This is a genomic window from Butyrivibrio proteoclasticus P6B7 (assembly GCF_000622085.1).
GTDB lineage: Bacteria > Bacillota > Clostridia > Lachnospirales > Lachnospiraceae > Butyrivibrio > Butyrivibrio proteoclasticus_A.
Map to the genome: position 1 here is coordinate 1 of NZ_JHWL01000010.1, position 115,343 is coordinate 115,343.

Here is a 115,343-nt window from a genome sequence, read left to right on the forward strand (position 1 = left end):
GACTCTGTGCGCTTATGCGGTATTAACAGCCGTTTCCAACTGTTATCCCCCAGTATGAGGCAGGTTGCCCACGCGTTACTCACCCGTCCGCCACTAAGATTTAACAAGAATCCGCCGAAGCCTCATCAGCGTTAAATCTCCGTTCGACTTGCATGTGTTAGGCACGCCGCCAGCGTTCATCCTGAGCCAGGATCGAACTCTCACGTTAAAAAGTTTGATCTGACCAGAACTAAAGCTTGGCTTTTTGTTCTGTCCGTTATTTACTAATTTGTTCTGAATAAATTCTCTTGGAATTTTTCAGGGTTGCATTACTGTTTATTTGTCAATGTGCTATTTAATTATGAGCCTTACTAGTTGCATAAGGCAACGCAGAAGGAGGGATTTGAACCCTCGCGCCGCTATTAACGACCTGCACCCTTTCCAGGGGTGTCTCTTCAACCACTTGAGTACTTCTGCAAAATAGTTGATTCACAATAAATATATTATTGTAGCAGCGTGTTCATAATTAAGCGGAGCGAAAGGGATTCGAACCCTTGTGGCGTTGCCGCCAAACGGTTTTCAAGACCGCCTCGTTATGACCGCTTCGATATCGCTCCGAGTGTCTTATTTACTTTAATAAGAACTTGCTGTGCTTTGGCGTGTTCGCCGCAGCGCAAGATATATATTAACAAAGGGGACCATACATGTCAAGCATGATTTTCAACTTTTTTTAAAAAATTTATAAATTATGCTTTATCATATCAATAAAAAACATCCAGCCGTAAAAAAACACAGGCTGGATGCATTTAAAAAGCGCATGGTTGAGCGATTCTTTTATTTCTTCTGTATTATCTTACTTCCATCGACAATTTTACCCTTAATTACGCTTCCAGCACCTATAACGCAATTATTTCCTATAGTAGTTCCTCTTAAAATTGTCACGTTAGCACCAATCCAGTTGTCATTTCCTATAGTAACCGGGGTACTTATAAACTCGGAATTACCTATATTTTTGAAGTTATGATCATGATCTACAATGACCACATTATTGCCAAACTTACAGTCGTCGCCTATTTTTACTGATTCAACGGCTGTAACACAACAACCTGTATTAAAGAAGCAGTGGCTACCTATGTTTATCTCACCACCATCAGCGACAAGGTACAGCTGGCCCCTGTTCTGATTGTATGCTCCCATCTTTATGCGGCCCTTTTTATATATCTCAGTATGAAGTCCACTAAAGGTCTGAATAAGGCCCGCAGAAAAGTGGCTACCATATCTAAGCTTCTTAAAGCCTACGCCTATTACATTTTTCAGGTATAGAAACGGTGATCTCATTGTTGTGCCCCCTCAACTTTCTCCGCCAATATGGCATTGTATACCTTTTCAAGTTTACCTATATGAACATCAAATCCAAATCCTTCGCTGGCAATCTTAAGGCTATTCTTTGACAGCTCTTTATAGAAGGTCTCTTTTTCAAATACCCTGGATATGCTTTCGCCCATACTTTCAGCATCACCAGGTTCATGTATATAACCACTCACGTCTTGGTGGATAAGTTGTGGTATTCCGCCTACGTTTGTGGATATCACAGGAAGTCCATAGGCCATGGCATCAAGAATAGCCATAGGCAGGCCCTCCTGATAAGAGGGAAGAAGAAAAATCCCAGATTCACGCAGATACTTATCCTTCTCTTCATTCCTTACCCATCCAGGGAAAAGAACATATGAAGAAATCCCGCGTTCATCTATGCTATCCTTAATATTCTTCTCATCTTCTTTAGTACCACTTCCGCCAAATACAAAGCTAACGTCAGGATTTCTTTTCACAGTAGCTTCAACGATACTGGCAAAGTCATAGCCACCCTTACGTTTGCCAAGCTCTCCAAGAAAAAGAACCTGCTTTTTATCAAAGCGGCTGTCTACCATGCTTTCAACGAAATCTTCTGATTGAGGCTTACAATAATTCTGAATGACCACAAGCTTCTCCTCTGGAAGGATGTTAAGAAGCTTCTCTTTCCATTCATCTGAAAGAACTATGACTTTAGAAAAGTTGCCAAAAACCTTTTTGATTCTTCTCTTTTTCTTTTCACTGGCCTTTACATAGAACGTATCGAAATCCGCACCATGACAGTGATCCACAATTGGAACGCCTCTCCTTTTAGCCATGTAGATAAATGGCTGCATTCTATAGAAGCTTCCACCAAAAGAGGAGTGTATATGAATCAGTTCAGGCTTGAACTCCTTTAGCATCTTGCTAAATTCAATATACGCTCCAATAGCTTTCTTGATCATCTTAAATGTGGATTTGTCACAATAAGATTCAATATATCTGATATTGTAGTCCTGCTCCAGAATGCTTCCATAGTAACCATTAGTCACTGCGGCAATTCCGCCCTTAACATCCTTTTGCTGAACTATCATACATACTCTTGGTTTGTTATCTTTTCCCATGTTATATACTACGCTCTTTATCGGTTTATCTTTTTACAAACTGCTTGTCTCTTGTTCATCAGTGGTTATTCAAAATCGCCTCTGCTGCAGGTATATCCTCAGGAGTTGTTATTTTGATATTGTTATACGAACCTTCCACCAGCTTAACCTTGGTGTCAGTGTAGTATTCCACAACCATGGCATCGTCAGTGATGTTAATGCCCTTTTCCATGAGCTCGCCCTCATCCCTGTCAAGCCTCTGGTAGAGGTCAAGGATCATCTTATAGGAAAAGACCTGCGGCGTCTGGATAAGCCAAGTCAGTGCCCTGTCAGGAGTCTCCTTGGCAAAACCGTCTTTATCTGCAATCTTAATGGTATCCTTAACAGGCATGCCTACAACGCAGGCACCGTACTGCTTAACCGCATGCAAAGAGCGCATGATGATATCATTATCCACAAAAGGTCTTGCACCGTCATGAATAAAGGCATAGTCGCAATCAGGAGCTGCTGCCTGAAGTCCAAGCCTTACGCTGTGATAGCGCGCAAGTCCGCCCTCAACAATGGCTGTCACCTTGTCAAAGCCGTACTTATTCACAATCTCAGTCTTTACATATTCAACATCGCCCCTGGAAACAACAAGAACTATGTCATCGATGATGCTTTCTTCAAAAGCCTTCAAAGAATAGTAGACCAGCGGCTTCCCACCGATCTCCATAAACTGCTTCTTAATGTCTGATTTCATCCTGCTGCCACTGCCTGCAGCCAGAACCACCGCAACTGTCTTCATACCAATCTCCCAGAGACGCCCGCATGCATCCCTTATCCGTTCACAATCTTTATGATAAAAGAACTATCTCTTTTTAGTTTTTATTCGCATGGAATCTACGCTCCCTGTCTCCCAAAGGAAGATTAGGAACCGCATTCATATCAAGACCGAATCTCACGCCCTTCTGATACTCATAATAAGCTGCAGCGCCGATCATTGCTGCATTGTCAGTACAAAGAACTGGTGATGGCCTGTAGAACTTTATCTTGTTAGCCTCACACTCTTTTTCCATAAGCTCGCGAAGTCCGGAGTTAGAAGCAACACCGCCTGCTATAGCAAGCTTATCGTAGCCATACTCCTTGCAGGCCTTGATTGCATGAGAAACCAAAACCTCCACAACGGCCTTCTGGAATGAAGCAGCCACATCCTTCTGATCAAGCTCCTGTCCCTGCATCTTAGCCTGGTTAATGTAGTTGAGAACGCAGGACTTAAGTCCGCTAAAAGAGAAATCGTATTCCGCATCAGGAATCTGAGCCTGAGGGAATGTAAAGGCGTCCGGATTGCCTTCCTTAGCCGCCTTGTCGATCTTAGGACCGCCTGGATAACCAAGGCCAATAGCCCTTGCAACCTTATCAAAAGCCTCTCCTGCCGCGTCATCTCTGGTCTGTCCAATGATCTCGTACTCACCGTAGTCCTTAACAACCACAAGGTGAGAGTGTCCACCGGATACCACAAGGCATACGAAAGGAGGCTCCAAGTCCTTATTTTCTATGAAGTTGGCGCTGATGTGTCCCTCGATGTGATGCACACCGATAAGAGGCTTACCAGTGGCAAAAGAAATAGCCTTGGCCTCAGAAACTCCCACTAAAAGAGCTCCCACAAGTCCAGGACCGTAGGTTACTGCCACCGCGTCGATATCATCCAATGTCATGTCAGCTTCAGAAAGAGCTGCTCTGATACAGCCATTCATCTTCTCAACATGCTTTCTCGAAGCAATCTCAGGCACAACTCCGCCGTAAATTGTATGGAGAGCAATCTGTGAAGAAATGATATTGGAAAGAACCTCTCTTCCGTTTCTCACTACTGCTGCCGCAGTCTCATCACAGGAGCTCTCAATGGCGAGGATAGTCACATCCCCGTCATTTGCTTTATTTTCTTTATTCTCAGACAGGCCATCCTTAATTGACATAAAGATAACGCCGTCTTCCTCAACATTCTTATTTATTTCCATTACTGACCATCCTTAGCAGTCCATCCTAAGATTTTCCACTTATTGTCACTATCTCTTCTCATATAAAAAGTATAGTAATAGTTTTCTCTTGTTTTACCATGCATAAGGCTAAAGTAGCACTCGATGTCGCACATCTTGCGGCCCTCCACCGTCACAATGTCAGGCTCATTCTTAAGAACCTGATAGGTAGAAAAGCTATAGCCCTCGTCCTTGCGACTCTTCACCTCATTAGTCATGGATTTGTAGAGGTTACTCTGATTGTTCAAAAGCTCTTCATCGAGAATTCCTGACAGAACTGCAATAATCTGTTGCTCCTGCTCTTCAGTACAATCCTCATTGTACAGGACTTTCATGATATCGCCGTAGAGTTCTACGACCTTCCTTGGGTCCGCCGGATAGTTGGTATCAAGGTTAGTGGTAGTGATCTTGTCTATATTAGTAAGCACATAGTCGTCACTGGCCTTCTTGCCCGGTCTTCTTGTCAGAATACTGAACAGACCAAGAATCACCAGTCCGCCAAACACCAGCAAAAGAACTGATTTTAAAACTGCAGATTTTGTCCCGTCTTTACTCATGTCCCCTCTTTTCTGCCCCCTAGGCATAAGCAATTAATCCTCAAACTTAAGTTCCACAGATCTTCCGTCCTTGGCCGCAATAGTATGCGGGAATATCTTCTTGGTATCCTTCATGAAATCCATTGGATTAACCAGTGATGGGCTGTAGTGTGTAAGCCACATTTCTCTTACGTCAGCCTCCTTGGCCATCCTTGCTGCCTCATAGAAGGTCATATGCTTGTACTCCCTTGCCTTCTTAAGCTTATCAGCTTCACCGTACATGCCCTCACAGATGAAAAGATCTGAATCCTTAGCATTATCTACAATGCTGGAAACTGGCCTTGTATCTGTCACGTAGGTGAGCTTTATTCCCTTTCTCTCTGCACCAAGCACCATATCAGGTGTATAAACGCTTCCATCATCAGCTGTAACTGTGTTACCCTGCTGAAGATCATTCCAGTACTTCCTGTCGATGCCTGCACTTGTGGCAGCCTCAACATTAAACTTGCCCTGTCTTCTAAGATTCATGGTGTAGCCATAGCAGGTAATATTGTGATTAACCTTGAACGCCTTAAGTGTGAAAGCAGGCATTCCATATGGTTCAAAGCTAAGCTCATCCCCTTCGATCTCTTTAAACTTAATCTCAAAGGGCAGCTCTGGCGCGATTACTCTCAGGGCATTTACTACCCTTTCAAGTCCCTTTGGTCCCACAAGAAGCAGTGGTTCCGTTCTCTCCGCATTACCCATTGTTAAAAGAAGTCCTGGCAGACCGCTTATATGATCTGCATGGAAGTGGGTAAAACAGATAATATCGATAGGCTTGGCACTAATTCCCTTCTTTTTCATGGCAATCTGTGTTGCCTCGCCGCAATCGATAAGAATACATCTTCCGTTATATCTCACGATGCAAGAAGTGAGATAACGGTTTGGAAGTGGCATCATTCCTCCAGTTCCAAGTAAACAAACATCTATCATAAGTTAATTCCTTTTCCAATAAATTACTGCGTCATCCTTAGGATCCTCATAGAATCCAGCGCGAACGCCCTCGCTTACAAAACCAAGCTTCTCATAAAGCCTTCTGGCTGGTGCATTGGCTGCCCTAACCTCCAGAGTATAAGCCTCAATGCCGATTCCTCTGCCTCTTTCAAGGAGCTGCTTAACCATCTTGTAGCCTGTGCCCTCATTCCTACAGTCAGGAGCCACAGACACGTTAGTGATCTCGCCCTCTCCGGAAATATTCTGAACACCGCAAAGACCCACAATCCTTCCAGCCTTCTCAGCCACCACATAGATAGTGTCATCCCTTGTAAGAGCATCCAGAAGCTGCTTGGAGTTCCAGGCCTCCTTCCCAAGATTAGCCTTCTCCAAAGCTGCCGCATCATCAAGATCCTCAGCGGTCATGGGCCTAACCCTGATAATACCTGGTGTCTTAGGCTCTTTCTTCTTAGGAGCATTCTCTTTTCCCTCTGAAGCCTCGCGTTCAGCCTGGGAAAGTCTTAAATAGTCAGGAGCAAACTCATCTGAGGACATGGTCTTGCCTTCCTCAAGATACTGCATTGCAAGAGGCAAAAGAGCTGCTGCACTCTGCCTGTTCTGATGCATAGGCGCAATGGAATATGGTACCTTAAGCAAATTCTCAAGCTTGTCTCTATATACTGGAACGCCGTCTCCAAGAAGGATTGCCGGCTTACCAATCTCATTGATCATCTCAGCAATCTCATCCACAGAGGTAGCGAACTGCTTGTGAATGATCTGCATGTCAAAGCGCCTCTCCTGGATCTTGCCCTCAGGATTGGCTGGAACAAAGGTGTAAAGTCCCGTGTAGACCTGACCTCTTCTGGCATCCATCATAGGACATATGACCTTCTCGTTGCCGTAGAGGTTGTAGGCAATTCCATCCACAGTAGGAATGGCAATCACAGGCTTATCCAGAGCAAGAGCCAGACCCTTAACTGTGGCACTTCCAATACGAAGTCCCGTAAAAGAGCCAGGTCCTTTAGCCACTGCAATGGCATCGATGCTCTTAAGATCCAGATTGACCTTCTTACACAGGTCATCCAGCATTGGCATCAAAATCTCTGAATGTGTAGTTTTGTACTGAATCGAGAACTGTCCAAGGAGAATGTCTCCGTCGGAGATGGCAACACTGGCCACAAGTCCCGATGTGTCTATTGCTAATATCTTCATTTGTACTCTCTTTTTTTATTTTTTGGTAACTGTAATAAGGCGGTAATCAAAGCCTTTTTCCAGATTTTTCTCAATAACTATTTCTGTATAGTGCTCAGGAAGGATCTCCTCGATAAGGTTGGCCCACTCGATAAAGCATACGCCTCCACCATAGAAGTAATCCTCATATCCAATCTCATCCATCTCGCTGACGTCTCCAATCCTGTAGACATCGAAATGGTAGAAAGGAAGTCTCCCACTGTCGTAAACCTGAAGGATTGTAAAGGTCGGACTGCTGACAGGCCCCTCAATCCCAAGACCCTTGGCAACTCCCTGGGTAAAGACAGTTTTGCCAACGCCCAGGTCACCGATCAGCGTAAACACAGAACCGGGAGCAGCGCTCTCTCCAATTCTCTTACCTATCTCGAAGGTTTCCTCAGGGCTATTCGTTTCCAGCTTAGTAACTATTTCCATAAAAGCCTCACACTCTCAATAAACATACTTTCACGTTTATAGTATACCATGAAAGCGCAAGGGCATGGTAGATAACTATAAATCATGTGCCGCCAGCGGCCAGATGGCATTAAAAAACCGCCAGGGTATTGGCTCCCCTGACGGTCTGTTATAAATAAAAGATTTGGAGTTTAAAAATCGGTTTTGTTATAGTTTCTGCATTTATTAGTTCTTTTATGAAGCCTTAACTTCCTTCTTCTTAGGCGCTGCCATTGGCTCTGCCTTTAAAATTGGGCTCAGCGCTTTGTATAAAACAAATGTGATTGAGCTTGCTGCCACGCCCTTGATAACGTTGAATGGAGCTACGCACACAAGGCAGAACTCAAATACTGTGTCGATGAATGAGAAAATCTCTGTTCCAGCAGCGATGATGTTGTTGATGCCGCCGAACATAGCTGCATATGCAGGAATCATGAAGTAAGCATTTAAAAGAGCTCCAGCAAATGCGATAGCTATTGTAGCAATGATACAAGAAATAAGTGCATTCTTTCTGGTCTTCTTGAATCTGTAGATAGCAGATGCTGTTCCAACAAATACAGAGCCAACAACGAAATTGGCGATCTCACCAACAAATCCGCTTGTTGTTCCCTGAAGGAGCAGGTTAAGAAGCACTTTGATAAATTCTACGATAATGCCAGCAAAAGGTCCGCAGGCAAATCCTACGATAAGTGCAGGCACATCACTGAAGTCCAGCTTGTAGAATCCAGGTGCGATGAATAAAAGTGGGAATTCAAAAAGCATGATAACAAAGGCGATAGCTCCGAAAATACCACAGATTGCCATCTTCCTTGTATCAAGGATCTTGGTCTTTCCCTCTTTGGATGCAGCTCTTTTCTCCACTGCGTAGGTGAGTACAAAAGCGAGAACGATGAGCACAAGTAAGCCTACAAAGTGCTGCCAGTTCGAACCAATTGCCTTCACCAGTTCTGATAAGTTGTTCATTTTGTTTTCTCCTTTTCTTTCCATCGGGATTGAAAGATGAGGTTATCCGAAGATAATTCAAAGAAAAAATGAAAAAAGCCTGGGTCATTAATAGACTCAGGGCTACCACAAGAAATAAATATTGCGCATTCTTCTCTCATCCAGACTATACTGTCGGTCTTGGAGTTCCACCAAGTCAGCCGCCGTAGCGGGTCGCGGACTATAACCGCCGGTTGGGATTCACACCCTGCCCCGAAGAATTATATTTTTATAATGCTATGTTAATCTTATGACACAACAGTGTCAACCCTAAATTGACAATGAATTATTGGAATTCTATAATTATATTAACTATTTGACTTTATTTCGGTTATGTATGAGGCCTCTATGAAGAGAGTTGTTACCAAAAAGCTGGCTCCTGGCATGGTGCTGGCCAACGACGTTCACACATATGACTCGAATATTAAGCTCCTGGACAAGGGCACCATCCTGGAAGAAAAAGACATCGCAAGATTAGCTTTTTATTCTATTCTTGACGTGCTTGTTGAGGATGATCCTGTTGAAACCGAGGCTCTTACAAGCTTGGAGAATTCCGAGCTTTCTTATTCTGAGAGATTAAAACAGTCTGAATCCTTCAAGGAATTCAAAGCTGACTTCGAACAGTGCGTAAATGGATTCCAGAATTCCATTAGAGATATCATTGACAATAACGACACCTACAAGATGGAAGAGGTTATGGCCCCTATCTACAAGCTCCTTGGAAAGGGTCACACAGCATCCAGTATTTTTGACATGCTCCATAACCTTCGAGATTACGACGATGCAACTTATACCCACAGCATTAACGTGGCCCTGATCGCTAACATCCTGGCTCAGTGGCTTAAGTGGGACGAATCAGAAATAGAGATTGCAACTCAGGCCGGACTTTTCCACGACATTGGAAAAATCATGATCCCAAATGAGATCATTACTAAGCCCGACAAGCTCACTTCCCACGAATATGACATTGTTCAGACCCATCCACAGCGTGGATACGAGGTTATAAGAAACCTTTCAATCAGTGCTCACGTTAAAAACGCCACACTTATGCACCACGAAAGGTGCGACGGAACAGGTTATCCACTTCATATCAAGGCTCCTCAGATTGATAAGTTTGCCAAACTCATCGCCATCGCTGATGTTTACGATGCCATGACTAGTGCAAGATACTACAGAGGTCCATTGTGTCCATTCATTGCCATATCCATGTTTGAGGATGAAGGTTTCCAGCGCTACGATCCTGAGATGATCCTGGCATTCCTTTCAAACATCGTTGATACCTACCTTCTTAACAGAGTAAGGCTCAATACCGGCGAGGTTGGCGAGATCGTGTTCATTAACAGGAACAAGTTCTCCAAGCCCACCATCAAAATCGGCGAGGACTACGTGGATCTGTCCAAGTGCCCTAACGTCTATATCGCGGAGATTATCTGATCTGTTAAAAGAGCTAGCTCTTTTAACCACAAGAAAGCAAAAGAAAAAGCAAGTTTTCCACAAAGGAAAGCTTGCTTTATTATTTGCAATGTCGAATCAGGCATGTTTCATCTTAAATTTCTGGATATCTCTGTCGCAATCAACCTTCTCGATCTGACCACCAAGCTCTCTAAGCTTAGCATCGAAATCCTCGTATCCTCTCTCGATATACTGGATATCCTCGATGGTTGAATAGCCCTCTGCTGTAAGAGCAGCGATAACAAGTGCAGCGCCGGCTCTTAAATCCGGTGCAGAAACAACAGCGCCAGTGTACATATCTACACCCTCGATAATGGCTGTGCTTCCCTCAACCTTGATGTTAGCTCCCATACGGGTAAGCTCATCAACGTACTTAAATCTATTCTCAAAAATACTCTCAGTTACAATACTGATACCACTGGCAAGTCCAAGAGCTACAGTGATCTGTGGCTGCATATCTGTTGGATATCCAGGGTATGGAAGTGTCTTAACATGAGTGTTCTGAAGTCTTCTTGTAGCTACAACACGAACAGCGTCATCTGACTCATGAATCTGGCATCCCATCTCCACAAGCTTGGCACTGATGGACTCAAGGTGCTTAGGAATAACGTTCTTAACTGTAATGTCACCCTTTGTAGCAGCTGCTGCCAACATAAATGTACCAGCCTCGATCTGGTCAGGAATAATTGTGTACTCTGTACCATGAAGCTTCTCAACTCCGCGAATCCTGATCACATCGGTACCAGCACCCTTGATATTAGCTCCCATACTGTTAAGGAAGTTAGCAAAGTCAACTACGTGAGGCTCCTTAGCTGCGTTCTCAATGATAGTCTTGCCCTCTGCAAGAACTGCAGCCATCATAATATTGATAGTAGCGCCAACACTGACAACATCAAGGTAAATGTGATTACCTACAAGTCTGTCTGCATGAGCATCGATAATGCCGTGCTCTATATTAACCTGTGCTCCAAGAGCTGTGAAGCCCTTGATATGCTGGTCGATAGGACGAAGACCAATGTTACATCCGCTTGGAAGAACTACTCCAGCCTGCTTGTACTTTCCAAGGAAAGCACCAAGAAGGTAATAGGATGCTCTGATCTTCTTGATATAGTCTTCAATCGTAAAGTTATTAACCTGTGAGGCGTTGATCTTAACCTCATGTCTGCCAACTCGGTCTACAAAAGCACCGGTGCTGGCTATCGCCTGAAGCATAGCGTTAGTATCTGATTCATCAGGCATATTATCTATATAGACGGTCTCGTCTGTCATAGTAGCAGCCGCTAAGATAGCAAGAGCAGCGTTCTTGGCTCCGCCTATCTCAACCTCTCCTACTAAAGGCACACCGCCTTTAATTACGTACTTTTCCATATGCAACCTCTCTGTTGCCATTGCAAAATATTTGTCTTGAACAAAATATAGTTATATCACAATTAGGTCAATTTGTAAAACTTGGTATCAGTTCAGGTAATTAAGTGGGTTAACCTGTACACCGTTAATTAATATCTCAAAATGCAAATGCGGTCCCGTGGAAACACCGGTATTTCCTGAAAGGGCAATCTTCTGACCCTGAGTTACACTTTGTCCAACAGAAACAAGTACTTTAGAAAGGTGACCATATCTTGTCTCCCTTCCGTCTGGATGCCTGATGTATACGCAATATCCATATCCACTTCCCCAACCGGCTCTTGTTACAACACCGGAGGAAGATGCCATTACAGCGGTACCAACTGGAGTAGCCCAGTCTACACCCTTATGATAGGAGCTGGCGCCCTTTGTAGGAGCACTTCTTCTACCAAAGCCTGATGTAAGACGTCCGCCGGAAATAGGCTTAACATATGTAGGAGGTACAATTGTACCCTTTTCAACAATCTTAGGAACTGCCTGATAGGTCACTTCCTCTTTTTCTATCTCTCTGCCATCCTCACTGTTATCAGTAAAGGTTACCAGCGCAACCACCTTACGATGGCCAGCTGATGGCTCCTGTAACACCTTGGTCTGTGTGGTGTACCAGGAATCATTGTAGACATACTCAACCTCAGCCTCGTAGTCCTCTTCATAATACTCTTCGATAGTATAAACAACAGAAAGCTCAGGCTCAGGAACAGTTACAATAAGCTCATCCTGAGGTCTGATTCTGGTAAACTCGTCCTCCAAAGACTCATTCATCTGAATAAGATCATCAACTGTAAGGTCATACTTAAGAGCGATGGTACTAAGGGTATCACCGGACTGAACCTCGTAGATCTGGTTAGTCTCCTTATCCTTGGTCACCTCGTCAATAGCGGTGCTAAGTACAGTAAGCTCCTCATCTCTAAGGTAACTCTCCACAATCTCAACCTTATCGCCAAAGTCAATGCTCTTAAGGCCCAGGTCATAGTCAGAGAAATCCTTGTCATAGGCAAGAGGTGTAGCCTCGTTTACAATGTCAGAAACCTCAGCAAAAAAGCCTGCTTCTGGCATACTAGTCTGGGCGATCTCCTCTTCCTTCTTAACCTCTTCCTTACTCAGAACCTGAGTTGTAAGCACATTAACCTCTCTGGTTGGGTCAAGTACAAGGTTAACGTCATACTGGTTCTCTGTATCGTAGTTAGAAAGAGCTGTCTCAAGAAGCTCATAAACTTCATCAATGCTGGCAAGGTTAATTGAGAACTCGTTGATTTTGATAGAGTACGCTCTGTTAAGAGTATCTCTTTCATTTGCTAAAAGAACCTGCTCCATAGCCGCAGAAACAGTATCCAAAGAGTCTACTGTTCCAACTAAAACGTTCTGTCCCTCTATGGAAATGTCACAATTAACAAGTGTAAGCTCATCAGTATCAGATGATATAGCCCTTCTGGCATTCCTATAGGCTGCGTAGGCATCATCCTTCTTAGCTACAGTTCCAACTGCCTGATCATTGAGATATACAGTAAAAATGTTATTGTCGCCCTTTTCAAACTTAACAAGACTAGGCATAAATAAAATCCAAAGTCCAATTACCACAAGGGCTGAATGTAAAAACCAAATCTTTATTTTGTTATGAAAAATCGTGTTACCAAACTTCATTAAAACTAATAATTCCTTACTATTTATTGTCTTGTGCATAATGCACTATGCCAAAGGTCAGTAGTTCCAATCTGGCATCAGAGAATTCCAATTATTCTCAATATATTAAGAACAAGATCAGCACCTGCTATTATGAGAGTTACGATAAGTACTGGAAGAACAGCACTATTCTTGGTCTCTATAGCGATCTGAATTGCCTCGAGCCTTCTGTTAAGCTCTTTGAATTCATCCTGGTTCTTTTCCTGATTCTTTTCAAGAACTGCCTGAACATTACGATAAACCTGTACACCGATGTCATGGATCTTGGTATCACTATCATCCATGCGCTTAGTAAGAGCATCAGATGCCTGCTTAAGTGAAGACTCTGCTCCCTCAAGAGAATTGGAATACTTCTGTGAATTCTGCTCAATAACATCAAGCTGAGCCTTATACTCCTTGGCGTTCTGTCTCATCTCTTCAAGCTGCGCCTTATAGTGCTCTGCTTCCTGCTTGATTCTCTCTGCTTCCTTACTCTCTGCCTGGGAATTAGCCCTGATAATATCCTGGGCACTAATCTTCTCAGCAAGCCTGTTCATGAAATTATCCACCATAACTCCTCCCAACATGTCTTATGGTCTGCCGACCTTAGTATCATACATTTATTATACAAATTAGACAAGATTCTTGGCTTAAAAAATCATTTGTTGTACACTTTTACCATTTGTTCATGTACAGTTCATAGTTTGTTCATATTTGGATTGTATATTATATACATGGTCGGTGATGAACCGACGTCCTGAAAACGAAAGATAGATTTTTTCATAATAGGGTAGGCGCGGCGACGTGTCTACCCACTCCTCATTTATGGGGGTATTATTTCCCCATTTGTTCTTCAATAGCCTGAATCTCATCATTAAGAGATAACATTCTGGCATCAAGATCAGCCACCATTCTTGCGCACTCATAGAGCTCAGAATTGATGTGAGTTGGAGCCTTGCCTTCAAACTTGTACTGAATCTTATGCTCAAGAGATGCCCAGAAATCCATGGCTACAGTTCTGATCTGAACCTCCACCTTCACATTAACAATTCTGTCAGAAAGGTACACAGGAATGGAAACTATCATGTGATAGCTTCTGTAACCACTGTTCTTAGGATTCATGATGTAATCCTTAACAGTAAGAACCTGAATATCCTTCTGATTGGAGATCATCTCTGCGATACGATAGATATCTGATGTAAAAGAGCATATGATTCTAATGCCCGCAATATCATTGACATAGCGGACCATGTTCTCGATTGTGGATTCATAGCCATTTCTCTTAAGCTTCTTGACTATGCTCTCAGGAGCCTTAACCCTGGCCTTAACGTGCTCGATAGGGTTGTATCTGTGAACCTCCTGAAACTCCTCATTAAGGATCTCAATCTTAGTAGTAATCTGCTTAAGGGCAGAATTGTACAAAAGATTAACTTCCTCCCAGGTATTAACATCATCTGAAATCTTGATATTACTTGTAGTAAGGTCAATTTCCATCTGTAAATTATCCATAATAAACCTACTTCTTCCAATACTCTTTGTTCATTGAAAAAGATTTTACCATGCCCTTAGGGAGCTTCTTATAATTCTTACCAAGCTTAAAGCCAAGCCATCTGCATCCGCACATGATAATGTAGTGAGGAATGAGATACCCCTTTCCGATGTGTCTGAAGTGATCTATGGTCTCCTTGACCATCTTCTTCCCCTCAGACTCGGAGCTGATGCCACCAAAGATTTCTGGATGATCAGCCTGGGATACGCCTATATCGAAGTTCCTGTGGAACTGCTGAGCACAGCTATAGTTGTGGGAGTGGATAACTCCTGCCTCTGGAACATACATGATCGCATATCCCTTCTGGCACAGATTACCAGCATAGACCATATCCTCATTAAAGATAGTCTTCTTGGTAAATCCACCTATTTCATTATAAACGTCTCGCCTATATATGGCACATACATTTGAGCAAAAATACGTCTTAATTCCAAGCTTTGGAACATCTGCCTGAGTCTTCTTAACAGCCTCATTAGGATAGTTGAATTTCCTTGAATATCTCTCTGCAAGGTTACAATCTGTCTTAGGATACTGTCTTGCATAAGCAGCAGCCACATCACCGCCAAGAGCCTTGGCAAGGCTGGAGATAAGGAACTTATCCCTTGGGAAGGCATCCTGAGTCATCATCATAAAGTAATCAGCATCAGAAAGAGCTACTCCCATATTTCTGGTCTGTCCATGGTCGAACTCTTCCTTGGTCACATGCTTAACGATAATGTTGTCGTAGCGCTGACATGGATCCTCATGAGTATCATCAAGGAGCTTATCCCAAAAGCTTTCTTCCGTATTCATGATAATAATGTGTGATGGCCTAAGAGACTGTTTCTCAAGATCATCAATAAGCCTAAGCACAGAATTATCCGGTTTGTAAGTAGGAATAATAATATCTACTGTAGTCATCTTATTACCTGTAGTTATCCAAAATAATATTACACAAAGCGGGCCAAGGCTCTACGCGAACCCGGCCCGCAAATTAAATACCTATGAATTAGTTAAGATAGCCGCTGGTATCAGCCTTAATCTTATCACTATATCTCTGAACATCAGAGGTTACTTCATAATCAGCATCATCAAAGAGGAACTGGTGAAGCCACTTAACATTGGATGCAAGGTCAACTGCTACTACACAGCTTCCCTTCTTACCAATTGTACCAGTAGCACGCATGCTCTCCTCTGGGAATCCACCGTTGTCTACAACATTGTAGTTGGCAACATTCTTAAGAAGCTTAAGAATATCATCCATATCAAGAGAAGTGAATGTCTCACTAAATACGCTGTTAGCCACTTCCTCAAGCTGTGAATAGCTCATAGTCTTAGCCTTGTCGAGAACTGCCATAAGAACTGTTCTCTGACGCTCAGCACGTCTGAAGTCATCACCTGCTGTATATCTGATACGGCAGTAAGCTGTAGCCTGAAGACCGTTAAGAGTCTGCTTACCTGCGCTTGTAACTGGTGTGTACTGAAGATTAAGCTCTGTAGCCATTGTTGACTGGTAGTTGTTAAGGTGAGAAATCTCTGCCTCTGTAAGCTCGATCTCAACACCGCCTACAGCGTTAACCACATCAGTGAGGCCTCTGAAGCCGATAGTTACAAAGTCCTGAATATCCATATCCAGGTTCATGTTAAGCATTGAAATAGCCTGCTCTGGGCCACCCTCTGCATAAGCTGCGTTACACTTAGTATAAGTATCATTACTAAGGTTAAGATATGTATCACGATATACTGAGCAAAGCTTGATATCGCCTGTAGCATTGTTGATAGAAGCAATGATGATTGTATCGCTTCGTGTATTCTTAACAAGCTCTTCATCACGGGCATCAACACCGAAAAGTGCGATGTTGGTGTAGCCTGACATCTGTTCATTGTCAGCAACGCCTTCGTTGATACTCTTGTTGATAGCTTCCTCGTCAATCTTAACCTTGTTAACCTGTGTAACATCCATCTTAACAAACAATGTGTATGCTACAAACAGGAGAATGCAAAGAACTAATAACTCTGCTATAAGAATTGCAACTGTCTTCTTGCTGTTCTTACCGTTCTTGCCCTGTTTTCCTCCATTTCCCCTTGGAGCTGGTGCAGATCTTCTTGATGGCTCCCTGTATCTGTCGTCTCTGTAGTCTCTTGACTGGCCTCTTGAGCCCTGTCTTGATGCCTCTGGGCTAGGTGCCTTCCTGCGAACAGGTCTGTCATCATATCTATCTCTGCTGTCTCTACGAGATGGTCTTCTGTCACCTCTGTCATAGTACTCGTCATCACGGTTAGACATAGTATATCTCCTTATCCCAACAAATAAATTTGACAAAAAAAGTCATAAACACCAACTTATTTTGCCACAATTAAAGAAAATATACAACCCCATGTTAGTAAGCATTTTTGTTAACGAAGCCGTAGCGCAGTGTTCCCAGGATAATCTTGATGTCAAATCCCATGGTCCAGTTCTCAATATAATAAATGTCATAATCGATTCTTTTCCTGATGGAAGTATCGCCACGATATCCATTTATCTGCGCCCAACCGGTAAGTCCCGGTCTAACCTGGTGCTTAACCATATATCTAGGAATCTGCTCTTTAAACTTAGCCACAAACTGAGGTCTCTCAGGACGTGGTCCCACAAGACTCATCTGGCCAAACAAAATATTAAAGAACTGAGGCATCTCATCGATACTGGTCTTTCTAAGGAATGCTCCAAAGTTGGTAACTCGTGGATCTCCCTTGGTGGTCCAGCCCTTCTTTTCCTCAGATTCTGTCTGAACTCTCATGGTCCTGAACTTGTACATCATGAATGGCTCGCCGTTAAGACCGATTCTCTCCTGCTTGTAGATGATAGGTCCTTTGCTGGACATCTTGGTACCTATTGCCGCGAACAGCATAGCTGGTGAGAAAAGAACTATAGCAATCAGTGAGCCTATGATATCCACTACTCTCTTAGCCATCTTGTTAAAAGAGTTAGAAAGTGGAACATATCTGATATTGATAACAGGAAGTCCCTGAACATCCTCAGTGTACGGATTACTTGGGAAAAGAGATGAATAATCCGGGATAAACTTGGTGTGAACACCGGACTTCTCGCAAAGAGAAACCAGCTCTTCCAGTCTGTCGTAGTCATCCAGAGGAAGGGTAATTGTTATCTCATCGTAGTTACTGTGCTGAAGATGGTATGGAAGCTGAGAAATCTCCCCCACAACCTTGATTCCGTGATAGCTTGTGCCAATAGGAACCATATCATCAAGAACGCCTGCGATCTCATATCCCCAGGAAGGGTTCTCTAAAATCCTGTCCACATAAGCCTCTGCAGCCCTTGAATAGCCAACAAGAAGAATATGCTTGATGTTGTAGCCCTTGCGCCTTATAAAACGCAGGAACTTACGAAGGATCACTCTTGCAATTGTTGTAAATGTAATATTCAGGAAGAAGAAGATGAAGGCCATCTTACGGGAGAAGTCATCCTGGTGCAGCAACTGCAAAGTCACGAAATACAGCACCAGACCTACAATGTTGGCCTTAACAATGTTGACAAACTCATCCCAAAGACGAAGTGCCCTTCTGGAAGTGTAAAGCTGCATAAAGAAATACAGCAGAACATAAGCAGGCACAATGAAATAAAGAGTACTAAAATAAACTTCCATTGGCAAATGCGGTGTATTGCTTGCCAGGAAGGATTCAAACTTGATGTAGTAGGACAACATATAAGAACCGGCTACGATAAGCCCGTCCGAGATCACATGCGCCCTGTTTAAATGTTTCTGGTTATCCTTGATCATTAAACGACTCCGACCCTTCTTGCGCAGTTGATCCAAAGCTCAAGCTGAAGCTTCAAACTGTTAAGTAGCTGCCTGCGCCCAAAGGGAACTCTTTTATCAGAGTTCTTATGTATTTTGGAAAAGCCCTTAAGAAGTCCCTTAACATGAGCCTTTCCCAGCCCCTTACTTGAATAAAAGGCATGCTTAATGATTATCCCCAGCAATATCAGCGGTAAATTCAGGATAAGCTGATAAATGGGCATAACCTTGTATATTAAGTATAAATTATTAGCAGCAGTTAGTTCAACCTTAAACTCATTGTGTCTTGAGCCGGAACTTGCGCTTCCCACGTGGTACACAATGGATGAAGGCTCGCAAACGTTGATATATCCGTAGAGTCTGGCCCTGTATCCCACATCAACATCCTCAAGATAGCAGAAATGGGCATCATCAAAATAGCCAATCTCCTCAAACACAGCCTTTCTGTACATAGCTGCCCCTGCACAGGCGCTGGTTACCGCCTCTCTGTGGGAATAATACTTGTTATCCTTATCTCTTCCAGGAGAAAAAGCCCATCCCAAGGCGCAGTAAAGATCCCCGCTGTCATCGATGTTGTGGGGCTCCTTAACCTGAAGCATCTTAGCCTGGGCACTAAAGAGCATCTTCTTGCTGTTCATGGCCTTATAAAGGGCCTCAATAGCTCTTTCATCGCAAATGGTGTCATTGTTTAAAAGAAATACAAACTCGCCGGAACTGGCCTTGATTCCTTCATTTACAGCATGGGCAAAGCCTGTGTTTTCATGTAGATCCATGACCTGCACCTCTTCATAGTTCTTTTTAACAAAAGAGATACTGTCATCCGAGGAACCATTGTCCACCATTATTATGTCAAAGTCCTTAAACGTCTGCTTTCTAAGACTCTTAAGGCAGTCGTTCAAAAATACTTTTCCGTTGTAATTAGGTATAACTACTGTAACCTTTGCCATATTTAAATCCTTTTAATCACCTTAGGATCCCAAATAGCGCGGCATCCACGTTTAGACAGCTCTTTTCCCAGCTTAAGGTTCATGTTCATGATCTCGTCCTGGCTGGCGCCAAAGAACCTCTCATCGGCCATTTCGCCCTCTCTGTTAAAGGTATCCTCATAAGGAATTCCGGTAACCTGCTCGTAGACCTCCCAGAAATCCTGACGCAGAGACAGGCATCTCACATCCACAGTATAGCAGTTCTGCATAAGAACCGCACGGTGCTGAAGTCCGCCGCTATAGCCAAGAGGAATTCCCTTATAAAGAGCTGTTCCGTCCTTCTGGTAAATTCCGCCAGCGACACGGCCTCTTTTACTGACCAGCTTGCCGCCAACGCAGGCCACATCCTTTCTCTGGGAAAAGATATCACCCTGATAATCCACTCTGTAATAGCCAAGGTGCATAAGTGGTGTAACCTTAGCCTCGATGCCATTGTCCTTAAGAATGTCTATTATGGCGTTTCTGCCGGATTCATAGGCATAGGACTTGCTGGCAGGATTGGCTGCCGTTGAGCCCTTGTGGCATCTCCAGTGATAGAGAACCTTGCCCACGTGCTCGATCTGATTAGCTGCCATTGGCATTGATAAAGTGGCTTCGCAGCAGACTCTAAGGAAAAGATCATAATCCTGGGCCCCATCGTATCTGGAGCGGAGCTTAAGACGCTTTAAGATATCAGACCTAATCACTGTGAAATGGCAGATATAGTTATTGGATAAAAGATAATCCATATTAAAGGCAGGCTTTGCGTGATGTTCGTAGCAGTTATCAAGGGAGTCCTCAAACTTATCCTCATCGGAGTAGATAAGCCTTATTGGGCAGCTACTGTACTGGGACAGTTTATTCTGCTTCATGCTCTTACGGATGACTCTGGACATTTCATAGAGAGCATCAGGAGCAAGAACATCGTCGTGGTCCAAAAGACCTATGTAATCGCCTGTTGCTTTTTTGATACCCTTGTTGGTATTCTCGGCGATTCCTTCATTGGAGCCAAGGTGGTAGTAGGCAATTCTTGGATCCTTAGCCGCATACTCTTTTACCGTATCAGAAGGCTCTGGGGAGGCGTCAGCGATCACCAGCTCAAAGTTACCGTAGGTCTGGTTAAGGACAGACTCGATCATCTCCTTTAGATACTTTTCCGGAGTATTAAAAAGAGGAACTACAATGCTAAATCTAACACAGTTCCCCGCCTCTGCAAGGAGCTTGTACTCTACTCTCTGCTCCTTGAGCGCCTCCTCTGATGGAGGCATATATTTATATTTGTCTCTGAATTTAAGTGAAAGTCTTTCAAGGGCAGCAAAAAATGCGGCCTTAGCACCATTGCGTTTCGCATATGCTATTGTTTTGTTAGCCGCATTTCTTATTCCCATTGTTAACCTACCAGTTATTTTTTATTTTTTCATAATGAAGTTCTGCTCTCGCTTCGCTCGCCAGAACAAAGTTCGATCACGGAAATTAAAAATTTCCTATCTCACTTTTATCCGATTACCTTCTTTACTGCATCAGTTAATTCATTCTGAAGCTTATCAGCATCTGCAAGATTCTTACCCTTTACGCCCATGTAGAACTTGATCTTAGGCTCTGTACCTGAAGGTCTTGCACAGCACCAAGCATCATCGTTAAGTGCAAAGTAAAGAACGTTAGACTCAGGAAGTCCTGTCTCGCCTTCCTTGCCTGTAGCCATATCAAGAGTCTTGCCAGTCTTGTAGTCTCTGAACTGCTCAACTGTCCACTGACCAAACTCCTTAGGAGGATTGCTACGAAGTCTCTCCATGAGAGCCTTGATCTCCTCAGCACCCTCTTTACCCTTCATGGTAATTGAGTACTGACCCTCCTTGTAATAGCCGTATTTATTGTACATGTCGATCATTGCATCCCAAACGCTCTTACCCTGCTTCTTGTAGAAGGCAGCAAGTTCACAGAGCATCATAACTGCAACAACGGCATCCTTATCTCTTGCATGGGTTCCAGCAAGGCATCCATAGGACTCCTCAAGACCGAATACATAGTTATGGGACTGACCATTCTCCTCGTAGATCTTGATCTGCTCACCGATGTACTTAAAGCCTGTGAGAACTTCCTTGTAGTAAAGGCCATAGCTCTCAGCAACTGCCTTAGCCATGTTTGTTGTAACAATAGTTGTTACGAATGCTGGATTAACAGGCATTGTACCTGTAGCCTGTCTCTCTCTAAGAATATACTCTCCAATGAGCATACCGGACATGTTACCGGTAAATGCTACATATTCGCCAGTCTTTGTGTCTTTTGCATAGATTCCAAGACGGTCTGCATCTGGGTCAGTTGCAAGAACGATATCCGCATCCTTCTCCTTGGCAAGCTTAAGAGCAAGCTCGAAAGCCTTAGGATCCTCTGGGTTAGGATAATCCAAAGTTGTGAAGTCAGGATCTGGAAGCTCCTGCTCTGGAACTACAAATACATTCTTAAAGCCAAGCTCCTTAAGAACTCGTCTTACAGGAAGGTTACCTGTACCGTGAAATGGTGAATATACGATAGTGAACTTATCAGCCATCTCGTCGATAACATCCTTATGGATGATCTGCTTCTTAAGCTCAACCATGTACTTATCGTCAATCTCTGTGCCAAATGGAACGTAAAGGCCCTGAGCCACTGCGTCCTCTTTGGACATAGTCTTAACATCGTGATAATCAGTGATAGCAACAACTTCTTCGATGATACCTGTGTCATGAGGAGGTGTTACCTGTGCTCCATCCTGCCAGTATACCTTGTAACCGTTGTACTCTGGTGGATTGTGAGATGCAGTAACCATAACACCGGCGATACATCCAAACTCTCTAAGTGCAAATGAAAGCTCAGGTGTAGGACGAAGAATGTCACTTACATAAGCCTTGATTCCGTTAGCTGCAAGACAAAGAGCTGTCTCGTCAGCAAACTCAGGTGAGAAACGTCTGCAATCAAAAGAAATAGCTACGCCCTTCTTAGCTGCGTCTGGTCCACCATGCTTTTTAATATAGTTAGCAAGGCCCTGTGTAGCCTTACGTACTGTGTACTTGTTCATTCTGTTGGTACCAGCTCCGATAACACCACGAAGTCCGCCTGTACCAAACTCAAGCTCTCTATAAAATCTATCCTCTACCTCTGCCTCATCATTTCTGATGGAAAGAAGCTCGTTCTTAGTCTCCTCATCAAAGTAAGAATCATTAAGCCAATATTCAAACTGTTTTGTAGCCTCACTCATCTTTTTATCCTCCTTGTTGTTTCGATTATATCATAATTAACGCATTACTGCGTCCTTAGGCTTGAGTAACCCTCCACATTTAAGCTAAAGTCGCTTCTATCAAGAGAGAAGTTAGGATTGTAGTAAGGATCTCCCTTATCCAGCACCTCTTTCCACTTAGTTCTGAAGTGCTCGGACTCTCCCTCGTATCTCTTGGCATTCTCCCCCTCAAGATCGAGACCTCTTGAAAGAGACTCGTAGTGATAGAGCTCTGCAAATGGTGTAAATACGTTGAGATAGTTCTTTTCCCTGAGCTTAAGGCAGAAGTCCACGTCGTTAAGACTTACCTGGAAGGACTCATCAAAACCGCCCACCTCATCGTACTTAGCTCGGCTCACCATGAGGCAAGCACCTGTAACAGCGCTGACATCCTGGGCATAGCAAAGTCTTCCCATGTAGCCAAGGTTCATTCCGGCCTGGCCATAGTGGGAATGTCCTGCAGTTCTGTGAGCTCCAAGCTTGAGAACCACGCCTGCGTGCTGGATCTTGCGGTCTGGGAAGTAGAGCTTGCCACCAACGGCGCCCACATCCTTACGCTGAGCATACATCAGAAGCTCCTCGATCCAGTTAACGGTAATAACCTCTGTATCATTGTTCAAAAGAACTATGTAATCTCCGGTAGACTGCTTAACACCGTAGTTTACTACTGCTGAATAGTTAAAGGCTGGCTTGGAGCCGTCAGCATTAAGGTGCTGGCCGTTCTCATAATAGTCCACAACCTTAACGATATCCTTAAGTGGACCGGTCCTGAGCTCATCGTAATAAGCCTTAACTCCGGTACCTGTGCTGCCATTTTCAACCACGATGATCTCGTAGTTGTCATAGACAGACTTCTCAAATATAGATGTAATGCACCTTTTAAGGTCTTCCTCGTGCTCACAGCTAGGGATCACGATGGAAACCTTAGGATTACCCTCCACCTCATAGGTGATCTTGAAGATAGTCTCAAAGGCCCTTGTACTTGTGATCTTGAAGTGCTCATAGCCGTGACGACGCAGATGGTCTGCCACAGCACCCTTTGCCGCATCAATGGCATAAGGCTTAGCACTGATATCAGATGCCACAGAACCCGCATGGCTTCTCCAATAATAAAGAAGCTTAGGTATGTGGACGATGTGCTTAGCTTCATCGGTAAGCCTTAAGATCATGTCGTGGTCCTGGCTTCCGTCAAACTTAGTTCTGAAGAGCTCTGTGCCCTCCAAAAGATCTCTTTTAAATACACTGAAATGACAGATATAGTTATTAGCACGAAGATTATCAATTGCATAATCCGGCTTAAAGTGCATGGTTATCATCTTGTTGATGTCGTCGCCCTTGAAGGTGGTCTCATCACAGTAGATGTAATCTGCATTCTCCTCGTTGATGGCCTTTACATACCAGTAAAGAGCCTCTGGATGAAGAATATCATCGTGGTCAAAAAGACCTATATAAGTACCCTCAGCCATTTCAAGGCAGTGGTTGGTGTTGCCTGCGATTCCCTCGTTCTTTTCAAGCTTCTGATAGGAAATCTTGCAGCTTCCATCTGCTCTCAAAGCCCTTTGGTCAGCTGATAGCTCTTTTACAATAGCTGAAACTGTGCCTACGTGCTGATCATCTGAACCGTCAGCAAGGCAAAGCTGCCAGTTGCCGTAGGTCTGATCAAGAACAGATCCGATCATGTCGCGAAGGAACTTCTCTGGTGTGTTGTAAAGTGGCACCAGGATTGAAACAAGGACCATGTTGTCAAACACAGTCTCCTGCTGAGCCTTACGTGTAGCCTCGTCAGGGAAGCTCTCTGTACCGTAGTGGGTCATGGCCTTCTTCTCAATCTGCTTGTACTTGATCTTGGCGATGACACCCTTAAGGGAGCCCTGATTCCTTATTCTGTCTCGTTGTCTAATAACAAAGTGCATACTCTTCCTAAAGGGAGTGGATGCCTTCCAGATAGGATTGTTCTTGATCCTGTTAAGCTTGAACTCAAGCTCCTGGTTCTTATTCTCAAGCACCGCTACCTTCTCAGCAAGATCAGCTGTCTTAAGCTTTTCTCTTTCGTATGCTGCTTTATAATCTTTCTCTTCTGCCATTACTATTTCCTAACTACTAATTCTACTTATTATTCTTAAGGCCTGTTCAAGCCCGCATCAGTGCACATTTAAAATGTTAGGCACCCAGTTAACGAGCTTAAGCCTGCTTGTCTTGTCTATAGCCATCATTCCGATCTGGTAATAACCAGGTGTCAGAACGCCCTTTCTAATTTTAACCTTATAACCTGTAAGGTCAACATTAACCTGATCCTGAAGTCTTACTCTGATGTCAGGCCTGTACCAGGTGTAGATTGGGAAGCTGTAAACCCTTGGCCCAGCCGGACCTGCTCCGTCCTGATATCTCTCAACCAGCCTAAGGAGCAATCTCTTTTCAAAGAGAGCATTATCGGATCCGATTACGAAACTATAGCCCTTAAGGTAATAGCCCTCTTCGTTACCCTCTGCGTTGACGCCATAGAGCCAGTTATCCAGAGTTCCATTGTACTCACAGCCAACTCTCAGGCACTGATCCTCTCTTATGCCCTTTAAGCCCTTCTCATGGATAGTGGCCTTAGCATAAGGAATGTCCTCAACTGCAGTGTAGTCCTCTCTTGGGATGATGGCCGCAATGGTCTCATCCTCTGTAAGATGTGGACTGTAGAAAGGATCCACGTTGTACAGATGAGCATGTCTCTTCATAAGGGTATCGCCCTCTCTGCCAAGCCTTTCAAGCTTCTTGGGATCCATATTATCAAGGCCTCTTGAAAGAGACTCGTGATGTTTAAGTGAAACGTGGTTACAGCATACGTTGTAATAGCCCTTCTCGTGGATGCTGTAGCAGAAATCCACATCATTAAAGGCAACCTTCAGAATCTCCGGGAAGCCCCCAACGCTGGCAAACTTAGCGCGGCTGATCATCATGCAGGCTGCTGTAACGCCGATGAAATTGTGAATACCTCTGTTGTAGCCAAAGTAGTGGTTCTTGTTGTCGTGCATCTTCTGAAGCTTGTGCACAGGGCCTCTTCTAACATTGGCAATTCCGCAGTGCTGGATCAGGTCGGTATCAGGATAGATGAGCTTAGCTCCAACGCAGCCCACATGCTTAAGCTGGGCCTGAGCCACCATCTCACGTAGCCATCCTTCCTTAGTAGCCTCAATATCATCATTGAGGAAAAGAAGGTACTCACCAAGGGAATTCTTGGCACCCTTGTTGCACATCTCTGAGAAATTAAACTCAGAGAGCTTGTATAAATACTGAATCTTGGTAAGACCGTTCTTCTTAGGGATCTTACCAATGAAAACGCCGTATCTTACGCGGTTCTTGGCATCACTACCATTATCAAGCACCACGATATCGTAGGTGATGTTAGGCTCTCCACCGGTGGTCTCCACGATGGACTCAAGGCACTGCCTTAAGACCTCAGGATGATCCTTGGATGGAATAATGATGCTGACAGTTGTTGGCTTAAGCAGCATATGTCTTGAAGGATGGAAGTTTCTTCCGTAGAACACGTCCTGCTCAGCATTTCTATGATAGAGAATCTCACGGATGTGACCAATTGGGAATTCCAGACCAGTTCTTTTTGCAAAGGCGTGCTCATGAATAGCAAGCATGCAAAAGAGGACATCTGCTGAAAGAAGTGATGCCTCAAGTCCTACCTGTTCTGGGGAATTCTTCTTATTTGCCGTTCCGCCGAGCATTCTTACTGCGCTGTCATACTCCGGTGATGAAGCATGGAAGGTAGCTGCTCTGCAGGCAAAAAAGCTGCCTATATAAAAGGCGTTCAGATATGAATCCGGAGACCAGTCCGGCTTAAAGTATGGATGGATGTACTTGCCACCCTTTCCAATCTCGTCCTCGTCTCCATATACCACATTATGCTCAGGATGAGCAATGAAATACTGTTTGATAACTTCCGGAGCTCTCTTTGTAAGCTTACCCTTAGGACTTACAAAAATATAAACCACATTCTCGTCGTTCTTGGCGTCAGTGATGTCCCAGACCTTACCGTAAGGAACCACCTTAACAGTAGGTTCTGGAAGCTTGTGTGGGACAACCTCTCCGGTGTCTGTTGTCTCATACTTAACAGGAGCCTCAGCCATAAGTACTGGCTGCTTCTCCACGCCATGCTGCCACTTGTCATAGGCAGAAGACTTAGCCTTCACAGTCTTGTTATATTTAGTTGTTCTCGTACTTGTAAGGACTGTTTTAACAAAGCTCTTCAGCATATAACCCCCGGATTACTCCTCATCTTTATAGTAGCGCGCTTCGCGTTTCTCGGCGATTTTCCTGCCTATCTTTTTGAAGATATTCTCTTTATTCTGCTCCTCTTCCTCACCTACGTCCAAAGAACTGATGATGGCATCAGCAGAATTCTTAGGAATAAGAGTTGTAAGAAGCTTAACACAAAGGTGATTGCGCTCCTGGACACTGAGCTTATCGCTTTCAAGGTTAAACTCAATGTTAGGATCACCAGTATTAAATATCATGGAATCATCTGAAATCCACTCACCATTAACCGGGTGAATTCCCACATCAGTCACGTTGTCAGATAACAGTTCCCCATTCCATGTAGCTCTGACAATGGTTACAAGACATGGTGCAAACGCAGGATCTATGCGGACCACCTTGCAATCTGATGTTACACGTATATCCAGACTTACAGTATTCTTCTCATCATACTGCTCCTCTGGGAAAATGGAATCATCCTCTGAATAGCCATTGCCCTCATCCAGATAAATCTGAATGCAGTCATCAGGTCTTGCTCCAGCGGCGGTTCCAGCCATTTCCTTAGGTACGATGACCTTTCTTCCAAGATCCTTCCAGATCTCAACCAGTGATTTGCGACTTCCTGTCACATACTTCTGGAATGCATATTCCTCATCAAGAAGCACCTTGATGTCATCCTCAGAAAGACCAAGCTTATTGTAAATAGCTGATGGATCGTACTTTTCCCTCTTTCTGTCCTCTAATCTGTAGCAGTAAAGAGCTCTCCAAAGCTGTTCCTTGGCAGGAATGCATTTACCATAGGTCCACTCATAATCTATTATAGTCCAAATAGGGCCATTGACCATAATATTTGAAAAGATAAGGTCATAATCAGATACAGGATATTCTTCCTTGTACTTGATTCTCTTAAGATACTCGCTGATCAGGGCATCGAAGGAATCCATGTCGTCCTTATCGATGCACTCATCAAGAAGTGAAGCCAAAGGCACGCCATTGACAAAAGAGAAAATGGCACAGCCCTCATTCTCATCAACCTGACAGTCGTTGATCTCCAAGTCGCCGCCTCTGTACTTCTCAATAAGGCCAGCGTAGGCATCTCTCATTCCAAAGACATGCTCTTTTGCCGCCTCTGTAAGAGGGAACTTCTTAATGACCTTGCGGCCAGTTCTGCTGATGGCGATATCAGTTCTAATCTTGAACTCATCAACTCTGTCGTTACTGTATTTACTGTAGATAGTATCAAAACCAGGTCCTAAGATAACCTCAAAGGAGTTGGCAAAATCCTGATACATGCCATCCTTAACCAGGTCCTCATAGGCATGCTTCTCATTAAAGAGAACCATTCTGTCCCTGTCAAAATTCCTTACATTATCCTGAAGCTCTCCAAACTTAGGAAGATAATCATCTGAGTGTAAAAGAGTCATCAGCTTATAATCAGGATATGGATAGTAGAAGTGATAGTCGTTCATACCACACTTCTTGAAGATATTGATAAGACCGTTTCTGGTAAAGGTCTTAGCTACGCTGTCTGTGGTGTATCCCTCGATACCTGAGAAATATGTTCCAAGATGATCCTCAGCACAGCCTGCAAAATACTTAAGTCCCAGTCTGTTCTCGATGGCAATAACGATTCTACCGCCCTTTTTAAGGTGACGGCCCAGCATCTTAAGGAACTTCTCGTATGGATTGTCAGTGCCAATGTAGCCCTGGCCATACTCAAATACACCGATCAAAAAGATATAATCAAAATCCCTTGGAAGATCAGGCTCAATATCCCTGAAGTTACCCACATGGATAGTAATGTTGTCAAACTCCTGATTCCTTGTGGCATTGATCTCAGAACGTCTTCTGGAAAGATCGCAGGCAACAACCTCTTTAGCCTTGGTGGCAAGCATGCCTGTGATGGCGCCGCAACCAGAGCCTACCTCCAATACCTTGGCATTTGGGTCCATTGGGATCCACTCAACGATATTGGCTCTCTGCTCAGAAAGATGATAGAGAATAGGCCAGCTGCCTCTTTCTTCGATGATCTGACCAAACTCTTCTTTTTTATGATTCTTAACAATTTCAAGAAGGTCGTTCTCAACAGCTCCGTCGCTGTAGAGATCCACACCTGAATAGTGCTTGAAATTGAGGGTTACATTACCAATCTTGCTATCCTGCATATTTCGTACCTCAAATCGGTCTTAATTATGTCGCATCTACCACCTTACAGGTAGAATTCATGTCGTAATATCCAACTGTGTTCTTGTCAGAAACAACAGTTACATTCAAAGCGTCATAGAGTCTGTGGTATACAGTAAAGTCATTCTGCTCAAAGCCTGTTACACCAAAGCTAAGGAGATACTCACCTCCCTGAAGTGACATCTTCTGGGTAAAAGAAATATCTTTTACCTCTCCAGCCTTAACCGGCTCAAGGAATGCCTTCTCCACCATGGAATTAGTTCCGGTGATCTCTATGCCCATTATATTCTTAATGGTCATGGCAAATATTGGAGCTGCCACATCCTTCTTAAACTCAACTCTCATGTGAACAGTGAAGTCAGTGCCCTTAATGATTGAGTTGGTGCGAACATCATTACTGTCTGTCACATAAACCTCTGTGATAGCAGCAGAGCCATCGCCATACTCAAGAGCCTGTGGATTGTCACCAACAATTGACTGCTCTTCATCACTCTTTTTCTCAAGCTTGTCTGTAGACTTCTTATCAGCCTTGGCCGCAGCCTCTCTGATATCGTCGTCATCAAGAAGATTGTCGATATCGCTTGAAGGAAGAGGATACTGTCCCACAAGAACCTGCTTGTAGATATCGATCATCTTCTTAGGTGTACCCTCGCCAAGGAGAACACCCTGGTTTAAAAGAACTGCTCTGTCACAGTACTTACTGATGCTGGACAGGTCGTGGGATACGAAGAGGATAGTCTTACCCTGCTTCTTGAACTCTTCAAACTTGTGATAACACTTAGCCTGGAAGAATACATCACCTACAGAAAGAGCTTCATCTACAATAAGGATCTCTGGATCGATATTGATAGCAACAGCGAAAGCAAGTCTTACGAACATACCACTTGAGTAGGTCTTAACAGGCTGATAAACGTAGTCTCCGATATCAGCAAACTCAAGGATTGCATCAAGTCTCTTGGTGATCTCTTCCTCAGAAAAACCGATCATCATACCATTAAGGTAGATGTTGTCGATTCCGTTGTACTCCATGTTAAAGCCAGCGCCCAGCTCAAGAAGAGCTGAAATGTGGCCGTTAACCTCTACTTCGCCAGATGTTGGAGAAAGAACTCCTGTAATGATCTTAAGGATTGTGGACTTACCAGAACCATTGGTTCCGATGATACCTACTGTCTCGCCCTTTCTTACCGTAAGAGAAACGTTGTTGAGAGCCTTGTGCTCCTTGAACTTTTTCTTACCGGAAAGGCCAAGGGAATCCTTAAGTCTGTCCATTGGCTTGTCATATAATTTATAGGTTTTAACCAGGTCTTTTACCTGAATTGCTACATCCTTATCCATTGAAATTAAAGGTTATTCCTTTCTCCTGTAAATCACAGTATATCGGCAAAGTGTGGCTTACTTCTCTTAAAGATAAGTGCTCCGATACAGAACATTGTCACCACGAAGAGCCAGAAATATGTGGATGAATAGAAGTGTTCAAAGAACCATGTATCGCCGTAAACAGCGTTTCTATAGCCCTCGACAATATATGTCGTAGGAATGAGCTTAACTATCCACTTGTACTTATCAGGAATAATTGCAATATTCCAAAGAATAGGTGTTGCCCACTGGAAAAGCTGAAGTCCGATAGAGATGATCTGAAGAAGATCTCTAAAGAACACAACAATTGCGCAGGTCGCATAGCTTATGGACAATACCAGAATGAATTCACAGCCCATGTAATAAATGATCTGAAGCCAGTAAATATTTGGATAATAACCGTAGATACAAGCAATTACCAAAAGAACTCCAATAAAGAAAACATGGATAAACATGGCTGCTATGATCTTGATGATCGGAAGAATACTGATCTTGAAAAGAACTTTCTTAACAAGATAGTTGTACTCAAGAAGTGAAGTTGTGCCGTTGGTGAGAGCTTCTGCAAAGAAGAACCATGGCACAAGACCAGCTGTAAGGAACAGTACGTAAGGAACCTCAACGCCTCCGGACACAGCCTGAGCCTTAGCTGTAAATACTACGTCAAAGACGATATAGTACATGCAGACAGTTACAACAGGCTGAGCCAAAGCCCAGAAAACACCCATGTAGGAGCCTGCATATCTCTTTTTAAAATCGTTAACTGCAAGTCTCTTGATAAGCTTTCTTGAATGGAAAAGCTCCACAGGAAGGACCATTAAACGGTCGTACCAAAAGAAGACCAGGATACAGCTGACACCTATAAGGGTACAGCCACAGATCTTTTTGAGCATCTCTGTATGCTGGTCTGCAAGCGGATTGTTATGTAAGACTTGTAGTAGCGCAAGTGTAAACGCCAATACATAGAAAATGCCCAAGCCTGCTTGCTTGGGAAGTTTTCTTAACCCTTTATTCAAAACTCTTTAATTCCTCCCCATTTGGTATCCCTATCTGAGAAGATAAGTTCAACACCCTCCTGAAGTGGCCATTCAACTCCGATGTCTGGATCATTCCAGAGAAGTCCGCCCTCATCATTAGGATGATAGAAATCAGAGCACTTATATGCAAACTCTGCATAATCAGAAAGAACTAAGAATCCATGAGCAAATCCCTTTGGAATAAAGAACTGCTTCTTGTTCTCAGCTGTAAGAACAACGCCGTACCACTTTCCAAAAGTCTTGGATTCCTTTCTAAGATCTACAGCAACGTCAAATACTTCACCGTTAATACAACGAACAAGCTTATCCTGAGGATGCTCCTTCTGGAAGTGAAGGCCTCTTAATACGCCTCTCTTACTTGCTGACTGATTATCCTGAACAAACTCAACGTCAATTCCAGCCTCTACAAAATCCTTCTTGTTATAAGTCTCTACAAAATATCCTCTGGCATCGCCAAAAACCTGTGGTGTTATAACCTTAAGTCCTTCAATTTCGCATGTTTCAACTGTAATCTTACCCATTGTATTTCTCCATTTGTATATTTTAATTTCCTGATGGTGGTGTTCCCACTGAAGTTCCTGGAAGTGTTCCTGTAGGCTCCTTGCCTGGAACATCCCCTCCTGGAGGAACGTCTGCTCCTGAACTGTTGGCAGAAGTAAACTCTCCTGCTCCGTTAGGATTGTAAAGCTGGCCCTGAACTGCCATGCCTGTCCCGTCCTGATCCTCAGAGGAAGCATCACTGGAAGCATCGCTGCTACCATCAGAACCTGATGAGTTCTTCTTGATAACAACGACTGCTGGAATGCTCTCTAATTCATCGAAGAATTCCTCATCGTACATAAATGCATTGAGGTCGTCTCCGATCTGCTCACCAGCCATAACTCCATCTCCGCTCATGTAAGATGCAGCTGTGGCAGGATTTCCTGACTTATCATTCCCCTTACCAAATAAGCCGTTTATCTTGTCTGCGTTAGTCGCATAGACAATGACAAATACCAGAATTATTGCGCTGATAATTGTCAGTAGTGCCATTCTGAAAACTTTAACGTCCATAGATCATCCCCCTTGGAATTCCAGAATGTATTTCATCTGACCAAACCTGTCAGATTGTGTTCAAATCAAATGATTACAGGCCCTCGGCTACTTCCTTGAGGTACTTACCATAATCAGTCTTCATGAGAGGCTCAGCAAGCTTAAGAAGCTGCTCCTTATCGATGAATCCTCTCTTGTAAGCAATCTCCTCGATGCAGGAAATATAAAGACCCTGTCTCTTCTGGAAAGCGCATACAAAGTCAGATGCATCAAGAAGAGAATCGTGGTTACCTGTATCAAGCCAAGCAAAACCTCTGCCCATAGTCTCAACACGGAGCTCGCCTCTTCTGAGGTACTCGTTGTTGATACTTGTGATCTCGATCTCGCCTCTTGCAGATGGCTTAACGTTGGCAGCAATATCAACTACCTGATTGTCATAGAAGTAAAGACCTGGAACTGCATAGTTGCTCTTTGGATGCTCAGGCTTCTCTTCAATGCTGATAGCCTTACCATTCTCATCAAACTCAACTACGCCATAAGCTCTAGGATCTCTTACATAATAACCAAAGATTGTAGCGCCCTTATCTCTTGCAGCCACTTCTCTAAGAAGCTTAGAAAAGCTCTGACCGTAAAAGATATTGTCTCCAAGAACAAGAGCTACAGAATCGCTTCCGATGAACTTAGCGCCGATGATGAATGCATCAGCAAGTCCTCTTGGCTGATCCTGAACTGCGTACTCAAAGTGCATACCAAGCTGCTCACCTGTTCCAAAGAGTTCCTCAAACATAGGAAGATCTCTTGGTGTAGAAATAATGAGAACTTCTCTAATACCAGCCAACATAAGAGTTGACAGTGGATAATAGATCATAGGCTTGTCATAAACTGGCATCATCTGCTTAGACATCGCACGTGTCAAAGGATAAAGTCTTGTTCCTGAACCGCCTGCTAAAATAATTCCCTTCATTGATAGTTCTCCTTAATTACTTATTTGCGTACATCTTCTCATAGTACTTTTCATAATCACCGGATGTAACATTCTTCATCCAGTCCATATTGTTGAAGTACCACTTGATTGTCTTACGGATACCCTCTTTGAACATTGTCTCAGGTTCCCAACCAATTTCTGACTTAATCTTATCAGGAGCGATAGCGTAACGTCTGTCGTGACCCTTTCTATCTGCTACATACTTAATAAGATCGTATGAAAGGTGTGCTTTTCTTGGATCTGAGTCATCAAGCTCTTCTCTAAGAACATCGATAATAGTCTTAACGATCTCGATGTTCTGCTTCTCATTGTGTCCACCGACATTGTAAGTTTCAAAGAGTCTACCTTTTTCCTGAACCATGTCGATAGCCTTAGCGTGATCTTCTACAAAGAGCCAGTCACGAACATTCTTACCATCACCATAGACAGGGAGATCCTTTCCTGATAAAGCGTTGTTGATAATAAGAGGAATGAGCTTCTCTGGGAACTGGTAAGGTCCGTAGTTATTAGAGCAGTTAGTGATGTTTGCAGGGAACTTATATGTATCCATATAAGCCTTTACAAGCATATCTGAACTTGCCTTACTTGCTGAATATGGGCTGTGAGGATCGTATGGTGTATCCTCATAGAAATATGCATTAGGATCCTCTGGAAGTGATCCATAAACTTCATCTGTAGAAACGTGAAGGAACTTCTTGCCTTCCTTGAAAGAACCGTCTGGAAGCTCCCATGCCTTCTTAGCTGCGTTAAGCATTGTAGCTGTTCCAAGAACGTTAGTCTGAACGAAAACTTCTGGGTTGACAATAGATCTGTCAACGTGGCTCTCTGCTGCGAAATGTACAACTCTGTCGATGTCATTCTCTTCAAAGATCTTGTTGATAGCATCTCTGTCGCAGATATCTGCTCTAACGAATGTATAGTTGTCTCTGTTCTCTACATCCTTAAGGTTCTCAAGATTACCTGCATAAGTAAGTACGTCAACGTTAATGATTCTAATCTCGTTGTCATACTTCTTAAACATGTAATGTATGTAGTTAGAACCAATAAAGCCAGCTCCACCGGTCACTAAATATGTTCTCATTTATATATATCCCTTTCTTCTTTCATTTTAAGCATACTTTTACCGATATAGTATAACACAAGCACCATAGATAGACAAAATTATTTCAGTATGTCAGTACTTCTCGGTATTTGAGGCATTTTTGATGGCATTGTTTTTCCATCTAAAAAGCACATGGCTTTGTGATTTAAAAGCCATGTGCTTAAATTTGATTTTAATTCATTAGTAGCAGATGTTCATATCAACGTTTCCGTTAATTCCAGAAACTCTACCCTTAGATGAATACTGCCACATATCATATCTTGTTGCTGAATATGTAGGAGCTGCAGCGTACTGTGCAAGCCAAATCTTAAAGCCTGTAAGAGACGCTGTATTCATGTAGCTTGAAAGCCATGTCTTGTTGCCGTATACACCAGCTCTATATCCAGCATTCTGAATTGTTCCACAGAAGGCCTTGATATTAGCTGTTCTCTGGCTTGAGCTGATAGCATCACCACGGCCGTTGCTGGCCTCAACATCAAGATATACAGGGAATGAAATGTTATATCCCTTGCAAAGGCTGATTACCATTGAAGCCTCTTCTACAGCCTCAACCTCGTTGACAGCCTGTGTAAAGAAGTAAACACCAACCTTAAGTCCGGCATTTAAAGCGCCATTGATGTTTGACTTGAACTTAGCATCCTCAATAAGAGCACCCTGTGATGATCCTCTGTATCCACATCTGATGATAACAAAGCTTACACCTGAGTTCTTAACTGCCTTCCAGTCAATTGTGCCATTCCACTTACTTACGTCGATACCCATTGTTCCGGATGTTGAAGAAAGAACTCCATCACCGTTGAATGTGTACTTAGCGCCCATGATTACCTGCTCGCCAGTAACCTTATTACCATTCTTATCAAAGAAATAGGTCTTTCCATCGATTGTCTGCCAACCGTAGTAAGTCTTGTTAGTCTTCTTGATCTGCTTGTAGTATGTTCCGTCCTTCTTGTAGTCAGTAGCTGTTGCTACGCGATACTGACCATTCTCAAGAACGTAAAGTGTATTTCCTTCAGTATCTTTAAGTTCCTTGTTAGAAAGAACTGTCACCTCAACTGTAGCATCTGCATACTTGTCACATGAAACAGTGATTGTAGCCTTACCAACCGCTACTGCTGTAACTGTTCCATCCTCTGCAACTGTAGCGATTGCTGTATTGCTGGATACGAACTTAAGCTTAAGGGATGTGTCCTTAGCTGTGATCTTCTGAGTCTTCTTCTCATAGAGAGTGATTGTAGACTCGTTAAGAGGCACCTTATCTCCGCTCTTCTTGGTTACTGTTACTGTAACGACTGTATCTGAGTAACCCTTTGAAGATACTGTGATTTCTGTCTTACCTTCCTTAACACCCTTCACATTACCGTCCTTATCAACTGTGGCAATGGCTGTGTCCTTAGAAGCAAATGTAAGTGCCAGTGAACCAGATGTGATCTTGACTGACTCACCCTCTGCAAGACTGATTGATGTGCTTGTAAGAGGAACTGAACCACTATCTGTAACTGTTACTTTTACTGTAGCGTCGTTGTAGTCTGTTGCTGTAATAGTGATGTTTGCTGTTCCTTTTTTCACACCAGTAATGTTACCACTACCATCAACGGTAACTACATTTGTATCACTACTCTTGTATGTCATGGATGATGGACCTGAAGCACCAAGGCTCTTGGTCTCGCCAACCTTAACACCAGTTTCAGATGCAACTGTAATGTTGCCCTTCTGTTTTTCTTTTACTGTAACTGTAACCTTCGCATCATTATACTTATCAGCTGAAATAGTGATTGTCGCTGTACCAGCGCTCTCACCCTTAACTGTAAAGCTGCTGCCACTTGTTGTTACAGAAACAACTGAAGAATTGCTTGATGAAGCACTAATACTTCCACTTACATTTGTGGAAATAGTCTCAGATGCTCCATACTCAAGTGTTATTGAATCCTTGCCAGGCTTAATATCCTGCTTAGGCTGTTCTGTGTTTCCACCAGTGTTTCCACCACCCTCTCCAGGATTATCTGAAGGCTGGCTTGAACTTGAACCGCCACCTGTGTTTCCACTATTGGTGTTACCAGAATCATCAGCCTTAGTGCTCTTTTCTGTTGAAGCATCTATAGAAGTGTCTGTACCTCTTCCCCTGGCAAGCTTCTTGATATCGCCATTATCTGCACTTGCAGTCTTAGAAGGATCCACAACCTTTGAGTTATCTACCTTTTCGTAGCTAACTTCTCCAGTCTCGCCGCCTTCTTCAATTCTTGAATCAACCCACTCAACTGTATCCTCAAGCTTTGACTCAACCTCTGTCTTAACAGCAGTATCTTCCTGAGCTACGTTAACCTGTGACTCTTTCTTAACCTCGTTAGATACATCAACTGCCTTCATCTCAACAGTATCTTTGATTTCAATGCTCTTAGTTGATGTTTCAAGAGAGTAATTTGAATAATCTGCTGGAAGTGCGTTAGGAGTTACCTTGTAGGTACCCTTTACAAGTCCAGTCTTGTAGATGATTCCGTCTTTATCATCATCGTTGTAGGTAACCTTTGTGCCATCTGGATTAACAACTGTGATCTCAAATGGAACGCTTCCTACAAGCTTCTTGGTCTCTGAGTTGATGAACTTAACCTTAAGATCACTCTTGATGGTTGTAAGGGTCATCTGGATTGTAACGCCCTCTGCGTCATCAGCTACAACTTCCTCTTCTTCCTCTTCCTCGATGAGGCCTGCTGCCAGAGCCTTAGCCTTCTCCGCATCAGCGATAGCTACAAGTCCGCTCTGTCCAACCATCTCAACGTCGCCAAGAGTATTTCCTACGTCGTTGAATGCGTTGATCTGCTGAGACTTTACAGAAACATTTCTGTAGAATGCACCAGTTGCAACAGCCGCAGCCAAAAGGATAATTGCAAAGCCAGCAGCTATCCTCTCTGCAGCGCTTGATGTTCTGATCTTAAGTAAAAGAGTTCCAAAGAAAGTATCCTCTGCATCTCTGCGAGATCTCTTTTTGCTACGAGACTTCTTTTTCTTAGGAGCATAGGCATCGTACTCACGATCCTCGTCATCCTCGTAGTAATCGTCTTCGTACCTGTCATCGTATCTGTCGTCTTCCGGATACTCGTCATCGTACCTGTCGTCGTATCTGTCGTCTTCTGGATACTCGTCATCATACCTATCGTCATACCTGTCGTCATCGCGATAATCTCTATCGTCGTCAGCGTATGCTTCGTCGAAGTCTTCTACATCATCCTCAACGCGATAGTCGTTGCGGTCGTAGTCATCTTCATATCTATCTTCATTGCGATAGTCATCCTCATCGTCGATAGCTCTTTTATCAGGAAATGCTACCACGTTGTCGGATCCGCGCTCAGCCTTCTCATAGCGATCAACTGGCTCGCGGTCATACTCTTCCTCTGGATAATCGTCCTCATCGCGATAATCGTCGCGGTCGTAATCATCCTCATACCTGTCGTCATCGCGGTAGTCTTCGTCGCGGTCATAATCATCTTCACGATCGTAGTCATCTTCATCGCGCTCAAAGTCACGATCATCATCCTCATCTGGATCATAATCGTCGAAATCATCATATTCATCTTCATACTTCATATCGAAGTCATCGTCAGGATCGAACTCCTCATCGAAGTCCTCATAATCCCTGTCATAATCACGGTAATCGTCCTCGAAGCGAGGCTTGCGACTTTTCTTATTGAAGATCCCCAGTCCCTTTTTCATCTCTTTCCTCCATAAACAACTAGTAAAAATTATAATGCTAAACTGATATATTACGGATAAAGCATGAATATCTCACCATTTCTATCCGCAAGTTCTTATCAATATTGGCGGCATTTGAAACACAGACTCGCATTTCCCCAGATACACTATACCACACCAAACGAAAAGAATCGAATTCAGTCCACCCAAATAGTGTAATCATGGTCAAGAACCACAATATTATAGTTATCAACCATAGTAGTTTCCAGCACTGTAGGCTGCACCCTTTCCATGAACGCAGCAAAATCCTCCTGAAGATAATCAGTAAAGATATAGCAGGTGGCACCCTCAGTGGACTTGTAAGGTGGATACCAGGTCTTGTCGGAGAGCCACTTGATGCCCTCCATGTCAGCCATGTTGTTGACGCCCCTGACTTTAACGCTGTTATTGCTCATAACAGTAATATAGTTGGCGTGGTCAAAGGTAGCATAGCCGTACTCGTAGCCATTTTCCTCCATCCACTGGGCCACATGATAGGTAGCCTGATCCTCCGAAGCATCGCATACCACCAGGTTATTGTAGAACTCCTGGCCAGCAATGACGCCATAATATATAACCGGAATTGCTAAAAGAGCTATCCATTTCTTATTAAAGTAATGTATGAAAAGAGCCATTCCCGTTCCCACAATAAAGAGAAGGTTCAGATAATATCTAGGCGCTGACTCAGCAGTTGTAAATATCTCTGAGAGAGCACAGACAACAAATCCAAAAAGAAGTGGCAGCGTACTCCAAAGCAGATAATCGCCGGAAACACTTTCGTAGGCTGTGGTTGGCTTTGTTTCGCCGCTTTTTACAAGCTTACCAAAGAAGGTAATGACATAGCCAACAATAGCAATAATAAGGAAAAGAGCTACCAATACAGGTACTCTGTCAAAATCAAGAACTGCCTTGATATTAGGCCACACTACTTCTGTGAATTTCTCGCCAGCATGTCTGATATTCCTTGAAGCACCAGGAGTGTATGAACCAAGAAGTTTACTTCCCAGCAAAGCCACCGCAGAAATAACAAACAGCCATACAAGGATCATGACATTTCCAGGCTTTTTCTTTTTCATCATCGCTACTATTCTTCTAAGGAGCTCTGTACCTAAAAGAGGCATGTAGCAGAAAAGGCATGCGTGCATACCCTGGAGGCTATTGACCACAGAAAGTGCCAGTGTCAGGATAAAGAACAGCACTGGAACTTTATCTTTTTTCAGACAGATGTTATAGAGCATCAGCAGGATAAACAGTGAAGCAAAGTGGCTCACATAGTAAGCTGCGTAGAGAAACAGCATTCTCTGATTCTCATCAGCGGGCCTTGCCAGAATAAATACAAGCAGGATTGCGAGTAAAATCTCCAAATAACTAAATCCAATCTGCTTGTAAAACAAGAACATTAAGACCACAAGAATAGCCATAGTAATACTGCAGGCTATTCCCATAGAAAGATTCATATCATTACCAACAAGTGGGTAGATAAAGGCCGCCAGATTAGGAGTCATGATAATCCAGTCGTGGGTTGATGTAACCCAGGTCTTAGGCTGGACAAAACCATTTTCAAAGATCCTAGTAGCAACCAGAGTTTCAGACGCAATGTCTGACTCCATATGACATGTGTAATGAAAAATGTTGGCATCAGACAGTATAAAAACATGGCACAGAAACACCAGGAGAAGCACTACTGCGCATACTATTTCTATATAGTCAAACAATGTCTTTCTTTTATTCACTACCAAATTCCCCTCATAAAACAAAAATCAAAAACTCACATACCACCAAGTATATTAAAGATCGCAATTCCTGAAAGAATGAAAATCATTCCGATGATTTTTCTCTTAGTGAAGCCCTCTTTGAAGAAAATCCTGGACATGATCATTACAAAGATATATCCAACAGGCTCCATAACTACAACGCCCATGTAACCTAGTCTTGTGTCGTCGTAGCAAAAGATTGAAAGTGCCATAGAAAGCACCAGCAGCATATATCCTGAAATAACAAGGACATTGAGATATTCTCTAACTATTGATGAATAGTTCTTTTGCGCGCTCTTCTTAAGAAGAACCTGAGATGTTGACGCTATAATCTCAGCTACAAGCATGAGGCCAATCCATACAAAAATCATAACTTGACCTCCTTATTAGCATTATCGCCAGCATCCACAGATGCATCTGCACTTGCATTCTTTAATGCATCATTACCAGCATCCTCGTCAGTCTCTGCCCCGGTGTTCATGATGATAACACCGATCACCACCAGAACTACACCAACCACCTTCCAGGGTGTGATGCCCTGACTGAAGATCACGAAGTTCCAGAGCATAGACCACATGAGAGTCAACGCCTTGTTGGCATAGGCCAGTGAAAGCTGAAACTTCTTGATCATCTGCTGCCATACAATGGCGTAAACACCAAGGATTATGAATTCCAGTCCGAAGAACAGGATGTATTTAAAAGATAAAAATGGATGTCCGGAAGCCAGCTTGGCAGCCACTGTTGAAAGTGAATACACCACCACAGCCCCCTGAAGCATCAATATATCAACAATTCCAATTTTCTTTTTCTTATCCATTACTACTAACAACCTCAATTATCTGAAGCGTTGCTGCTTGCCGCAGTGGTGACGCCGTTGGGATAGATCATGGTCACAAAGTGGTTAGCCATGTACTCGTTGCAGGCCGCATTCACATGCACGTTGTCAAGAAGCCAGCCAGCACTGTTGTCAGCATCGATTGTGCCGTAGTAATTGTCGATGAAGGATACACCTGTTGCGCCAGATACGTCGATCATGAACTGAAGGTAAGTTGTAAGTCTTCCGTTACCATAGTCGTACATATCGCCGTTAACAAGAGCTCCTGTTGAATCGTAGGCATAGCACATAGTAAATGAGCAGCAAACGATTCTGATGTAAGGATACTTCTCCTGAAGTTTCTTGATACCGTAGGTAAGAGCTCCGCTGTAGGTGATGGTATCCTGGTCGTTGTCAGGATTCATACCAATTCGAAGGTTGAGGTAATCCTGTGCATCATAGAAGATAACAATAGTATCAACCTTATCAAAGTCAGTATCCGCAAGCTTTCTTACGTGATCCTCGTAGGTATAATCTGAGAAGTTCTTGGACTTATCTAAAAGAGCTGAATAATCCTCAGATACGATAGTGTCAACAACACTAGTAAAACTGAAGGCATCCAGAACATAGTCATCTGAATAGTTCTGGGTCTTAAGAGCTACTGTAGATGATGGGAATCCGCAGTTAATGCAGGTTGCGTCAGTCTTGGCAGCCACCTGTCCTGCAAAGCCAGTCTCGCCCTGGTCATAGGTAAGAGCATCGTTACCAAGAAAAAGAATTGTCTCCTGATCATCGTAGGTGTGTCCTTCCTTCTTGTCATTGGCAAGAAGAAATACCTGGTCAAGAACCTCTACCTCAAAGCTCTCTCCTGTTACGCCCTGGGTCTTAGCGTTTCCCTGATTCCATTTCCACAATTTGTAAAAAGAAAAAGCAAGAATCAGAAGGATTCCTCCAATGATAACTATATGGAGCCAACCAGGAATACCCTTTTTATTATCACCATATTCTTCAATGTTATTACTCAAATTAAGCACCTCTTTCTGTTTGAAATCCAACTATCGATTTCACTGTTTCTGTAATCTTTTGATAAGGTTATATGTATATACCAAATATGCACCAAGATACATTATTGACATAATCATAAACGGAATTCCTTCTATTATTTCAAAATCAAACAAGTATCTGTTGTAAACCATCACTGTGCACAAATTCATCACAAGTGGAATCCAGATCTTTTTAACATCAAAAGCTACAACAAAGGCAGTAATCAATATTAGCGCAACATAATCATATCTCTCATGCATGGCAGGAAGGAAAACGTAGCAGGTCGAAGCTGACCAAGCAGCCAGCATCAGCATAAATTCTTTATCAATATTCTCCCTATGTTTATAGCAGTATAAAAGCCCTAATGCGAAAACTGTAGCTGTAAAGAGGATTGCTGGAATAGCAAATATTTCATAGCTTTCAAATCCCAATTGGTAAGGTGATAGTGATAACCAGGTCATCTCATTATATCCCTGATTCTGCCTTATATACACAGAATAGGTTTCTCTAATACCACGTTGTGCCCAAATACATGGAAGACCTGCAATCACATAAGCTACTGGTAAAAAGAAGAAATGAAGGATACTGATATTCTTCTTAACAAAGTACGTTATAATATAGAACGGAATGATGAATATAACCTGCATCTTGAAAATAAAACTTATTGATAACCAAATAAAACTTACTGTCACTTTATCAGTAAAGTAATAGTAAAGGCTCATTATTATGAAGCAAGTAAAAATAGAATCACACTGTTTCCAAAGTGCACCATTCATCATTACTACAGGAAGATACAAAGTGACTATTGCCACTATAATCGCCTTCTTTTTTAAATCAGGATTCTTTTTGCCAAAGCACTCATATACAAGTCTATAAATGTAGTACGCACCAACATAATCTGCAATGCATGAAGTAAGTGCAATCCAAAACCATGGTGCTAGTGGTGCCCTCGCAACAAAATCCAAAAAGATATTGTATGGTACATAGTAATTACCTATGGTATGCTCAAGGCCGCCCCAAAATGAGTATTGTCTATACTCATTGATCCACTCCATCAAAGTAACATTATAATCCCCAGAAATGGTATGTGGCGCCATTTTAACCCTAATGATCACAGAAAAGAATAAAAGCGCTTCAATTATGATATTGAATGAATACTTTTCAAATAAAGAGCAGATTGCATCATCAACCTTAAGTCTTTTCATCTCTCATCATCCTCATTTAGTCAAACTGATTTTCATTACTAATAGAGTTAAGGCCATAAGCCCATGAAATAGCTCTATTAATTCTCTCCGACTCGTGCTCGCCAAGGAAGAACACGTAGAAATTCTCTATCTCCTCAGGAATAAGTGGCGCAGGAACAACAAGGTCCTCTCCCTGATGATCCTTAAAGCTATCAAACAGTGCTACTGTCTGTGCATAATTATCCTGGAAAACTCTCTCAGAAAGCTGTCTGTTCAACTGATAAGTCATATATGACTTTGGCTGATAAGTGCATGTTCCCTCGCAGAAAACCAAAGCCATGATAATTGCAGCAAGAACATATCCTCTTGCTTCTGAATTCATAGAATCTGTTACTAGCCACCCTATCATTACAGCTAAATTGACATATGAAAGAGCTATTGCAAACACTGCCACAAAGATACATCTATTAGGCATCCAAGGAACATTATATCCCATTACAACTGGCATTATCGTTACAAACTGGGATAATACAGCAAAAATACTAGAAATGAAATATGCCTTCTTATCAACAATAAGCTTACCTGCTAAAAAGAATCCGCATAATGCTGCAATAAGCAATATCACCCAGAAATTAGTTCTGTCAAATAACCAGGAATTAATAGAATGGAATTCGCTTCTAGTATCCTTCAGAATAACTGCAATATTCAGTCCTGTATCATTGACACTTGAAAGCCTTACATAGTTACCTGGAGCTATAGTATTGATCAGCGATCCAATAAACATAGATAAAAAAACAAAAAGACTACACTTTTCTATTTTTTTATCTCGAATAAAATAATATACCACAGCACAAAGTGCAAAATAACACGCAGTTCCTGAAATAGCCAAAGAACCACCAACACCAAGGAAGCCGAAAATGCATCCTAGTACTGTAAACAGCTTTTTCTTTTTATGTTCCTTATTTGTTGCAAGAAACATAAAAGCAAGTCCAATGGTCGCGAGAGAAAGTGGATAACTATAAACAGTAGCTCCTGTATACCAGAAGTATGTTTCGTAAAATGAATCATACTGAGTTATTACAAAAATAACCAGAGCAGCGATTGTAAGCTTTATGTGAAGCTCACCTTTGAACATATTTTTAAGAGTTGCAAATACAAGAAAAAGAATGGAACCAAATGAAAGCACCGCATTTAATACCATCATAATTCTAAGAGTTGGAAATCCATCGTTATTAACTGGATTAAAGAATACATTAAAAAACTCAGAAAAATATGTTCCCTGATGCGTATTAAACACCCAGACCATATAATTCCAGGAAGCTACAAGATACTGAAAGAAATTAGTATTCTTCATCTTAGTATCCGCAGCATACCAAAAGTCATCAGATACGATAACGGAATAATAAGCAACCCTTATCATTGTCCAAATCATCATAAACAAAACCAGTCCTGCCAAGACTGATACAACAGCTTTTACACTTTTCTTTTTATCTAACATCGCCTTTTGCCCCTTTAAATTCCATTTTCACCAATCTTGTGAAAATAACTCCTCAAAGTCAAAGCCATCCACAATACTCCTCATATGTGTCAGCTCTGCAGCCATTTCCTCGGATGAGTGGATCTCATACTCACCACTCTTAAAGCATTCTACCATAAATCTATTAATTTCGGGCTTATAATGTGAATAGTCCGCATAATCGTTGAGGTCCGTCACTTCATCCATGGTCTGGAAATAGAAAACATGGACGTTGTCGTACTGAAGCAATTCATCAGCCACGAACTGGTACTGATTCAGCGTAGCCTCATAGGTATTCTCCTGAAGAACGTTGTGCCAGTAGAGAATACTATATGGTGGGAAAAAGAAATAAAACTCAGTATCAGGGTTATCAATAACGAAAGGAAGGATGTTGACCTGAAGGTTCTCATAGGTCTGAGGAATCAAAGTCTTAGGATCCATTTCCTCGTCCACCTTCTCAGGCTCCTCGTAGGTGTGCATAACCCACTGAATATTGTAATAGTCAGGAGTCCACCAGCTAAAGTAGATCTCAGACAGGTCAGAGCCCTCACCCTGAACCACTGGTCTAAAGATGTACTGGAAAAGAACATCCTTATTAAGCAGGTACTTAACGTCGTTGAACGGATTGCTGTCATAGAGATACTCTGGCAGCGGATACTTGGTAGTATCTGTGTCCGCAGTCATTGTAGGAATATCCATTGCAAAGAAAACTGCACGAACATCGTTATTCTGCCTTGCGTAAGTATTCTCATCAAATACGATAGAGAGGATGTTATAGTCGTCCTTAGGATAAGCGCCGCTATAGCTAAGCTTCACAGTCCTAAGATCCATGATCTCTGCGAAGTCGTCGGTGTCGAAGTTAACGGTCATGGAAGAGCCAATAATGCAGGAATCATAGGTAAAGTTCTTGGCCATTCCCGGATTCTGGCTCAGCTGATTATCCACAATATAAGGAAAGTCCTGCAGTGGTGCGTGATAGTGGAAGAATGGATCCACATAGATCACCAGCGCTGAAATCAGGATGAACACTGCCAGCATCAGTCCCAACAACGTGAAAAAGAGCTTCTTCGCCCTGTTATGTTCTTTTTTAATTGTCTTGAATTCTTTTAATTCGCCCATTTTACTCCAGCTTGATAATTCTCAAATCTCAGAATAGTGCATAATTCTACTAACATCAGAAGTTCATATATAAGAACGTTCCAACTCCCGAGAAACTCAATATACTCCACACCAGGAAAAGAGCTGTCACAAGAGTGGTCCAAATGCTAAGCTTAACGCTCTTAATCTGCTCCAGAGCGTTCTTTCTAAAGAAAATGATGTAGGCAGATACGATCAGGAACAGCCACATGCAAAGATCCCACACAAAGCTGGTCTTCATAAGTGGTGTCACCTTGATGACGTACCAGAACTCGTCCAGTCTAAACACTGATGTAAGGCTGCTTGGAAGAGCCTTCTTGCCGCCCACAAACATTCTACCAATAAGCGTTACGGCATCCTTAAGGCTTGGCGCCCTAAAGAATACCCAGGCAAGGTTCACATATGCAAAGGTCAGAATTGTGCTAACCACAGTCTTTACCGGGTTAGAGCCAGCTCTTTTTACAAGACTAGTCTTGTTCCTATCCATCCACATCCTGGTGATCACGAACAAAACACCGTGAAGAAGTCCCCACACCAGGAAGGTGTAGCCCCTGCCGTGCCAAACGCCACTGATAAGGAACACCACCAGGTAATTCAGATATTTCCTGAACTTACCCCTTCTATTGCCACCAAGAGGAATGTAGAGATACTTGGTAAAAAAGCCAGTGAGTGTGATATGCCATCTCTTCCAGAAATCCACAATATTAGTGGCTTTGTAAGGAGAGTTAAAGTTAACAGGCAGCTCAATTCCGATCATCATGGAAATGGCGCTGGCCATGTCGCAATAACCGCTAAAATCAAAGTACAGCTGGAATGTATAGAATACAGAAACCAGAATAGCCTCGAGACTTCCCAAAGTGGTCACGTTCTCAAAGCCGTAGGAAACAGCCTCTCCAAAGGTGTCTGCCAGGAGAACCTTTTTGAAAAGACCTATTGAAAAAAGATATAGCCCTCTCATGAGGGTGTCGTAGCTGAATTTAGATCTGATGCTCTTTTCCAGCTCCTTGGACAGATCAGCGTAGCGCTGGAGCGGACCCTGGATAACCTTAGGGAAATAGAGCACATAGACAAGATAGTCAATAACCTTGAACTTAGGGATCTCCATGGTGTACAGATCCACCAGGAAAGAGATCATGTTGAAGGTGTAAAAGCTGATGGCCACTGGGAAATATCCCAGAAGATATTTAAAGTACACAAGGGCAAAGATATTCACAGAAACCGCCATCAGCATGATGATTCTGCCATCAATCCCTCTAAAATCCTTATCCCTGAACTTCACAATGAGGTTTGCAAACACAACATTCAAAGCGATGCTGATTGCAAAAAGCCCAAAATCATCCAGGCCAAAGAACAGGAAAAAGACCGCAGAAAATCCAATGAGACAGAGTTTTAAGATCAGCTCCCCCTCCTCTTTTTTCCTAAAGATGTGACGCAAAACAGAATATGCAATTACGAAGATGGGCAAAAGCGCCAACACAAATCCATAAGAATTAAAAAGCATGTTTCTATCCCTTATTTCTGCATTATCTTAACGAAGTGGTCCACCGCTGTCTCAAGGTCGAAGGCCTTTGTCCAGCCAAGGCTCACAAGCTTATCTGGATTCAAGATCTGTTTATTGATTGGAGACTGTAACTTAAGGTCCCTTTCATCAGCTTCCTTGGCGGTTACAGGAACTCCTGCTGCCTTGCCGATGAGCTCTGCCAGACCCTTGATGGTGACTACATTCCCTGGAGCACAGATATCCACCACGTCTCCCTTTTTTGCTGTCAAAAGAACTGTCAAAATCCCAGAAGAAGCATCTGCCGCGTAGTTGTAAGAACGCTCCTGAAGACCTGGGCTATTAAGAACAATAGGGTTTCCAGAGATAGCTCTTTTTACAAACTGCACATGAGCTCTGTCATCGCTGCCGGTAATGCCTGGGCCAAAGGTGTGACAAGGTCTTACCACAACACAGTCCAGATCAGATTCTAGGCTCATTTCTTCGGTAGCCAGCTTACTTACTGGGTAGCAGGAGCGTGGCCCCTGCTGTTCCACGATAGATAAGATTTCGTTGTAATAGTGTGATGCGAATTCCGAACAATCATCTGATGTCTCAGCAAATGTCTTGCCGTGTATTTCAGCTATGTTATCCACAATACTCTGCTCTACAGAGTACACTTCTCCACTGGATACATAGAGGAACCTGTGGATATTAGCTCTTTTACCATATTCGAGAATATTAGCGGTTCCAAGGATGTTGCCCTCCACTGTCTCCTTCCATCTGTCGATAAAGGCTGATGGATAGGCGTTTCCAGCGGCATGGATGATGTAGTCCACGTGCTCAGGGAACTCTTTGAAATCCTTGGACAACATATCGTATCTGACAAAAGAGATATCTTCTCCAAATCTTTCACGGAGTTTATCCACATTTCGGCCTGCGGCGAAGATAGTTATCCACCCTTTGCCGGACTTATTGTAGTGGATAAGTTCATCCACAATAAATGAGCCAATGGTTCCACTGGCTCCTGTCACCAGGATGCTCTTTCCATTTAGCTCATCTATTCCTACTGTATGTTCAATGGCGGCCTTAAGGTCACTTACATATGTCTCGTTATCAGTTACCATAATTTCATTTCCATACACATCATTTTATTTGACGTTGCTGGCGATTATTTCAGCCACTCACTTCTCTTACTTACAAGAAGTGCCTTGAAAATATCGATGTCATCTACAGTTGTAAGCTTGATGTTCTTCTCTGAACCCTGGGAGAAGTACACCTTCTTGCCAAGCTCGATCATAAGAGTACAGGAAGCAACTGATGCTGTGATGCCCTTCTCAAGAGCCTCTCTGTGGGCGTCGCAGATCTCACCGATCTTAAAGCCCTGAGGAGTCTGAGTTCTTTTAAGGTGATCTCTTGAATAGCTCTCGTTTGAAGACTCGCCATCCTCAGTTGTAAGCATAGCCTCAGCACAAGGAATTGCTGTGATGGCGTTGCCGAACTGCTTGGTCTTCATGATGCAGTCAGAGATGATCTCTGCAGAAACCATAGGACGGATAGCATCGTGGATAAGTACGATGTCGTCCTTGTCAAAGAACTTCTCAAGCTCGTAAACACCGTTTCTAATAGAGCCCTGGCCGTTCTCACCGCCGTTAACGATGTGCTCAAGCTTTGTTATATTGAACTGTTTAGCGTAGGCTGTAACCATCTGCTCCCAGCCCTCTACGCATACAACAGCGATAGAATCTATTTCAGGGTGATTCTGAAAAGCCTCTAAAGTATAGACAATTACTGGCTTCTCATTAACTGTAAGAAACTGCTTTGGAATGTCCTGATGCATTCTTGCACCGGTTCCGCCGGCAATTATAAGTGCTACTGTTTTCATAATACTCTCCTGTTTATCAATAACTCCATGTACATCTGTACATTTATCTCATACTTCATTTCACTGATCTGTAGTCATCATGCTCAATTACTTAATCACATTGACGTGCATTGGCACCCTCTTATCCTCTGGAGGAAGGGCCATGTAATCCTTGTAGGTTTTCTTAAGCCACTTGTCGTGGTCCTTAGGAATCGGGAACTCTTTTCCGCGGATCACTGCTGTGTCCGGGCCATCGATAAGGTGCTCAATATCAAAGTCAAGGCCCCAGTACCTTGGATCAGGCTGCTCGTTGGATATAAAAAGAAATGGCTTCTTACCGTTACTTTCCTGATAGAGGTCAGGTGTCTTACTTCTAAGGCCTGCAACTCCGCCTGTGGTCTGGTTCTTGATATAGCTCTGAGCAAGAACTCTAAATGGGATCAGCTTGCCGATTCCTGCAAGAACCGCTGCTGCTGCCTTCATGATGCCCTTGAACTTGCTGTAATCAATGTATGGTCTGTGCCCCATGGAAAGAGCATACAAGAGCTTCAGCTTAAGGAGCTGAGCCTTGTGATTGTCATCCTCAATATCAAATACGAAAAGATCCAGAGTTGGGTGAGAATACCTATTCTCGTAGAAAGCCTCTTCACCAAAGCTTGTGGCCTCATAAGTAAGATCCATGTCCGCTATCTTAGTTATAAAGTCAAAGAACTGTGGATATCTTTCAAATCTAAGAAGCTTGAATCTGGGATCCGCCTCTGTCTCGTAAACCTCAATAAATCTCTCATAGTCCTGACGAAGGAACAGAATATCCACATCGTCGTCCCATGGAATAAAGTCCTGATGCCTGATGGCACCAAGGAAAGTACCTCCGTGAAGGAAATACTGAATGTTGTGCTTTTTACAAATTCTATCTACTTCTGAGAGCATGGCAAAGTCCGATTCATGAACCCTGTCTAAATACTCCTGAACTTCCTTTGAAATCATCAATAATACCTCTATTACTACAACTACTCATCTGTATCAGCCGTATCAGCTGACTACATTTACTTCTGCCCAATCACCTCAGGATCCGCGTAGATCAAATATCCATCCACCGTATCCACCAGCTCCAGGCCCTGCTCTGTCAGATCCCCATCGATAGCTCTTTCTTCATTAAGGATAATGTAGCTACACTTGGTCTCGCGGGTTGCTGCCACCAGCGCCTCTGCATCTATAACCTCAGGCTTAACCATAACCTCATACACTGAGTTATAGTAGTCCCACTGAGTTACCACCATCTCACGGCCATAAGGCATCAGGATGTTGGTGTTGTACTGTCTTACAAAATGAACCATCTCATCCGGGAAAGCCGCACGTACTCTTGGCTCGCCCTCCTTTGGCGCGATCACGTCAACCACATCCACCACTGACTGAGGAATGTGATAAAGGTTCTCAGCCTTGGACATGTACTGCCCTGTGTAAACGAAAGTGCCTGTAATCGCAATAACTGCCAGGGTTACCACCAGCGCAACTCTCTGGTGCATGCTCTTTTTCAAAGAAAAGATTGCCTTGCAGGCTCCAAATCCAATAACCAGATAGATTGGCACCAGCCACAAAAGGCGGTAATAGGTGTCCGTTCCGTCGCTGAAGACCTTAACGTAGGCCTTCTTGATGATTGGGCAAAGAAATCCCACAACCATCACCAGCGGCATAATGCCAAGGACCACCTTCTTCTTGATGCTCTTTTCTGTAGCCAGGATGTAGATGGCCGCAGCAAGGAACATCACCAGTAGCGCGCCGTTTCCCATATATAGTTTGAGTGACACATAGCATTCTCTGAATATACCGTACATAAACTAGTCCTTCCTAACCATCAGCCGCCCCAAATTGACAGGTACAATAACAGGTAAATCACGCTTGGAATCTCGCACAGCACAGCTCCCACCAGCACTGTCCATCTTCTTGAGAAGAACAGTAATATCAGTGTCAAAAGAGCTATGATTCCGCCACCAAAGAAAATGCCCAGGGAGGTGCAGACTCCAGCCAGCATATTGATAAGTGTCAGCATTACCCAAGGTGTGATCATGTAGTGATCATCTGAAACCGTCTTGGCTGGGTTAGTTGAATGGAAATGTCCTGTATCCTCCAGCATCCACAGGAAAACCCAGAAAATAAGCGGGAATACCTGGTTGCATGCAATGGCCTTACCCTGCCAGGTTCTTGTAAGGAAGAACGTAGCATTGGTGTAAATGGACACATTTCCAAATATCATCAAAAATGAAATGATGATCATAAATACAGGAATGATTTCCTGTCTTCGTCTGAACAAAATCCTTGCGATCTCAACGTACACAAGGTACACAAGGGCGATCACAAGACATGGAATAACTGAGTGGGATACGATGGTTGCATGTATTCCGCTCTGCCTTGCGATGAAAGCGATCCACATGGTGATAACAGCCAGCGCATGTCTGATGTCCAGAGATGTGCTGGTTCCTGTGTAAGGAAGGATGGTGTTCATAACATCCGCCTGCTGCGCAAGAAGTGACTCTACAACAAAGTAGGCGTCATCTCCGTCAAAGCTAGACATCACAACAGACATAACCATCTGGAACATCAACAACACAAAGAATATTCCCCAGTAGATGTTGCTCTCAAGGGAATAGTTCATCTTAAGCATCTTAGGATCTGACCTGGGGCTTAAGAGCTCGTGAGCTCCAGCGTGGGTCTCTCCTGGGAAAAGAGATAACACATTAAAGCCATCTCTTTTTAACACCCAAAGTCCTCTGATAAGACCAGCTGCTGCCAGCACCAGAGAAATAATGGTGTAATACTTGGTGCAATAGCTAAAGGCGTTGTAAGTAATCTTAAGCATGCAGGGAATAGCCACCACCTCAAAGCAGCCAAAGTAAACCAGATACCCAAGGATAAAGGTAATTCCCACGGTACGCCTAACCACTGGCAATATGAAGTTAAACAGGATTCCAATTAAAAATGGAATAATTAAAAGCCATAAAACTAGTAGATGCATTGTAAACTCCTGTTGTTATTTTTTCGCTAATTTCATAGTTCTTTTGCCAAAAACAATTCTAGTGATGATTATCACTCTTCGTTGAGCATAAGATTCAGGTGCTCCTGAAGAATAGAGATACCAGTCAGGTTCTCACCACCACGAGGGATGATGATATCTGCGTACTTCTTACTTGGCTCTACGAACTGCTCGTGCATAGGCTTAACAGTCTCTGTGTACTGTGTAAGGATAGAGTCGATGCTACGGGCTCTCTCGATCATATCTCTTCTGATACGACGCATAAGTCTCTCATCGGCATCGGTCTCAACAAAGACCTTAATGTCCATGAGATCTCTAAGCTCTTTATTCTCAAGGATAAGGATACCCTCCACGATGATAACCTTCTTAGGCACCACGTGTACTGTGGCATCAGACCTGTTGTGGATTGTGTAATCGTAAACAGGCATGTCGATTTCCTGATTATTCTTAAGCTTCTTAACATCCTCGATCATAAGATCAGTGTCGAAGGACTGAGGATGGTCATAGTTAAGCTTGGATCTATCCTCGTAGGAAAGGTCGTCATGGGCCTTATAATATGAATCGTGGTTGATAACCACAATATCATCTCCAAACTTCTCTTTAATCTTTCGCACAATTGTGGTCTTACCTGATGCTGTTCCTCCTGCGATTCCTACTATACATACTTTCTCGCTCATATTGTTCCTTTCATTTCTATATCATTAGTATTCACAATTATAGTTTTTTGAATACCATCTAGTAGCATTGTTATATTAGTCCACACGATAGGTTCCACCAAAGGACCTGAAGTAATCATGTGAAAAGATCTGTCCACTCTCACTATCATAGGTGATAAGCTGAATGTCGTACCCCAGATGATCGTCATCGTAGAGGTAGTTAAGACTCTCATCCTCTGTAGGATAAAGAAATCTAAAGTTCTGCTCAACTGGCTGATAAACCACGTGTCCAAGGCCTGTAGCTACGCCGTCAAGACCATTCTCGCCATAGGCTTCGTAAACTCCATTAGATAGATCTTTTATCAGAATATAAGGTGCGTTCTCGGCTGCGGAGGCATCCCTTACTGCAGTAGTTCCTGCAAGGTTCTCCACAAGGTGCATGAGATCGTCATCCTTAAGGGCGTTGGAACCCTGGTTAAAGTAGATCACGTAGCTTACCTTATTAAGTGACAACTGGTTAAGTCTTGTGTACAGGTCATCGCCTGATGTAGCCATGTCCTTGAGCTCGTCGTTAAAAAGAGCTACTTTGTCAGCCCAGTCTGAGTAGCTGACGTCACCTCTGTGATCTGCAAGGTCGGCGTTGTCTGTAAGCCACTGTCCCATGTAGTCTGTAACCTTGATGGCGCCTGTAGCATTGAGGTGTCCTGTGTCGTTAAGGTCACTTCTATAATCAATTATACCCATATTTAGCATATTGATGTAGGGTACTCCGTAATTAGCTGCAATCTCAGCTGCGCTATTTGCTGCGATCTTGTCTGTGGTTGTGGCACAGCATGGCATGTAGGTCACAACAACCTGGATGCCGTCTCTCTGGCACTCGTCGATGATCTTCATAAGATATTCCTGACCAACGGTGTGCTCTGAAAGGATCTCTCCCTCGGCTGGGTCTGGGAAAGATGTAGGCGAAAGCTCAACCTGATATCTCATCTCGCCGCCCATAAGAGGATTGGTGGTCTCTGTACCAAGTACTGTCTTGTAATCCTCTGAAGTAAGCTCGCTCCATCTGCTGTGATATACGATGAAGTCAAAGAGGAATTCATTTCTTGTTTCCTGATCCTGAATAAGGTCGTTAATGGCTGCAATCTTAAGTCTGTCCAGTGGCCAAGCGTCCATGTTGAGGTGAAGCTGCTCCACAGAGGTGTTGCGCTCTGATTTGTCGGCGTTTTCCTCCATCACATCCAGGTATTGATAGTTCTTTTCAAGCATATATGCATCCACAACTACAACCTTTGGAGTGCAGTACTGAAGGGCTTCGATAAGCTCCCAGTATGTGGCCTGCATTACAGAGCCATGACCGCCCATGTTGTAAGAGGTGTAGCCGTAGTCCTCGTACAGAGTAACCGGATTGATGGCGTTGATCACATGGGATGAGCCCATGAAGAGAACGTCTATATGTCCGGCCTTGGCCTGGTCGAAGAAATCTGCGTACTTGTAATTACTGTCCTTTCTGCGAACCAGAGTGGTTACGGCAAGGACACTGATGGCAAGCACCAGAAGAAACGCTATTATCTTGAAAAGATTGCCTAATCTTTTTTTCATGTTAGTCTCCTGTATAGTTAGTTAATGATATACGAATTGCTCCATAGCTTCGCTATTCTCGCAATTCTACAAGAATTCGGAAATCGATACTCTCATTTCATTCGAGTATCTGTTTTCCTCATTCTTGTTCGGTCTTCAAGGTCATATAAATTTCTATGCTAGCATGAAATTTATATGACTTTGAATCCCTATATCATTAAAACTGTTCATAGATAAAGCTACTTGCGTCATATCCTGGTCCCCAGATGCCGCAGACAAGGATTACAAGGATAGCTGCGATGACGATTGCCCATCTAAGCCAGATGCCCTGAGAGAGGATCTTCTCTCTAACAACCACGCCCTTGTAATTAAGAACATCCACGATCACAAGCAGCGCAAGGCCTGCCACGATCAGCAGCATGTTAGCCTCATTAAGGCCGTAGCTAAACAGGGTTCCGTCTGTGAGAACCCATGGTGTGAATTCAAAGCTCTTTGCAATGATTCCCATAGCTCTTTCTACGCTGAAAGCTCTAAAGAATACCCAGGCAAAGTTAACCAGAAGGAAAGTAATAATGGTTCTGAGAGCCTGGTGTGAAAAGGCATTTCGGTTAACCTTGAAGATGTCCACAAGCTTGTCCCTTACTGGCTTAAGGATATAGCCCACAACCTGATATACGCCGTGGAGAAGTCCCCAAATAATGAAGGTAAGACCTGCGCCGTGCCAGATTCCGCTGATGGCAAATACGATCAGGATGTTGAGGTACTTGCGGCCCTTTCCCTTTCTGTTGCCGCCCAGAGGAATATATACGTAATCCTTGAGGAAGCTTGATAAAGAGATATGCCATCTTCTCCAGAACTCAGGAATAGACTGGGCAAGATAAGGGCTATCAAAGTTACTCATGGAATCAATGCCAAGGATTCTGGCGATACCGATAGCCATGTGTGAATAGCCTCCGAAGTCGCAGTAGATCTCGAAAGTGTAGAACAGTGTTCCTATAAATGTGATGGTGCCTGGCTGTAAATAGCCGCCATCAAAGATTTCTTTTACGAAGATTCCCATTCTGTCGGCCAGAACAAGCTTAAGGAAATATCCCCAGAGAATCTGAAGAAGTCCGTCGCGAAGTCTGTCAAAGTCCACAGATACTGGATAAGCAAACTGTGGCAGAAGATTCTTGGCGCGCTCGATAGGGCCAGAGGTAATCTGTGGAAAGAAGGAAATGTAGAGAGCGTACTTAACGAAGTTCTTCTCTGCTACAAGGTCCTCTCTATAGATATCAACCAGATAGCTGATTGCTTTTAACATGTAAAAAGAGATACCCACTGTTGAGAAAAACAGAACAGATGGAGGAGCATCCGGAGTAACATCTTTCATTCTGGAAGCCAGGAACTCCACAAAGCGCACATACAAAAGAAATCCAACGGTTAGCACCATTGAAAGCATAAGGAGATATTTCTTTTTACCTGGATTATCCTTGGCGCCTTCGATAGCTCGTCCAAGGAAATAGGTGATAAGAATAACGCCAATAAGCACAGCTGTGCTCTTAGCATCAACGGTTGCAAAGAAGCAAAGGCTGGTGATGAAGAGCCAGATGTACTTGAACTTTCTTGGAATGATGAAGTTAACTGCTACAACTATTGGTAGAAAAATCAGGAATTCAAATGATGTGAACTGCATTTATGCCTCTCCCCACGCATTCATTCTTTTTCTTTGTCTGAATCGAAATTAATACGTTTTTCCTCAACTACAAGTGGTCTGTGGATAACTCGAGTATTGATGTTGAGGATGTACTCACCGGTAAGACCGATGAACATAAGCTGGATAGCGCCCATAAGGAACATTCCAACAATCATTGGAGCGTAACCTGCGTGGAAGCTGTACCAGTGTGTAAGCTTAAGGATAAGGTAAACAAGAGCCACGATAACATCGATGAATGCTACGATAAATCCAGCTAAGGTGCAAAGACGAAGTCCTACCTTAGTATAGGAAGTAATGGAAAGCATAGCTGCATCGTAAAGTGTGTAGAAGTTATTGTGGGTCTTACCTGCGCGGCGCTTAGGCTGCTCGTATTCAACAGTTGTCATGTTGAAGCCATCGCCGTACTCTGCAACGATTCCTCTAATGAAAGGAACCGGATCATCAAGCTGTCTAAGGAGCTGGATGAAGGTCTTATCGTAAAGGCCAAAGCCTGTGAAGTGCTCAATCATGCGAACTGAAGACATGTTCTTGATCATCTTGTAGTAAACGGTTCTAAGGAAATAGATGAAGCCATTCTCTTTACTTGAAGACTTAACACCGCTGACGATCTTGTGTCCCTCTTCCCACTTCTGCACAAATACAGGGATAAGCTCAACAGGATCCTGGAAATCCGCACAAACTGGGATTACGCAGTCGCCGTCAAGAGAGCACATTCCGTGGAATGGGGAATTGAACTGTCCAAAGTTAGTTACATTAAAGATTGCCTTTATCTTCTTATTGCCAGCGCAGATGGCCTCAATCTTAGCTCTGGTGCTATCCTTGGATGCGTTATCGATAAAAACAATTTCATAGTCGTAGTTAGGGAGCTTCTCAACAAGGACCTTCTCTACGGCTGCAGAGATTCCAACAACGTTCTCTTCTTCGTTGAAACATGGAATCAGGATACTGATTTTTTTCATAATAAACCTCAAATTCTATAACAAATGCTGGAAAGCCAGCGCTCACGCGCGTTCAAAAAATCGGCTATCCATATACGCAACAATGCGGTGCAAAAAAACGCACTGCACCGCATTATAAAACTTATTTGTATATTAGTCTACCTCAACCTCGTCATTCGCATTTTCATCTGCATTTCCCTCGGTCTCGTGATACTCTTTTTCTGTGTTAACATTCCAAATGTTGCTGCGATCTGTATTGCCGCTGATGATGTTCTTAACTGTCTCAAAGGATGTGCACATTGAGTGGTCGATGTTGTTGTATCTGTGCTGACCATTACGTCCTACGCAGTACAGGTTATCGATGGTGTTAAGATATTCAACAAGCTTGTCCATCTCATCATAGGTATCGAAGTAAGCAGGATATGCCTTCTTAACTCGCTCCATATGATAATCAAGAACCTGGTCCTTACTATCGATAAGATTAAGAGTAACCATCTCATCGATTGCCATCTTGGCGAACTCTTCCTCGTTCATGTTCCACATTGAATCACCTTCAAAGCAGAAGTACTCAAGTCCAACCCAAACAGTGTTCTCAAGGTCCTTAACAAGGTATGGTGACCAGTTGTTGTAGATCTGGAAACGTCCCATCTTAACTGTTCTATCCTGAACGTATACCCAGTTATCTGGAACAATGTTGCCGATGGTCTTGATATTAGTCTTGTTCTGAAGATTAAGCTTAGGAACAAGAACACCAAGAGTCATGTAATCACGATATGGAAGACCAGCTGCGATTCTTGCTGGATCTGCTGGAACATCGTTCATTCCTGCAACAAGATCCTTAACTGGCATTGAGCTGATGACGATATCGCCCTCAATCTCCATTTCCTTGCCATCCATGATATATGTGATGCCCTTAATGTGGTTGCCGTCCTTGCGGATCTTGGTAACCTTGGCATTCATTACGATTGTACCGCCGAGGTTCTTGATCTCCTCAGCTGTTACTTCCCAGAGCTGACCTGGTCCAAGCTTAGGATAGCTAAACTCTTCAATAAGAGAAGTCTCTACCTTGCCGCCCTTCTTACCAGTCTTCTTACGGAAAGCATTCTTAAGAACTGCCATGATGGAAACGCCCTTAACACGCTGAGCTCCCCAGGATGGATCGATCTCAGATGGGTGTCTGCCCCAAAGGTTCTCTGTGTAATACTCGAAGAACATTGAATAGAGCTTCTTACCAAATCTGTTTACATAGAAGTCTTCCAAAGATTTCTCTTCTCTCTTGTGGATCATTGCTCCAAGATATGAGAATCCGCAAGCGATTGTTCTTGCAAGTCCCATGTTCTTGAAGGTCTCAACCTTAAGAGAAATAGGATAGTCATAGAATTTGCGGTCAAAGAAAATACGTGATACACGATTTCTTCTAAGCATAACCCTGTCAGTCTTCTGAGGGTCCGGACCGCCGGCAGCGATAGTCACGTTTCTATCAAGAGCGATGTCGTCGGAAGCTGGTGCGCCCTGCTGTGGCAACATCTTCTGCCACCATTCATTAACCTCAGGAACCTTGGAAAAGAACCTGTGGCCACCCATATCCATACGGTTGCCCTTGTAGTTAACAGTTCTTGAAATTCCGCCAAACTGCTGTGTTTCCTCGAAAACAACAACCTGATAGTCCTTAGATTTGCTTAAGAGTTCATAAGCAGCAGTAAGTCCTGCAGGTCCTGCTCCGATAATAATTACCTTTTTCATATTCGTCGTCCTTTTAAATTTACTCAATTAGAATTAGTATAACTCATTGAGATTATTTTCACAAGAAAGAAGAATTTCAGTCATCATGCATGATTGCTATATTTAAAGCAAATGCTTCTATTTAGAATGTAACTTCCCCATCATGTGAAAGAATGGATGCGCTGGTAACACCATCAATCTTGGAGATCTTAGCCACCAGCTCTTTTGCCTCCTTAATGCGAAGCTCGTAAACAAGATCCTGTGTGCCGTTTGAAATGCTCTGGGATTTAAGCTTATAGGAACTTGTTAGCTCTTTTATCCTATTCTCGATGGCTGTGGCTGTCTCGTCCTTGTCATCTGCGCCGATAACCAGGATCATTGGAGCCTTGGCAACTGGCATCTTATCTAATAAGAAGATAAGCAGTGTGACGATGAGGGATGTGAGAATCGCAATCTCAGAAAGCCCTGCGCCGCACATGATTCCCACGCCGATGGCCCAGAACATAAAAATCAGGTCCATTGGGTCTTTGACGGCGGTTCTGAATCTTACTATAGAAAGAGCTCCCACCATACCAAGGGAAACCACAACGCTAGACTGGATCGTCAGGATGATGCCTGCTGTGATCAGGGCCATTGCCACAAGGGACAGATTGAAGTTCTTGGAATAGAAGGTTCTCCTTGTGAGAAGCCTGTAGCAAAAGAAAATGTAGAGGGCAAGGATAGTTGTGATAAGCATTACCACAAGAATCTGCTCAGTTGACAGTTCTACAGTTGAATAGCCTTCAAGGAAGGACTTTTTGAATACGTCTGAAAATTTCATTTAGTTCTCCTGTTCGTGTTGGTGTAACTTGGTTGCAGTGGATCAATTGCAGATATCACTGGTGTCTGCGTTCTATTAAATAGAATACTGGCGGCAGAGGAAATATTTTGAAAATGTTGTCTGCTGCATGCTCCCAGACTGAATTGCGTGGAATATGTAGTCCGGAATGTACTCGTCGTACTTAACTTCTAGTAGCTGGCGGCCACGCTCCATGATGGGGCGCTGCTTTAGCTCTTTTACGAAGAAATCATCAAACTGTGTTGATGACGTAATATTGCGATCAAAGGTGACCCGGACGTTGCCGTTGTCACAGATAAAGGGCGTTCTTTCATAGGATACGATGGTACTTGGGTGAAAGAGCTTAGTTCTTTTTAATAGGATGAATCTGTTGAGAAGCTCAGGATAATCGGCCCTTGGAAGAATGCGACTATGAGGATCACAAAGCTGGCCGAACTGCTCTCTTGTGAGTTTGCAGGCTTTCTTCTGGATCATGCCCTGTTCTTTACGCTTGCACTCCAGCTTTATGGTCTGGTCGCTGCAGCCGTAGGTCCTTACGCGCCACTTCTCTCTAACGTCCACGCCGTCCTCATTCTCGTTATAGCAGGAATTGTCGTAGTCGTCGAAGTACATGCTTCTAATATAGTACTTGCCGCTATCGTCCGCGTGGGGATCCGGCGTCAGCACATGCTGCAAGCGGACTCTCAAGGCCTTAAGTTCTGCGTCGGAGCACAGGTATTTAAGTTCGTGTCTAAATTTGGGTTCTTTCATTGCACCTCACTGAAAATAATGCACAAAAACTCACATCTACCCTATATGGTATAATAAAATATCTAAAAAATAAAGCGCACAGGCGCTTCCGGAGAATTGATGAGTAGAATCAAGCACACAAGAATAACATTAATAATAGCCAGCATAGCCCTGTTTATCGCAGTTCTGCTGTACTCCAAGGACTTTACCTCAGCTCCCACTATGAGTGGTGACTACGAGCTTGAGTTCGACGAGAACGTGGCTACCATGTCAATCGAGCTTAAGTACGGAGAGCTTGAGAGGATCGACGCAGATCCCGAGCACAACACCAAGGCCAAGGCTGTGTATCAGATGTACGACGGCAGCGGCGCGGTGATTGATGAGGGCTCTTTTACCATGAATGGCCATGGCAACTCCACCTGGGGCGAGATCATGAAGGAGTTCCCTGACGAGGAGTTCAAGAGGAGCTACAACATCGACCTGGGCGGCAAGAAGTCGCTACTAGGCATGGGCGCGGTAAAAGACTACGTGCTGATCTCAGGGTTCTTCGACGAATCCCTTATCAGAAACAAGATTGTGTTCGAGACCGCCAAGGCTCTTGGCTGCGAGTACGTGCCTGACTCAGAGTTCGTAAACGTCTACATCAACGGGGATTACAAGGGGCTATATCTTTTATCTCAGAGGATAAAGAGCTATGAAGGCATGATAGAGCTTGAAGATGACGGATATCTGGTGCTCTTCGACTACGATTACAGACTTGAGGAAAAAGAGAATCATTTTGAAACCGCGCTGTGCGATGGCGAAGTACTGTCAAACACAGTAAGCAAGCAGGATTACAATGAGTACGTTGCAGAAGATATCACGAAGGCAGAGATCAGCATCCTTAAGTCCTCACTGACGGAGGAAGCCGATTACAGCGAGTTTATTGACGAGGACTCCTTTGCCAGATACTTCCTGATGCAGGAATTCTTTGAAAATCAGGATGGAGACAGGGCCAGCACCTACGTATATAAGGACAGCGGGTCAGGTCTTATAAAGGCCGGGCCTATCTGGGATTTCGATCTTACAATGTCCCACTCCTGGCTTGACGCAGGAGACGTAGAGGCGGATGTCCTGTGGTTTGATAGCTATACCAACCAGAACAAGGGCTGGCTACGAGCTCTGAACAAGTGTCCCACATTCAAGGAAAAGGTTGATAAGATCTACCTGGAGGAATTTGGTGATGTGCTGACAGCTCTTTTAACAGATACGATTCCGAAGATGCAGACGGAGCTTGCAGATAGCTGGTACAGAGACAGAGAGCGCTGGAAGGATGCGCCGAACTATTATGAAAAGACAGATCACACGGAGCACGGCTTTGAAGAGCCAAGCTTTCCACTGATTGTTTCCCACTTGTCACAGTTCATCAGTGATAGGAAGACTTTCTATGATGCTTATGTTGGCAATAAGGATGATTACTATTTAATAACCTTTGATACATCGCTTCTTACCAATGGTGCCATGGTTATGGTGATGCCGGCGAAGAAGGAAGAGCCTCTCGGGGCGGTGCCTGTATATGAGGATGTGATTGTATGGGAAATGTATGATGGAACAGATGTGACGGAAGAAAATATCGCGCTAAGTGATATGTATTTAACGCCGAAGTTTGAGGGCGAAGATGAAGAGTAGAATCAAGCACGTAATAACGAAATCTTAGCACGATAATAATCTAGTAATATAGTAATCTAATAATATAGAAAAAAAATAAAAACCGTAGCTAGCAGATACTAGCTACGGTTTCTGTTATCTATAATCGTATTTCTTACTCTTCATAAGGTGGAACTGCAAGGTACTCGCCATTCTGAACCTTCTCGTATGCCTCTGGGTAATACTCCTTCATGATGTGAGCTGGGACTCTGTAATCCTCGTTAGGATCAAATTGATCAATGTAGATATAGTCTTGCTCTAAGAATGCATATGGTGCATAGCCTTCCATGAAATTAATAAGGTGAGCAAAAAGTCTTGCAAATACCTGTCTTCCAAGAAGTGTAAGGTGAACGCCGTCCTCAAGATACTTGTCAGCGTGATCAACGTAAAGATCGCAGTGTGACTGGAACATTGTATCGTAGTCGTAGAGTTCCTCAGACTGAATTACATTGCTGGCCTTTCTTGCGTAGTTAGCAAGAGTGTCGATACCGTTACTTACAATGTATGAATCACCGATGTATCCACCGTTTGCATCGTAGTAGATTCCATAGAAAGGTGTTACAAGTACGATCTTAGCGTTAGGACTGATTCTCTTAAGAGTCTCAACACCAGTCATAAGTCCACCGTAATATGTGTGAAGGTAGTTGTCATCGTAGATAGTTGCATCAAGTGGGATCTTTGAAAAGAAATCATTTGCACCGTACTCGATTACATAAATATCTACAGTCTTAGGATCTACCTGATTCATCTTATCTAAAACGTTAGGATAATCAGCAAGAACCTTGTTTCTGTCTGCTGTGCCAGCCAAAGCATACGTCATGCCTACAAAGCTGTTACTTGTCAATGATGCTGGATCAATGTTATCTGTTGAAAGCTCAACAGCTGCTGTTGTTCCGCCAATAGCAAGGTTATAAAACTTTGAATTAGGCACCTGAAGCGAAATAAGGTTAGGAAGGTCTGATCCGTCGTTCCTACCGTTAGCGAACTGGCTATCACCGAAGAATACAACAACTGTCTGATCCTCCTGTGTCTCAGTAACCTCTTCTTCCTTAGTTACAGTTGATGTGGAAGCTGATGCTGAAGCCTCTTCAAATGCAGGCTCTGTAAGGTCCTCCATAACAATCTGCTGTGCCTGAGCCAATGCACTAGCCTCTGCAGAAGCCTCGATGTTAGCAACACCGTCTCCTACATATTCAATTGCAGCCTTAGCTGTCTTAAAGCCGCCACATCCAGTGGCACATACAGCAACTGCAAGCGCAAGTGCTAATACATTTACAAATCTTTTCTTCATATCTCGTCTCCTCAATATTATATGGTTCAAAAGAACCTTTTTTGTTCAAAACAATGCTGATCTCTATTAGAAACTCAATAGTTCCGGCAACATGAACATTGTACCACTCTATATGTATATTACTAGTCAAAATGAGAAAAATTAAGAATTTCTGCCGTTAATCTTAAGAAAGTCTTAAGAAGTTTACGGTATATCGTATACATTAATCGATATTCAGTAGAAGGAGTCAGTGGGGACGGTTCTAGTTGACTCCCAGAACCGTCCCCACTGACTCCCAATTTCACTCATAATCTACAGGAAGAAATCCCCAAACACGCTTGTATCCACAGTCTCCGTGTACTGCCTGTAAGCATCAAGCAGCGACTGGACATAGGAATTAGAGTCCGCCACATAGGCATTCTCCGGGATATTCGCCGCCTCATCGTGGGCTGTAATAGACATAAGCCCCTTATGCAGATTACTTATAGTTGGATAATACGGATTGTCATTACCAAACTCATCCTCGTCCTCATCAAGACTCGGAGACTTGAATAATGAGCTCTGGATCATGCTAGAGTATAAATAGGAAGAAGTAGACAGATCCCTTAAGGCCTCCGCAGTGGACATAGGATCCACATAGGCAGACCTGTTCTTATTGGTATACGGATCTGTAGTATTCTTATCTGCCACAGTATAGGCAGGATCTATCTTCTCATTGGACTTGATTCCGCTGATGGCCGAGTTGTGATTAGCCATGTTCTCTTTTATCTCCTGGGCAATATTGGAGCTATTGAAGACCTTCTGGATATCAGCCTCGATGGTCTCTGCCCTGTTGAGCTTGGCAATCCTGAAATGCTGCTGGAACTCATTAGGATACTCAACCTTTATCTTGGTATTGTCCAGCTTCTGCTTTGCATCTGAAATTGAATAGAGGTACTTGTTGACGAATCTTGTTACCTTAGAGATATCAAAAGACATATGCACTCCCCCCAACTGTAATATGCGCGGTTCCAGTCGCAATCAACGTCCCCATTACTACTCACTTATACCATTACGGCTTGGAAAAAGAACTTGTTTTAGTCAATACCCATGATCTCTTTATAGAACTCGCAGTAATCGCCTCTGCCATCCTTAGTGAAAGCAATAGCGCTGCGTGGATGCTGATTAAGCACGCCTGTAAGCATGTACTGAAGATCATAGCCCCACTTAACTCCGCTCTCCTTAAGAGGCACCATGTAGTTCTCCACGAACTTGATAGCATTGTAGTACTGATACTTAGGATTCTTAAGGAAGCTAAGGAGATTCTCCATAGGGCAGTTACCTGCGCCCCTTCCCATTCCATTATATGTAGCATCAAGATAATCAACGCCGTCGCCTACAGCCTCAATAGTATTAGCAAAGGCCAGCTGCTGATTGTTGTGGGCATGGATTCCAAGCTTCTTGCCATACTTAACTGCAAACTCGTTGTACATATCGGCAGTTCTAGCAAGCTGCTCTGGGACAAAAGAGCCAAAGCTGTCCACGATATAGATAACATCAACAGGAGACTTACCCAGCATCTCAAGAGCTACCTTGATATCTGACTCCTGAGCTGTTGTAATAGCCATGATATTGCAGCTAACCTCATAGCCCTTATTCTTGGCATCCTCGATCATATCGATGGCACCAGGCATCTGATGAATGTAAGTAGCAACTCTCACAAGATCAAATGGGCTCTCATCGCACTTGTGAACATCGTTCTTGTAATCGCAGCGTCCAACGTCAGTCATGACAGCCAGCTTAAGGGCAGGGTTCTTGTCTCCAAGCACCTCAAACACATCGTCGTCATCGCAGAACTTCCACTTGCCGAATTTGTCCACATCAAACATTTCCTTGGAAGCCTTGTAACCAACCTCCATATAGTCAACGCCAGCCTTAATGTTGGCGTCATAAAGAGCCTTCACAAAATCGTCAGTAAAATAAAAGTCGTTAACAAGACCGCCATCCCTTAAGGTAGCGTCCACGACTCTTATACTGTCTCTAACACCCATGAGCTTTGATACTTCTTTCATAAATACTACTCCATTCTAAACATGTATTAATCTTGCACCACAAAAATTGGCTTTTATTATACTAACACAATTTAACGCGTTGGTGTAGTAAATTATTTATAATTTTTCTTGATTATCTTCTATTATACTACTTCGTCTCCCTATTCACATACTTGTTATGGAACTTGGAATACACAATCTTCTGGCTGCTATAAAGGCTATGATACCCGGAGAACGTGTAACTAAGGGCAACCGCTAAAAGATAATACGGCATCCCCTTAAATCCAAAGAGCTCGAAACAGATAAACAGCGACGAAATCGGACAGTTAGTAACTCCGCAGAACAGCGCTCCCATTCCGATAGCTGCGCAAAGAGCCGGATCAAACCCTAAGATCTGTGAATACAGGCACCCAAAGGTAGCACCAATATAAAGAGCTGGCACAATCTCACCGCCCTTATAACCAGCCCCCAGCGTAAGAGCCGTAAATATCATCTTAACAAGAAAGGCATAATAGGGCGCATCTCCCTTTATCGCCATCTCAATAACATCGATTCCAGCACCGTTAAATATCCTGGTTCCAGAAAGGAAAGTCAGGGAAGCCACAATACATCCGCCCACAAACACCCTGATGTAAGGGTTAGGCAGTAGCTTTATGTAGGTCTTTCCAGAGAACTTAAGAAGGCTGCAGAACGCCACAGACACCACTGCGCACCAGATTGCTAAAAGAGCTGTAAAAATAGCCTGATAAACAGAGAAATCCGGCACGACCTCAACTGAGAACACCTCTCCCACAATTCCCAGATACCGGGATACGCCAGAGGCTACCAGCGCTGATACAACGCAAGGTACCAAAGCCGAATAGTACATTACACCTACATTTTCAATTTCCATAGCCATAAAGGCAGCAGTCATAGGAGTTCCAAAAAGAGCTGAAAAGGCAGCGCTCATGCCACACATGGTTATGATCTTCATGTTGCCTTCCTTGAGCTTAAAGAGACGGCCAATATTGTAGCCAAGACTTCCGCCCATCTGAAGAGCAGCACTCTCTCTACCTGTGGATCCGCCAAACAGGTGAGTCAGCACTGTGGATATGAATATAAGTGGGGCCTTGGTAACAGGAAGGTTGTCCCCCTCCTGAATAGACTTGATAACAAGATTAGTGCCCTTATCCTCGTAGTCCTTGCAGAGCCTGTACAGGAATACGATTAAAAGGCCTGCAAAAGGCAGGCCCACTATGATAATGTCATGGGAAGTTCTAAAGTCTGTGGCAAAGATAATGCCATGATAAAAGGCAGCTCCGATGGCGCCAACAACAGCGCCAGTCAGAACTCCAAAGAAAATCCACCTCACAAAGACCCGGACTCTTCCTACAAAGTCCAGATCCGGAACATGCTCAATAATGGCATTTATCGGATTAGAAAGCTTAGAATGTACCCCTTCAATACTCTCTTTCTTTCCCATTGGTTTCCCCCATCCCCCATCCAGCCATCACTTATACTGGCTTACATTCGAAGCAGTAACAGGTGTAAATGGCACATAAATGTACTTACCGTCACTTTCAGCATACTCAATACCCTCAATTGTTCCGCCATTTCCAAGGGCAACCGCCGCCTGAACTGCTGCAAGTGCCTGTCCATCAGCATCCTGAAGAACCGTAAATGCCATCTCCCCTGCTTCAATTGAAGCACAACCATCTGTTGTAGCATCTACGCCGCATACAGGAATCTTGGTATAATCAAGGCCATACTTCTTCATTCCCTCAATGGCTCCTATAGCCATATTATCATTGTTACAGAAAATTGCATCAACACTCTGGCCCGTCTTCATAAATATTCCCAGCTTATAAGCTGCCGTATCCGCAGACCAGTTGGCATAATCCACAAATACATAGTTGGCAGTACACCCACTTGCCTTCAAGGTCTCTTTTACCGCCTTGGTTCTTCCGATGGTTCCTGCGTGTCCAGGCTCACCCTCAAAAATGATCACATTTAAAGACTTGGGATTACCAAGCTTACTAAGAACATACTCTGCTTGATACTGTCCCGCCTGTTCCTCACTGGATCCGGCAAAGATATATTTGTTGGCAGTCAGATGTTCATCAGAAGGCTGTGAATTAACGTAAATAATCGGAATATCGTTGGAAGCCACATTCATCTGAAGAGCTGTGCTGGCATCGGCAAGACGCATAATAATCGCAGTGTAGCCTGCTGCCTTTGCTGCAGCCACCTGATTAGCCTGCTCCTCAACGCTTCCTCCCGTCTCAACTATATCCACAGTTGCTCCCAAAGATGAAGCGTGGGTCTTCATTGCTCCAAAAAGCGTTCCAAGGAATGTATCACTTAAATCGGTGCACAGACACAAGATCTTACCACCACTACCTGTTGAAGCCCCGGATGATCCGCTTTTACAACCACCCAGAGTCAGAACTGTTAAAAGAGCTATCATTAAAAGAGCTGTTATCTTTTTCCTCATGGTCCTTACCTCCTTAAATCTTAAACTTCTGAACATAAGAAGTAAGTGTCTGCGACGTTCCTGCCAGTTCGTGGGAATTGTCTGCCACGTCCTGACTACTCTTAGTAATGTTATTAGCCATATCCACCATATTCTCAGAGGTTGCCAGAATTTCATCAGCGCTCGCTGCCTGCTCCTCAGAAATTGCAGCAACATTAGTAGCAACGTCATCAACCTTCTGTACATCTTCGATCATGGCTTCGATAAGCTGATTAGATTCCTGGATATTGTTATAGATCTGATCAAAGGTATCCACAGCCACATTTATGAGCTCGCCATTTTCTCTGATGCTTTCTGCTGAAGCATTAGCCTGTCCAACAGCATTTTCAATAAGCTTGTGAACCTCACCGATAAGATTTCCAATGTTCTGTGCACTTTCTGCAGAGGTCTGTGCCAGCTTGGCAATTTGTGTAGCGACAACAGCAAAGCCTTTTCCTGCTTCACCTGCTCTTGCAGCCTCGATGCTGGCATTAAGAGAAAGAAGATTGGTCTCTTCTGCAATCTCTCCGATCATGCCTACAATATTAGTAATCTCATCAGAAGCAGTGCCAACCTTGTTGATGGACTCAACCAGCTCGTTGTTGGCATTTTCGATTCCGCTCATGGCCGCGCTGACCTTTTCCATATCCTGACGGCCCTTCTGAGAAATCTCAACAGTCTGCTTCATACTCTCATTAGCCTTATCACTGTTATCTCTTGTATCTGCCACAACTGTAGCAAGGGTTGTGGCGTTCTGAGCAATATCATTAACAGCAGTTGCCAGCTGGTCAACAGTCTCATTGAGCTGCTTCATGGCTTCTGCCTGCGATTCTGAAGCATCAAACATTATCTTTGATACTCTGTCACTATTATCCGACTCATCCTTAAGCTTTTCAGACTCCTGACTGATACTGGTGAGCATATTTCTCATGGAAGCAACAAACTCTGTAACCTTGTTACCCATCACGCCAATCTCATCATTGCTGCTGGAATCAACTGTTATAGTAAAATCGCCCTCTGACATAGCTGTGATGCTGTCAGTAATATGTGCAAGAGGTGCAATAACTCTTTTAACCACGTACAGAATAGCAAGAACCGTAATAGCAACCGCGATCACGCCAATAATCATAAGCAGATTGCCCATCTGTGAAACCGTCTTAAGAATCACGCTAGTTGGAATATATGATACAAGAATCCAGTCAGTACCTGAAATCTCAGAAAATGCCACCACGTAATTTCCAATTTCTTTTGTCTTATAATCTCCAGAATTGATAGCCTTAGCAGCTCCGCTAATAAGCTCATCAGAGCTGTTCTCTGTTATCTCTGAAGAGATCAAACTGAAGTCTCTGTGGGCCAGAATCGTATTATCTGTCTTATCCACAAGAAAAGAACTGGCATTCGACATCTTAACGCCTGAGTTAACGATGATACTTATCTCATTGAGCGTAACGTCTGCGCCAATTACCTTAATATCACTGTCGCCATCATCTATGATACCTGTAGCGCTGACCACAAGCTCGTTTTCACTGTTTCTGTAGGCTGTACCATAGGCCATATCCACTCTGGTGATACCCTGCTTGTACCATTCCGCATCCGTAACGTTTGAGGCTGTAAAATCTGACTCACTTGCTTTGAAAAAAGAGCCATCACTACACCCGATATATAATCCCTCAGGAGATGACGAATTATAGCCGTAGAACGAATCCAGCATGGCCTGAAGTTGTGTATTATCCGGCTTCTCAGCCTCGATTGTGTGCTTGACAGTATTAAAAAACTTAAGATTCGTCTCAAGCCAGGATTCAATATTGTCCGCCTGATTCGAAATAGAAGATTCCAAAGTCTCGTTTGCCATTTCTGTCATCCTAGACTTGGCCATACTAGATGCAACTGCCACCAGCACAAGAACTGTTACTGTAACAAGTGGCACAATGTAGGTAATAAGCTTCGTGCTTATCTTTTTTACCTTTTTCTTCTTATCCTGGGTATTATCACTCATTATTTCCACCTTTCTACAATACAACAGCTAAAAGAGACAAACTCCCATATACAAGTATAGCATCCTGCGTCAAAAAAATAACTGTATACCGTGTATTTTAAGAATGTTTTAAGAGAGTTTTTAGAAATTAAAATGTGAACCTTGACACAGTTTAAGGTATGATTGTAATATTCATATAACAACATGTAGTTTTAATTACTACATCACAGGAGGTCCACATGAAGATTAGCATCAGAGAACCAGGAAGCGCCCTTACACATTTGGCAGCCCTATTTGCCACAGCAGGAGCCGCCCTTCCACTTCTAATAAAGGCTTCAGGCTTTGGCAACAATTACGTCGCTGCCATGATGATATACGCAGTGAGCCTCATGCTCCTGTACGGCGCCAGCGCCACCTACCATGCAGTTGTGCTCAGCCCAGCCATCATCAAGATATTCAGAAAACTGGATCACTCCATGATTTTCGTCCTGATTGCAGGAACCTACACCCCAGTATGCCTTCTGGTGCTGGATCCCGCCATCGGCCTTCCACTTCTGGCAACTGTCTGGATCATGGCCCTTCTTGGCATCGGCCTTAAGCTCCTTTGGATTAATTGTCCCAAGTGGCTCTCCTCTGTGATCTATATCACCATGGGCTGGATCGTGGTCCTGGTCTTTGGCCCAGTCTACCACACCCTTAGCCTTGGCGGCTTCCTGTGGCTCCTTGTGGGCGGCATCGTCTACACCCTGGGTGGCATCCTCTACGCCATCAAAATGCCTGAGTTCAACAAACGCCACCCCTACTTCGGCACCCACGAGATCTTCCACCTCTTCGTCATGGCCGGAAGCTTCTGCCACTTCATCTTTATGTACGTATATTTACTGTGATAGCTCTTCTATCCCGAAAGGGACCTTTCCTTGACCTTTCTTTAAGCTTTCTTGGGCAGGCTTGATTTGGGGAAAGCTTGATTTTAAGCCTGCTCTTTCCAGGATACACAAGCTCATTGGCAGGCCTAATTTCAGAAAATCTTGATTTTAAGCCTGCTTTTTCTTGGAGCCGCGAGCTCATTGGCAGGCCTAATTTCAGAAAATCTTGATTTTAAGCCTGCTTTTTCCAGGAGCCACGAGCTCATTGGCAGGCCTAAATTCAGGAAATCTTGATTTTAAGCCTGCTTTTTCCAGGAGCCACGAGCTCATTGGCAGGCCTAAATTCAGGAAATCTTGATTTTAAGCCTGCTTTAAAACTACTCACTCACCAAAGGAAGAATCTCCTGCAATTCCTCTAAGCTAAGCTCTGTGTAATCGCACTCGTAGCCATTTTCTTTCATATATTTTTTTAATCATAGATGTAATATCTAATCGCGGAATCTCCGCCATTATTGTCCCAATCTATATATCCATCAATAGCAACCTTATTCTTCCGCCAGAATGAGGTCTGAATGTTTTTTGCTTTATTGATTGCCACCCTGAGCAGCCATGCGCGTATATGCTCTTTATTGTCAAAGCTCTTGTGTGTCTCCTTTTTAAGGCCTTATACTAATAGTACAATCCACCCGGACAAAAGGTTACAAAAAAAGAACTGCATTCCTCAAAAAGAAAAGCAGCTCTTTAGTCGCGCTATTATTGAAGGCCCCAAAGCCTCGTTAGTCTTTATAAACCAGTTCCCTCTGAACAAAGAAGCTCATAAAGAACAAAAGCACATCCACAGGAATCTTGACGAAAATCTCCAGAACCCCGGGAATAAAGCCGTGGAACATATCCACCAGCGTAGCGCTGAGGAACATAATGATCAGCGCCAAAGCAATGTACCTGACAGCCGCCTTTCGCTTGCTGCCCTTTCCCTTGAACACCACCTTGTAGTTCACCAGGAAGTTGTAAGTCGCAGAGACAACTCTGGCAATCACTGTAGACACAATGATATAGCTCACTGCCATTGGGACATTTCTTGTCATATTGCAGGCCAGCATGAACATCAAGGCGTCCACAACAGATGATGACAGGGATGAAAAGATAAACTTAAAGAACACCGCATAGATCATGGCTGAATCCCTGATGGGATTGAAGTGAGTCCCTGTGTTGCCCTCCAGGTAAATGGTCCTGATAGGCACCTCTACTATGCTGATTCCCAGGTCCTTTGTGGCCAACAGCATGTTGGTCTCGAACTCGAATCTTTCTCCCTTTTCTGTCAAAAGAAATTTCATAAACTCCCTGGTTATGCCGCGAAGCCCGGTCTGGGTGTCACTTATCGAAAGCCCCACCAGGATCTTCATGACACGGGAAGTTGTCTTATTACCAAAGCTGGATTTAAGAGGAACATCAGACTGATTAAAGTCTCTGCAGCCCAGAACCAGTGCTCCGTACTGGATTTCTGATTCAGTAGATTCACTATCTGATTCATCAACTGATTTATCTGAATCACTAACTGATTCACTGAACCTATCAGGATTATCAATCAAAGCCTGAATACACTTCTTGATATCCTCGATGCTGTGCTGTCCGTCGGAGTCAGCAGTCACAACGCCCACAAGATCAGGCCACTCGTTAAGGCAGTAGTTAAAAGCAGTCTTGAGGCCGCGTCCCTTACCCATGTTCACTGCGTGATCAAGGACTGCTGCCCCTAGCTCTTTTACCCTGTTAAAAATGTAGCCATACTGGGCCCTGTCAGAGCCGTCGTTCACAACCACCAGCGGCCCCATATTCTCACTATTAAGATTCTCAACCAGCCCAATGAGCTTGTCGTCTGGCTCGTAGGCCGGAATCACAATTGGAATTATCCCCATAATCTCCCTCATATAAAATTGCTAATTATCTGATTATATCTATACTGATTTGCAAACTCTCAAATCATTTCATTACATCTCACTGCTAATCAGTCTACTATTCACTGATCACTTCGTAACCAGCTCAACGCCGTTTCCCACGTAGTTCACCGCATACACGCATCCGCTCTGGTACTGCTCGCCAGCCATCAAAGGCTGGAACAGCTCGCAGGATGCGCCGTCGTAGTCAAGGACGTAAACGTAGCTTGCATGACTTGATTTTATCATATTTGCGATAGTCTCAGAAGTATCTTCTTCAGCCTTGTAGGTTCCGTACACAAGGGCCACAGGACAGGCTTCCTTACTGGTGTAGGCGTCGTGGACCCAGGTATAAGTGTGACCGTCCCTGACTACAAGGACTCGCTGGCCCCATAGCTCTTTTGACTGAAGGGCTGAAACGATGGTTCGGCCCTCATCTCCCACCATGTCTGCAACGTAGGCCTGATTCTCCGCCACCGCATCCCTGTAGGAAAAGAGATACTTATGGACGCCGGTATAGTTGGCAGTAAACAGGATCAGAACTGCGATCACCACTACAGCCAGACTATGACTGCGACTTTCCTTGGTCTCTGCGGCGCCATCACTTCTAAGCGCAATTCCGATAAGAAGAAATGTCATGCCCAGAGTGAAGGGACAGCCGTACCTTCCAAGAGAATTGGCCATGGCAAAGGCATCCAGATACTGATCCTCCGTCTGGAAGATGGTCACGTGGGCCAGGAAGATAATGCCGTAGGTCAGAAGGAACGTCACCAGCGCGTACACTAGGAGCTTCACGTACTCCCGAGCGCTCACAAGCTTCCTTCTATAGATAATGTAGAGCAGGATGAAAAGAGCTATCACCGCTGCGCCAGTGGAAATGTCCAGCGTTATGTTATGATCCGCGTGTATCGGCATGGTAAAGAAGCCCTGCACGAAATATTTGAATTTGTCCATGGCGTTCTGAGGCATGGTAACCCCGGACTTGGCCATTTTAAGGCCTGCGCCAGTGAGCTTAGCCACGCGCCTGTTAAGGAAGCAGAACACAAGCCAGCTTCCGTAGGCACCCGCTGGAAGCGCGATGGCTCCGATAATCTTCTTGGAACCATCCCCCATGACAAAGTAGAAAGCCAGCGCAAAGATGGCCCACTCAATAGCCGCGGACTTGGTTAGAAGCATAGTCGCTGTGTAGAAGGCGATTCTTCCATAGTAAAAGAGACTGCTCTTGTCCTTCTTGTCCCAGATTGCATAAAGAAGATTGCCGAAAAGAATGGCCATTGTCACATCCGCAGGAGTTCCATAGTAGATGATTCCACTAAACACGCCAGGGAGAAGCATGATTGCTGTGAAGAATACAATGAAAAGTATTGTCTTCATTGGAGTGTTTGAGAAGAGCTTGGTAATGCAATTGTTGTCTGCGGTGCTCTTGTTAGCTGAAGTGTGCTTACTATCTTCATCACAATTCTTGTCTTTCACACTGAAGATGGCTTCTCTTCCAAGGCCCACCAGTGGTAAAAGAAATACCGCGTTCATAGTAAAGTACCCTGCAAACTGCAGAGATTCTTTGTAAACGCTAGGCGAAAGCTGCAGGAAAATCCACTTGAATATTGATGTTGCAGGCGGATAATCTCCAAACTCCGGAGATACGTTGCCGTACTTGCCTGGGAAGCCCTTTAGGAAAAAGAGCTGTTTAGCATCAGAGGACCAGAAGTTGATGTCATCCCACCAGGTGAAAACCTGGCTGGAAGTGAGGCTGGTCACTGCGATGATTAGAAGTGTAAATAGAATCAGAGTTGATAAACCTGCAGAAATCAGGCCTTGTGAGGAGCTATTGCCGGTTGCTGATGCCATGGAGCCATGTCGATACATGGTAAAGATAGCGGCCCCGATTCCCACAATGATAAGCGCTGCCAGGATAGTTATCCACCCCATGCGGCCCATGATTGCAAGAACATATAATATGAGCATCATAAGAGAAGCCGCCAAGGGCAGCGTAGTCTCGATATTCTCCCTAGTCTTGAAGACTAGAAGAGCTGTAATTGTAAGGGTTGCTAGAATTATTAGTGTAAATGTCATGTGGATATTGATTCCTTGGTATAAATGTTGTTATGAAATAATGTAAATTGAAGTGCTGTAGTACTCAGAAGAAAGGCTGAACCTGTCCTCAAGGCCCGGGGTGATGTAGGCTTTGCCATCTTCTGTAATAAACACTGCGTCAAAGTCAGGGAAATCCCTGTAGTAGTCAATGGCCGCCGGATACCCCATTACGAAAAGAGCTGTAGACAAGGCATCACAGACAAGACCGTCCTTTCCAACTATAGTAACGCTGACAAGGCCGTTCTTGGCTGGTTTTCCGGTGGATGGATCTAAGATGTGCCAGTAAGTCTCGCCATCTTGTTCAAAGTATCTCTCATAGCCGCCAGAAGTTACGATAGCTTCATCAGTTGCATCAATCACTCCAAACACGCCAGTCTTGGAATCCTCAAAGGGGCTCTTGATGGCCACCTTCCAGGGCTTGCCATCTGGCTTATTGCCGATGCACTGCACGTTGCCTCCAAGGTTGATGAGGCCACTTGTTACACCGTTTGCTTTGAAGTAGTCTGCAAGCATAGTTCCTGTGTATCCCTTAACCACGCTACCCAGATCAATCTGGTAGCCAGCTGGAATTGAAATAGTATATGTTGAACTATCTGTAGTACTGGAATTTATCTGTGAGTTTGCTGGTGCTATTGTTTCTGAATTAGTCGACGAATTTGCAGGTGATATAGTTTCTGCGCTAGTCTGCTCTGTAGCCACAACACGAGAGAAATCCACGTTCTGCAAGAGTTCCTGCAACTCCGCTTCTGCAGGCACTCTGTACTCATCCCCAGTAAACCCCCATGCTTTCAGCACAGGATATATGGTGATGTCCAAGGCTCCACCAGTTCTATCGCACATGTTGAGAGCTCTGGTCACGATGTCGTAAGTCTCCTTTGATACAGAAGCGCTCCCATTTGCGTTCACCTGGTAGATCTCGCTGGTCTCCTTTGTTACAGACAACATGTCCTCAAGCCCACGGATTTTCTGCTCCGCCTCTGTCAAAAGAGCTTCATCTCCCGCTATCTGGATATCCATAACCGTATCCATGGCAAAGAGCTGTGTCTCACTGAGCTTTTGACCTGGCGTTAGCGAGCAACCTGTGGTGAAGAGCATTATCTGCAACGACAATCCTATCGCTATAAACTTGTTTAAGCTTGAATTTACTAGTTTCATACAAGTGCTATTTTACACTAAAATCGCACTGTTGGGGAGTCAGTGGGGACGGTCCTAGTTAACTTAAAAAGGAGTCAATGAGAACCGTCCCCATTGACTCCGTCCCCATTGACTCCAAATCTTATCTAAGCTTCTTGTACATATAGTTTCCAAGCATCTGAACGCCCTGAACGAAAATAATCAGAATCACAGAACAGATAAACAGGATCTGTGGATTGTACATTCTAAATCCGAAACGGATGGCCACGTCACCGATTCCACCGCCGCCAACGTCGCCGGCCATTGCTGAATATCCAACAAGTGAAATGATCAAAAGCACGATACCGTTCAGCATACGAGGAATTGATTCCTTGATGTAAACTCTCATGATGATCTGGAAGTTGGATGCACCAAAGGACTTGGCCGCCTCGATAACGCCGTGGTCCGTTTCCCTAAGGCTTGTCTCAAAAATCCTTGCAATAAAAGGAATTGCAGAAACAGTAAGTGGAACAATAACACCCTTAACTCCAAGGTAAGTGCCAGCCACAAACTGTGTGAACGGAATAATTACAACCAGCAAAATAATGAATGGGAAGCTTCTGAACAGGTTGATGATAAAGCTCAGAACCTCATACACGATCTTGTTAGGCTTAAGTCCGTCTGGAGCTGTAAGTGTCAGGATAATAGCTGGAATAAATCCGATGACAACTGAGAAAAACGCTGACGCAAAAACCATTATCATTGTCTTTCCAAATTCTTCAAAAATAAAACCATACTGATCAAAAAAAGGTGTAAAAACGCCCATTACTTAAGCACCTCCCATGTAACATTCTTGGAATCAAGGAAAGCACAGGCTTTCTCAAGATCTTTTTCCTCCATATTAAGAACAAGGCTTCCGTACACATCCTCTCTGAAGTCCTCAAGCTTAGCCCAGCAGATGTTGAAATCTGTATTGAGCTCGTGAGCCATCTGAGTTACGATAGGGCGCTGATTGCCCTCTCCAAAGAAAAAGAGCTTAAGATTTACGCCGGTAGTTGGAAGCTTGTCGCTCTCTTCTCTAAGGAAGTCTCTGATCTCAAGCTCCTTAGGCCATACAAAGAGCTTCTCAGGATTGCCCACAGCCAGCATCTTGCCGTGGCTAAGAAATGCCACCTTCTGACAGATCTGCTTAACAACCTCCATCTGATGTGTGACCATAACAATGGTGATGCCCATTTCCTTATTGATCTTTTGCAAAAGAGCTAAGATACCCTTGGTAATTTCTGGATCCAGGGCACTTGTTGCCTCGTCGCAAAGAAGGATCTTAGGGTCAAGAACAAGAGCTCTCGCGATAGCTACTCTCTGCTTCTGACCGCCGGAAAGTTCGCGAGGCTTTGAATGAAGCTTATCTTCAAGTCCTACAAGCTTTATGAGCTTAAGAATTTTCTCTTTCGACTCTTTAGATTTAGTATTGATGCCCCAGAACTTCATAGGAAGGGCAACGTTTTCATAGACATCAAGTCTTTCCAGAAGGTTGAAGCTCTGGAAGATCATGCCCATGTTTCTCTGAAGAAGTCGTAAGTTCTTTTTATCATTAGTATCTACAGGCTGTCCATCCACAGAAATAAGACCGCTGTCATAGGTCTCAAGACCGTTGATGCATCTAAGGAGTGTACTCTTACCGGCGCCACTTTGTCCGATAATTCCAAAGATCTCACCATCATTGATCTCAAGAGATATGTCTTTTAACACTTCTGTGTCCTGAAAGGATTTTGCTACATTTTCGATTTTAATCATTATCTTTTCTACCTAATATAAAAAATGTGGGTGCCATAAATTGACACCCACTATAATACCTTTATTTGTTATTTTAGACAAATCTAAATTTAATTTAATTCTGAGGTCCGATGAATGCTGGGATTACAGCTCCCTTATATGTTTCTTCAATGTACTGCTTAACTTCGTCTGACTGAAGAGCCTTAACAAGGGCCTGGATCTTAACTGAATTCTCGTTGCCCTGCTTAACTACTAAGAAGTTAGTTCTTTTAACAGTTGTCTCTTCTGTGAACTCCTCGATCTCAAGCGCTGGATGTGAAGATGGAAGGTCTGATGCAAGTGCATAGTTACCATTGATTACAGCGATATCAAGATCTGAAAGTGAACGTGGAAGGTTAGCAGCGTCAAGAGGTGTGATCTCATAGCCATGAGGATTAGCCTCTGCGTCTTTTGTAAGTGAAGACTCTGTGTAAGTAGCATCCTCGCCGTACTGGCCCTTTGAAACCAAAACACCCTTCTGAATAAGAACGTCAAGAGCTCTTGAAGCATTATCTGGATCGTTAGGAATACCGATCTTAGCGCCATCTGGAAGCTCAGAAAGTGAAGTGTACTTCTCTGAATAGATGCCCATTGGCTCGATGTGTACGCCAGCAACTGTTGCAAGGTGAAGACCTGCGTCCTCGTTCTGCTGGTTCATGTAGCCAAGAGTCTGGAAATAGTTAGCATCAAGTTCGCCTGACTCAAGGGCCTTATTAGGAATTACATAATCTGTGAAGGTAACAACCTCAAGTTCATAACCTTCCTCTGCAAGAATTCCCTTAACTACGTCATTAAGGATCTGTGCATGTGGAACATCGGTTGCTCCAACTGTGATCTTCTTATCATTGTCGTCAACTGTCTGTGTGCCAACTGCTGCCTTGCCTGCGTTGTTGCCGCAGCCTGTAAGTGCAGTAAACGCAAGAGTTGCTGCAAGAATTAAGCTTGTAAATACTCTCTTTTTCATAGTAACTTTTCCTCCTCGTAACGAGATTCCGTAGATTATTAAATGTACCAGACATCTCTAGAATATCTATATTTGCTGCATGATATCGACTAATCGTTCTACATAAATCTACGTGAATTATCGTTTTCTTTTATCTGAAAATGATTATACTAGAGACTTTGCAAAATAGAAATACCAATTATCTGTACGCTGGCGATAAGTAAAGGTTGTATGTGCTGTAATTTTGAATTTGCTATGAGTTTGAATTTGCTGTAAATCATGGTTTGCGGATAAAAAAGCGCATGATAGATGTCTTATCCGCACAGACCACGAAAGCCTTATTGCAAGCCATATTAGTGTAAGTAAATCCGGGTGGTTAGGGGGCCTTGGGGCTGCCATGGCTTTACCAATGTGAGGCATTTGCACGAGTCGATGAGTTACACGGTGAAATATCAGAAAAATAGCGAGTGCTCTGAACGACTGTGAAATGAGCTATTTTTCTGATATAAACCGATGTAAGTCACGACAAGGAAACGCGAACATTGGTAAAGCCATGGCAGCCCCAGGGACCACAACCGCCCGAATCTACATTCCTATAAATAGCCTGCAAAAAGCCCCCTGGCGGGGCCAGAGGGCTGATGTGTCGCTCGATATAGGTGATTAGTCGCAGTACTTCTGCAAGGTCTTGCGGACTGCGCCAATTCCTGCGATAAGCTCCATGAAGTAGCCGATGATCTTATCAGAAAGACCTGCTTCCTCAAGGTCAACAGCGAAGATGCTCTTGTCCTTAAGAAGTGGCATTACTTCTGCGCGAACCTTGGCTTCATCGGTTTCGCCAAGGGCGATGTTCTTAACAAAAGCGCGTGAGCTGTCAAGACGTGGGTCTGGGCTTGGCTCGAAAGCTTCACCGTTGTCGTTAACTCCCATGAGGTAACGAAGCCAGCCTGCGTGAACCAGCGGAATGAAGTTTAGCTCTTTTACGTCAAGCTCTGAAGAAGCCATATAAGCCTTGATGGTCTCGCCAAAGCGGATGCCCAGCTTCTGTGAAGTGTCTGTAGCGATACGCTGTGGTGTATCAGGCATGAATACGTTAGGGATTCTAACGTTAACTACTGTGTCGATAAACTCTGAAGGCTTGATTACGCCTGGGTCTGTAACAACTGGAAGGCCCTCAACGTAGCCAATTTTCTCAACGAGGGCGTGGAGCTCTTTATCCTTCATCTCGTCTGAGATCTTCTCAAAGCCAAGAACGCAGCCATATACAGCAAGGGCTGTGTGGAGCGGATTAAGGCAGGTGCAGACTTTCATGCGCTCAACCTTATCAACGGTCTCCTTGTCAGTGAAGATGACGCCAACCTTCTCAAGAGCTGGTCTTCCGTTAGGGAACTTGTCCTCGATTACCAGATACTCGCTCTCCTCGGCGTTAACAAATGGTGCAACCCAGGTCTTCATTGAAGTTACAACAGGCTCAAGCTCTTCAACGCCGTCCTTCTTGAGGATCTCGTTAACTGAGTCGTCTGGTCTAGGTGTGATCTTGTCGATCATTGACCATGGGAAGCTAACCTTGCTCTCATCCTTGATGTAGGAAAGGAAGCCAGCCTCAGCCTTGCCATTCTCTTTCCATGCCTTTGCGAAGGCCTCAACTGCTGCGAAGAGCTTGTCCCCGTTGTGGGAGCAGTTGTCTGTGCTGACCATGGCAATTTTCTTTTCACCGGCTTTGAATCTTGCATACAAAAGAGCTGTCACCTTACCGATATAGCTCTTTGGCTTAGCTGGGCCATTTGCGAAGTCCTCTTCAACTGCAGGGAGTGTCTCACCCTTGGCGTTTACAAGGCTGTAGCCCTTCTCAGTGATTGTAAATGTGGCAAGCTGAAGTGAATCAGCGGAAAAGATCTCTTTTAACCTGTCAAACTCCTCTGGGCGGTCGGAGTCAAGGATGCAGGACTCAGCAATGCTGGAGATCACTGACTTCTCAACGGAGCCGTCTGCCTTAAGGGTTACCAGAAGTGAAAGGTTGTCGTGTGGTCTGTACATCTTCTCGATGATCTCGTAGTCAAAGCCCTCAACAACTGTAAGGCCCTGGACTGCGCTGCCCTCCTCCAGCATTCTCTGGGAGAGGTTGGCCTGGAAGGCTCTGAAGATGTTGCCGGCGCCAAAGTGAACCCACTGAGGATTCTTCTTGGTCTCAGCGATCATCTTGTCTCTGTCAAAAGAGGGAACGAAGTAGCCCTTCTCTTTCCAGGTGTTATCTGTGTATACGCTTGATGCATTTAATTTCATTGTTATTCTCCCTTATTGATATATTAAGCGGAGGTTCTGATCTCGCAACAAGTTGCTCGCCAGAACACGCTCACACTAGACTCAAAAATACTTCGTCAAGTGTTCACAGCCCTCTCTGATGAGATTTCTCAATTGCTTCCCAAAGTCCGTTGATGTATGTTGCGCCAAGGGCTCTGTCATAGAGGCCGTAGCCAGGCATTGCAACTTCGCCCCAGATCATGCGGCCGTGGTCAGGACGGATAGGTCCGTCAAAGCCAGTCTCATAGAGGGCCTTAACGATCTCGTACATATCGAAGGTTCCGTCTGCTGAAAGGTGCGCAGCCTCCTCGAAGTTAGTAGGAGAGATGAACTTAAGGTTACGAACGTGTGCGAAGTGGATTCTTCCCTCTAAAGCTCTGATCATGTGTGGAAGGTCGTTCTCAAGGCTTGTGCCGTAGGAACCTGAGCAGAAGGTAACGCCGTTGTGCACGTCGTCAACAGCCTTCATGAGCTTTAAGATATTCTTTTCATTGTTGATAATTCTTGGAAGGCCAAATACTGACCAGGCTGGATCATCAGGGTGGATGGCCATCTTGATGTCGTACTTATTACAAACAGGCATGATTGCCTTAAGGAAATAAACAATGTTCTCAAAGAGCTTGTCTTCATCGATGTCTTTGTATAGTTCAAACAGCTCTTTTACGTGAGCCATTCTCTCTGGCTCCCAACCAGGCATAACTGTGCCGTTCATCTCGCCAGAAATTGACTCGAACATCTTCTCAGGGTCGATGGCGTCAATTGCTTCCTGGGTGTAGGCAAGTACTGTGGAGCCGTCAGCTCTTTTACGAGCAAGCTCAGATCTGGTCCAGTCAAAAACAGGCATGAAGTTGTAGCATACCATGTGGATGTCTTCTTTACCAAGGTTCTCGAGGGTCTTGATGTAGTTATCGATGTGCTCGTCTCTCTCCTTGGAGCCGGTCTTGATGGCATCAGAAACGTTAACAGACTCGATACCAGCGATCTTAAGGCTCTCAGCCTCTACCTCCTTCTTGAGGGCTCTGATCTCGTCAAGCTCCCAGAGCTCACCAGCCTGCTTGTTGTAAAGAGTTGTGATAACTCCGTGCACGCCTGGGATCTGTCTGATCTGCCAGAGTTTAACTGTATCGTAATTGGTGCCATACCAGCGAAGTGTCATTTCCATAATCTATTTCCCTCCAATAATGAAGCATTTTTCGTTTACACTATTAACTTTAATGATTTGTTCAGAAATATAGAATAGAATTACTTGTTGCCAAGTGTGCAAAACTTGTTATAAACTACTAGATATGAAAAACAAACTGAGATCATCCTTTAACACAAGACAATATATGCTTTCCTCGGACTTCGAGGTTTTCTATTATTCGGACAGGAATTTCACTGCAGTTCCGCCCCACGCCCACAATTACTATGAGTGTTATCTCTTTTTGGAGGGGGACATCACTATGGAAGTGGCTCTGGGAAAAGAGAAACCGACTAAGCATAAGATGGCGCCTGGCGATTTGATGCTGATTCCGCCTGGGGTTGACCACCATGCCATCATGGACAACCCAGACCAGAACTACCGCAGGTTCGTGTTCTGGATCAGCAAGGAGTGCTGCAACAGCCTCATGAACGAGTCGGTGGACTACATGTACCTGATTCAGAAGGCGGAGGCTTTCCACAATTACTTCTACCATCTGGCTCCGGCGGATCTCCACCTGGTTGAGTCAAGATTCCTGCGGCTTCTTGAGGAGATTTCCTCAGACCGCTACGGAAGCAGCGCCGCAAGACATTTGTGTTTGTGCGACCTGATTCTGACTATCAACAGAGTCATCTACGACGAAGACCACAAGAAGACTGGCACCGACGAGATATCTCTTTTCCAGAACATCATCTCCTACGTGGAGAGCAATCTGGAGGACACACTGTCCCTGGACGATATCGCAGGCCAGTTCTATGTTAGCAAGTATTACGTTGCCCACCTTTTCAAGGACACCCTGGGCATCTCGCTCCATCAGTACATAATTAAAAAACGCCTTGCCGAGTGCCGCGGCGCCATCACAAGTGGCGAGAGCATCAGCAAGACATATGAAAGATTCGGTTTCCGCGATTATTCAAGCTTCTTCAAGGCCTTCAAGAAGGAGTACGGCATGTCTCCCAAGGAGTATCAGGGAGTTTATGCTCGGTCTATTGAGAAGAAGGCGGAGAAGACAAATAAATAATATTTGTGCAGATGGTTATTGTAATAATCCACAGATGCAAAGATATGGATTACTGCAATAACCAATAAATATCTGAGTTGTTGACTGTTATTCTTGAACCCGTGAATTACTTGTGAATCCTGAACTCGTAGAATTCGCCTGGGTTAAGGATAAGGTCGCAGCTCTTTTCTTTTATTGAAGTAAAGTCCACACGGGCCTCTCCCGGAGTAAGGTCTAGCTCTTTTTCCTCGCCGAAATATCGTGATGCGAAGAGGTGAGTGATGCCTGCATTCTCATCCTGCAGATGGATGGTAGTGTGCACAGGATGGGCCTTTCCGGTTACGTGGGCGTACAGGATGAAGGTGTCGTTGTCGTAATGGAAGATTGACACGTTATTGCCTGTAACGTAGACGCCGCGGTAGTTGAACAGTGGCTTAACTGCGTCGTAGGCCCAGCTTGGGATGCGGGCAAGATCCGATGGATTCTCAGGAACGTTCAGAAGGTACATCTGGCCCTTGCCGTAGGTATCCTTAAGGAACAGTGTGGTGTGATACTCCCCTGCGCCGCCGTTTAGCAGAGACCATGACAGGTTGTTGGAGTGCTGCACATCTGCAAAAAGAACTGCTGGCACGTCCTCAAGGTAACCGGCCGGGTCGTCTGTCTTGTAATATCTTGTGACATTTAGCTTCCTGCCTGTCAGGTAGGCTGAGCTTAATTCTTCCCACTTCTCCTTATCTGCGTTCATGGCAAATCCAGTGGTGACGTAGGCTACGCCGCCTTTAAGCAGTAGCTCTTTTAACTTATCGAATATCTCCGGATCCTGAAGGGAGCTCTGGGTTAAAAGAACTTGCCCATTAGCAGGGAATACAGGTGTAGGGTTAAGGGCAAAGCCCTGCATGCCAAGAAAATCCTCGATGTGGTTCTCGCCCTGGGAAGCGTATGGGATGTAAGCCGGGATTCCTACTGGGTTTCCGGTCTTATCAAGCATCTTGTCAATTCTGCCAAGTTGAAGGCCAAGAGGAGTCACAAGCTTGTTGTCCACCAGGTCAGTCCACTGGAAAAGTGTGATTTCTTCTGGCTTTGCGAAGGCTGAGAGATAGCCCTGCTCCAGATAGTCGTCAATTGGCCAGCACTGATAAGTGTCAAACCAAGTGCCGTGGTTGCGGCCGTTTGAAGCTTCATCCATCCAGCGAACCAGACTGTAGCTAAGGTATGTAGGAAGGTGCTGGTCCTGATATGCGCTGGCTCTGGTCTCGGTGCCGGTGTAAACCATGTCAAATATATCCTTTTCCACGTCAGGTCTGTAGCCCGTTGCGTGATAGGACTCGCGCCAGTTAGGGAACTTGATGATCATCTTGATGCCTGGGTTGATCTTCTTGGCTGGGCCCACCACAAGATTCTCAGACACATCCTTCATAAGCTCTTTCCTAAACTCCACCCAGGTCTTGTCGCCCTTGGCCTTGAGGCAGTCCTCGCAGGTGCAGTTGGTGAAGTAGAAGTCGTCAAGGATCACCTCGTCGAACTGCTCAGCGCAGTACTCGGAGACTTTCTTGATGTAGTCGCGCATCTTCTTGTTGGTGTAGCAGAAGGTGCCAAAGAGCCTCTGTCTCTTCTTGTCTTCCTCATCGATGTCTGGAACCACAGTTGTGAAGCCGCCTGCCACCTCTACGTTCTTACTCTTGAAGAACTCAATAAACTGGGCCATCTTGTCCTTGTCCACCCAGTGGCCCTCTCTGTAGGGCTCCAGGTAGACCTTATCCAGGCCCACGTATTTCTCTATAAATTCATAGTGCTTCTTAAGTGCCTCCAGATCTATGCGCTCCAAGATCTGGGCCACGCAGTAGACTGTAAGCTTGAAGTTGTTGTAGTGTCTGATGTTTGCCATGGTTGTACCTCCGTTTATTCCTTATGCCTAATTCCTAGCATTTTGTGCGAGTGTAATAGCATCCCAAAAGACGATTCTCTGAGGAAATCCGTGTAGTCAATTATGATTATATAATGCCGATTGCACCGATGTTACACGATTTCTGTCATGTTTTGCCCTATTTTTGCTGTTTGAATTTTATGTTGCGGCTGTCTTGAAGTTATTCATGTTGTCTCAATTCTATTCTACGACTGCGGACGCCATCCTTGACGGCCGGGTGGCAGGGCGCTGCCACGTCTTTACCGATGGCGATAGACTCATGAGCAGCTGCTATCCAGCGCCATCAGTCGCTTCAGCGTAGCACCCTGCTTTGTGGTCATCAAGGACAAGCCCTGCCTTTGGCAGGGTGGCTAGCTGACCACCTCCGGCTCCAGATCTTTGAGCAGCTGGTGGTGACGGCGCTTGGGCGTTTGGGTACAGAGGCTTGTTTTGGCTTCTATGCCCAAAGGATTTCTATGACTTGAGGGTACAAAACCTCTTTTCCGCCATTTGTACCCTCTGCTTTGCTCTTGCTCGAGGGTACAATCCCTCATTTTAGCCATTTGTACCCTCATATTTTTCTTGCTCGAGGGTACAAAAGCCCATTTTGTCACTTTGTACCCTCCGCCTTGCTCCAGCATGGGGGTACAAACCATCATTTCTGCTATTTGTACCCTCGGCGGAATTCGGTACGCATCCTATATTCAAGACTTGGCGGATATGGGATGCATAAATTAGCGCCAAGCAGTAAAGATATGTTCTATATAAAGCAAAACACATCCTAATTACAGCAATCGCCATAATTAGGATGTGTAAATATACGCAATATAGGAATGTGATGAACTTCTAAGCGAAACCACGCATCCCAAAACACATTATCTTGTGAAACGGGATGCAATTTCTTCTTATCACCATTGGTTATTCAATACCACTGAAATCTTATCACCAATGATTTTTATCGCCACTGATTATCTATCGCCACTGACTATCTATCACCACTGATAATTCATCACCACTTATCATCTATCACCACTGACTATCAATTAATCATGAGCATCAATCACCCTCTATAGTATGGATTTATAAAGAGTGCATAGTCTACTGCACTTCTTGTGTTTTCGTCGTCCATGGGCTTGAATTTACTGTCAAATTCAGAACCGCCTTCGTTTCTATAAACCTGTTCGACATTTATTACCTGTTTGTTTTCATCAAGGAACAATACATTGATATCTCTAAGTTCATCTATTTCATGCTCAGTCTTGATGTTGAAGTTGAATACCAGGTCGCCGGATTCATCCTCTGCGCAATCATATGTAGCTGAATATGAAGTAGATTTCCAGTGGCTTGTTGCCTCTGATCTCATATCCATCCAGACAATTTCTCCTGTTGGAGTTCTATAGCCGTTCTCCACGATGTAGACAGCTGTGTTCATAGGGCCAAGATTCTGATATGAGATTTCAAATACATAGTCATCTGTGCCGGTAACATCCTTAGGATATCCCTTTAAAAACACTTCCTGATCAGTGTCGCCAATGTTAGTTATGCCAAGAACGATGTAGTGGGCATTTTCACACTTGTAAACAACCTCTGATACAACAATATTCTCCATTGGACTTGTAACCATGTACCAGTCAACCTTGTTGTAATCATTGTCCTGGGACTGGAGCTTAGCAAGAACATCATCTGAAACTTCCACTTTTCTCTCAATTGGAATAGTTCCGTTTTCAATGCTCTTAGCAAGATCTGACTGCTGGTCACGGGATGTAAACTCAGCTACTGTCTTTGTTTCAAGACCATCTTCAAGATGAATCTCTACACGGATATTGTTTTCATTCTCAACTGATTCAGTGTCATTCCCCCTAAAAATCAGCACGTATGAACCATCATCCACAATCTTGTAATACTCTTTTTCGTACTCAATGTAAAAGTAGTAGCATGTGTAGTCTCCGCTATGGATTACACGAACGCAATCCTTGTCCTTTATGCTATCTACATTATCACCATAGATAGCATAGTAGTCACCTTCATCAGAAAACCTTATTGGATGATTCATAAGAGCGAAATTATCATATTCACCATCCAAGCTTGCAAAGAACTCATGAGCAAGCTTTACTGCCTCATCACCTGTAACTTCGTCACCTTCAGATGGGTAGTCCTCCATAAAAGATTTGCCTTCATTACTAAGTGTAGCTGTAGAATCTTTATCCTTTGAAGAATCCTCTGTAGTGTTGTCATCTTCCTTATTTTCAGTCTTTGATGTTTCATCAGATGTAGTTTCCACAGTCTCCTCTGCAGAGCCACTTACATCCACATCTTTGTCTGAAGTCCCCTTACCACATGCACTTAATGTGAGTGTGCTTACAAGTAAAAAGGTCAAAAATATGCTGCATTTTGCCTTATTAAACATTTTTCATACCTCCAATTCATATACTTAATTCGAGAGTATATCATATATACCCACTCTTTCGCGCATTTTATGCTAAAAAGATTATTTTTTCTTTATTGAACCATGGCTAAATATAGTATATAATTTAGCCACAGAAAGGAGCGTGTATTATGCAAATAGTTCCGATGAGAGATCTTAAAAACACAGTAGAAATCGAACGTTTATGTTCAGAATCCGGTGAACCAGTATTTGTCACAAAGAACGGATACGGCAGGCTTGTAGTAATGGACATCGACTATTACGAGCGTACCATGCGCAAAATTGATGAGGCGCATTTGGTCAATAAAGGTATTGAAGACTACGAAACAGGTCGTGTTGTTGATGGAAAAAAAACTTTGAAGAAATTGAGGGAGAAACATGGCATCTAAAGGATATGATTTTGTACTAACTTTAGCTGCTGAAACCGATATTGATGAAGCCATCACATATATTTCTGAATTTTTAGATAATCCAGATGCTGCTTCAAACCTAGCTGATGAACTAGAGTCACAATTAGAAGAAATATGTAAAAATCCCAAAACCGGAAGAATTATAGAAAACGAGTTTCTAAGAAGAAATGACGTCAGACGTTTTCTTGTAAAAAACTACATAGCCTATTACATAATCGATGAAGATAACAAAACTATAGTAGTCTTAAGATTTGTTTACGGAAAATGTGACCAGGACCCGATAGTTAAAGGACTTTAAAAAAACTCTGTCTCTCGCATGAGAGGCAGAGTTTTTATCATTTTTATAATTACCTGGTATTGTACAATAATTACCTAATATCATAGACACTTCTAAGTCTCAACTTGCTCACATCTCCAGAGATAACCTCCACAGTCTTGCTGTCACCGTTGAGATCGAAGTAGTTATCTGAAAGAATAAGGTCTTCGTTCTCGTTGAGAATCTCGACACCGCGGGCATAAGCACTGGAGCTTACTGTGATCTTGTTGCCATCCACAACGGCTGCAAGCTTAGGATTTTCATACTTGAAGTACTTAGGCATTGTGAAAAGAACTGTTCCAGAAGAAACCACTTCACCGCCAACCACTGCCTCGTAGCTTACGTAATCCTCAAATCTGTCAGCATCGTCAAAGCGGTACTCCCCAGTCCAAACGCTGGAAAGAGCTGGAACTGAAAGTTCTTCAGAACCTTCTCTAATCACTTCACCGCTAGCCTTTCTAAGAGCCCACTTAAGAGTAGCCTTCACGTCCCTTCTAGTCTCGTTGGCAATGCTGAACTTAGCGCTCATGTCAATCTCTCTTGGAAGCCAGTTAAGCTGCATAGTATTAGTCATCTCGCCCTGTTCCTCACAGGAAACAAGGATAGGAGCGAAGAATCTCTTTTCCGCATAATGAAGAGCCTTAAGTCTTCCGCTGTAGTCGATACTTGACCAGGAAGCTACAGGCCAGCAGTCATTGAGCTGCCAAACCACAGCGCCCATGCAGCGTCCACGGTTACGTCTAAAGTGCTCAACGCCGTATCTGATAGCATCTGCCTGAAGCATCTGGGAAGCATAGATAAATGTGCTAAAGTCAGATGGATAGCGGTAAGTCTGCTGCATGTAGTTCATGATCTTACCGTTGGCAGCGCCGTTACGCTGGTGCTTTTCCATAATGTATGAGAAAGGATTCATATCCTCTTCATTGTCAGTGAAGGTCTCGATGGTCTTCATTGAAGGGAAAGCCTGGAAACCAAACTCAGACAGGAATCTGAAGTGGAACTTCCTGTACTCAGAAAATGGCTTGTTGCCATGCCAAACATCCCAGTAATGGACGTCGCCTCTGTTCTCGTCGTTAGGCTCATCGAAGGCTCCCCCTGAAGAAGGTGAAGCTGGCCAATAAGTAACGTATGGCGCATACTCCTTCATCATCTTAGGAAGGATGTACTCGTACATGATAGTGTAGTCGTGGGCTTCAGAAGGCTTACTTACCCAAACGCCCTGCTTAACGAACATCTCCATCTCGTTGTTACCACACATAAGTCCAAGAGACGCGTGGTGACGGAGCCTGATGATGTTGTCTCTGATCTCATGTCTGATATTATCTTCAAAATCAGTGGTCAGGTCATACACAGCGCAGGCGAACATGAAGTCCTCCCAAACCAGGATTCCCAGCTCGTCGCAGATATCAAAGAAGTAATCCTCAGGATAGTAGCCGCCGCCCCAGACTCTGATTGAGTTGTGGTTAGCAAAGGCCGCCTTCTCAAGAAGCTTTCTGGTAACGCTATCGTTAACCCTGCCTAGAAGGTGATCCTCAGGGATGTAATCCGCACCCATGGAGAAAATCTTCACACCGTTAATAACGAAGCAGAACTCATTGCCCCACTGATCTGCAGCAGTGCTGAGCTCGCTCCTCCTAAGACCAATCCTGCGGCTCCAGGAATCAAGCTCTTTTCCGCTCTCGTCCTTAAGTACAACCTCCACGCTATAGAGAGGGTGCTGGCCATAGCCGTTAGGCCACCAGAGCTTAGGGTTTGTAATAGTCATGTCAAAAGAGCTATCTCTTTTACCATCAAAAGTGCGAGACTGACTTGTTCCATCTGGCGCAGTTACTGTAACTTCATATATATAGTTCTCGTTAACCCAGTCTGCAGCAAGCTTCTTGCCACCAACTGTCATTCCATTAAAAACTGCAATATCCTCACGGTCTGAAGCAGTAAGATATGGAGCAAAGGTAAGAGTAACCTCTCCGCTCTCATTGCCGTCCTTGTCAATCACAACCTTAGAGTGATCCTGGAAAATATTAACGCTCTCAAGCCTTGCCTTATCAAAGCAAAGAAGAGTTACAGGTCTGTAGATTCCTGCATCTGGAAGATGTGCGCCCCAGTCCCAGCCAAACATGCAGTGTGCCTTTCTAATGTGCACAAATCCTGGCATCGCATCCTCAGTTCCTCTTGTAGGCGCCTTAGCGTAGGCCTCCTCAATGAACTTTGTTGGTGAATGGAAAAGAACTTTCAATTCGTTCTCGTCCTTCAATAGCTCTTTTACGTCAAACTCCCATACCCTGTGCATGTTGTTGGTGCTGCCAAGAAGCTGACCGTTCAGCGTAACGTCAGCTAGTGTATCAAGGCCATCGAATCTAAGAAGCACAAACTCAGAAGCGCCCGCCTCTGCTGGCTTTTTGAAACTACAAACATACTCATAGTCGTTGTCCATGAGCTTTAACGCCTTGTCCTCATTGTCCTTCCAGAAAGGATCCTCCATCTTGCCTTCGCGCAGAAGGTCTGTGTACACAGATCCAGGAACCACAGCGTTTATCTGCTCTGCATCCCCAGCCTTTCCCATTTTCCAATTTTCTTTTAACTCGTACTTGTACATACTTCCTCCCAAATATAGAACTATATTCTATCTGTTGATTCACAACAAAATACTGTCTAATATGTTTTTACTTCAACTCCTTCATTTACGTAAACCGTAGTATTTTCCGACTTCCATACTCCTTTTAGTTTCGTATTTCCTTCTAAATGTATCTCACTAATATCAGTTCCCATGCACTCCAAATTGACTAATTCTACATTTGCAGACAGGTCAATCTCTGTTATGTTGGTTGAATTAATTGCTAACGAAGCCAGTTTAGTATTACAGTGTAAATCCAACTCTGAAATCGCAGTATCACATACACTGAGCCTCAACAATTCAGCATTATTTGTTGTATCTATCTGTTCAAGCAAAGTACTGTCACACCACAATTCCGTCAAATTAGTATTGTTATTAATATCAATATAATCTATATTAGTGCCACTTATGTTTAATAATTCAAGCGCTATATTTTTGCTAACATCAATTTGAGATAAATCCGTCATGTTACACCTTAAAACACTGATCTTAGCATTATTAGAAACATCTATATTTTTAATTGGATTACCTACCAGACTTAATTCTTCCAATGCTAAATTGTGTGAAACATTTACGTCTGTTAATTGACAATTATTACATATCAATACTCTCAAATTAGGAAAAAGTTCAATTCCATCTAAATTTTCAACTTGTGAACTCGTAGCATATTCATTCCAAAATATAGCTATTTCTTCAACGTTTTCTATTTCTTCCTGATTCAACAAACCATTTGAATCTTTATCAAATTCACTGGCTACATATTCTCTAAAACCATCATCTGGAAAAGCATCATTATCTATTAAAACAAAATTGCTATTCTCAAAATCATCAGTTGAACTCGTAGCTGTTTTTGTAATACTCGATGATGAAGAACTATTACTTTCAGACACAACAACATCATCACTCATGTTTGTAGAACAAGCACAACACATCATTAAAGAAATTAAACATATAAACATTTCATTATATTTCATATCCAACTTAAAGCCCCTATTTTATTCCATCATAGCTTTGTATATTATCCACGAATCAGTGGCTCTCACCCCATCTGTAGCTGTATCTCCATTTTCATATATATCATAGAAATCAACAGCTGCTTGACGAACCAAAGCCTCGTTATCAAGATAGTTGTCACTTACTTCCCCTGAGTATAGTTCCTCATAATACAAAACCTTATCCAAAAACCACTGGCTAGACGTAAGTTCAAAAATAAGCATATCAGCTTCTGCTTTCGCAGCTTCCTTGAAGGATAACTTGCCATCCTGATCCCCCATGGCATCTGCCTTTTTGTAAAAATCAAGTAGATTCAAAACTCTCACTCCGTCGGTCCACTGACAGCTTCCTATTCCCAAAATAACATCCGTTACATTATCACCATTTATATCTGCGCAATTATAAGTTTCAGGATTTGTATATTTTATTAAGGAAGAAATCAAAAGGCTATAGGATTCTAAATCCATTTCATACAGTAACTCATTAGCGTATATATCTTGAAAATCCACATTATACTCATCTCGATAATAATCCAATACTTTCTGAAGATATGAAGGTCTATTACTGGGATCATCATACGTAGTATCTTCAATATGCCCTACACCGCCTTCATTCCACACATTTCCAAGGACTGCAGCAATAAATTCTGGACTCTTCCCCTCGGCAAAAAGAGCTGCTGCCATTACCTGCATACCGGCTACTCTCTCTTCAGTCAGTTCTATCCCCAAAGCATTTTTCGTCCCTACTAAGTTTTCAAGCTTATATATATACTCCATTTGCTCTGCAGTTAGATCATATTCTCTAATTATTTCCCTAGCATCCTGATTTGAAATCTGATAATACGGATCTCTTTCCATCTCTCGACGTTTTATTTTCTCTTTTAAAAGTTCCTGAACATCATTAAGATCACTAACGATTCCAAAATAAGCAGTCTTGATATTTTTCAAGAAAAACCCATTCTGTCTAGGATTGTTAACCAAAACATTCATCAAAAGATTATCTGAATCTTGAACACTTTTTTGAAGTTTAGTTATTGCTAACGACAAATCCTGTGCATCGATGTATTCACACTCTTCTTCATCAAAAGAAATAAAGCGCTCTTTAACATCATTGATATAACCGTAAGAACTATTATCTCCCCCACATAAATCTATATAAGCGCCTTTGGCACTTGCATAGCATGGAACAGTAAATGTTGTAATATGTCCATACTTAGCTTTAATATACTCTGCTTTTCTTTCAATATTCATAGAATGACTATCTAAGTCTTTATATGCACCCTTGAAATCCGTCTCAACTTGCGCAAGAACTTGTGTTTCTAGTCTAGCATTCAAAGAAGCATCAACTTTTTCTGAGAATGATGTCATATAATGCTTATACATGCCAAGAAGTATTTCCTGCACTTCGCACAGTACTCCGTGAATTCCCAATTCTACATCTCCCACATACTCTTTAGAAGCCTCAGCATCATCACCCTGATATGTGTCATTATTTATATACTTATCCAATTTTTCTTTTATCAAGTCTAGTTGTGAAGAGCACCTCCTAAAAATATCCTCCAACGCAACTATTATTTCCTGCGTTACTTCTGCATCAAAAATCTTATTATCCAAATCCATTAAAAAAGAGACTTCCCTCCATGTATTAATTATTTATCATTGCACGTTCAAAGTATTTTTCGATTCTTCATCTACAAGAATCAATGACTCTTTTAGTTTATTAAGTGCTACTGGCAAATTTTCACTGGTATGAGCGCCATAATTTTTTGTGCATTCCACCAAGTCGTGAAACAAACTGTTTAGTTTTGTTCCAGCACATGTTCCATTTAACTGATCCATATTTGGAATATTATCAAGGCTATATCCATCAGCGGATTCTTTAATGCTGCCTGTTATATCTTCGAATACTTCGACATCTACTTTGATTATTTGATTATTTCCCATTAACTTGCTCCAATTATTTAAAAACTATTTGCGTCTATATGCCATAAAACATGGGAATTATGCACAATTAAGTTGCCCTTCCAGATTTTGAACATATAGCTGACAGTCATATATCTTTTGTTCTAATAATTCTATGCAACGATAAATATCGTCAAGGAACTGGCGCGTACTTCCCTGTGCATCTTCCACCTTATCAGCACATACACCGGATAGTTCTTCAGCATCAATTAGTGTATTTCCTCTCCATCTTTCCGAACATGACATATCATAACTTGTTGTATACTCAAAGACGTTTTCTTCAATGCTGTTGTATTCTCTTTTTACATAAGAGGCCGCTTCTTCAAGCTCCATAATCTGTTCTTTATACTCCGCAATCTTAGCTTCAGCCTCACGAATCAATTTTAGTATTTCTTCTATTTTTCCCAATTAACTATCTCCCTGAATATTTCCTAATTCTTATTCTTTATAGCTCTTTTCCCATCTCCACATCGAACTGCCTAAGCTCCGAAAATGCCAGTGGTACTGTGACCATCAGGGAGCAGATGTCGGCCCAGGCCTGAGTCATCTCAACGCCAAGGACTCCGAAGATCTGCGGAAGAATGAAAATCAGCGGAATGAAGAAGATTCCGTTGCGGGCGGAGGCTGTGATTGAGGCCTTTACGCCCTTTCCGATGGACTGGAGCATCATGTTAGAAATAACAAGGATTCCTGAAAGGGGCAGTGTTACTGACTGCCATCTAAGGGCGACCTTGCCCACTGCGATAACTTCAGGCTTTTTGTTGAAGATAGCGATAACGTCCGGTGCAAAGTAGAAGCAGATTGCTCCAACGATGCACAGGAAAACGGTTGCGTACTTTACGCAGAACCAATATCCCTCTTTTACCCTATTCTTAAGACCTGCGCCGTAGTTGAAGGAGCAAACTGGCTGATATCCCTGGCCGAAGCCGATAAGAGCTGAAGCCATCATCATGATAACTCTTGTAGTAATGGACATTCCTGCGATTGCAGCGTCTCCGCCAAAAGAGCCGGCCTGCTTATTAAGAAGGAATGTGGAAACTGCTGCCAAGCCCTGTCTGCACAGTGATGGCGCGCCTCCGTTGAGGATTTCCAAAAGGTAATGCGGATTCAACTTAACGTTAGAAGGCTTGAGTCTGATATTGCCGCCATGCTTTGTTCCTGCTAAAAGAACTATGAAGCTCATGATCTGTCCTGAAACCGTAGCGATGGCTGCGCCCTTAACTTCCATGTGGAAGCCCAGAATCAGAAGGGGATCCAGGATCATGTTGATGACAGCGCCGCTCATAAGGCCGATCATGGCGTAGATGGCGCTTCCCTGGAAACGAAGCTGGTTGTTGATAACAAACTGGGCCATCATAAATGGTGCGCCCCAGAGAATAATTGAAAGATAATCTTCAGTATAGATAAGGGACTGAGCAGAGTCAGGGCCTAGGAATGCAGCAATTGAAGGCATATAGATGTTTCCAAGAATTGCCATGGTAAAGCCTATGATCAGGGCCAGCGCAAATCCTGTTGAAGCCATCTCGTTGGCTTCCTTCATATCGCCCCTTCCAAGCATTCTTGAAAGGTAGTTGCCTGAACCATGTCCGCAGAAAAATCCGATGGCCTGAATAATTGCCATAACAGTAAAAGAAAGCCCCACGGCAGCTGTTGCCGCGGTGCTTATATCAAGATCTGTTGAAACCCTGGATACAAAGAATGTATCGGCGGTGTTGTAAATTGCCGTAACCAGCATGCTGAGGATCGTTGGCACTGAAAGTGACAGGATCAGCTTAGGTACCGGGGTTGTTGTTAAGTATTCTCTTTTATCTCGTGTTGCCATTGTTACTTCCTTGTTGTAAATACTAGTATTTCTATTATTCATCAGAATCGGCATTGAAACTACCCGATTTCTGACTTATTTCATTTGTTTTTTGTCATTTGACACTCAGATCATGAGCTTTAAGTGTATCTATTCTCCTTCATGAAGCGCATCAAATTTGGCCTTCATGGTTGGGTTGCCCCTGGTGAGCTTCTTGACGCTGACTTCATCCACCTTGTTATTGGCGATGCGGAGCTGATTGTCGGAACCAAGTAGCTCTTTTTTCACCTTCTCAAGATGCTGGATAGTCTTGTCGATCTCGTCGATGGCGCTATCAAAGTGTTTGTGGGCGATCTCGTAGTTCCTGCCAAAGTCGTCCTTGAACTTCATGAGGTTGTCCTCGAAGTTGGAGATGTCGATGTCCTGATTGCGGACCACTGCCAGCTCCTGCTTGTACATAAGGGCGTTCATGGCTGCGTTTCGAAGCAGCGTTATTATAGGGATAAAGCACTGCGGGCGCACAACGTACATCTTGTCATACTTGTAGGAAACATCAACAATTCCGGCATTGTAAAGCTCTGAATCGCTCTCAAGAAGTGACACCAGAACCGCATACTCGCACTTCTTCTCGTTGCGGTCCTTATCAAGCTCCTTGAAAAAGTCCTCGTTCTTGTGCTTGGTGGCGGTCTCATCCATCTCGTTCTTCATCTCAAACATGATGGAAATGATCTCAACGCCGTTCTCATCGCACTCACGGTAGATGTAATCGCCCTTACTGCCTGAACGGGCGTCATTATCCTTTTCAAAATACGCATTCCTAAAGGCTGTTGCGCGAAGTTGGTTGAACTGGATCTCACAGTGCTGCTCCAAAGTCTCGCCCACCATCTTAGTGGACATCTTGGTCTTAAGGTCCTTGTAGAACTCAACCTCTTTTTCCTTCTGCTCCAAGAGGACCTTGCCCTTCTCCTTCTCCTGAATCAGCGCACTTTCCAGCTCTCTGCTTTTTTCGTTAAAAGAGCTTTCAAGCTCATGCTTCTCATCTTCGACTTTCTTCACGGCTTCGAGAACGGCAAGCTTTTGTTTGTCCTCAAATGTTCCAAGTTCAAGTGTTAGCTTATTATTCTTTTCTTCTGATTCTCTGAGCTTGTCCTTTAATGCCTCTATTTCACTTAGTTTCTCTTCCTTTACTTTCTCGAGATCACTAACTTGTATTTCTTTCAGTCTCTGAACTTCTTCTAACTTCTCTGTTCTTAACTTCTCTATCTCCCTGGCCTGCTCTGCAAGAGCCTTCTCGTACTCCTGCTTGGTCTTCAGGGTGATCTTGTCCTCCTGGGCAGCCAGCTCCAGCGCATGCTTCTCCTGCAAGCGCCTCTCAAGCTCTGAAGTCCTCTGAGATAGATCTTTTTCAAATTCCTTGTCACGTATCTGCTGTACGATCGAAGAAAGCTCTGTATCATCAACTGTAAACGCCTGTCCGCAATGTGGACACTTAAGTTCTGCCATAATGTTCCCCCTTCTGCTTTTACTTACATAATCTCTGGAAGCTTATGAATGTATATCCCTTATCAAGGAAGTTCTTGGATCTACATCCCTGTCTGTTGTTGATAGTGCACTCTTCATACCTAACATAAGACTTCACATTAGAGCATGACAAAACCACAGAAGCCAAGCGCTCTGCAAGGCCTTCGTATCCCATTTGATTTTCTTTGTACCAGTAGCCATTGTCATAGTATTTAGGCTGGGTTCCGATAGAACTTCCTGCTATCATGACCATGGCCTGTGGGCTCAATGTATAGTTCTTCATATTACTCTTACGTCCTCCCACGACAAATTCTCATCATGCATCTTAATCCAGAAAGTATCTGAATAATTCACACCATGTGACAGCTTAATAAATTCGTATGGATTGTTAGATGTCATGTGAGCCTGCTTTAATATCTCTTTTAGATCTGCTCTGCCATCCTCATAGCATCTGCTTTTCAAGAACGAATAAAATCGCTCAAGGTCAAGCTTCTCACCACAAAAGGGTTGTGACAGGCCATCTGGTATCTTCTTATCAAATCTAATCTTCTTCCTATCCTTGGACAGTTCAACGACGCATACCAGCTCATCCTTGTTCATCACGTCATAAACATAGTAGTCTACAGGAACAAAATCCATATCCATGTGAAGCTGATACAGAATTGTCATAAGTGTCTCGAGACTGGGCATCTGCTTTCCTGATTCCATTCTGCTGTAATTAGACTGTTTGATACCACACTTGTCTGCAAGCTGAGTCTGTGTTAATCCAAGTTCCTTACGCCTACTTCTTATATTTGCCATTATGCGCTTATAAGCCTGTTCCATAACGATACTCTCCTATAATTTTACAATATATCTTTTTTGATATATTTGTCAATCGAATTGCCATCAGTTTTTATTTACAAATATTCTGCTGATGATACAATGATTTAGTGGGTAAAAGAGCTAGCTCTTTTAACATCCACATATCTAGAAAATTCTCAGGATTCTGGGGGAAAGGAATGATCCAACAAGGTTTGGATTATATAAAGTATGAAAAACAAAGGAATAGGAACCAAGTGCGTGCAGTCTGGCTACAGACCAGGAAATGGAGAGCCAAGACAGATTCCGATCATTCAGTCCACAACTTTCAAGTATGACACCAGCGAGGATATGGGTAAACTCTTCGATCTGGAGGCTTCTGGATATTTCTACACCAGACTTCAGAATCCTACTAATGATTATGTTGCAGCTAAGATTGCAGAGCTGGAGGGCGGTTGCGCAGCAATGCTTACTTCTTCCGGACAGGCAGCTAACTTCTTTGCGCTGTTCAACATCTGCGAGTGCGGAAGCCATATCGTGGCATCTTCTTCAATCTACGGCGGAACTTTCAACCTCATCGCTGTAACAATGGCTAAGATGGGCATTGAGGTTACTTTTGTTTCACCTGATGCTTCTGAAGATGAGCTGAATGCTGCATTTAAGGATAATACAAGAGCAATGTTCGGCGAGACTATCGCTAATCCTGCTCTTACAGTTCTCGACATCGAGAAGTTTGCTAAGGTTGCTCACGCACATGGCGTGCCACTTATCGTGGACAACACCTTCCCAACACCTGTTAACTGCAGACCTATCGAGTGGGGTGCAGATATCGTAACTCATTCAACAACTAAGTACATGGATGGCCACGGCGCTGGCGTTGGCGGAGCTATCGTTGATTCAGGCAACTTTGACTGGATGGCTCACGCAGACAAGTTCCCAGGCCTCACAACTCCTGATGATTCCTACCACGGCATCGTTTATGCTGAGAAGTTTGGTAAGGAGGGCGCTTTCATTACTAAGTGTACATCCCAGCTTATGCGTGACTTTGGATGCATCCAGTCTCCACAGAACGCATTTCTTCTGAATCTTGGCCTTGAGTCACTTCACGTTCGCATGCCTAAGCATGTTGAGAACGGCCTTGCTGTTGCTCAGTTCCTGGAGAAGCACCCTAAGGTTAAGAAGGTTAACTACCCAGGTCTTGAATCCGACAAGTACTATGAAGTTGCTAAAAAATATATGCCTAACGGCGGTTGTGGTGTTGTTTCCTTCGAGCTTGAAGGCGGAAGAGCCGCAGCAGAGAGCTTCATGAAGAAGCTTAAGATAGCAGCTATCGAGACTCACGTTGCAGATGCCCGCACCTGCTGCCTTAACCCAGCAACTTCAACTCACCGCCAGATGACAGACGAGCAGCTTGAAGCAGCTGGCATCCCAGCTGGCCTTATCCGAATCTCCTGCGGACTTGAGGATAAGGAGGATCTTATTGCGGATATCCAGGGCGCGTTGGAGTGATTGCTGGCGCTGGAGTAGTGCGTGACGCTGGCTTGATGACGTAGTGAGATATGTAGCTTGTGCTGGCTAGATGAGATGGCTAGCGGCAATGGCTTGTGAGTATTGGAATTAATTAGATTTGCGGATAGGGGTAATGATTCATGGACTCTTATCCGCAAATTTTATTATGGAGTGGTGGTTGAGATAGATTTGCGGATAGGGGGTAATGATTCATAGTCCCTTATCCGCAAATTTAGTCTCTGAGTTTCGGTTTCGACAGCGTTCCGAAAGAGTGATTCGCCAAAAATACAGAAAAATCGCCCTTTTTTCAAATTTTACCGTAGTGGTTTCTCTGATTTCCTTGATTGTGATCGCTCAATTGATAATACATGTTTGTTATCTTAGAAATCCGCTCTTCTTCTCACTTTCCCGTAAATTCCCTTATGCTATCCTGTTTGAAAATACAGAAAAAATGGACATTTTTCTTATTTTACCGTAATTTCCCTTGGAAACTATTTTTTTAGAAAAAACCTTCTCACAAGACATCCCCTTTGCTCATCCATAAACATACGCTCAAATCAAAAAACAAGAGACACCGCATTCGCAGTGCCTCTTAAGCATATCTCTATAATATGTAGCTAAAGCATTCTATTATACGTAAACAAACAAGAATGGCAACATATCAACTATCATTTGATATTTTTCCGCACATTACCATTATTCTCCTTGATAATATTCCGCAATATATCAGTTTTAATTTGATATTATTCCGCAATATGTCAATTTTGGTTTGATATATTGCGGAAGATTATCTATAATATAGCTAGGAAAGTAAAAGGAGAAGCCTGCCATGAAAACCGTTAAAGAAGTCGCAATTGAATGGGGATTATCTGAACGCACAATTATAAGCATGTGCAGTCTTGGCAAAATACCCGGTGCGCACAAGCAAGGCAGGCAGTGGCAAATTCCAGATGATGCCACTAAGCCTTCTGATAAGCGCATTTCAACAGGCAAATACTTAAAAGAAAACAGCGATCAGAAAAAGCCTCTTCCAATAGGCATTTCTGATTACGTTAGAGCGCAATCGGAATACTACTATGTTGATAAAACTCTCCTCATTAAAGACTTTCTTGATAGCAAGCCATTAGTTTCACTCTTCACAAGACCGCGAAGATTTGGTAAGACGCTTAACATGGACATGCTCAGAGTCTTCTTTGAGCTATCAAATGAAGACACAAGTATTTACTTCAAGGATAAAGCCATCTGGAAATGTGGTGAAAATTATACTCGTCATCAGGGCAAATATCCCGTAATCTTCCTAACCTTTAAAGATGTCAAATTCCAGACATGGGAAGCAACTTTATCCAAAATAAGTGGTCTCCTTCAGACTGAATTCGGTCGCCACATAGAACTGGCAAACAGTTCCAAATTAGCAAGATATGAAATCGACTATTATAACAAGATCCTTAGCGGATCAGCCAATGAAGTTGAATTATCATCTGCCCTCGAGAATCTTTCACGCATGCTATTCACTCATCATGGAATCAATCCTATCATCATAATCGACGAGTACGATACGCCAATCCAAGAAGGTTACTCCAAGAATTTCTATGATGAAATAATTGGATTCATGCGTAATTTCTTTTCCGGAGCCTTTAAAGATAACAAGTATCTCTCCTATGGCTTCCTTACAGGAATACTTAGAATAGCCCAGGAGAGTATATTTAGCGGCCTCAACAACCTTACTGTCAATTCAGTTTTGGATGCTGACTACGACCAGTATTTTGGTTTTACATATGATGAAGTTCATCAGATAATGTCTCATTACGACTGTACTAACAAGGAAAAAGAGCTAAAGAGTTGGTACGATGGTTACATTTTCGGAAATAAAGAAATATATAACCCATGGTCCGTAATAAACTATGTTTCAAAGAACTGTGAGCCTCAGGCATACTGGGTGAACACTGGAAGAAATGAGATACTTGAAGACGTTCTAAAAATAGCATCCGAAGAAATAAATGATCACTTATTCTCCCTTCTTCAGGGTGAAAGTGTTGTAGCCAAAATTGACCTGACAACTGTATACAGATCTTTAGCAGATGACCCAGCCAATGTATATAGTATTCTTCTTGTAGCAGGCTACCTTAAAGTTATTAAAAAAACGCTACAAGCAGATGGTTCTTACCTTTGCGAGGTTTCAATCCCTAACAAAGAAATCTCCGCAGTTTATAAAAACGAGATTCTGTCATACCTGTTAAACATCGGTGCCATCAATAATGCTACCGCCAATATGATTGCTGAAAGCCTTTATGCTAACGACACTGACAAGTTACAAAAGTCCATAAGCGAATACCTCACCAGATCAATCAGCTTCTATGACGCAGGTACAGAAGGCTTCTACCACGGTCTTGTACTTGGTCTGATAGCTCTTATGGATAATCAATACAGTATTATGTCCAATCGCGAGTCTGGTGATGGCAGATATGATATCAGCCTCACACCCAAGAATAAGAAGCATGCTGGCATTATCATCGAACTTAAATGGGCCAAGAACCTGGACAACAAAGCCCTTACATCACTGGCCGGCACAGCGCTAAAGCAGATCAATAGCAAGAACTATGCTACTGAAATGCAAGAAAATGGTATCAAAGACATCCTTAAGATAGGAATGGCTTTTTCGGGAAAAAATATTGTGATCAAAACTTCATGACAAAATAATAAATCATCACGTAAACGGGCCTGCTCACTGAGCAGGCCCTGATTGTTTACAATTCAATTAGTTTTTATCATGACTGACCTCATGTTTACGCATTATCACACTCTTGATCAAGAAATGACCTTTAATAATATCCCTTAATAGTATTAGCAATACAATTACCACTAATGGCAAACCTGATCTACACCCTGTATATGAGATACATAATGACAGTCCAAAAGTAATGACCAAAAAAGTAATAATACCAAAACGAATCATGAAACCACCATAAGCTTCGCCAATCAGCTTAACAAAAGCGATTGTCTCAACAATAAACTCCGCTGCAAAAAAGAACATGTATATTACAATTATGTTCTTCCCTCCGTAATTGTACTTGCCATGCATGCATACGGTGTACACAAATTCTAGAAGAATAATACCGGCAAGAATTACAAAATATTTACTGGATTTTTTGGCATCTTCATCTGCCTCGTACATAAATAGCACGTTGTTCGCAAAAAGCAATATTACTATTATCTTTACAATATCTATAACGTATCCAAACAGCATATTTCCTTTATATGCAACACTAAGATATAAAAAAAGGCAAAAACTAAGCGGAAAACATATGGCATACATAAGTGAAATACACTTTGATAATAAATCAGAAACTTTTTTCATTTTTTTATTTCCTGCCCCTCTCGTAAAGTCACCTGAATAACTCCATTTGATACAGATGCCCAATCGAATTGAGGCTCATATATCCAATTTCCATTAACATCAACTATTCCATATTTACCATTGGTCTTGACGACAGCCATCATTCCCCCTTCTTTGACATTGTGATAGTTAATGTATTTAGATACTTCAACGTATTCATATTCAAAATCAAGCACTATATTACCGAATTTATCACGAAGACCATACAATCCTGAAGACTCATCATAATATCCTTTTATTTCTGTACTTGTACCAATATTACAATCAATTCCCAAGTAATCTCCTTTATAGTTATATATCCTGTAACCGCTTGAATCAGTTGGACATACAGCAATCAAATTATTATCTTTAATTTCAATGAAATCAATCGCATAATTTTCTTCAGCTACTATATTTCCATCATACATAATAGTTAAGCGATCTTTAGCTGCTATTACCAGTAGTGGCTTACCTTCAACCATGGTTGCTTCGACATCATAAGAAAATTCATCGAATTCCCAAACAATATTTCCGCTGGAATCAATTACAAAACCCTTAACCTCACTATATCCTGAGTAATTTCTACCAAGGAAGAGACCTCCTCCCAGATATTTTAATTCACCAAAATGGAATTCAACCGGAAGGCTATCAGGTTTCAAAATTACCCATTTTTGATCATCAAATTGAAAATATAATATCTCATCATCAGAAGTATACTTATATTCGCCATCGAACAAAGAATAACTCTCCGGCTCAATAAATATCTCGTTTTGAGTATTCACTACACCAATCCTATCATCTTCGGTAATTACAATATATTTATCACCCATTTTGTTAGTAGCATAATTATAACTTAGTATTGATTTGTAATTAAAATCGATAATAGTCGTTCCGGAAACATCGATCACTCCGGCCTTTCCATCCAGATTTGCAACCATATATGCTGAATCTTCATGCAAATCGTCTAGCTCGGAATACTTAAACTCAAGTCTGATATTCCCGAGGCAGTCAATCAGTCCATATTTATCATCACGTCCTGCAATATATAGATCATCTGAACCAAATATGTCTTTTACATAATCAAAAATTTCATCTGATAGTTTTTTTCCATCTTTATCACAGAAATAATAATGTTCATCCTGATCTTCAATTATAAAAACATATTGATGTTCATTGCCTTCTCCCTGATTGATACATTCTATATATTTGTAGTAATCTCCAAGAATATCATTACCTTCAAAATCAAGAAGTCTATATTGGGAGTTCTGATCTTCTACAATAAGTGTATCCGTCCCTTCGCCAATTGTAATACTTCTGTATATTGGCTCAAGTATTGCATTTCCTTCGTAGTCATATATTCCGTAATATCTGTCTTTTTCATCTACATAATCAGAAAGATTCATGTCATCTGTATTATCAATCTCTACCTTCATAAAACTATCATAAAAAACGATATCGCCATAATCAGGACCTATTATTGCGTTTCCATTATAGTCATATAAGGCAAAATATCTTATGTAGTTTTCATAATTACTAACAAAGATATAATCATTACAGAAATCTATAAACTCGTACTTAGGCTCAATTAGAACATTATAATCAAGATCTGTTACTCCAATTCGTCTCTGATAACCTTTGTCATTTTCAACAATTACAATTCCCTTGTCTGTATGACTTGTATCAATTTTCTGATACTCCGGGGATAATAGCCAATTCCCACGTAAATCAGCTACTCCATAATTCCCACTTTTTATGTCATACAAAAACAAGTTACCATCATCCATATAAAAGGAGTTATTACCTAATTCCACCGAATTGGTACGAGGGAATCCATTTATTATTCCGTCTATCATTTTATAAATGGCATAATTCTTGGTCGATGGATAACAGAAATCATCCCAGAAAGAGTGTATGTACTCTGCTTTGGATAAATAGTCCAAAGATCCGCTCTCTTCATCTGTGTTTATATCATAACTACCACTTTGAACTCTGTATAATCCACTAGATTCACCCCAATTATTCTCATAAGTGTATCCTATGTTAGGATAAGATTCTGTATTTAAGGGAGTTGTACTTGGATGAGAACTTATAATATTCCCTTCTGTATCAAGAATATACCTTACTTCTCCTGCCTCGTATGAATTCTTCTGTAGCAGGTCGTTACCAAATATGAATGCAGCAATTATAAAGCACCCAAAGATCATCGCATTCTCAATCAATTGTATTTTAACTTTATTCATGACTCTCTCTTCCTAGTTCTTGCTTTTGTTGATCATAATACCAGCCATCTTCAGATTATGTTTTATATCCCGTACTATTTTTTTTCAACAAATTATCTCCATTATATGTAAACAGATGAGGATGGCAATATGTTGCATTAAAAAATAATTAATTCAAAAACCCACAAAAGCCTGCCTGGCCTTTGTGGGTTAACATCAATTACATAATTCAAATCTACTCTATTTTGCTCACAACCAGATGTGACAATTCACTAGCAATTGCTCATAACAAGCTAACTTCACTCACTTACTAAACGCAATCTGTGCGAAGTTATAGAATCCCAGGTACCACACGGTGAAAGTATGTCCGCCAGGAACTTCCTGCCACATGTAGTTCTCGCCGTCCACAAACTGGTCGCAGAGGGCAGGCAGTGTCTTGGCTGCAGCGGAGTGGCTGGTAAGGGCCACGTTGTCGCTCTTTCCACAAATGTTGTAGAAGTAGTCGATTGGATAAGTGTTATCAGCAAGGATTGATGCGGTTTTGCTGGCAGTGTTGCTGGTTGGTGCTGCAGAGAAAGCTCCGAAGTAGGAGAAAAGATCTACGCACTCGCCGATGCCGATATTGATGGTCTGCATGCCGCCCATGGAAAGACCTGCCATCGCTCTATGCTCTCTGGAAGCGCTCATATCATAGCCGTCCTCGCTGTAGTCCGCATAGGTGCTGTAGTGGGACTCGATGTAAGGTATCAAATCATTTCTTAGCTCTTTTCCAAAGCAGTAAAAAGAATTATAGTCAGAAGCATCCTTGCCGAAGTCCGCACCAGATCTGCCGTTTGGGGTAACCACAATGAAGCCCTCGATGTCTCCGTAGTAGATCAGGTTGTCCATGATCTCTTTTACCTTGGAGCCAGCGCCGGTCATTCCCCACTCGTTCTCGTCGCCGCCGATACCGTGCATAAGGTAAAGAACGTTGTACTTCTTGTCCTCGCTGTAGCCTGTAGGCAAGTAAACATGCGCACTCTTGGTGATCTCGTGCTCGTCGCCGTAATAATCCTTGGTGGTGTAGGTGATGTCCTCGATGGTTCCGCAGTCGGTGACGCGAAGATCCACGTACTTGGTGGGAATCTTGTCGCTGATGCTTGCTGAATCTGAATCGTCGGTCTCAAGCTCCACTGAGGACTGCTCCTGTGCAATCGCAGTGCCGATTCCTCCTTCTCCCTCTTCAGTGCTATCCATCTCTGGAATCATTCCATCCACAATCATATCTTCACTATTCATGCTGCTTTCCTCCCCGTTGTTTCCCTGACCGGCGGTGCAGCCAGCCATCAAAATCGCTGTGGCCAAGATGGCGCACAGGCTCTTTGTCTTCTTCATTGTTGCCTCCCAATACCATGAAGCTTCCAGGACTACACACAGTCCCATACTTCGTAATTCCCAATACACCATCAGTTTAGCACCCTGTCAAAAGAGCTACCTCTCGACTGTTGCTATAATTGGTAGCAATAAATAATAGATTGCTATGCGCACATGAAATGCCTGATTCACAAATAATAATCCCCGAAAACACGGTGATATCCGCATTCCCGGGGATTCATTATTCCAATATCATTCTGGAATATATATTGCTGATGCCATCTCAGTATCTATACATGTTCTGCCATTATGACATCACGATATTCCTAAGCTTCCTTGTGATATGGCCTGTGCCGTAATCAGTAATCTGTGTGAACATGATAAAAGAGATCTTGCTGACAGGGTCGTTCATGAAGAAGGTTCCGAGCCAGCCGTCCCAGCCGTACTCACCCTTGTTGCCGATGACACCTGCCTTTGAGGGCTCTACCATGACACGCATCAGGTTGTTGTAGCTGTAGCCCTCGAGGCCGTTCCAGTACTCAAGGTCCTTCTGCTGGTAGTCTGTGAGCTGGCCAGTTCCGAAGAACTTCACTGCCTCTGGTCTAAGGATCTCTTTTCCATTATAGGTTCCACCATTCATCAGCATTGCTGCGAAGTGGGAGTAGTCATCGAGAGTTGAGAAAAGACCTGCTCCACCTGACTCGAAGGCATTGACGCCGCCGTCGTTTCTGATGGCAAGGTTGTCGCCGTAGTAAGGAGTCAGTGTGCCGTCCTTGACGATGTATGGGCGGGCGAGACGAGATTTCTTTTCCTCAGGCACGAAGAACGCGGTGTCCTTCATATCCAGCGGATCAAAGAACTTCTCCTGCAGATATTCAGAGAACTTCATGCCAGAAACCTTCTCGATCACTGCGCCGAGAACGTCAGCGCTGGTGCCGTACTGGAAGTGCATGCCTGGTGCGAAGTTAAGCGGAATCTCGCCGAGACGCTCTGCAAACTCCATGGTGGAAACCATGTTTGTTGGGTCTCCGTGAAGCTTGTCGATCATCTCGTCCATGAGGTAGCCGGTTCTGACCTGGGCCAGGGAGTCTTCGCCTGGATATACGAGGCCTGAAGTCATGTTCAAAAGATCTTTGATAAGAACCGGTCTGTCACTTGGAACTGGCAGTACTTTGCCGTTTGCAAGGAAGGTCTGGTTTGCAAAGCTCTTTATATACTTGCCCACTGGCTCGTAGAGGTCGATGAAGCCGTCCTGCACAAGGGTCATGGCTGCTGCCCCTGTGATTGGCTTAGACTGTGAGTAAAGGTGAACTATTGTATCGCGGTCCATCTTAGTTCCCTTCTCGATGTCCGCAAATCCGCTGCAGCCAAAGCTCTCCTCCTTGCCGTCCTGAAGGAAGATGTAGCTTACGCCGGCGGTTTCTTTAGCAGCAACTGCTCTGTCCATGCAGTCCTGAAGTAATTTCTTTTTGTCGCTCATGTTATGCCTCCGTTGTTGAAATACTTATTATTGCTAATGTGACATTTATCTGCAGTATTTGTCAGTGATAATTCCAGTAAATATCGCAGTCACAAAAAATAATCACTTGCTTTGTTTTTTACTCCAGTTTCCACTTTAGCACTTGTTAGGGGGATTTTCTATAGCTCAGATTTACTAGTTTCTGTACTTGATTGAACTTGTGGAATGATTTTATAGTTTTTTAATCAATTGCCACAGTGCCGCTCCCCATCGGCGTTTGTGGTCCGCGAAGCCGTGAAACTACCACCGAGCAACGCCCCAGAGGTGCAAATTCGTGTTATCATTTTTTCATAGTTCTTTTAACACTAATCACAAGTGTTTATGAGGAGGGAAAAGAAATATGAAAAAGAAGTATCTAGGGCTGGTTCTGGCTGGAATCATGACTCTTTCTCTGGTTGCGTGCTCTGGCGCAGGCGGACAGGCTGCTGGCGGCGCTTCAACACAGGCTGGAGCAGAGAGTTCTACCGAGGCAGGCACTGATAATTCCGCTGATGCAGGCGACGTGCCAACTACAGGCCTTGCCAATCCTTGGACAGACATCACTGAAGAGGATGCCGATGCAAGGTTTCCTAATCTTTTCAAAATCCCAGAAGGCGCAGAAAATGTACGCTGGAGCATGAATGAAGTTGCTGACAACACAGTGCTTCCAGGCACCATGATCCAGGCGGACTTCGAACTTGATGGCGTTTCCTACACCGCAAGAATGCAGCCAGTGGCTGGCGAGGACATCGTGGACATCTCCGGAATGTACTACGACTGGACCGTTTCCGATGAAGGCACGCTCAGCAACTGGGGCGGCGGCAAAATGGCTTACAAGTCCTACAGATACGTGGGCGACGGCGAGTATATCGATGTTTGCAACTGGTTCGACATTGAGACAGGCTATGCATATTCTCTTTCTGCACAGGCTGCGGACCTTGACGGCTTTGACATCATCGCAATGGTAGATCAGATGTACGCTCCCGAGAAGCAGTTCGGCGCAAACGCTCCTGACTACTCAGCAATCGAGATCGACATCACAGGATGCGATACTTTCACTCAGATCGTGGACCAGAAGCTCACTGATGGCATGGGCTACGCCAATGTTACAATCACTGGCACCGACGTCCTCCTGGTGAGCAGCGGCTGTTACGACAATCTGGACGGCAACATGGCCGCCATCGATTCTGTGATTTTTGCTTACGGCGACAACGGCCCTTACGAGCTGGGCAAAGTAAGCAGCGACGGCACAGCCTATCCGATTACTGTGAAGGATGGCTACCTCTACACCGGCGGCCATCACTGGATGTGCAAGTACGCAATCGCAGACGGCAAGCTGATGGTGATGGAGGAAGTTTCCGAACTCTATGATGAAAACGGAAACGCAACCTATTACTACAATTCAGATGACGGCGGGGATTATTCAAACTTTGATTCTGCCGAGGCGGAAAAGATATTTGATGAGCTCATCCAAGAGATGGTTAGCGGAGAAATCGTGAATTATTCTGTGGTTAGCAAGTAATCTGGTGATTAGTCGCTGGCTCAGTGTTATGTTTATATGGTAAAAAAATAAGAGTCGTTGAGGTCCAGTATTTCTGGCCCAGCGGCTCTTTTTGATGCAAAGATTTTGTATGATCAAATGAATTTCATTATTCCTGATTATTCTAATACATCGTCTGATTTTATATATTAGCGATGATGACGAATCATGTCGATTCTCTCGATGACACCCAGATCCTCCAGGGTCTTGATCATGCGATAAACAGTGGCGATTCCGATGGAGTTATCTCTTTTACGGGCCATGCAGCATATGTCCTTGCAGCTGGCGCCGTCGTTCTCAGCGATGACCCCTGCCACCACCTGGCGTTGCTTGGTGATTCGCATGCCGCTATCTTTAAGTGCCTTTATTATCTGTTCGTTACTCATGATTGTCTCCTCTATATCGTCTGAGTATATCTACCTTCTGCTGTCAATTATTCTCAAACATGTCGTGTCGTCTATGCCCCATCAAGTGGCCACTGCCAGCTGCTCCAGTGTCTTGCCGTTCTGGTGGGCTCTGCTGTATATCTCTGTGCATTTCTTGTACTGATCAAAGGTCTTAAGGGCCGAAGCCTCGTCACTGTACACCTTCCAGAAGCCTGTGTACTTCACGCCCTTTTCAGGACTCTTCATGAATCCCAGCACGTCCGCCACCGGATACCCCAGGAAAAGACCTATCTCGTGGGGGAAGGATGCGTCCTGCTTAAGGTGGTCTGCAAGCTCAGCTACGCAGCGGTCTGCGTTGTGGTATGAGTAGCCTTTTTCCTTCAGGATCTTGCACACTTCCTGGTTGGAGAAATCTCTTTTTAAAAGATCTGGCCTGTACAGGTAGATAAGCACGTGGCCCTTCCAGTATTTAACAGGGATCATGCGGATGCCCTTGGACAGGAGCCTTGCGTTAAATCCCCTGACTTCACTATTGAATTTCTGCCTGTCGTCACAATCGACGGTAAAAAGATTTCCGGTCTTAAGGCCGGCAAGGGTGGGTGAGCAAAGTCTGATCAGTAGCTGGTCCCCCATTTAGTGTGTCCTCCTTGATGCGTTGGTCAATTCGAAATCTGAATATATGATGCTAATAGCATTTCTTTGATATTCAATACCTGTACTAATTATCTTCTATATCTTTATGTTTTGTCGTTATTGCCGTTAGCAATAGCTAACCTTGGCTCAAAAATAAATCCCGAATAACGTCGGGTCGTGATGGATTCTGGTTCGCATGTGTTTGAGATTTATTATCAGGTAAATCTCTTGAATCATATGTTAGCATCTGCTAACTTATTTTTCAAGGGTACATTACAACTTTTTTCAAATTAAACCCAGAAAGGATGAAATAGGTATGAGTAAAGTTAAGGTTGTTTTTTGGAGTGGAAGTGGAAATACACAGGCTATGGCTGACGCTGTGGCTAATGGAGTTAAGAGCGCTGGCGGAGAGGCTGAGGTGCTTACCTTTGATTCTATAAGTGTTAATGATGTGGCTAATGATTCTGTTATTGCCTTCGGCTGCCCAGCTATGGGTGCTGAGGTTCTTGAAGAAGGCACAGTTGAGCCATTCATGGAGACTTATGAGACAAGATGTAGTGGTAAAAAGATAGCTCTTTTTGGATCCTATGGTTGGGGCGACGGCCAGTGGATGCGTGACTGGCAGGACAGACTTAAGGCTGCAGGCGCTTCCATCATCGGCGGCGAGGGCGTAATCGCCAACAATGCACCTGATGACGCAGCTGTTTCTCAGTGCGAAGACCTGGGACGCATGCTTGCTCAGGCATAAAGTCACTGGGGACGGTTCTATTTGACTTATTGTAAGTCACTGGGGACGGTTCTATTTGACTTATTTTATAAAATAAGTCAAATAGAACCGTCCCCGTTGACTTGTTGCGCAAAATGAGTCAAATAGAACCGTCCCCAATGACTCCAACGAAAAAGAGCACCAGGCCCATTCCTTCCGGCTTAGTGCTCTTTGTTTTATTTAGATAGCTCTTTTAACAGATTAGAGAAGGTGCGCTCTGAGCTCCTCGCCGCTTAACTCTGAAAGGTAAGCTGGTGGGATGTCCAGGATTGTCTTGCAACCCTTTGCGCCTTCGTCGTGCATGCGCTTTGTAGCTCTTGCAACTGCTACGAGTACGCTGGTTGTGAACTCTGGGTTAGAATCAAGCTTGAGGCTGTACTCGATGATGTGGTTGTGCTCCTTGTTGGCGCCAGTCTTGCCGCTTCTGAATACAAAGCCGCCGTGAGCCATTCCGCTGTGGTTCTTAAGAAGCTCCTCCTCGCTGATGAAATGAACTGTTGTGTCGTAGTCTGCGAAGTAGTTAGGCATCTCCTTGATTTCTTTTTCTACAGCTGCTGCGTCAGCGCCTTCCTCGAGAACTACGAAGCACTCTCTTGTGTGCTTCTGTCTTGTGGTAAGCTCAGGATTCTTGCCGCTTCTAACTGCTTCCAGGGCGCTCTCAACTGGAACTGTGTACTGCTTGGCATTCTTAACGCCCTTAACACGTCTGATTGCGTCTGAGTGGCCCTGTGAAACGCCCTTGCCCCAGAATGTGTAGTCGTTACCGTCTGGAAGAATTGCGTTTGAGTAAACTCTAGCAAGTGAGAACATTCCTGGATCCCAACCGCAGGAAATAACTGCAACGTTGCCGCCGTCCTTAGCTGCAGCATCAACGTTAGCGAAGTGCTCAGGGATTCTTGCGTGTGTGTCAAAGCTGTCAACTACGTTGAAGAGCTTAGCATACTCTGGAGTCTGCACTGGAAGGTCAGTTGCGCTTCCGCCGCAGAGAATAAGAACGTCGATCTTGTCCTTCCAATCAGCCACGTCGTTAACTGAAACAACTGGAACGCCCTCAGTCTGGATCTTAAGTGAAGAAGGATCTCTTCTTGTAAAAACAGCTACGAGCTCCATGTCAGGTGCTTCTTTAACTGCAATTTCAACACCCTTACCAAGGTTACCGTAGCCTAAAATACCTATTCTTGTGCTCATATCTTTTCCTCCGAATCTTGTTGTCCAACAATCGCCATCAGCCCAGATAATATGCATGTTCATCATCATGACTATTCATCTTCTGATCATGTTAGACAATGCTAATCAAACCTGAGAAAAATCATAACACATACAAATTCATATGTTAATACTTATTGTATAAAATCTATTTTTTTGTGAATTAAAATGCATATGGTGCATATCAGATTAGAAATGTAGAAGATATTGTTGCGCAAAATAATACCGATTCCCATATCTGAGAATCGGTACACATTTAAATCTCTTCTATATAGTTTACAAATTCCAGCCCACTCAAAAACTCCAGCACTTCCTGGTGTGGTCTCTTTTTCTCAAGGGTCAGGTCGATGATCAGAGCTGCGTCTGTGGCCTGAAGGGTCTTCTCCTTGCTCTTGGTCATGCTGGTGATGACAAAGCCTGCCTCTGATAGCTTCTTGGTAAGCTTAGGGACGCCGTGGCTCTTCTCAACTTCGATGTAGATACTCATGTATCTGCTGTGGTTCTCAACCACGTTACTGATGTGCATCAGGATCATGTTGGCCAACATTACAAGAAGGAAACAAACAATTCCCACGATCAGGTATCCGCCGCCGATGGCCATACCCATGCAGGATGCAACCCAGAGAGAAGCTGCTGTTGTAAGTCCTTTGATCTGCTTACGTCCGGTAACAAGGATAGTTCCAGCGCCAAGGAAACCGATGCCACTTACTACGCCCGCTGGAATACGGCTTGTATCCGCGGAAAGTCCCGGTATCATAGCCAAGTACAGGTTCAGGGATGTGGCAACTGCAGAGCCCAGGCTCACCAGCGCAAATGTCTTGATTCCTGCGCTATGTCTTTTTACAATTCGCTCCCATCCTATAAGGCTTCCAAACAATGTGGCGATTACAAGTCTGATGGATACTGCGATATCGCTGGTTCCTTCTAAGAATTCCAGTATTGATGATAATGTCATAATATCTCCTGTAAATACATTTGTTTATTTAGTATTACTACTTAAGATAGCTATTATTAATAACAAATAAATCTCCTGTTTCTCTAATTATTAGATCAGGAGTTATCTACTACTAACATTATATTATATTAAATGCACATTTTCATCGCATATATCACCCCATACCAGGATTTTTATTGTAGTATTTGCCTATATTTATCCACGTGCCATCTTTAATCCGCGCCACATATCCACAGCTTCCCCTCCCCATGTAAAAAGAGCTCCCCACACCCCTATAGATTATGAAGAGCTCCTTTGTTCTTTGCGTTTTATGAAATTGGCGGGGCTAGCTCTTTTGCCAGCCCCTATAGATTATTGATTATTGATAAAAATGTTTGCCGAGTATGTTTTCGATTACTTCTTGTCAGATGCAAGCTCTTTTACCTGACCAGCGTCAGCTGCGCTTGTATCCTTAGTTCCAGCAACTGTAACCTCTGGAACACCGCTGAAATTAACGTTCTTATTAACCTTAGCATCATAGGTGTTAGCCTTCATGATCTCAGCGAAATCAACGCCTGTAGCCTCTGACATTGTGTCAAATACCTGCTTCATAACGATAGGCATGTTTCCTGAAATTCTTGAAGCACCGCTCTCGCCAGCTTCGCCAGTCTCGTAAATGTTGATCTTGTCGATGGAAGAAAGAGGTTTTGCGATCTCTGCAGCCAGCTGAGGCATTACCTTGATCATCATCTCAGCCATTGCAGCGCCGTTGTACTTCTTATAAGCTTCTGCCTTCTTCTCCATTGCCTGAGCCTCTGCAAGACCTTTAGCTTCAAGGGCCTGCGCTTCAGCAATACCTCTAGCCTTGATTGCTTCAGCTTCTGCTTTACCTTTTGCAGCAATACCAGCGGCTTCTGCGTCGTACTTAGCTTTAATACCAGCTGCCATCTGCTCTGCAGCGTACTTCTCAGCTTCTGCCTTTGCTTTCTGAGCATCTGCTTCTCTTTCCTTCTCGTACTGATCAGCTTCAGCTCTTGCTTTTCTAGCATCAGCCTCACGCTCCTGCTCGTACTTAGCAGCTTCAGCTTTCTTCTGTCTCTGAAGAAGCTCTGCCTCAGCCTTTTTCTCAGCCTGATACTTTTCAGCATCAGCTTTTTTCTCAATCTCAGCAGCAAGTTCCTGCTGTTTTACGATAACTTCTTTCTGCTTAAGTTCTGCTTCGCGCTCTGCTCTAGCAATCTGAGCGTTTACAGTAGCTGTCTGGATTGATTTCTGCTGTTCCTGTGTCTGAATCTCGTAAGCAGCGTCAGCAACAGCGCTTGCTGTGTCGGCTTCTCTCTTAAGTTCTGCCTGCTTGATAGCAAGAGCGTTGTTTTTCTCAGCAATCTCTGTCTGTGCAATAACTCTAGCGTCGTTGGCAGCCTTGTCAGCCTCAGCCTTTGCAATAGCTACGTCTCTGTCGGCCTGTGCCTTTGCAATAGCAGCGTCCTTCTTGATCTTAGCGGTGTTGTCCATACCAAGGTCACTAATAAGGCCGTTCTCATCAGTAACGTTCTGGATGTTGCAAGAAAGGATCTCGATACCAAGCTTGTTCATGTCCTTTGAAGCCTTCTCCATAACCTGATCTGAGAAGCTGTCACGGTCTGTGTTAATGGTCTTAAGAGCAAGTGTACCAATGATCTCACGCATGTTACCCTGTAAAGAATCCTGAAGGTCCATTGTGATCTCTTCAGGTCTCTTGTTAAGGAAGTTCTTGGAAGCCAGCTGAATAGCTTCAGGAGTCTGACCAATACGAACCTTAGCAACAGCGTCAACATTAACGTTGATGAAATCGTTTGTAGGAACTGACTGCTCTGTCTTAATGTCAACAGTCATCTGTCCAAGATAAAGTTTATCGACTCTTTCAAAGAAAGGAATCTTAACACCAGCACGACCGATGAGGATACGTGGTTTCTTGCGAAGACCTGAAATAATGAAGGCTCTGTCTGGAGGAGCCTTTACATAACCGGCCACGATGACCATGATGATCACAAGGATCAGTGCGAAAATAGGTAAATAAGTTACAAAATCAAATAGCATAACGATGCCTCGCTTTCTCGGGGGTTACCCGTAGGGCGTTTGCGATAAGTAACTTTCCATTTTCTTGGTTGTGAAGGGGTTTGTTTTTTGAGAAAAAGAA

General features: G+C 43.5%; 93 protein-coding genes, 2 tRNA genes, 1 rRNA gene and 1 riboswitch. Of the genes, 10 read left to right on the forward strand and 86 right to left on the reverse strand.

Going from position 1 to position 115,343, the window contains the following annotated elements; translation table 11 throughout:
• The 12 genes from T541_RS0108380 to T541_RS0108435 all read right to left on the reverse strand — a co-directional run.
• Positions 1-208, reverse strand: a 16S ribosomal RNA gene (locus tag T541_RS0108380); the annotation flags it as partial.
• 159 nt (positions 209-367) lie between these two features.
• Positions 368-456: transfer RNA gene (locus T541_RS0108385), tRNA-Ser, on the reverse strand.
• A gap of 54 nt (positions 457-510) precedes the next feature.
• Positions 511-596: transfer RNA gene (locus tag T541_RS0108390), tRNA-Ser, on the reverse strand.
• A gap of 217 nt (positions 597-813) precedes the next feature.
• Complete coding sequence (locus T541_RS21860) at positions 814-1,317, reverse strand: acyltransferase (protein WP_051538164.1); 504 nt, start codon at positions 1,315-1,317, stop codon at positions 814-816.
• Positions 1,314-2,402: a glycosyltransferase family 4 protein gene (locus T541_RS0108400; protein ID WP_242840765.1), complete on the reverse strand. Its 1,089-nt coding sequence runs from the start codon at positions 2,400-2,402 to the stop codon at positions 1,314-1,316. Before T541_RS0108400 ends, T541_RS21860 begins: the two co-directional genes overlap by 4 nt.
• Positions 2,403-2,490: 88 nt before the next feature.
• Positions 2,491-3,198, reverse strand: coding sequence for a 2-C-methyl-D-erythritol 4-phosphate cytidylyltransferase (gene ispD / locus T541_RS0108405; protein WP_026652296.1), 708 nt, complete (start codon positions 3,196-3,198; stop codon positions 2,491-2,493).
• Between the two features lie 73 nt (positions 3,199-3,271).
• A complete protein-coding gene (gene tsaD / locus T541_RS0108410; protein WP_051538174.1) occupies positions 3,272-4,366 on the reverse strand; it encodes a tRNA (adenosine(37)-N6)-threonylcarbamoyltransferase complex transferase subunit TsaD in 1,095 nt (364 codons plus the stop codon).
• A gap of 41 nt (positions 4,367-4,407) precedes the next feature.
• Complete coding sequence (locus tag T541_RS0108415; protein WP_026652298.1) at positions 4,408-4,983, reverse strand: DUF6715 family protein; 576 nt, start codon at positions 4,981-4,983, stop codon at positions 4,408-4,410.
• Positions 4,984-5,016: 33 nt separating this feature from the next.
• Positions 5,017-5,937: a ribonuclease Z gene (locus T541_RS0108420; RefSeq protein WP_026652299.1), complete on the reverse strand. Its 921-nt coding sequence runs from the start codon at positions 5,935-5,937 to the stop codon at positions 5,017-5,019.
• A 3-nt stretch (positions 5,938-5,940) separates the two neighbouring features.
• The gene (locus tag T541_RS0108425) at positions 5,941-7,149 is read right to left on the reverse strand and encodes a bifunctional tRNA (adenosine(37)-N6)-threonylcarbamoyltransferase complex dimerization subunit type 1 TsaB/ribosomal protein alanine acetyltransferase RimI (RefSeq protein ID WP_026652300.1); all 1,209 of its coding nucleotides are present in this window, start codon (positions 7,147-7,149) and stop codon (positions 5,941-5,943) included.
• Positions 7,150-7,164: 15 nt separating this feature from the next.
• Positions 7,165-7,602: a tRNA (adenosine(37)-N6)-threonylcarbamoyltransferase complex ATPase subunit type 1 TsaE gene (gene tsaE, locus T541_RS0108430; protein ID WP_026652302.1), complete on the reverse strand. Its 438-nt coding sequence runs from the start codon at positions 7,600-7,602 to the stop codon at positions 7,165-7,167.
• A 213-nt stretch (positions 7,603-7,815) separates the two neighbouring features.
• Positions 7,816-8,583 carry an ECF transporter S component gene (locus T541_RS0108435; protein ID WP_051538165.1) on the reverse strand — a complete coding sequence of 256 codons (768 nt, stop codon included), beginning with the start codon at positions 8,581-8,583 and terminating at the stop codon, positions 7,816-7,818.
• Between the two features lie 124 nt (positions 8,584-8,707).
• Positions 8,708-8,826: riboswitch (FMN riboswitch) on the reverse strand.
• Positions 8,827-8,949: 123 nt separating this feature from the next.
• On the opposite strand from T541_RS0108435, the gene T541_RS0108440 reads away from it, so the two are divergent.
• Positions 8,950-10,035 (forward strand): HD-GYP domain-containing protein, encoded by a 1,086-nt coding sequence (locus tag T541_RS0108440; RefSeq protein ID WP_026652305.1) that lies wholly within the window; start codon positions 8,950-8,952, stop codon positions 10,033-10,035.
• Positions 10,036-10,131: 96 nt separating this feature from the next.
• Here T541_RS0108440 and T541_RS0108445 read toward each other — a convergent pair whose 3' ends face one another.
• From T541_RS0108445 to T541_RS0108645, 40 genes are all read right to left on the reverse strand, one after another.
• A complete protein-coding gene (locus T541_RS0108445; protein ID WP_026652306.1) occupies positions 10,132-11,421 on the reverse strand; it encodes a UDP-N-acetylglucosamine 1-carboxyvinyltransferase in 1,290 nt (429 codons plus the stop codon).
• Between the two features lie 87 nt (positions 11,422-11,508).
• Positions 11,509-13,008: a M23 family metallopeptidase gene (locus tag T541_RS0108450; RefSeq protein WP_242840766.1), complete on the reverse strand. Its 1,500-nt coding sequence runs from the start codon at positions 13,006-13,008 to the stop codon at positions 11,509-11,511.
• A gap of 167 nt (positions 13,009-13,175) precedes the next feature.
• A complete protein-coding gene (locus tag T541_RS0108455) occupies positions 13,176-13,688 on the reverse strand; it encodes a hypothetical protein (RefSeq protein WP_026652308.1) in 513 nt (170 codons plus the stop codon).
• Positions 13,689-13,950: 262 nt separating this feature from the next.
• Entirely contained in the window at positions 13,951-14,610 is a 660-nt protein-coding gene (locus T541_RS0108460) for a GTP pyrophosphokinase (RefSeq protein ID WP_026652309.1), read from the reverse strand.
• A 22-nt stretch (positions 14,611-14,632) separates the two neighbouring features.
• On the reverse strand, positions 14,633-15,565 hold the full coding sequence (locus T541_RS0108465) for a glycosyltransferase family 2 protein (RefSeq protein ID WP_026652310.1): 933 nt from the start codon (positions 15,563-15,565) through the stop codon (positions 14,633-14,635).
• 88 nt (positions 15,566-15,653) lie between these two features.
• The gene (locus T541_RS0108470; RefSeq protein ID WP_026652311.1) at positions 15,654-16,931 is read right to left on the reverse strand and encodes an LCP family protein; all 1,278 of its coding nucleotides are present in this window, start codon (positions 16,929-16,931) and stop codon (positions 15,654-15,656) included.
• Between the two features lie 94 nt (positions 16,932-17,025).
• Complete coding sequence (locus T541_RS0108475; RefSeq protein ID WP_026652312.1) at positions 17,026-18,426, reverse strand: undecaprenyl-phosphate glucose phosphotransferase; 1,401 nt, start codon at positions 18,424-18,426, stop codon at positions 17,026-17,028.
• Positions 18,426-19,391, reverse strand: coding sequence for a glycosyltransferase family 2 protein (locus T541_RS0108480; protein WP_026652313.1), 966 nt, complete (start codon positions 19,389-19,391; stop codon positions 18,426-18,428). The genes T541_RS0108475 and T541_RS0108480 overlap by 1 nt, the downstream gene beginning before the upstream one ends.
• 2 nt (positions 19,392-19,393) lie before the next feature.
• A complete protein-coding gene (locus T541_RS20690; protein ID WP_051538166.1) occupies positions 19,394-20,797 on the reverse strand; it encodes a glycosyltransferase family 2 protein in 1,404 nt (467 codons plus the stop codon).
• 107 nt (positions 20,798-20,904) lie between these two features.
• Complete coding sequence (locus tag T541_RS0108490; protein WP_026652315.1) at positions 20,905-22,644, reverse strand: phospho-sugar mutase; 1,740 nt, start codon at positions 22,642-22,644, stop codon at positions 20,905-20,907.
• 44 nt (positions 22,645-22,688) lie between these two features.
• Entirely contained in the window at positions 22,689-24,746 is a 2,058-nt protein-coding gene (locus T541_RS0108495) for a glycosyltransferase family 2 protein (protein ID WP_034466572.1), read from the reverse strand.
• A 57-nt stretch (positions 24,747-24,803) separates the two neighbouring features.
• Complete coding sequence (locus T541_RS0108500) at positions 24,804-26,915, reverse strand: glycosyltransferase (RefSeq protein ID WP_026652317.1); 2,112 nt, start codon at positions 26,913-26,915, stop codon at positions 24,804-24,806.
• A gap of 12 nt (positions 26,916-26,927) precedes the next feature.
• Positions 26,928-29,081, reverse strand: coding sequence for a class I SAM-dependent methyltransferase (locus T541_RS21105; protein WP_081779913.1), 2,154 nt, complete (start codon positions 29,079-29,081; stop codon positions 26,928-26,930).
• Positions 29,082-29,106: 25 nt separating this feature from the next.
• The gene (locus T541_RS0108510; RefSeq protein WP_026652318.1) at positions 29,107-30,435 is read right to left on the reverse strand and encodes an ABC transporter ATP-binding protein; all 1,329 of its coding nucleotides are present in this window, start codon (positions 30,433-30,435) and stop codon (positions 29,107-29,109) included.
• 32 nt (positions 30,436-30,467) lie between these two features.
• Entirely contained in the window at positions 30,468-31,469 is a 1,002-nt protein-coding gene (locus tag T541_RS0108515) for an ABC transporter permease (protein WP_034466575.1), read from the reverse strand.
• Positions 31,466-32,011, reverse strand: coding sequence for a dTDP-4-dehydrorhamnose 3,5-epimerase (gene rfbC / locus T541_RS0108520; RefSeq protein WP_026652320.1), 546 nt, complete (start codon positions 32,009-32,011; stop codon positions 31,466-31,468). Before rfbC ends, T541_RS0108515 begins: the two co-directional genes overlap by 4 nt.
• A gap of 22 nt (positions 32,012-32,033) precedes the next feature.
• A complete protein-coding gene (locus T541_RS0108525) occupies positions 32,034-32,543 on the reverse strand; it encodes a hypothetical protein (protein ID WP_026652321.1) in 510 nt (169 codons plus the stop codon).
• Between the two features lie 73 nt (positions 32,544-32,616).
• Positions 32,617-33,486: a glucose-1-phosphate thymidylyltransferase RfbA gene (gene rfbA / locus T541_RS0108530; protein WP_026652322.1), complete on the reverse strand. Its 870-nt coding sequence runs from the start codon at positions 33,484-33,486 to the stop codon at positions 32,617-32,619.
• 16 nt (positions 33,487-33,502) lie between these two features.
• Entirely contained in the window at positions 33,503-34,588 is a 1,086-nt protein-coding gene (gene rfbB, locus T541_RS0108535; protein ID WP_026652323.1) for a dTDP-glucose 4,6-dehydratase, read from the reverse strand.
• Between the two features lie 201 nt (positions 34,589-34,789).
• Entirely contained in the window at positions 34,790-38,314 is a 3,525-nt protein-coding gene (locus T541_RS20695; RefSeq protein WP_051538167.1) for a GH25 family lysozyme, read from the reverse strand.
• A 176-nt stretch (positions 38,315-38,490) separates the two neighbouring features.
• The gene (locus tag T541_RS0108550) at positions 38,491-40,065 is read right to left on the reverse strand and encodes a hypothetical protein (protein WP_026652325.1); all 1,575 of its coding nucleotides are present in this window, start codon (positions 40,063-40,065) and stop codon (positions 38,491-38,493) included.
• Positions 40,066-40,100: 35 nt separating this feature from the next.
• Complete coding sequence (locus T541_RS0108555; RefSeq protein WP_026652326.1) at positions 40,101-40,457, reverse strand: hypothetical protein; 357 nt, start codon at positions 40,455-40,457, stop codon at positions 40,101-40,103.
• Positions 40,454-40,903, reverse strand: a complete 450-nt coding sequence (locus T541_RS19235) for a transporter (protein ID WP_197025157.1) — start codon at positions 40,901-40,903, stop codon at positions 40,454-40,456. The genes T541_RS0108555 and T541_RS19235 overlap by 4 nt, the downstream gene beginning before the upstream one ends.
• Before the next feature lie 14 nt (positions 40,904-40,917).
• The gene (locus T541_RS0108565; protein ID WP_026652327.1) at positions 40,918-41,925 is read right to left on the reverse strand and encodes an SGNH/GDSL hydrolase family protein; all 1,008 of its coding nucleotides are present in this window, start codon (positions 41,923-41,925) and stop codon (positions 40,918-40,920) included.
• Positions 41,926-41,964: 39 nt separating this feature from the next.
• Entirely contained in the window at positions 41,965-43,149 is a 1,185-nt protein-coding gene (locus tag T541_RS0108570) for a hypothetical protein (RefSeq protein WP_026652328.1), read from the reverse strand.
• Between the two features lie 16 nt (positions 43,150-43,165).
• Positions 43,166-44,626: a DUF6056 family protein gene (locus T541_RS0108575; protein ID WP_026652329.1), complete on the reverse strand. Its 1,461-nt coding sequence runs from the start codon at positions 44,624-44,626 to the stop codon at positions 43,166-43,168.
• A gap of 27 nt (positions 44,627-44,653) precedes the next feature.
• Positions 44,654-45,763, reverse strand: a complete 1,110-nt coding sequence (locus T541_RS0108580) for a hypothetical protein (RefSeq protein WP_034466578.1) — start codon at positions 45,761-45,763, stop codon at positions 44,654-44,656.
• 55 nt (positions 45,764-45,818) lie between these two features.
• Positions 45,819-47,282 (reverse strand): MBOAT family O-acyltransferase, encoded by a 1,464-nt coding sequence (locus T541_RS0108585; RefSeq protein ID WP_026652331.1) that lies wholly within the window; start codon positions 47,280-47,282, stop codon positions 45,819-45,821.
• Positions 47,283-47,293: 11 nt separating this feature from the next.
• Complete coding sequence (locus T541_RS0108590) at positions 47,294-48,385, reverse strand: NAD-dependent epimerase/dehydratase family protein (RefSeq protein ID WP_026652332.1); 1,092 nt, start codon at positions 48,383-48,385, stop codon at positions 47,294-47,296.
• A gap of 44 nt (positions 48,386-48,429) precedes the next feature.
• On the reverse strand, positions 48,430-49,143 hold the full coding sequence (locus tag T541_RS0108595) for an IspD/TarI family cytidylyltransferase (protein ID WP_026652333.1): 714 nt from the start codon (positions 49,141-49,143) through the stop codon (positions 48,430-48,432).
• A gap of 87 nt (positions 49,144-49,230) precedes the next feature.
• Entirely contained in the window at positions 49,231-50,109 is an 879-nt protein-coding gene (locus T541_RS0108600) for a LicD family protein (protein ID WP_026652334.1), read from the reverse strand.
• 59 nt (positions 50,110-50,168) lie between these two features.
• A complete protein-coding gene (locus T541_RS0108605; RefSeq protein WP_026652336.1) occupies positions 50,169-50,957 on the reverse strand; it encodes a hypothetical protein in 789 nt (262 codons plus the stop codon).
• A gap of 20 nt (positions 50,958-50,977) precedes the next feature.
• A complete protein-coding gene (locus T541_RS0108610) occupies positions 50,978-52,135 on the reverse strand; it encodes a DUF6077 domain-containing protein (RefSeq protein ID WP_026652337.1) in 1,158 nt (385 codons plus the stop codon).
• A 71-nt stretch (positions 52,136-52,206) separates the two neighbouring features.
• Complete coding sequence (gene udk / locus T541_RS0108615; RefSeq protein ID WP_026652338.1) at positions 52,207-52,830, reverse strand: uridine kinase; 624 nt, start codon at positions 52,828-52,830, stop codon at positions 52,207-52,209.
• 75 nt (positions 52,831-52,905) lie between these two features.
• Positions 52,906-54,408 carry a hypothetical protein gene (locus T541_RS0108620; RefSeq protein WP_026652339.1) on the reverse strand — a complete coding sequence of 501 codons (1,503 nt, stop codon included), beginning with the start codon at positions 54,406-54,408 and terminating at the stop codon, positions 52,906-52,908.
• A 196-nt stretch (positions 54,409-54,604) separates the two neighbouring features.
• A complete protein-coding gene (locus tag T541_RS0108625) occupies positions 54,605-56,062 on the reverse strand; it encodes an MBOAT family O-acyltransferase (protein ID WP_026652340.1) in 1,458 nt (485 codons plus the stop codon).
• Between the two features lie 20 nt (positions 56,063-56,082).
• Positions 56,083-57,042, reverse strand: a complete 960-nt coding sequence (locus T541_RS0108630; RefSeq protein WP_026652341.1) for a glycosyltransferase family 2 protein — start codon at positions 57,040-57,042, stop codon at positions 56,083-56,085.
• Positions 57,043-57,174: 132 nt separating this feature from the next.
• Positions 57,175-58,764 carry an NAD(P)/FAD-dependent oxidoreductase gene (locus T541_RS0108635; protein WP_026652342.1) on the reverse strand — a complete coding sequence of 530 codons (1,590 nt, stop codon included), beginning with the start codon at positions 58,762-58,764 and terminating at the stop codon, positions 57,175-57,177.
• Positions 58,765-58,885: 121 nt separating this feature from the next.
• Positions 58,886-59,563, reverse strand: a complete 678-nt coding sequence (locus T541_RS0108640; RefSeq protein WP_026652343.1) for a DUF4956 domain-containing protein — start codon at positions 59,561-59,563, stop codon at positions 58,886-58,888.
• 75 nt (positions 59,564-59,638) lie between these two features.
• The gene (locus tag T541_RS0108645; RefSeq protein WP_026652344.1) at positions 59,639-60,331 is read right to left on the reverse strand and encodes a polyphosphate polymerase domain-containing protein; all 693 of its coding nucleotides are present in this window, start codon (positions 60,329-60,331) and stop codon (positions 59,639-59,641) included.
• Positions 60,332-60,430: 99 nt separating this feature from the next.
• On the opposite strand from T541_RS0108645, the gene T541_RS0108650 reads away from it, so the two are divergent.
• Entirely contained in the window at positions 60,431-61,978 is a 1,548-nt protein-coding gene (locus T541_RS0108650) for a CotH kinase family protein (protein ID WP_026652345.1), read from the forward strand.
• Between the two features lie 133 nt (positions 61,979-62,111).
• On the opposite strand, the gene T541_RS0108655 is transcribed toward T541_RS0108650, so the two are convergent.
• The 6 genes from T541_RS0108655 to T541_RS0108680 all read right to left on the reverse strand — a co-directional run bounded on the left by T541_RS0108655 (position 62,112) and on the right by T541_RS0108680 (position 69,783).
• Complete coding sequence (locus tag T541_RS0108655; protein ID WP_026652347.1) at positions 62,112-63,287, reverse strand: SGNH/GDSL hydrolase family protein; 1,176 nt, start codon at positions 63,285-63,287, stop codon at positions 62,112-62,114.
• Between the two features lie 291 nt (positions 63,288-63,578).
• Positions 63,579-64,244 carry a hypothetical protein gene (locus T541_RS0108660; RefSeq protein WP_026652348.1) on the reverse strand — a complete coding sequence of 222 codons (666 nt, stop codon included), beginning with the start codon at positions 64,242-64,244 and terminating at the stop codon, positions 63,579-63,581.
• Between the two features lie 98 nt (positions 64,245-64,342).
• A complete protein-coding gene (locus T541_RS0108665; RefSeq protein WP_026652349.1) occupies positions 64,343-65,317 on the reverse strand; it encodes an aldolase catalytic domain-containing protein in 975 nt (324 codons plus the stop codon).
• 127 nt (positions 65,318-65,444) lie between these two features.
• A complete protein-coding gene (locus T541_RS0108670; RefSeq protein ID WP_081779914.1) occupies positions 65,445-66,758 on the reverse strand; it encodes a chloride channel protein in 1,314 nt (437 codons plus the stop codon).
• A gap of 27 nt (positions 66,759-66,785) precedes the next feature.
• Positions 66,786-67,769 (reverse strand): substrate-binding domain-containing protein, encoded by a 984-nt coding sequence (locus T541_RS0108675; protein ID WP_026652351.1) that lies wholly within the window; start codon positions 67,767-67,769, stop codon positions 66,786-66,788.
• A 13-nt stretch (positions 67,770-67,782) separates the two neighbouring features.
• Positions 67,783-69,783, reverse strand: coding sequence for a methyl-accepting chemotaxis protein (locus T541_RS0108680; RefSeq protein ID WP_026652352.1), 2,001 nt, complete (start codon positions 69,781-69,783; stop codon positions 67,783-67,785).
• Positions 69,784-70,001: 218 nt separating this feature from the next.
• Here T541_RS0108680 and trhA point away from each other — a divergent pair, with 218 nt between their 5' ends.
• Entirely contained in the window at positions 70,002-70,649 is a 648-nt protein-coding gene (trhA, locus tag T541_RS21110) for a PAQR family membrane homeostasis protein TrhA (protein WP_081779916.1), read from the forward strand.
• A 755-nt stretch (positions 70,650-71,404) separates the two neighbouring features.
• Here the strand turns inward: trhA and T541_RS0108690 are convergent.
• The 8 genes from T541_RS0108690 to uxuA form a co-directional block, all read right to left on the reverse strand.
• Positions 71,405-72,541 carry a GtrA family protein gene (locus tag T541_RS0108690; RefSeq protein ID WP_026652354.1) on the reverse strand — a complete coding sequence of 379 codons (1,137 nt, stop codon included), beginning with the start codon at positions 72,539-72,541 and terminating at the stop codon, positions 71,405-71,407.
• A gap of 108 nt (positions 72,542-72,649) precedes the next feature.
• Complete coding sequence (locus T541_RS0108695) at positions 72,650-74,632, reverse strand: hypothetical protein (RefSeq protein WP_155839485.1); 1,983 nt, start codon at positions 74,630-74,632, stop codon at positions 72,650-72,652.
• A gap of 30 nt (positions 74,633-74,662) precedes the next feature.
• Positions 74,663-75,808 (reverse strand): FAD:protein FMN transferase, encoded by a 1,146-nt coding sequence (locus T541_RS0108700; protein ID WP_026652356.1) that lies wholly within the window; start codon positions 75,806-75,808, stop codon positions 74,663-74,665.
• A 121-nt stretch (positions 75,809-75,929) separates the two neighbouring features.
• Complete coding sequence (locus T541_RS0108705) at positions 75,930-76,592, reverse strand: methionine ABC transporter permease (protein ID WP_051538168.1); 663 nt, start codon at positions 76,590-76,592, stop codon at positions 75,930-75,932.
• Complete coding sequence (locus T541_RS0108710; protein ID WP_026652359.1) at positions 76,592-77,563, reverse strand: methionine ABC transporter ATP-binding protein; 972 nt, start codon at positions 77,561-77,563, stop codon at positions 76,592-76,594. Before T541_RS0108710 ends, T541_RS0108705 begins: the two co-directional genes overlap by 1 nt.
• Positions 77,564-77,657: 94 nt before the next feature.
• The gene (locus T541_RS0108715; RefSeq protein WP_026652360.1) at positions 77,658-78,545 is read right to left on the reverse strand and encodes a MetQ/NlpA family ABC transporter substrate-binding protein; all 888 of its coding nucleotides are present in this window, start codon (positions 78,543-78,545) and stop codon (positions 77,658-77,660) included.
• 639 nt (positions 78,546-79,184) lie between these two features.
• Positions 79,185-80,804 (reverse strand): mannitol dehydrogenase family protein, encoded by a 1,620-nt coding sequence (locus tag T541_RS0108720; protein WP_026652361.1) that lies wholly within the window; start codon positions 80,802-80,804, stop codon positions 79,185-79,187.
• 103 nt (positions 80,805-80,907) lie between these two features.
• Positions 80,908-81,984 (reverse strand): mannonate dehydratase, encoded by a 1,077-nt coding sequence (gene uxuA, locus T541_RS0108725; RefSeq protein WP_026652362.1) that lies wholly within the window; start codon positions 81,982-81,984, stop codon positions 80,908-80,910.
• A 166-nt stretch (positions 81,985-82,150) separates the two neighbouring features.
• On the opposite strand from uxuA, the gene T541_RS19240 reads away from it, so the two are divergent.
• The gene (locus T541_RS19240) at positions 82,151-83,023 is read left to right on the forward strand and encodes an AraC family transcriptional regulator (protein WP_242840768.1); all 873 of its coding nucleotides are present in this window, start codon (positions 82,151-82,153) and stop codon (positions 83,021-83,023) included.
• A gap of 106 nt (positions 83,024-83,129) precedes the next feature.
• On the opposite strand, the gene T541_RS19245 is transcribed toward T541_RS19240, so the two are convergent.
• The gene (locus T541_RS19245; RefSeq protein ID WP_051538169.1) at positions 83,130-84,887 is read right to left on the reverse strand and encodes a hypothetical protein; all 1,758 of its coding nucleotides are present in this window, start codon (positions 84,885-84,887) and stop codon (positions 83,130-83,132) included.
• Positions 84,888-85,965: 1,078 nt separating this feature from the next.
• The gene (locus T541_RS0108745; RefSeq protein ID WP_026652364.1) at positions 85,966-87,312 is read right to left on the reverse strand and encodes a hypothetical protein; all 1,347 of its coding nucleotides are present in this window, start codon (positions 87,310-87,312) and stop codon (positions 85,966-85,968) included.
• Between the two features lie 149 nt (positions 87,313-87,461).
• On the opposite strand from T541_RS0108745, the gene T541_RS0108750 reads away from it, so the two are divergent.
• Together T541_RS0108750 and T541_RS0108755 are read left to right on the forward strand one after the other, a co-directional pair.
• The gene (locus T541_RS0108750; protein ID WP_026652365.1) at positions 87,462-87,719 is read left to right on the forward strand and encodes a type II toxin-antitoxin system Phd/YefM family antitoxin; all 258 of its coding nucleotides are present in this window, start codon (positions 87,462-87,464) and stop codon (positions 87,717-87,719) included.
• On the forward strand, positions 87,709-88,038 hold the full coding sequence (locus tag T541_RS0108755; RefSeq protein ID WP_026652367.1) for a type II toxin-antitoxin system RelE/ParE family toxin: 330 nt from the start codon (positions 87,709-87,711) through the stop codon (positions 88,036-88,038). The genes T541_RS0108750 and T541_RS0108755 overlap by 11 nt, the downstream gene beginning before the upstream one ends.
• 70 nt (positions 88,039-88,108) lie before the next feature.
• On the opposite strand, the gene T541_RS0108760 is transcribed toward T541_RS0108755, so the two are convergent.
• From T541_RS0108760 to T541_RS19250, 9 genes are all read right to left on the reverse strand, one after another.
• Positions 88,109-90,652 carry a beta-mannosidase gene (locus T541_RS0108760; protein ID WP_026652368.1) on the reverse strand — a complete coding sequence of 848 codons (2,544 nt, stop codon included), beginning with the start codon at positions 90,650-90,652 and terminating at the stop codon, positions 88,109-88,111.
• Positions 90,653-90,708: 56 nt separating this feature from the next.
• A complete protein-coding gene (locus tag T541_RS0108765; RefSeq protein WP_026652369.1) occupies positions 90,709-91,644 on the reverse strand; it encodes a hypothetical protein in 936 nt (311 codons plus the stop codon).
• A gap of 21 nt (positions 91,645-91,665) precedes the next feature.
• Positions 91,666-93,282, reverse strand: coding sequence for a phage tail tip lysozyme (locus T541_RS0108770; protein WP_026652370.1), 1,617 nt, complete (start codon positions 93,280-93,282; stop codon positions 91,666-91,668).
• A gap of 36 nt (positions 93,283-93,318) precedes the next feature.
• Positions 93,319-93,606, reverse strand: coding sequence for a hypothetical protein (locus tag T541_RS0108775; RefSeq protein ID WP_026652371.1), 288 nt, complete (start codon positions 93,604-93,606; stop codon positions 93,319-93,321).
• A gap of 57 nt (positions 93,607-93,663) precedes the next feature.
• Complete coding sequence (locus T541_RS0108780) at positions 93,664-94,032, reverse strand: YwqH-like family protein (protein ID WP_026652372.1); 369 nt, start codon at positions 94,030-94,032, stop codon at positions 93,664-93,666.
• Positions 94,033-94,069: 37 nt separating this feature from the next.
• On the reverse strand, positions 94,070-95,446 hold the full coding sequence (locus T541_RS0108785) for an MATE family efflux transporter (protein ID WP_026652373.1): 1,377 nt from the start codon (positions 95,444-95,446) through the stop codon (positions 94,070-94,072).
• Positions 95,447-95,575: 129 nt separating this feature from the next.
• Positions 95,576-96,928, reverse strand: coding sequence for a DUF2130 domain-containing protein (locus T541_RS0108790; RefSeq protein WP_026652374.1), 1,353 nt, complete (start codon positions 96,926-96,928; stop codon positions 95,576-95,578).
• Between the two features lie 19 nt (positions 96,929-96,947).
• A complete protein-coding gene (locus T541_RS0108795; RefSeq protein WP_026652376.1) occupies positions 96,948-97,229 on the reverse strand; it encodes a hypothetical protein in 282 nt (93 codons plus the stop codon).
• Positions 97,226-97,771, reverse strand: coding sequence for a helix-turn-helix domain-containing protein (locus tag T541_RS19250; RefSeq protein ID WP_034466590.1), 546 nt, complete (start codon positions 97,769-97,771; stop codon positions 97,226-97,228). The genes T541_RS0108795 and T541_RS19250 overlap by 4 nt, the downstream gene beginning before the upstream one ends.
• Positions 97,772-97,978: 207 nt before the next feature.
• On the opposite strand from T541_RS19250, the gene T541_RS0108805 reads away from it, so the two are divergent.
• Together T541_RS0108805 and T541_RS0108810 are read left to right on the forward strand one after the other, a co-directional pair.
• Positions 97,979-99,256 carry an O-acetylhomoserine aminocarboxypropyltransferase/cysteine synthase family protein gene (locus tag T541_RS0108805; protein WP_026652377.1) on the forward strand — a complete coding sequence of 426 codons (1,278 nt, stop codon included), beginning with the start codon at positions 97,979-97,981 and terminating at the stop codon, positions 99,254-99,256.
• 829 nt (positions 99,257-100,085) lie between these two features.
• On the forward strand, positions 100,086-101,945 hold the full coding sequence (locus T541_RS0108810) for an AAA family ATPase (RefSeq protein ID WP_026652378.1): 1,860 nt from the start codon (positions 100,086-100,088) through the stop codon (positions 101,943-101,945).
• 66 nt (positions 101,946-102,011) lie between these two features.
• Here the strand turns inward: T541_RS0108810 and T541_RS0108815 are convergent, their stop codons facing one another.
• From T541_RS0108815 to T541_RS0108830, 4 genes are all read right to left on the reverse strand, one after another.
• Positions 102,012-102,611 (reverse strand): hypothetical protein, encoded by a 600-nt coding sequence (locus tag T541_RS0108815; protein ID WP_026652379.1) that lies wholly within the window; start codon positions 102,609-102,611, stop codon positions 102,012-102,014.
• Positions 102,608-104,869 carry a WG repeat-containing protein gene (locus T541_RS0108820; protein WP_026652380.1) on the reverse strand — a complete coding sequence of 754 codons (2,262 nt, stop codon included), beginning with the start codon at positions 104,867-104,869 and terminating at the stop codon, positions 102,608-102,610. Before T541_RS0108820 ends, T541_RS0108815 begins: the two co-directional genes overlap by 4 nt.
• A gap of 282 nt (positions 104,870-105,151) precedes the next feature.
• Positions 105,152-106,222 (reverse strand): alpha/beta hydrolase, encoded by a 1,071-nt coding sequence (locus T541_RS19255; RefSeq protein ID WP_051538170.1) that lies wholly within the window; start codon positions 106,220-106,222, stop codon positions 105,152-105,154.
• Positions 106,223-106,508: 286 nt separating this feature from the next.
• Entirely contained in the window at positions 106,509-107,681 is a 1,173-nt protein-coding gene (locus T541_RS0108830; RefSeq protein ID WP_026652381.1) for a serine hydrolase domain-containing protein, read from the reverse strand.
• Positions 107,682-108,060: 379 nt separating this feature from the next.
• On the opposite strand from T541_RS0108830, the gene T541_RS0108835 reads away from it, so the two are divergent.
• The gene (locus T541_RS0108835) at positions 108,061-109,221 is read left to right on the forward strand and encodes a hypothetical protein (RefSeq protein WP_026652382.1); all 1,161 of its coding nucleotides are present in this window, start codon (positions 108,061-108,063) and stop codon (positions 109,219-109,221) included.
• Between the two features lie 167 nt (positions 109,222-109,388).
• On the opposite strand, the gene T541_RS0108840 is transcribed toward T541_RS0108835, so the two are convergent.
• A complete protein-coding gene (locus T541_RS0108840; protein WP_026652383.1) occupies positions 109,389-109,625 on the reverse strand; it encodes a Fur family transcriptional regulator in 237 nt (78 codons plus the stop codon).
• A gap of 81 nt (positions 109,626-109,706) precedes the next feature.
• On the reverse strand, positions 109,707-110,258 hold the full coding sequence (locus T541_RS0108845; RefSeq protein WP_026652384.1) for a DUF3793 family protein: 552 nt from the start codon (positions 110,256-110,258) through the stop codon (positions 109,707-109,709).
• A gap of 316 nt (positions 110,259-110,574) precedes the next feature.
• On the opposite strand from T541_RS0108845, the gene T541_RS0108850 reads away from it, so the two are divergent.
• Positions 110,575-111,006, forward strand: a complete 432-nt coding sequence (locus T541_RS0108850) for a flavodoxin (RefSeq protein ID WP_026652386.1) — start codon at positions 110,575-110,577, stop codon at positions 111,004-111,006.
• A 219-nt stretch (positions 111,007-111,225) separates the two neighbouring features.
• On the opposite strand, the gene T541_RS0108855 is transcribed toward T541_RS0108850, so the two are convergent.
• From T541_RS0108855 to T541_RS0108865, 3 genes are all read right to left on the reverse strand, one after another.
• Complete coding sequence (locus tag T541_RS0108855; RefSeq protein ID WP_026652387.1) at positions 111,226-112,212, reverse strand: diaminopimelate dehydrogenase; 987 nt, start codon at positions 112,210-112,212, stop codon at positions 111,226-111,228.
• Between the two features lie 274 nt (positions 112,213-112,486).
• A complete protein-coding gene (locus tag T541_RS0108860) occupies positions 112,487-113,185 on the reverse strand; it encodes an MgtC/SapB family protein (protein WP_026652388.1) in 699 nt (232 codons plus the stop codon).
• 393 nt (positions 113,186-113,578) lie between these two features.
• The gene (locus tag T541_RS0108865) at positions 113,579-115,243 is read right to left on the reverse strand and encodes a flotillin family protein (protein WP_034466592.1); all 1,665 of its coding nucleotides are present in this window, start codon (positions 115,241-115,243) and stop codon (positions 113,579-113,581) included.
• Between the last annotated feature and the right edge of the window lie 100 nt (positions 115,244-115,343).

Coding starts and splice junctions, on each gene's coding strand:
- T541_RS21860 (WP_051538164.1), bottom strand. CDS start 1,317: ATGAGATCACCGTTTCTATACCTGAAAAATGTAATAGGCGTAGGCTTT.
- T541_RS0108400 (WP_242840765.1), bottom strand. CDS start 2,402: ATGATAGTTCAGCAAAAGGATGTTAAGGGCGGAATTGCCGCAGTGACT.
- ispD (WP_026652296.1), bottom strand. CDS start 3,198: ATGAAGACAGTTGCGGTGGTTCTGGCTGCAGGCAGTGGCAGCAGGATG.
- tsaD (WP_051538174.1), bottom strand. CDS start 4,366: ATGTCAATTAAGGATGGCCTGTCTGAGAATAAAGAAAATAAAGCAAAT.
- T541_RS0108415 (WP_026652298.1), bottom strand. CDS start 4,983: ATGAGTAAAGACGGGACAAAATCTGCAGTTTTAAAATCAGTTCTTTTG.
- T541_RS0108420 (WP_026652299.1), bottom strand. CDS start 5,937: ATGATAGATGTTTGTTTACTTGGAACTGGAGGAATGATGCCACTTCCA.
- T541_RS0108425 (WP_026652300.1), bottom strand. CDS start 7,149: ATGAAGATATTAGCAATAGACACATCGGGACTTGTGGCCAGTGTTGCC.
- tsaE (WP_026652302.1), bottom strand. CDS start 7,602: ATGGAAATAGTTACTAAGCTGGAAACGAATAGCCCTGAGGAAACCTTC.
- T541_RS0108435 (WP_051538165.1), bottom strand. CDS start 8,583: ATGAACAACTTATCAGAACTGGTGAAGGCAATTGGTTCGAACTGGCAG.
- T541_RS0108440 (WP_026652305.1), top strand. CDS start 8,950: ATGAAGAGAGTTGTTACCAAAAAGCTGGCTCCTGGCATGGTGCTGGCC.
- T541_RS0108445 (WP_026652306.1), bottom strand. CDS start 11,421: ATGGAAAAGTACGTAATTAAAGGCGGTGTGCCTTTAGTAGGAGAGGTT.
- T541_RS0108450 (WP_242840766.1), bottom strand. CDS start 13,008: ATGCCTAGTCTTGTTAAGTTTGAAAAGGGCGACAATAACATTTTTACT.
- T541_RS0108455 (WP_026652308.1), bottom strand. CDS start 13,688: ATGGTGGATAATTTCATGAACAGGCTTGCTGAGAAGATTAGTGCCCAG.
- T541_RS0108460 (WP_026652309.1), bottom strand. CDS start 14,610: ATGGAAATTGACCTTACTACAAGTAATATCAAGATTTCAGATGATGTT.
- T541_RS0108465 (WP_026652310.1), bottom strand. CDS start 15,565: ATGACTACAGTAGATATTATTATTCCTACTTACAAACCGGATAATTCT.
- T541_RS0108470 (WP_026652311.1), bottom strand. CDS start 16,931: ATGTCTAACCGTGATGACGAGTACTATGACAGAGGTGACAGAAGACCA.
- T541_RS0108475 (WP_026652312.1), bottom strand. CDS start 18,426: ATGATCAAGGATAACCAGAAACATTTAAACAGGGCGCATGTGATCTCG.
- T541_RS0108480 (WP_026652313.1), bottom strand. CDS start 19,391: ATGGCAAAGGTTACAGTAGTTATACCTAATTACAACGGAAAAGTATTT.
- T541_RS20690 (WP_051538166.1), bottom strand. CDS start 20,797: ATGGGAATAAGAAATGCGGCTAACAAAACAATAGCATATGCGAAACGC.
- T541_RS0108490 (WP_026652315.1), bottom strand. CDS start 22,644: ATGAGTGAGGCTACAAAACAGTTTGAATATTGGCTTAATGATTCTTAC.
- T541_RS0108495 (WP_034466572.1), bottom strand. CDS start 24,746: ATGGCAGAAGAGAAAGATTATAAAGCAGCATACGAAAGAGAAAAGCTT.
- T541_RS0108500 (WP_026652317.1), bottom strand. CDS start 26,915: ATGCTGAAGAGCTTTGTTAAAACAGTCCTTACAAGTACGAGAACAACT.
- T541_RS21105 (WP_081779913.1), bottom strand. CDS start 29,081: ATGCAGGATAGCAAGATTGGTAATGTAACCCTCAATTTCAAGCACTAT.
- T541_RS0108510 (WP_026652318.1), bottom strand. CDS start 30,435: ATGGATAAGGATGTAGCAATTCAGGTAAAAGACCTGGTTAAAACCTAT.
- rfbC (WP_026652320.1), bottom strand. CDS start 32,011: ATGGGTAAGATTACAGTTGAAACATGCGAAATTGAAGGACTTAAGGTT.
- T541_RS0108525 (WP_026652321.1), bottom strand. CDS start 32,543: ATGGACGTTAAAGTTTTCAGAATGGCACTACTGACAATTATCAGCGCA.
- rfbA (WP_026652322.1), bottom strand. CDS start 33,486: ATGAAGGGAATTATTTTAGCAGGCGGTTCAGGAACAAGACTTTATCCT.
- rfbB (WP_026652323.1), bottom strand. CDS start 34,588: ATGAGAACATATTTAGTGACCGGTGGAGCTGGCTTTATTGGTTCTAAC.
- T541_RS20695 (WP_051538167.1), bottom strand. CDS start 38,314: ATGAAAAAGGGACTGGGGATCTTCAATAAGAAAAGTCGCAAGCCTCGC.
- T541_RS0108555 (WP_026652326.1), bottom strand. CDS start 40,457: ATGATTTTTGTATGGATTGGCCTCATGCTTGTAGCTGAGATTATAGCG.
- T541_RS19235 (WP_197025157.1), bottom strand. CDS start 40,903: ATGGATAAGAAAAAGAAAATTGGAATTGTTGATATATTGATGCTTCAG.
- T541_RS0108570 (WP_026652328.1), bottom strand. CDS start 43,149: ATGAAAAGACTTAAGGTTGATGATGCAATCTGCTCTTTATTTGAAAAG.
- T541_RS0108575 (WP_026652329.1), bottom strand. CDS start 44,626: ATGTTAGATAAAAAGAAAAGTGTAAAAGCTGTTGTATCAGTCTTGGCA.
- T541_RS0108580 (WP_034466578.1), bottom strand. CDS start 45,763: ATGGGCGAATTAAAAGAATTCAAGACAATTAAAAAAGAACATAACAGG.
- T541_RS0108585 (WP_026652331.1), bottom strand. CDS start 47,282: ATGCTTTTTAATTCTTATGGATTTGTGTTGGCGCTTTTGCCCATCTTC.
- T541_RS0108590 (WP_026652332.1), bottom strand. CDS start 48,385: ATGGTAACTGATAACGAGACATATGTAAGTGACCTTAAGGCCGCCATT.
- T541_RS0108595 (WP_026652333.1), bottom strand. CDS start 49,143: ATGAAAACAGTAGCACTTATAATTGCCGGCGGAACCGGTGCAAGAATG.
- T541_RS0108600 (WP_026652334.1), bottom strand. CDS start 50,109: ATGATTTCAAAGGAAGTTCAGGAGTATTTAGACAGGGTTCATGAATCG.
- T541_RS0108605 (WP_026652336.1), bottom strand. CDS start 50,957: ATGTACGGTATATTCAGAGAATGCTATGTGTCACTCAAACTATATATG.
- T541_RS0108610 (WP_026652337.1), bottom strand. CDS start 52,135: ATGCATCTACTAGTTTTATGGCTTTTAATTATTCCATTTTTAATTGGA.
- udk (WP_026652338.1), bottom strand. CDS start 52,830: ATGAGCGAGAAAGTATGTATAGTAGGAATCGCAGGAGGAACAGCATCA.
- T541_RS0108620 (WP_026652339.1), bottom strand. CDS start 54,408: ATGAAAAAAAGATTAGGCAATCTTTTCAAGATAATAGCGTTTCTTCTG.
- T541_RS0108625 (WP_026652340.1), bottom strand. CDS start 56,062: ATGCAGTTCACATCATTTGAATTCCTGATTTTTCTACCAATAGTTGTA.
- T541_RS0108630 (WP_026652341.1), bottom strand. CDS start 57,042: ATGAAAAAAATCAGTATCCTGATTCCATGTTTCAACGAAGAAGAGAAC.
- T541_RS0108635 (WP_026652342.1), bottom strand. CDS start 58,764: ATGAAAAAGGTAATTATTATCGGAGCAGGACCTGCAGGACTTACTGCT.
- T541_RS0108640 (WP_026652343.1), bottom strand. CDS start 59,563: ATGAAATTTTCAGACGTATTCAAAAAGTCCTTCCTTGAAGGCTATTCA.
- T541_RS0108645 (WP_026652344.1), bottom strand. CDS start 60,331: ATGAAAGAACCCAAATTTAGACACGAACTTAAATACCTGTGCTCCGAC.
- T541_RS0108650 (WP_026652345.1), top strand. CDS start 60,431: ATGAGTAGAATCAAGCACACAAGAATAACATTAATAATAGCCAGCATA.
- T541_RS0108655 (WP_026652347.1), bottom strand. CDS start 63,287: ATGAAGAAAAGATTTGTAAATGTATTAGCACTTGCGCTTGCAGTTGCT.
- T541_RS0108660 (WP_026652348.1), bottom strand. CDS start 64,244: ATGTCTTTTGATATCTCTAAGGTAACAAGATTCGTCAACAAGTACCTC.
- T541_RS0108665 (WP_026652349.1), bottom strand. CDS start 65,317: ATGAAAGAAGTATCAAAGCTCATGGGTGTTAGAGACAGTATAAGAGTC.
- T541_RS0108670 (WP_081779914.1), bottom strand. CDS start 66,758: ATGGGAAAGAAAGAGAGTATTGAAGGGGTACATTCTAAGCTTTCTAAT.
- T541_RS0108675 (WP_026652351.1), bottom strand. CDS start 67,769: ATGAGGAAAAAGATAACAGCTCTTTTAATGATAGCTCTTTTAACAGTT.
- T541_RS0108680 (WP_026652352.1), bottom strand. CDS start 69,783: ATGAGTGATAATACCCAGGATAAGAAGAAAAAGGTAAAAAAGATAAGC.
- trhA (WP_081779916.1), top strand. CDS start 70,002: ATGAAGATTAGCATCAGAGAACCAGGAAGCGCCCTTACACATTTGGCA.
- T541_RS0108690 (WP_026652354.1), bottom strand. CDS start 72,541: ATGGGGATAATTCCAATTGTGATTCCGGCCTACGAGCCAGACGACAAG.
- T541_RS0108695 (WP_155839485.1), bottom strand. CDS start 74,632: ATGACATTTACACTAATAATTCTAGCAACCCTTACAATTACAGCTCTT.
- T541_RS0108700 (WP_026652356.1), bottom strand. CDS start 75,808: ATGAAACTAGTAAATTCAAGCTTAAACAAGTTTATAGCGATAGGATTG.
- T541_RS0108705 (WP_051538168.1), bottom strand. CDS start 76,592: ATGGGCGTTTTTACACCTTTTTTTGATCAGTATGGTTTTATTTTTGAA.
- T541_RS0108710 (WP_026652359.1), bottom strand. CDS start 77,563: ATGATTAAAATCGAAAATGTAGCAAAATCCTTTCAGGACACAGAAGTG.
- T541_RS0108715 (WP_026652360.1), bottom strand. CDS start 78,545: ATGAAAAAGAGAGTATTTACAAGCTTAATTCTTGCAGCAACTCTTGCG.
- T541_RS0108720 (WP_026652361.1), bottom strand. CDS start 80,804: ATGAAATTAAATGCATCAAGCGTATACACAGATAACACCTGGAAAGAG.
- uxuA (WP_026652362.1), bottom strand. CDS start 81,984: ATGGAAATGACACTTCGCTGGTATGGCACCAATTACGATACAGTTAAA.
- T541_RS19240 (WP_242840768.1), top strand. CDS start 82,151: ATGCTTTCCTCGGACTTCGAGGTTTTCTATTATTCGGACAGGAATTTC.
- T541_RS19245 (WP_051538169.1), bottom strand. CDS start 84,887: ATGGCAAACATCAGACACTACAACAACTTCAAGCTTACAGTCTACTGC.
- T541_RS0108745 (WP_026652364.1), bottom strand. CDS start 87,312: ATGTTTAATAAGGCAAAATGCAGCATATTTTTGACCTTTTTACTTGTA.
- T541_RS0108750 (WP_026652365.1), top strand. CDS start 87,462: ATGCAAATAGTTCCGATGAGAGATCTTAAAAACACAGTAGAAATCGAA.
- T541_RS0108755 (WP_026652367.1), top strand. CDS start 87,709: ATGGCATCTAAAGGATATGATTTTGTACTAACTTTAGCTGCTGAAACC.
- T541_RS0108760 (WP_026652368.1), bottom strand. CDS start 90,652: ATGTACAAGTACGAGTTAAAAGAAAATTGGAAAATGGGAAAGGCTGGG.
- T541_RS0108765 (WP_026652369.1), bottom strand. CDS start 91,644: ATGAAATATAATGAAATGTTTATATGTTTAATTTCTTTAATGATGTGT.
- T541_RS0108770 (WP_026652370.1), bottom strand. CDS start 93,282: ATGGATTTGGATAATAAGATTTTTGATGCAGAAGTAACGCAGGAAATA.
- T541_RS0108775 (WP_026652371.1), bottom strand. CDS start 93,606: ATGGGAAATAATCAAATAATCAAAGTAGATGTCGAAGTATTCGAAGAT.
- T541_RS0108785 (WP_026652373.1), bottom strand. CDS start 95,446: ATGGCAACACGAGATAAAAGAGAATACTTAACAACAACCCCGGTACCT.
- T541_RS0108790 (WP_026652374.1), bottom strand. CDS start 96,928: ATGGCAGAACTTAAGTGTCCACATTGCGGACAGGCGTTTACAGTTGAT.
- T541_RS0108795 (WP_026652376.1), bottom strand. CDS start 97,229: ATGAAGAACTATACATTGAGCCCACAGGCCATGGTCATGATAGCAGGA.
- T541_RS19250 (WP_034466590.1), bottom strand. CDS start 97,771: ATGGAACAGGCTTATAAGCGCATAATGGCAAATATAAGAAGTAGGCGT.
- T541_RS0108805 (WP_026652377.1), top strand. CDS start 97,979: ATGAAAAACAAAGGAATAGGAACCAAGTGCGTGCAGTCTGGCTACAGA.
- T541_RS0108810 (WP_026652378.1), top strand. CDS start 100,086: ATGAAAACCGTTAAAGAAGTCGCAATTGAATGGGGATTATCTGAACGC.
- T541_RS0108815 (WP_026652379.1), bottom strand. CDS start 102,611: ATGAAAAAAGTTTCTGATTTATTATCAAAGTGTATTTCACTTATGTAT.
- T541_RS0108820 (WP_026652380.1), bottom strand. CDS start 104,869: ATGAATAAAGTTAAAATACAATTGATTGAGAATGCGATGATCTTTGGG.
- T541_RS19255 (WP_051538170.1), bottom strand. CDS start 106,222: ATGAAGAAGACAAAGAGCCTGTGCGCCATCTTGGCCACAGCGATTTTG.
- T541_RS0108830 (WP_026652381.1), bottom strand. CDS start 107,681: ATGAGCGACAAAAAGAAATTACTTCAGGACTGCATGGACAGAGCAGTT.
- T541_RS0108835 (WP_026652382.1), top strand. CDS start 108,061: ATGAAAAAGAAGTATCTAGGGCTGGTTCTGGCTGGAATCATGACTCTT.
- T541_RS0108840 (WP_026652383.1), bottom strand. CDS start 109,625: ATGAGTAACGAACAGATAATAAAGGCACTTAAAGATAGCGGCATGCGA.
- T541_RS0108845 (WP_026652384.1), bottom strand. CDS start 110,258: ATGGGGGACCAGCTACTGATCAGACTTTGCTCACCCACCCTTGCCGGC.
- T541_RS0108850 (WP_026652386.1), top strand. CDS start 110,575: ATGAGTAAAGTTAAGGTTGTTTTTTGGAGTGGAAGTGGAAATACACAG.
- T541_RS0108855 (WP_026652387.1), bottom strand. CDS start 112,212: ATGAGCACAAGAATAGGTATTTTAGGCTACGGTAACCTTGGTAAGGGT.
- T541_RS0108860 (WP_026652388.1), bottom strand. CDS start 113,185: ATGACATTATCATCAATACTGGAATTCTTAGAAGGAACCAGCGATATC.
- T541_RS0108865 (WP_034466592.1), bottom strand. CDS start 115,243: ATGCTATTTGATTTTGTAACTTATTTACCTATTTTCGCACTGATCCTT.